Annotated in this window: 108 protein-coding genes and 3 tRNA genes (1 of these 111 running past the window's edge); 69 read left to right on the top strand and 42 right to left on the bottom strand. The window is 40.1% G+C overall.

What is annotated here, in order from left to right:
• Positions 1–1,735, top strand: partial view of a Fe/S-dependent 2-methylisocitrate dehydratase AcnD gene (gene acnD / locus PAARA_RS11675; protein WP_062569201.1) — the 3' portion only. Its footprint begins 857 nt before the window's first position; 1,735 of the gene's 2,592 nt are visible here — the last part of the coding sequence; its start codon lies off the left edge, out of view; its stop codon occupies positions 1,733–1,735.
• A gap of 3 nt (positions 1,736–1,738) precedes the next feature.
• A complete protein-coding gene (gene prpF / locus PAARA_RS11670) occupies positions 1,739–2,908 on the top strand; it encodes a 2-methylaconitate cis-trans isomerase PrpF (protein WP_062569200.1) in 1,170 nt (389 codons plus the stop codon).
• Positions 2,909–2,937: 29 nt separating this feature from the next.
• Here prpF and PAARA_RS11665 read toward each other — a convergent pair whose 3' ends face one another.
• Positions 2,938–3,846: a substrate-binding periplasmic protein gene (locus PAARA_RS11665; protein WP_062569199.1), complete on the bottom strand. Its 909-nt coding sequence runs from the start codon at positions 3,844–3,846 to the stop codon at positions 2,938–2,940.
• A 263-nt stretch (positions 3,847–4,109) separates the two neighbouring features.
• Between PAARA_RS11665 and PAARA_RS11660 the strand changes: the two genes are divergently transcribed.
• On the top strand, positions 4,110–4,424 hold the full coding sequence (locus PAARA_RS11660) for a DMT family transporter (RefSeq protein WP_062569198.1): 315 nt from the start codon (positions 4,110–4,112) through the stop codon (positions 4,422–4,424).
• 338 nt (positions 4,425–4,762) lie between these two features.
• Here the strand turns inward: PAARA_RS11660 and PAARA_RS11655 are convergent.
• From PAARA_RS11655 to PAARA_RS11640, 4 genes are all read right to left on the bottom strand, one after another.
• Positions 4,763–4,839 (bottom strand) — tRNA-Val (locus PAARA_RS11655).
• A gap of 210 nt (positions 4,840–5,049) precedes the next feature.
• Positions 5,050–5,126, bottom strand: a tRNA-Val gene (locus tag PAARA_RS11650).
• A 114-nt stretch (positions 5,127–5,240) separates the two neighbouring features.
• Complete coding sequence (locus PAARA_RS11645; RefSeq protein ID WP_167346340.1) at positions 5,241–6,245, bottom strand: DUF3080 family protein; 1,005 nt, start codon at positions 6,243–6,245, stop codon at positions 5,241–5,243.
• Entirely contained in the window at positions 6,238–7,593 is a 1,356-nt protein-coding gene (locus tag PAARA_RS11640) for an MATE family efflux transporter (RefSeq protein ID WP_062569196.1), read from the bottom strand. Before PAARA_RS11640 ends, PAARA_RS11645 begins: the two co-directional genes overlap by 8 nt.
• A 97-nt stretch (positions 7,594–7,690) precedes the next feature.
• On the opposite strand from PAARA_RS11640, the gene PAARA_RS11635 reads away from it, so the two are divergent.
• Positions 7,691–8,317, top strand: a complete 627-nt coding sequence (locus PAARA_RS11635; RefSeq protein ID WP_062569195.1) for a riboflavin synthase — start codon at positions 7,691–7,693, stop codon at positions 8,315–8,317.
• Here PAARA_RS11635 and PAARA_RS11630 read toward each other — a convergent pair.
• Positions 8,314–8,517, bottom strand: coding sequence for a CPXCG motif-containing cysteine-rich protein (locus PAARA_RS11630; protein ID WP_062569194.1), 204 nt, complete (start codon positions 8,515–8,517; stop codon positions 8,314–8,316). The genes PAARA_RS11635 and PAARA_RS11630 overlap by 4 nt on opposite strands.
• Before the next feature lie 214 nt (positions 8,518–8,731).
• Positions 8,732–9,592 (bottom strand): fructosamine kinase family protein, encoded by an 861-nt coding sequence (locus tag PAARA_RS11625; RefSeq protein ID WP_062569193.1) that lies wholly within the window; start codon positions 9,590–9,592, stop codon positions 8,732–8,734.
• A 111-nt stretch (positions 9,593–9,703) separates the two neighbouring features.
• On the opposite strand from PAARA_RS11625, the gene PAARA_RS11620 reads away from it, so the two are divergent.
• Positions 9,704–10,399, top strand: a complete 696-nt coding sequence (locus PAARA_RS11620; RefSeq protein ID WP_062569192.1) for a hypothetical protein — start codon at positions 9,704–9,706, stop codon at positions 10,397–10,399.
• Positions 10,400–10,440: 41 nt separating this feature from the next.
• Here the strand turns inward: PAARA_RS11620 and PAARA_RS11615 are convergent, their stop codons facing one another.
• On the bottom strand, positions 10,441–10,797 hold the full coding sequence (locus PAARA_RS11615) for a DUF3718 domain-containing protein (RefSeq protein WP_062569191.1): 357 nt from the start codon (positions 10,795–10,797) through the stop codon (positions 10,441–10,443).
• A 342-nt stretch (positions 10,798–11,139) separates the two neighbouring features.
• On the opposite strand from PAARA_RS11615, the gene PAARA_RS11610 reads away from it, so the two are divergent.
• The 3 genes from PAARA_RS11610 to PAARA_RS11600 all read left to right on the top strand — a co-directional run bounded on the left by PAARA_RS11610 (position 11,140) and on the right by PAARA_RS11600 (position 14,657).
• The gene (locus tag PAARA_RS11610; RefSeq protein ID WP_062569190.1) at positions 11,140–11,925 is read left to right on the top strand and encodes a hypothetical protein; all 786 of its coding nucleotides are present in this window, start codon (positions 11,140–11,142) and stop codon (positions 11,923–11,925) included.
• 111 nt (positions 11,926–12,036) lie between these two features.
• A complete protein-coding gene (locus PAARA_RS11605; RefSeq protein ID WP_062569189.1) occupies positions 12,037–13,419 on the top strand; it encodes an amidohydrolase in 1,383 nt (460 codons plus the stop codon).
• A gap of 11 nt (positions 13,420–13,430) precedes the next feature.
• Positions 13,431–14,657 (top strand): amidohydrolase family protein, encoded by a 1,227-nt coding sequence (locus PAARA_RS11600; protein ID WP_062569188.1) that lies wholly within the window; start codon positions 13,431–13,433, stop codon positions 14,655–14,657.
• A 90-nt stretch (positions 14,658–14,747) separates the two neighbouring features.
• Here the strand turns inward: PAARA_RS11600 and PAARA_RS11595 are convergent, their stop codons facing one another.
• Positions 14,748–16,970 (bottom strand): NADP-dependent isocitrate dehydrogenase, encoded by a 2,223-nt coding sequence (locus PAARA_RS11595; protein ID WP_062569187.1) that lies wholly within the window; start codon positions 16,968–16,970, stop codon positions 14,748–14,750.
• 433 nt (positions 16,971–17,403) lie between these two features.
• Complete coding sequence (gene cspD / locus PAARA_RS11590; protein ID WP_062569186.1) at positions 17,404–17,619, bottom strand: cold shock domain-containing protein CspD; 216 nt, start codon at positions 17,617–17,619, stop codon at positions 17,404–17,406.
• Positions 17,620–17,828: 209 nt separating this feature from the next.
• Here cspD and clpS point away from each other — a divergent pair, with 209 nt between their 5' ends.
• Positions 17,829–18,137 (top strand): ATP-dependent Clp protease adapter ClpS, encoded by a 309-nt coding sequence (gene clpS / locus PAARA_RS11585; protein ID WP_193988873.1) that lies wholly within the window; start codon positions 17,829–17,831, stop codon positions 18,135–18,137.
• Positions 18,138–18,207: 70 nt separating this feature from the next.
• Entirely contained in the window at positions 18,208–20,472 is a 2,265-nt protein-coding gene (gene clpA / locus PAARA_RS11580; protein WP_062569184.1) for an ATP-dependent Clp protease ATP-binding subunit ClpA, read from the top strand.
• 161 nt (positions 20,473–20,633) lie between these two features.
• On the opposite strand, the gene infA is transcribed toward clpA, so the two are convergent.
• The 4 genes from infA to trxB all read right to left on the bottom strand — a co-directional run bounded on the left by infA (position 20,634) and on the right by trxB (position 23,410).
• On the bottom strand, positions 20,634–20,852 hold the full coding sequence (gene infA / locus PAARA_RS11575; protein WP_002962494.1) for a translation initiation factor IF-1: 219 nt from the start codon (positions 20,850–20,852) through the stop codon (positions 20,634–20,636).
• A gap of 90 nt (positions 20,853–20,942) precedes the next feature.
• Positions 20,943–21,647, bottom strand: coding sequence for an arginyltransferase (locus PAARA_RS11570; protein WP_062569183.1), 705 nt, complete (start codon positions 21,645–21,647; stop codon positions 20,943–20,945).
• Positions 21,640–22,356, bottom strand: coding sequence for a leucyl/phenylalanyl-tRNA--protein transferase (aat, locus tag PAARA_RS11565; protein WP_062569182.1), 717 nt, complete (start codon positions 22,354–22,356; stop codon positions 21,640–21,642). The genes PAARA_RS11570 and aat overlap by 8 nt, the downstream gene beginning before the upstream one ends.
• A gap of 103 nt (positions 22,357–22,459) precedes the next feature.
• Positions 22,460–23,410, bottom strand: a complete 951-nt coding sequence (trxB, locus tag PAARA_RS11560) for a thioredoxin-disulfide reductase (protein ID WP_062569181.1) — start codon at positions 23,408–23,410, stop codon at positions 22,460–22,462.
• Between the two features lie 357 nt (positions 23,411–23,767).
• Between trxB and pssA the strand changes: the two genes are divergently transcribed.
• Positions 23,768–25,093 (top strand): CDP-diacylglycerol--serine O-phosphatidyltransferase, encoded by a 1,326-nt coding sequence (pssA, locus tag PAARA_RS11555; RefSeq protein WP_062569180.1) that lies wholly within the window; start codon positions 23,768–23,770, stop codon positions 25,091–25,093.
• A gap of 65 nt (positions 25,094–25,158) precedes the next feature.
• On the opposite strand, the gene ald is transcribed toward pssA, so the two are convergent.
• Complete coding sequence (gene ald, locus PAARA_RS11550; RefSeq protein ID WP_062569179.1) at positions 25,159–26,280, bottom strand: alanine dehydrogenase; 1,122 nt, start codon at positions 26,278–26,280, stop codon at positions 25,159–25,161.
• A 142-nt stretch (positions 26,281–26,422) separates the two neighbouring features.
• On the opposite strand from ald, the gene lrp reads away from it, so the two are divergent.
• The 8 genes from lrp (at position 26,423) to PAARA_RS11505 (ending at position 34,377) form a co-directional block, all read left to right on the top strand.
• Complete coding sequence (gene lrp, locus PAARA_RS11545) at positions 26,423–26,902, top strand: leucine-responsive transcriptional regulator Lrp (protein ID WP_062569178.1); 480 nt, start codon at positions 26,423–26,425, stop codon at positions 26,900–26,902.
• 144 nt (positions 26,903–27,046) lie between these two features.
• On the top strand, positions 27,047–29,533 hold the full coding sequence (locus PAARA_RS11540) for a DNA translocase FtsK (RefSeq protein WP_062569177.1): 2,487 nt from the start codon (positions 27,047–27,049) through the stop codon (positions 29,531–29,533).
• Complete coding sequence (gene lolA / locus PAARA_RS11535; protein ID WP_062569176.1) at positions 29,533–30,159, top strand: outer membrane lipoprotein periplasmic chaperone LolA; 627 nt, start codon at positions 29,533–29,535, stop codon at positions 30,157–30,159. The genes PAARA_RS11540 and lolA overlap by 1 nt, the downstream gene beginning before the upstream one ends.
• A 3-nt stretch (positions 30,160–30,162) precedes the next feature.
• Positions 30,163–31,500: a replication-associated recombination protein A gene (locus PAARA_RS11530; RefSeq protein ID WP_062569175.1), complete on the top strand. Its 1,338-nt coding sequence runs from the start codon at positions 30,163–30,165 to the stop codon at positions 31,498–31,500.
• Positions 31,493–31,879 carry a fluoride efflux transporter CrcB gene (gene crcB, locus PAARA_RS11525; protein ID WP_083515309.1) on the top strand — a complete coding sequence of 129 codons (387 nt, stop codon included), beginning with the start codon at positions 31,493–31,495 and terminating at the stop codon, positions 31,877–31,879. The genes PAARA_RS11530 and crcB overlap by 8 nt, the downstream gene beginning before the upstream one ends.
• A gap of 9 nt (positions 31,880–31,888) precedes the next feature.
• Positions 31,889–33,199: a serine--tRNA ligase gene (gene serS / locus PAARA_RS11520; RefSeq protein WP_062569174.1), complete on the top strand. Its 1,311-nt coding sequence runs from the start codon at positions 31,889–31,891 to the stop codon at positions 33,197–33,199.
• Between the two features lie 228 nt (positions 33,200–33,427).
• Positions 33,428–33,565, top strand: a complete 138-nt coding sequence (locus PAARA_RS20540) for a hypothetical protein (protein WP_157066196.1) — start codon at positions 33,428–33,430, stop codon at positions 33,563–33,565.
• Between the two features lie 440 nt (positions 33,566–34,005).
• Positions 34,006–34,377 (top strand): hypothetical protein, encoded by a 372-nt coding sequence (locus tag PAARA_RS11505; RefSeq protein WP_062569171.1) that lies wholly within the window; start codon positions 34,006–34,008, stop codon positions 34,375–34,377.
• A gap of 151 nt (positions 34,378–34,528) precedes the next feature.
• Here the strand turns inward: PAARA_RS11505 and PAARA_RS11500 are convergent, their stop codons facing one another.
• Positions 34,529–35,728, bottom strand: a complete 1,200-nt coding sequence (locus tag PAARA_RS11500) for an Nramp family divalent metal transporter (RefSeq protein ID WP_062569170.1) — start codon at positions 35,726–35,728, stop codon at positions 34,529–34,531.
• 339 nt (positions 35,729–36,067) lie between these two features.
• Here PAARA_RS11500 and PAARA_RS11495 point away from each other — a divergent pair, with 339 nt between their 5' ends.
• Both PAARA_RS11495 and PAARA_RS11490 read left to right on the top strand, forming a co-directional pair.
• On the top strand, positions 36,068–36,265 hold the full coding sequence (locus PAARA_RS11495; RefSeq protein ID WP_062569169.1) for a hypothetical protein: 198 nt from the start codon (positions 36,068–36,070) through the stop codon (positions 36,263–36,265).
• A gap of 165 nt (positions 36,266–36,430) precedes the next feature.
• Positions 36,431–36,850 (top strand): MAPEG family protein, encoded by a 420-nt coding sequence (locus PAARA_RS11490; protein WP_062569168.1) that lies wholly within the window; start codon positions 36,431–36,433, stop codon positions 36,848–36,850.
• A gap of 235 nt (positions 36,851–37,085) precedes the next feature.
• On the opposite strand, the gene PAARA_RS11485 is transcribed toward PAARA_RS11490, so the two are convergent.
• On the bottom strand, positions 37,086–38,933 hold the full coding sequence (locus tag PAARA_RS11485) for an ABC transporter ATP-binding protein (RefSeq protein WP_062569167.1): 1,848 nt from the start codon (positions 38,931–38,933) through the stop codon (positions 37,086–37,088).
• 153 nt (positions 38,934–39,086) lie between these two features.
• Between PAARA_RS11485 and PAARA_RS11480 the strand changes: the two genes are divergently transcribed.
• From PAARA_RS11480 to gdhA, 5 genes are all read left to right on the top strand, one after another.
• A complete protein-coding gene (locus PAARA_RS11480) occupies positions 39,087–39,917 on the top strand; it encodes an alpha/beta hydrolase (RefSeq protein ID WP_062569166.1) in 831 nt (276 codons plus the stop codon).
• 4 nt (positions 39,918–39,921) lie between these two features.
• Complete coding sequence (locus tag PAARA_RS11475; RefSeq protein ID WP_062569165.1) at positions 39,922–40,317, top strand: VanZ family protein; 396 nt, start codon at positions 39,922–39,924, stop codon at positions 40,315–40,317.
• Between the two features lie 61 nt (positions 40,318–40,378).
• Positions 40,379–41,284, top strand: a complete 906-nt coding sequence (locus tag PAARA_RS11470) for a sensor domain-containing protein (RefSeq protein WP_062569164.1) — start codon at positions 40,379–40,381, stop codon at positions 41,282–41,284.
• Between the two features lie 165 nt (positions 41,285–41,449).
• Positions 41,450–42,838 (top strand): M28 family metallopeptidase, encoded by a 1,389-nt coding sequence (locus PAARA_RS11465; RefSeq protein ID WP_062569163.1) that lies wholly within the window; start codon positions 41,450–41,452, stop codon positions 42,836–42,838.
• Positions 42,839–43,148: 310 nt separating this feature from the next.
• Positions 43,149–44,501 carry an NADP-specific glutamate dehydrogenase gene (gene gdhA, locus PAARA_RS11460; RefSeq protein WP_062569162.1) on the top strand — a complete coding sequence of 451 codons (1,353 nt, stop codon included), beginning with the start codon at positions 43,149–43,151 and terminating at the stop codon, positions 44,499–44,501.
• A 133-nt stretch (positions 44,502–44,634) separates the two neighbouring features.
• On the opposite strand, the gene PAARA_RS11455 is transcribed toward gdhA, so the two are convergent.
• The 3 genes from PAARA_RS11455 to PAARA_RS11445 form a co-directional block, all read right to left on the bottom strand.
• Positions 44,635–46,350: an AMP-binding protein gene (locus PAARA_RS11455; protein WP_062569161.1), complete on the bottom strand. Its 1,716-nt coding sequence runs from the start codon at positions 46,348–46,350 to the stop codon at positions 44,635–44,637.
• A 237-nt stretch (positions 46,351–46,587) separates the two neighbouring features.
• The gene (locus PAARA_RS11450; protein WP_062569160.1) at positions 46,588–47,034 is read right to left on the bottom strand and encodes a DUF3010 family protein; all 447 of its coding nucleotides are present in this window, start codon (positions 47,032–47,034) and stop codon (positions 46,588–46,590) included.
• 64 nt (positions 47,035–47,098) lie between these two features.
• Entirely contained in the window at positions 47,099–48,112 is a 1,014-nt protein-coding gene (locus tag PAARA_RS11445; RefSeq protein ID WP_062569159.1) for an endonuclease/exonuclease/phosphatase family protein, read from the bottom strand.
• A 259-nt stretch (positions 48,113–48,371) separates the two neighbouring features.
• On the opposite strand from PAARA_RS11445, the gene thrS reads away from it, so the two are divergent.
• The 10 genes from thrS (at position 48,372) to PAARA_RS11395 (ending at position 58,638) form a co-directional block, all read left to right on the top strand.
• Entirely contained in the window at positions 48,372–50,282 is a 1,911-nt protein-coding gene (thrS, locus tag PAARA_RS11440; RefSeq protein ID WP_062569158.1) for a threonine--tRNA ligase, read from the top strand.
• A 57-nt stretch (positions 50,283–50,339) separates the two neighbouring features.
• Entirely contained in the window at positions 50,340–50,900 is a 561-nt protein-coding gene (gene infC, locus PAARA_RS11435) for a translation initiation factor IF-3 (RefSeq protein WP_083515308.1), read from the top strand.
• A 211-nt stretch (positions 50,901–51,111) separates the two neighbouring features.
• Positions 51,112–51,312 carry a 50S ribosomal protein L35 gene (rpmI, locus tag PAARA_RS11430; protein WP_054554888.1) on the top strand — a complete coding sequence of 67 codons (201 nt, stop codon included), beginning with the start codon at positions 51,112–51,114 and terminating at the stop codon, positions 51,310–51,312.
• A gap of 15 nt (positions 51,313–51,327) precedes the next feature.
• Positions 51,328–51,687, top strand: a complete 360-nt coding sequence (gene rplT / locus PAARA_RS11425; protein WP_062569157.1) for a 50S ribosomal protein L20 — start codon at positions 51,328–51,330, stop codon at positions 51,685–51,687.
• Between the two features lie 199 nt (positions 51,688–51,886).
• On the top strand, positions 51,887–53,683 hold the full coding sequence (locus PAARA_RS11420; RefSeq protein WP_062569156.1) for a M14 family metallopeptidase: 1,797 nt from the start codon (positions 51,887–51,889) through the stop codon (positions 53,681–53,683).
• Between the two features lies 1 nt (position 53,684).
• Positions 53,685–54,326 (top strand): MBL fold metallo-hydrolase, encoded by a 642-nt coding sequence (locus PAARA_RS11415; RefSeq protein ID WP_062569155.1) that lies wholly within the window; start codon positions 53,685–53,687, stop codon positions 54,324–54,326.
• A 97-nt stretch (positions 54,327–54,423) separates the two neighbouring features.
• Positions 54,424–54,882: an Lrp/AsnC family transcriptional regulator gene (locus PAARA_RS11410; protein ID WP_036968198.1), complete on the top strand. Its 459-nt coding sequence runs from the start codon at positions 54,424–54,426 to the stop codon at positions 54,880–54,882.
• A 148-nt stretch (positions 54,883–55,030) separates the two neighbouring features.
• Positions 55,031–56,587, top strand: a complete 1,557-nt coding sequence (locus PAARA_RS11405) for a SulP family inorganic anion transporter (RefSeq protein ID WP_062569154.1) — start codon at positions 55,031–55,033, stop codon at positions 56,585–56,587.
• Positions 56,588–56,742: 155 nt separating this feature from the next.
• A complete protein-coding gene (locus tag PAARA_RS11400) occupies positions 56,743–57,813 on the top strand; it encodes a sensor histidine kinase (RefSeq protein WP_062569153.1) in 1,071 nt (356 codons plus the stop codon).
• The gene (locus PAARA_RS11395; RefSeq protein ID WP_062569152.1) at positions 57,814–58,638 is read left to right on the top strand and encodes a LytR/AlgR family response regulator transcription factor; all 825 of its coding nucleotides are present in this window, start codon (positions 57,814–57,816) and stop codon (positions 58,636–58,638) included.
• Between the two features lie 70 nt (positions 58,639–58,708).
• On the opposite strand, the gene pyk is transcribed toward PAARA_RS11395, so the two are convergent.
• Positions 58,709–60,142, bottom strand: coding sequence for a pyruvate kinase (gene pyk, locus PAARA_RS11390; RefSeq protein WP_062569151.1), 1,434 nt, complete (start codon positions 60,140–60,142; stop codon positions 58,709–58,711).
• Positions 60,143–60,563: 421 nt separating this feature from the next.
• Here pyk and gndA point away from each other — a divergent pair, with 421 nt between their 5' ends.
• Positions 60,564–61,937: an NADP-dependent phosphogluconate dehydrogenase gene (gene gndA / locus PAARA_RS11385; protein WP_062569150.1), complete on the top strand. Its 1,374-nt coding sequence runs from the start codon at positions 60,564–60,566 to the stop codon at positions 61,935–61,937.
• A 59-nt stretch (positions 61,938–61,996) separates the two neighbouring features.
• On the opposite strand, the gene ansA is transcribed toward gndA, so the two are convergent.
• Together ansA and sppA are read right to left on the bottom strand one after the other, a co-directional pair.
• Positions 61,997–63,007 carry an asparaginase gene (ansA, locus tag PAARA_RS11380; protein ID WP_062569149.1) on the bottom strand — a complete coding sequence of 337 codons (1,011 nt, stop codon included), beginning with the start codon at positions 63,005–63,007 and terminating at the stop codon, positions 61,997–61,999.
• Positions 63,008–63,066: 59 nt separating this feature from the next.
• The gene (gene sppA / locus PAARA_RS11375; RefSeq protein ID WP_062569148.1) at positions 63,067–64,932 is read right to left on the bottom strand and encodes a signal peptide peptidase SppA; all 1,866 of its coding nucleotides are present in this window, start codon (positions 64,930–64,932) and stop codon (positions 63,067–63,069) included.
• Positions 64,933–65,130: 198 nt separating this feature from the next.
• Here sppA and PAARA_RS11370 point away from each other — a divergent pair, with 198 nt between their 5' ends.
• The 7 genes from PAARA_RS11370 (at position 65,131) to PAARA_RS11340 (ending at position 70,355) form a co-directional block, all read left to right on the top strand.
• Positions 65,131–67,092, top strand: coding sequence for an oxidoreductase (locus tag PAARA_RS11370; RefSeq protein ID WP_062569406.1), 1,962 nt, complete (start codon positions 65,131–65,133; stop codon positions 67,090–67,092).
• 68 nt (positions 67,093–67,160) lie between these two features.
• Positions 67,161–67,859, top strand: coding sequence for an HvfX family Cu-binding RiPP maturation protein (locus PAARA_RS11365; protein WP_062569147.1), 699 nt, complete (start codon positions 67,161–67,163; stop codon positions 67,857–67,859).
• Positions 67,860–67,931: 72 nt separating this feature from the next.
• A complete protein-coding gene (locus tag PAARA_RS11360; protein ID WP_062569146.1) occupies positions 67,932–68,480 on the top strand; it encodes an NAD(P)H nitroreductase in 549 nt (182 codons plus the stop codon).
• A gap of 197 nt (positions 68,481–68,677) precedes the next feature.
• A complete protein-coding gene (locus PAARA_RS11355; protein ID WP_062569145.1) occupies positions 68,678–69,055 on the top strand; it encodes a hypothetical protein in 378 nt (125 codons plus the stop codon).
• Positions 69,056–69,123: 68 nt separating this feature from the next.
• Positions 69,124–69,214: transfer RNA gene (locus tag PAARA_RS11350), tRNA-Ser, on the top strand.
• 52 nt (positions 69,215–69,266) lie between these two features.
• Complete coding sequence (locus PAARA_RS11345; protein ID WP_062569144.1) at positions 69,267–69,665, top strand: hypothetical protein; 399 nt, start codon at positions 69,267–69,269, stop codon at positions 69,663–69,665.
• 72 nt (positions 69,666–69,737) lie between these two features.
• The gene (locus PAARA_RS11340) at positions 69,738–70,355 is read left to right on the top strand and encodes a BamJ family beta-barrel-assembly machinery protein (RefSeq protein ID WP_062569143.1); all 618 of its coding nucleotides are present in this window, start codon (positions 69,738–69,740) and stop codon (positions 70,353–70,355) included.
• A gap of 63 nt (positions 70,356–70,418) precedes the next feature.
• Here the strand turns inward: PAARA_RS11340 and fur are convergent, their stop codons facing one another.
• The 5 genes from fur to PAARA_RS11315 form a co-directional block, all read right to left on the bottom strand.
• Positions 70,419–70,862 carry a ferric iron uptake transcriptional regulator gene (gene fur, locus PAARA_RS11335; RefSeq protein ID WP_062569142.1) on the bottom strand — a complete coding sequence of 148 codons (444 nt, stop codon included), beginning with the start codon at positions 70,860–70,862 and terminating at the stop codon, positions 70,419–70,421.
• A gap of 190 nt (positions 70,863–71,052) precedes the next feature.
• Positions 71,053–71,580 (bottom strand): flavodoxin FldA, encoded by a 528-nt coding sequence (gene fldA, locus PAARA_RS11330; protein ID WP_062569141.1) that lies wholly within the window; start codon positions 71,578–71,580, stop codon positions 71,053–71,055.
• Between the two features lie 14 nt (positions 71,581–71,594).
• Positions 71,595–71,873, bottom strand: a complete 279-nt coding sequence (ybfE, locus tag PAARA_RS11325) for a LexA regulated protein (protein ID WP_062569140.1) — start codon at positions 71,871–71,873, stop codon at positions 71,595–71,597.
• Positions 71,874–71,875: 2 nt separating this feature from the next.
• On the bottom strand, positions 71,876–72,097 hold the full coding sequence (locus PAARA_RS11320) for a DUF2788 domain-containing protein (protein ID WP_062569139.1): 222 nt from the start codon (positions 72,095–72,097) through the stop codon (positions 71,876–71,878).
• Between the two features lie 100 nt (positions 72,098–72,197).
• A complete protein-coding gene (locus PAARA_RS11315) occupies positions 72,198–72,962 on the bottom strand; it encodes an alpha/beta fold hydrolase (RefSeq protein ID WP_062569138.1) in 765 nt (254 codons plus the stop codon).
• 131 nt (positions 72,963–73,093) lie between these two features.
• On the opposite strand from PAARA_RS11315, the gene seqA reads away from it, so the two are divergent.
• The 6 genes from seqA (at position 73,094) to PAARA_RS11285 (ending at position 80,505) form a co-directional block, all read left to right on the top strand.
• Positions 73,094–73,690 (top strand): replication initiation negative regulator SeqA, encoded by a 597-nt coding sequence (seqA, locus tag PAARA_RS11310; RefSeq protein ID WP_062569137.1) that lies wholly within the window; start codon positions 73,094–73,096, stop codon positions 73,688–73,690.
• 16 nt (positions 73,691–73,706) lie between these two features.
• The gene (gene pgm / locus PAARA_RS11305) at positions 73,707–75,344 is read left to right on the top strand and encodes a phosphoglucomutase (alpha-D-glucose-1,6-bisphosphate-dependent) (RefSeq protein ID WP_062569136.1); all 1,638 of its coding nucleotides are present in this window, start codon (positions 73,707–73,709) and stop codon (positions 75,342–75,344) included.
• 79 nt (positions 75,345–75,423) lie between these two features.
• On the top strand, positions 75,424–76,479 hold the full coding sequence (gene astE / locus PAARA_RS11300; protein ID WP_062569135.1) for a succinylglutamate desuccinylase: 1,056 nt from the start codon (positions 75,424–75,426) through the stop codon (positions 76,477–76,479).
• Positions 76,480–76,748: 269 nt separating this feature from the next.
• The gene (locus tag PAARA_RS11295) at positions 76,749–77,963 is read left to right on the top strand and encodes a thiamine pyrophosphate-dependent dehydrogenase E1 component subunit alpha (RefSeq protein ID WP_062569134.1); all 1,215 of its coding nucleotides are present in this window, start codon (positions 76,749–76,751) and stop codon (positions 77,961–77,963) included.
• The gene (locus tag PAARA_RS11290; protein ID WP_062569133.1) at positions 77,963–78,940 is read left to right on the top strand and encodes an alpha-ketoacid dehydrogenase subunit beta; all 978 of its coding nucleotides are present in this window, start codon (positions 77,963–77,965) and stop codon (positions 78,938–78,940) included. The genes PAARA_RS11295 and PAARA_RS11290 overlap by 1 nt, the downstream gene beginning before the upstream one ends.
• A gap of 8 nt (positions 78,941–78,948) precedes the next feature.
• Positions 78,949–80,505 (top strand): dihydrolipoyllysine-residue acetyltransferase, encoded by a 1,557-nt coding sequence (locus PAARA_RS11285; RefSeq protein WP_062569132.1) that lies wholly within the window; start codon positions 78,949–78,951, stop codon positions 80,503–80,505.
• Positions 80,506–80,632: 127 nt separating this feature from the next.
• On the opposite strand, the gene PAARA_RS11280 is transcribed toward PAARA_RS11285, so the two are convergent.
• Positions 80,633–81,805, bottom strand: coding sequence for a putative manganese transporter (locus PAARA_RS11280; RefSeq protein WP_062569131.1), 1,173 nt, complete (start codon positions 81,803–81,805; stop codon positions 80,633–80,635).
• A gap of 72 nt (positions 81,806–81,877) precedes the next feature.
• Positions 81,878–83,503 carry a M28 family metallopeptidase gene (locus PAARA_RS11275; protein WP_062569130.1) on the bottom strand — a complete coding sequence of 542 codons (1,626 nt, stop codon included), beginning with the start codon at positions 83,501–83,503 and terminating at the stop codon, positions 81,878–81,880.
• Between the two features lie 111 nt (positions 83,504–83,614).
• Here PAARA_RS11275 and PAARA_RS11270 point away from each other — a divergent pair, with 111 nt between their 5' ends.
• From PAARA_RS11270 to PAARA_RS11255, 4 genes are all read left to right on the top strand, one after another.
• Positions 83,615–84,430, top strand: coding sequence for a DUF3025 domain-containing protein (locus PAARA_RS11270; protein ID WP_062569129.1), 816 nt, complete (start codon positions 83,615–83,617; stop codon positions 84,428–84,430).
• The gene (locus PAARA_RS11265) at positions 84,423–85,211 is read left to right on the top strand and encodes an ABC transporter ATP-binding protein (protein WP_062569128.1); all 789 of its coding nucleotides are present in this window, start codon (positions 84,423–84,425) and stop codon (positions 85,209–85,211) included. Before PAARA_RS11270 ends, PAARA_RS11265 begins: the two co-directional genes overlap by 8 nt.
• Complete coding sequence (locus tag PAARA_RS11260) at positions 85,204–86,412, top strand: ABC transporter permease subunit (RefSeq protein WP_062569127.1); 1,209 nt, start codon at positions 85,204–85,206, stop codon at positions 86,410–86,412. The genes PAARA_RS11265 and PAARA_RS11260 overlap by 8 nt, the downstream gene beginning before the upstream one ends.
• Positions 86,413–86,584: 172 nt before the next feature.
• Positions 86,585–89,641, top strand: coding sequence for an ATP-binding protein (locus tag PAARA_RS11255; protein ID WP_062569126.1), 3,057 nt, complete (start codon positions 86,585–86,587; stop codon positions 89,639–89,641).
• A gap of 159 nt (positions 89,642–89,800) precedes the next feature.
• On the opposite strand, the gene PAARA_RS11250 is transcribed toward PAARA_RS11255, so the two are convergent.
• The 6 genes from PAARA_RS11250 to PAARA_RS11225 form a co-directional block, all read right to left on the bottom strand.
• The gene (locus PAARA_RS11250) at positions 89,801–90,628 is read right to left on the bottom strand and encodes a UDP-2,3-diacylglucosamine diphosphatase (protein WP_062569125.1); all 828 of its coding nucleotides are present in this window, start codon (positions 90,626–90,628) and stop codon (positions 89,801–89,803) included.
• Between the two features lie 142 nt (positions 90,629–90,770).
• Positions 90,771–92,495 (bottom strand): proline--tRNA ligase, encoded by a 1,725-nt coding sequence (locus PAARA_RS11245; RefSeq protein WP_062569124.1) that lies wholly within the window; start codon positions 92,493–92,495, stop codon positions 90,771–90,773.
• Positions 92,496–92,621: 126 nt separating this feature from the next.
• Positions 92,622–93,326 carry a tRNA (N6-threonylcarbamoyladenosine(37)-N6)-methyltransferase TrmO gene (gene tsaA / locus PAARA_RS11240; protein ID WP_062569123.1) on the bottom strand — a complete coding sequence of 235 codons (705 nt, stop codon included), beginning with the start codon at positions 93,324–93,326 and terminating at the stop codon, positions 92,622–92,624.
• Between the two features lie 99 nt (positions 93,327–93,425).
• The gene (locus tag PAARA_RS11235; protein WP_062569122.1) at positions 93,426–93,998 is read right to left on the bottom strand and encodes an outer membrane beta-barrel protein; all 573 of its coding nucleotides are present in this window, start codon (positions 93,996–93,998) and stop codon (positions 93,426–93,428) included.
• Between the two features lie 237 nt (positions 93,999–94,235).
• Entirely contained in the window at positions 94,236–94,700 is a 465-nt protein-coding gene (locus tag PAARA_RS11230) for an acyl-CoA thioesterase (protein ID WP_054561436.1), read from the bottom strand.
• Positions 94,701–94,805: 105 nt separating this feature from the next.
• Positions 94,806–96,452 (bottom strand): electron transfer flavoprotein-ubiquinone oxidoreductase, encoded by a 1,647-nt coding sequence (locus PAARA_RS11225; RefSeq protein ID WP_062569121.1) that lies wholly within the window; start codon positions 96,450–96,452, stop codon positions 94,806–94,808.
• A gap of 193 nt (positions 96,453–96,645) precedes the next feature.
• On the opposite strand from PAARA_RS11225, the gene PAARA_RS11220 reads away from it, so the two are divergent.
• Both PAARA_RS11220 and PAARA_RS11215 read left to right on the top strand, forming a co-directional pair.
• A complete protein-coding gene (locus PAARA_RS11220) occupies positions 96,646–97,395 on the top strand; it encodes an electron transfer flavoprotein subunit beta/FixA family protein (RefSeq protein ID WP_062569120.1) in 750 nt (249 codons plus the stop codon).
• On the top strand, positions 97,396–98,322 hold the full coding sequence (locus tag PAARA_RS11215) for an FAD-binding protein (protein ID WP_062569119.1): 927 nt from the start codon (positions 97,396–97,398) through the stop codon (positions 98,320–98,322). It begins immediately after the preceding gene.
• A 66-nt stretch (positions 98,323–98,388) separates the two neighbouring features.
• On the opposite strand, the gene PAARA_RS11210 is transcribed toward PAARA_RS11215, so the two are convergent.
• Together PAARA_RS11210 and asnS are read right to left on the bottom strand one after the other, a co-directional pair.
• Positions 98,389–99,318: a PstS family phosphate ABC transporter substrate-binding protein gene (locus PAARA_RS11210; RefSeq protein ID WP_062569118.1), complete on the bottom strand. Its 930-nt coding sequence runs from the start codon at positions 99,316–99,318 to the stop codon at positions 98,389–98,391.
• 137 nt (positions 99,319–99,455) lie between these two features.
• Positions 99,456–100,853: an asparagine--tRNA ligase gene (gene asnS / locus PAARA_RS11205; protein WP_062569117.1), complete on the bottom strand. Its 1,398-nt coding sequence runs from the start codon at positions 100,851–100,853 to the stop codon at positions 99,456–99,458.
• Positions 100,854–101,124: 271 nt separating this feature from the next.
• On the opposite strand from asnS, the gene PAARA_RS11200 reads away from it, so the two are divergent.
• Positions 101,125–101,559 (top strand): ATP-binding protein, encoded by a 435-nt coding sequence (locus PAARA_RS11200; protein ID WP_062569116.1) that lies wholly within the window; start codon positions 101,125–101,127, stop codon positions 101,557–101,559.
• A gap of 309 nt (positions 101,560–101,868) precedes the next feature.
• Here the strand turns inward: PAARA_RS11200 and bioA are convergent, their stop codons facing one another.
• On the bottom strand, positions 101,869–103,161 hold the full coding sequence (bioA, locus tag PAARA_RS11195; protein WP_062569115.1) for an adenosylmethionine--8-amino-7-oxononanoate transaminase: 1,293 nt from the start codon (positions 103,159–103,161) through the stop codon (positions 101,869–101,871).
• 97 nt (positions 103,162–103,258) lie between these two features.
• Here bioA and bioB point away from each other — a divergent pair, with 97 nt between their 5' ends.
• From bioB to htpX, 5 genes are all read left to right on the top strand, one after another.
• Positions 103,259–104,299: a biotin synthase BioB gene (bioB, locus tag PAARA_RS11190; protein WP_062569114.1), complete on the top strand. Its 1,041-nt coding sequence runs from the start codon at positions 103,259–103,261 to the stop codon at positions 104,297–104,299.
• Positions 104,300–104,306: 7 nt separating this feature from the next.
• On the top strand, positions 104,307–105,440 hold the full coding sequence (locus tag PAARA_RS11185) for an aminotransferase class I/II-fold pyridoxal phosphate-dependent enzyme (protein WP_062569113.1): 1,134 nt from the start codon (positions 104,307–104,309) through the stop codon (positions 105,438–105,440).
• Positions 105,437–106,228: a methyltransferase domain-containing protein gene (locus PAARA_RS11180; protein ID WP_062569112.1), complete on the top strand. Its 792-nt coding sequence runs from the start codon at positions 105,437–105,439 to the stop codon at positions 106,226–106,228. Before PAARA_RS11185 ends, PAARA_RS11180 begins: the two co-directional genes overlap by 4 nt.
• Positions 106,229–106,241: 13 nt before the next feature.
• Positions 106,242–106,925, top strand: a complete 684-nt coding sequence (gene bioD, locus PAARA_RS11175; protein WP_062569111.1) for a dethiobiotin synthase — start codon at positions 106,242–106,244, stop codon at positions 106,923–106,925.
• Between the two features lie 174 nt (positions 106,926–107,099).
• Complete coding sequence (gene htpX, locus PAARA_RS11170) at positions 107,100–107,960, top strand: protease HtpX (RefSeq protein ID WP_062569110.1); 861 nt, start codon at positions 107,100–107,102, stop codon at positions 107,958–107,960.
• 38 nt (positions 107,961–107,998) lie between these two features.
• On the opposite strand, the gene PAARA_RS11165 is transcribed toward htpX, so the two are convergent.
• The gene (locus PAARA_RS11165) at positions 107,999–108,202 is read right to left on the bottom strand and encodes a hypothetical protein (RefSeq protein WP_062569109.1); all 204 of its coding nucleotides are present in this window, start codon (positions 108,200–108,202) and stop codon (positions 107,999–108,001) included.
• Positions 108,203–108,282: 80 nt separating this feature from the next.
• Here PAARA_RS11165 and PAARA_RS11160 point away from each other — a divergent pair, with 80 nt between their 5' ends.
• The 6 genes from PAARA_RS11160 (at position 108,283) to PAARA_RS11135 (ending at position 111,292) form a co-directional block, all read left to right on the top strand.
• Entirely contained in the window at positions 108,283–108,762 is a 480-nt protein-coding gene (locus PAARA_RS11160; protein ID WP_062569108.1) for a GNAT family N-acetyltransferase, read from the top strand.
• Positions 108,763–108,844: 82 nt separating this feature from the next.
• Complete coding sequence (locus PAARA_RS11155; RefSeq protein WP_062569107.1) at positions 108,845–109,276, top strand: DUF3859 domain-containing protein; 432 nt, start codon at positions 108,845–108,847, stop codon at positions 109,274–109,276.
• A 21-nt stretch (positions 109,277–109,297) separates the two neighbouring features.
• Entirely contained in the window at positions 109,298–109,708 is a 411-nt protein-coding gene (locus tag PAARA_RS11150; protein WP_062569106.1) for a GFA family protein, read from the top strand.
• Between the two features lie 5 nt (positions 109,709–109,713).
• The gene (locus PAARA_RS11145; protein WP_062569105.1) at positions 109,714–110,028 is read left to right on the top strand and encodes an antibiotic biosynthesis monooxygenase family protein; all 315 of its coding nucleotides are present in this window, start codon (positions 109,714–109,716) and stop codon (positions 110,026–110,028) included.
• A 352-nt stretch (positions 110,029–110,380) separates the two neighbouring features.
• A complete protein-coding gene (locus PAARA_RS11140; protein WP_062569104.1) occupies positions 110,381–110,665 on the top strand; it encodes a hypothetical protein in 285 nt (94 codons plus the stop codon).
• 120 nt (positions 110,666–110,785) lie between these two features.
• The gene (locus PAARA_RS11135; RefSeq protein ID WP_062569103.1) at positions 110,786–111,292 is read left to right on the top strand and encodes a P-loop nucleotide/nucleoside kinase family protein; all 507 of its coding nucleotides are present in this window, start codon (positions 110,786–110,788) and stop codon (positions 111,290–111,292) included.
• 169 nt (positions 111,293–111,461) lie between these two features.
• On the opposite strand, the gene PAARA_RS11130 is transcribed toward PAARA_RS11135, so the two are convergent.
• Together PAARA_RS11130 and PAARA_RS11125 are read right to left on the bottom strand one after the other, a co-directional pair.
• A complete protein-coding gene (locus tag PAARA_RS11130) occupies positions 111,462–112,670 on the bottom strand; it encodes a porin (protein WP_062569102.1) in 1,209 nt (402 codons plus the stop codon).
• Positions 112,671–112,841: 171 nt separating this feature from the next.
• Complete coding sequence (locus PAARA_RS11125; protein ID WP_062569101.1) at positions 112,842–113,363, bottom strand: TetR/AcrR family transcriptional regulator; 522 nt, start codon at positions 113,361–113,363, stop codon at positions 112,842–112,844.
• 206 nt (positions 113,364–113,569) lie between these two features.
• On the opposite strand from PAARA_RS11125, the gene PAARA_RS11120 reads away from it, so the two are divergent.
• Positions 113,570–115,156 carry an ABC-F family ATPase gene (locus tag PAARA_RS11120; protein ID WP_083515305.1) on the top strand — a complete coding sequence of 529 codons (1,587 nt, stop codon included), beginning with the start codon at positions 113,570–113,572 and terminating at the stop codon, positions 115,154–115,156.
• The last annotated feature ends 187 nt before the right edge of the window (positions 115,157–115,343 follow it).

Here is a 115,343-nt window from a genome sequence, read left to right as displayed (position 1 = left end):
TGACAGAGCAACTATTTCTAATATGACGCCAGAGTTTGGCGCAACAGCTGCGATGTTCTACATCGATGACAACACACTTGATTACTTACGTTTGACTGGCCGTGAAGAAGAGCAAGTTAAACTAGTCGAAACTTACGCAAAAGAAACTGGTCTTTGGAGTGATAGCCTTAAAACGGCCGAGTATGAGCGTGTATTAACCTTTGATTTGTCATCTGTAGGTCGAAATATTGCGGGTCCATCTAATCCACATCGCCGTGTTGCAACCAGCGAACTTGATAAAGCGGGTATCACTGGCGCCTTAGAAAATGAAGAAGGCTTAATGCCAGATGGCGCGTGTATTATCGCAGCAATTACAAGCTGTACAAATACCAGTAACCCACGCAATGTCATTGCTGCAGGTTTACTTGCGCGTAATGCTAACGCTAAAGGGTTAACCCGTAAGCCATGGGTTAAAACATCACTGGCACCGGGTTCTAAAGCGGTGAAATCTTACCTAGAAGAAGCTAACTTATTACCTGAGCTTGAGCAACTTGGCTTTGGTATTGTGGGTTTTGCATGTACGACCTGTAATGGCATGAGTGGTGCGCTTGATCCTAAAATTCAGCAAGAAGTGATTGATCGTGATTTATACGCAACTGCTGTACTTTCGGGTAACCGTAATTTCGATGGCCGTATTCACCCATATGCCAAACAAGCATTCTTAGCATCACCGCCACTGGTTGTTGCTTATGCTATTGCGGGTACAATTCGTTTTGATATCGAAAAAGATGTATTAGGGCATGATCAACAAGGCAACGAAATTCGCCTAATGGATTTATGGCCAACAGATGAAGAAATTGATGCAGTGATCAAACAAAGTGTTAAACCTGAGCAGTTTAAAAAGGTTTACGAGCCAATGTTTGATTTAAGTGTAGATTACGGTGAAGACAACGATCCGCTTTACCAATGGCGCCCACAAAGTACTTATATTCGCCGCCCACCTTATTGGGAAGGGGCATTAGCGGGTGAACGTTCTTTGAGTGATATGCGTGCACTAGCCGTACTAGGCGACAATATCACCACTGATCATTTGTCGCCTTCAAACGCGATTTTAGCGTCAAGTGCTGCTGGTGAATACCTAGCTAAAATGGGTCTCCCTGAAGAAGATTTTAACTCATATGCTACTCACCGAGGTGACCATTTAACAGCGCAGCGTGCAACATTCGCAAACCCTAAATTATTGAATGAAATGGTTAAAGAAAATGGTGAAGTGAAGCAAGGTTCATATGCTCGCATTGAACCTGAAGGCAAAGTAACACGTATGTGGGAAGCCATTGAAACCTACATGCAGCGTAAACAGCCACTTATCATTGTGGCTGGTGCTGATTATGGCCAAGGCTCATCACGTGACTGGGCTGCAAAAGGTGTACGCCTTGCAGGTGTTCAAGTGATTGCAGCCGAAGGCTTTGAGCGTATTCACCGCACTAACTTAATTGGTATGGGCGTATTACCACTTGAATTTAAAGCGGGCACGACACGAATGACTTTAGGCATTGATGGTAGTGAGAGCTTTAGTGTCAAAGGTGAGCCAACACCTAGTGCAACACTGACATTGGTGATTACCCGTGCCAATGGTGAAACCGTTGAAGTACCAATGACGTGTCGTTTAGATACCGCTGAAGAAGTGTCAATTTATTCAGCTGGTGGTGTGCTACAACGTTTCGCGCAAGATTTCTTAGAATCTGAGGAGCACTAAACTATGGCGTTTAAACCACAAATGAAGGTGCCAGCAACCTATATGCGTGGCGGCACCAGTAAAGGGGTGTTCTTTAACTTAATTGATTTACCTGAGCCTGCCCAAGTGGCAGGCGAGGCCCGCGATAACCTATTATTACGTGTGATTGGTAGCCCCGATCCTTACCAAAAACAAACTGATGGTATGGGCGGTGCAACCTCAAGTACGAGTAAAACGGTGATTTTATCGAAAAGCGCTAAACCAGATCACGATGTTGATTATTTATTTGGTCAAGTGGCTATCAATAAAGCGTATGTTGATTGGAGTGGTAACTGCGGCAATCTAACCTCTGCAGTTGGGGCTTTTGCGATATCGAATGGTCTTGTTGATGCGAGTAAAATTCCTGATAACGGCGTTGTTGAAGTTAAAGTATGGCAAGTCAATATTAGTAAAACCATCATAGTGCATGTGCCAATTACTAACGGTGAAGTGCAAGAAACCGGTGATTTTGAGCTTGATGGCGTGACCTTTCCAGCCGCTGAAGTGAAACTTGAATTTATGGATCCGGCAGATGGTGAAGGTGCATTATTCCCAACAGGTAATTTAGTGGATGAACTTGAAGTTCCGGGGATTGGTATGCTGTCTGCGACGATGATCAATGCGGGTATTCCAACGGTTTTCATAAACGCCAGTGAAGTTGGCTATGATGGTACAGAGCTTCAAGAAGCGATTAACGGTGATGCATCTGCACTTGAAAAATTAGAAACAATTCGTGCCTATGGGGCGTTAAAAATGGGGTTAATTTCTCATCTTGATGAAGCAAAAGCACGTCAACATACGCCAAAAGTAGCCTGGGTAGCTCCAGCAACAACCTACCATGCATCAAGCGGCAAAGTTGTAAATGATACTGATATTGATTTAGTGGTACGTGCTATGTCAATGGGTAAATTGCATCACGCCATGATGGGCACAGCAGCGGTTGCAATAGGCACCGCTGCAGCTATACCCGGTACGCTTGTAAATCTCGCCGCAGGCGGGGGAGAGCGTCAGGAAGTTAACTTTGGTCATCCTTCTGGCACATTAAAAGTGGGCGCTGCTGCAACACTTGTTGATGGTAAATGGCAAGTCACAAAAGCAAGTATGAGCCGAAGTGCGCGCGTGTTAATGGAAGGCTGGGTTAGAGTACCCGAGTAATACCCTGTGTAATCTAAATGAAGCGGCGGTTACGCCGCTTTATCGAATTTGTAGCATTGTTTTTTCATATCTTCAATAAACTCATCAAACTTACCGCTTTTTTGCATGGTGTCTATTTCGTCATTGAGATCTTTTAAGGTATTTTTCCAGTTTGGGCTTGTTTTGCTGACAGAATAATAAAGTGGTTTGTGTTCTAGAGTTGGTTCTACAGCAACTAGAGATTCTATAATTCTTTGCTTATCGCTGTTAGATAGCTGAGATTTATAGACACTTGCTTTTAAAACCTCTAGGTCTGCAACAATAAGGCTGACACGATTGCTCAGCAATAAATGAATAAGTTGGTATTCATTATTAGCGACGATGGTATCAAGTTCTTTGCTTTCGATCATGCTATCAAGTTTCTTGGTGTTTTTGTAAGCACGGACTACACCTATAACATGCTCCTTGATTGATTCAAGGTCACCATTGAATGTAATCGAGTTACCTTTTAAAGTAACAAAAGATAAGTCGCCACCTGGTATTGGTTGACTTAAAGCTAATAGATTATTGCGAGTTTGGTTGAGAAAGTTGTCAGATATTACATCGTCCTCAACGAAATATTCGGGGAATAAGATATCGGCTTTTCCTAATTCCGCTTCTCTAACTGCGCGAGCCCATGGATAAAAGCCAATATAGACGCCATAGCCTTTTTTTAGTAGAGATTGGACCGTAAATTGGTAAAGCCAGCCTTTGTTACATAGGTTTTCATCAATATAAGGAGGCCAATCAAGAGTTACTAATCGAAGCGTTTTTTTAGCACCCAAGTTATAACCATAACCATCTTTATAGCGTACAGCATTTTGAGTAACTTCTTTGCCATCGAGTTGGTAAGTAACAGGAGTAAGTCCAGCGAATGCTTGATACGAAAAGATAAATATAATTACAGCAAGTACTTTCATAGTTTTTTAAGCTTCTTTTTTAAGTTAAGCTTAGCCCTTTTTGATTAGTCTTCAACACTGTATTTGTAATAAAATTTAACGAAGTTCTGGCTCCGTTAGATCACAAGTCATGGCTGGAGGCATTACTTTCGAATTATTTGCCTTAGATATTTCCATGTGATAATTTGCAATGGTCGTCGCGTTTTTTGTGATGGCGCGTCATGAGGACGACCTTATGATGTTAATTTTATTTCGGGGACGACCCTATACTAAAGAGGTCGGCCATGAATTGGGTCTTACTTATTATTGCAGGCTTATTGGAAGTTGCTTGGGCATACGGCTTAAAGCAATCAAATGGCTTTAGCAAACCACTTGTTTCTTTTTTAACACTCCTCACTATGTCTGCAAGCTTTTATTGCTTGAGTTTGGCTCTTAAATCTTTGCCCTTAAGTTTAGCCTATGCTGTTTGGGTGGGTATTGGCGTAATTGGTTCAGCTCTTATAGGAATGACATTGCTAGGTGAGGGAGTAAGCTTACTAAAAGTGCTTAGCCTCTTATTTATTGCAATGGGTATCATCGGGCTTAAAGTTGCCAGCTAGTATAAGCTCAATTCGGTTTTAAGTATCAAAGAGTACTGTAAATTCAGTGCTCTTAATTATTTATTCTTAGATGAACACTCTGAAATGGAGAATTAGTACGATCGAGTGGATTCGAACCACCGACTTTGGTAGGGGTCATAGAGAGTGGTAGTGCTCTAACTCAACTGAGCTAATTATTTTTTAGATGAAGACTCTGAAATAGAGAATTGGTACGACCGAGTGGATTCGAACCACCGAATTTGGCGTGGGTCATAGAGAGCGGTAGTGCTCTAACCAACTGAGCTACAACTGTATAATGTTGATTTTAGCTCGATAAAATTATGAGAATTTGAAAAAATTGGTACGACCGAGTGGATTCGAACCACCGACCTCTACCATGTCAAGGTAGCGCTCTAACCAACTGAGCTACGGTCGTACAGGCATTTAATTCTGAAGAGGATTAAATGTTTTGGTACAACCGAGTGGATTCGAACCACCGACCTTTGGACTGGGTCGTTAAGAGTGGTAGTGCTTTTTCCTTTGGTTATACCTATATCTTGGTACAACCGAGTGGATTCGAACCACCGACCTTTGGACTGGGCCGTTAAGAGTGGTAGTGCTTTTTCCTTTGGTTATACCTATATCATGGTACAACCGAGTGGATTCGAACCACCGACCCCTACCATGTCAAGGTAGTGCTCTAACCAACTGAGCTACGGTTGTATTTTGATATAAAATTGTTGTCTGTTTGGCTAAACAACGGAGGCTAATATATAGCGACTAGTTGTGTGAATCAAGCAGGTTTAGCTATTTTTGTGTTAAGTGCTGTTTTTTTATTCATAACGGACTAATTTCACACTCTTTATAAAAGTTTTGCCACCATTGTACGTGGCTCTTTGCTGATTGCTTTAGCTGCTCTAAAATAGCATGTTCGCCAGAAACAGATACATAATGATGCATTGAGGTATCATCCCACACTTGCAGGTAAAGTGGTTGTAGAGCTTCTAGCTTACCTGTCAAAAATGACTGATAGGGCTGTAGTTGCTGCAAATAAAACTTTTTAAAGATATTACTTAATGTGCGTGCTTTTTGTTTATTTTTATTGAGAGGGCATAACTCGTTACTTGAAAACTGAGTTAAAAGTTTTGTTAGTTGGTTATTATAACTAATCTGTGTCCTTGCTGCTGATATTAAAAGTTTATTGTAATTGAACTGGTTCAAAACCTGTAAGTTTTTAACAATTGACTCAGTATCTACATTTTTTACATTACCTGAATTTATCTGCTTAGCAAGTTTGGCAAATTCTTTCATCGCCTGTTCTGTCTCAGTAAAACCCGCGGTATCTTCTGCAAGGTGTACAGATGTTAGCTGCCAAGTTTGTTTAAATTCTGGTTCGTTGTTGAGCATAGCTTTAAAAAAAGTAGGCAGGGCGATTGTTTTTTGCTCTGCTGCGAATGCTATTTTTTTATAAAGCTCATCATTTTGCTCAAGGGTTGCTAAGCAAGTATTTGCACTTTGTATAAAATCTATTTGGTATTTCAATATATTTGCAGCTGAAGCGGTTTTGCCAAGTTGATTGTTGTGTTCAGCGATGAGGGTTGCAAGTTTACACTGTTGAAGCTGAGCAAGCTCAAGCATGCCAATGGTGGTACTATTATGTGCGTCGACTTTGTCATGTTGAACAGGGAAAGTCGTCGGCTTTTTTAGCTCAAAATCGTTAAATTTAAGAACATTGTGTAGCCTCTGTGCATAGGTTTGATTTAGTTCTCCCGAAGACTCAGAGCAAGCAACGACGAGGAAGCTCACCGTAATCACAGTGAGCTTCAAAAAAATTTTAGGCATTTTTAAAAGGTGCATGGTTAAATCGCCAATGTACTGTAAACATCAACATAATAGCTGCAGCACTTAAACCTACAATAATTCCAATCCAAAAGCCGTGAGGGCCCATTGCTGACACTATTAAATCTGTACGAGCAAGTACGTAGCCAAGAGCAAAGCCGATCAACCAGTAAGATATAAAGGTGATATAGCCAATGGGGGCAGTGTATTTTAATCCTCGCAAAATACCATTAGCCGATACCTGTAGTGCATCAGGTAATTGATAGATACAAGCAAGCACCATGATTGATGAAGCAAGCGCGAGCACTTCAGGGTTATCAGAATATAATTGACTTATCACATCACGTGCAAAAAAAGTCACAGTGGCTAATATAAAGGCAATTATTGCGGCTAAAATATAGCTGGTTTTAACAGCATTTTTTAGTTGATCATAATGCTTTTGGCCAAATAGGTTTCCAATGCGAATACTAATCGCAATAGATAAGCTCAGCGGCATCATGAATAACAACGTTGTGACACTGGCAGCAATTTGGTGACCCGCTACAGCAACAGCCCCTAGATGCGCTATGAATAAAGGAATACACGCAAATAGAGTCACTTCAAAAAAAGTTGCCAATGAAATTGGAATACCCACTTTTGTAATTGTCCACATAGTCGTTACTTTAGGTAAGGCAAAGTTTGCTAACAATGATTTGGCATTAATTTTTTTACTGAAGTGGCAGTATATAACTTGTGTTAACGCCATTGCGCTGAATACTAGGGCGGTCGCGATGCCACAACCAGCACCGCCATAGGCCTCAAAGCCTAATTTTCCATGAATGAATATATAATTAGCCGGAATATTCACTGCTAAGCCAATTAAACTGATATAAAAAGCCGGCTTAGTCATGCCCATACCTTCGGTTATATTCCGGTATACGCTAAATAGTAAAAAGCCAAAAATCCCCCACTTAACAAAATAAATGTATTGCTCTGATAGGGTTAAAATTGCAGGTGATGTATTTAACTGAACCAGCACTATGTCGGTAAGGCTGGCAAGCCCCAGTCCAATAACACTCAATACCAGCGCTAGGTATAAGCCTTGTTGAAAATAATGACTAATCCCTTGTTTGTCGTTGGAGCCAGCAAATTGAGCAATAATCCCCGTAAGGGCTAATAGAATGCCTTGTAATGCCAGCATTAGTGGATTCCAAATACCTGTAGCGATAGACAATGCAGCAAGATCAGTCGCACTAACTTGCCCTGCCATAATAGTGTCTACCACCGTCATCAAAATAAGGGTAACTTGTGCCAAAAATACAGGGATGGCTAGAGAAATTAACCGTTTGGCTTCCCAACTACAAAAAGACATAAAATACACGACTAAATAAACAGGCAGCCATTGTAATCTATTCATAGATCAATAAAAATCGCTGTTACTTATTTAGTGAAGAAAAGAAGGTACATCTATGTTTACCGGAATTGTACAGACCCAAGCGTTAGTTGAACATATAGCAAACCAAGAAGGTGTTTTAAGGCTTACTTTAAAAGTTAAGGACGCTTATGCTAATAACCTAGCAATTGGTGCAAGTATTGCTATCAATGGGTGTTGTTTAACGGTTGTAAAGTTTGAAAAGGTATCACAAGAAAACACCATAATTAGTTTCGATGTAATAGATGAAACCCTTAAGTTAACCAATTTAGGCCTTTTAAAAGTAAATGATATGGTCAACTTTGAACGTTCTATGACCTTTGGCACAGAACTTGGTGGTCATATAGTGTCTGGTCACATTCATACCATGGCGGAAATTTTAGCTATTGAACATACACAAGATAACTGCAAAATCCAATTGGCAATACAAAGCACTTGGCAAAAGTATGTTTTATATAAGGGCTTTGTAAGTGTAAATGGCGCAAGTCTTACAGTAGGAGAGGTCGATGAGAAGGGCTTTTGGTTGCACCTTATCCCAGAGACTCTCGCTATTACAAATTTAGATAGATATAGTGTTGGTGATAGGCTCAATATCGAAGTTGATCAGCAAACCTACACTATCATCAACACTGTTGAGAACTACTTGGCTCGGCAAGCAAATTAAAAAATTTGTTCATCATCACTATCAACATGCAACTCTAGTTTGTTCTGTGCGTAATCTATATGCATGTTTAAATGAATAGGGTTGCAGCATGCACTGCAATCCTCATAGTAATCTTGGTCACCATCACTGGCATCTAGTGCAACATGAATATGGTGACCGCAATGAGGGCATGAAATACGTTGTGTGAAATGATTTTTCATCAGCTTTTACCTTAATCAGGCATGCCTGAATTAGTTAAATTGCAATCTTTATTAAACTCTAACCCATCAAAAATGAATTTATATTTAATACGATTGATATAACTTACTAGCCAGCTAATAAACAAGTGGCTAGCACCTGTATTTGAACATGTTCTAAGGCAAATTATAGTTCTGATTTTGCATTTATGACATTTGCTTTACAGCGGCAAGGAGATTATTTAAGGAGTAAATTAATTTGTTGTTTAGCTTCAGTCAGATAGTGACCAGCAAAAATATTCGCATTATTTAAAATAGGGTAAAGTTGATAAATTTGTTTGCGTTGCTGATAACCATTTTGTAGCGGGTACTGGCTATCGTATGCACTGTAGAACGCGTCTGGGAGCGGGGCGAATAACTCACTCATGGCAATATCGCATTCCCGATCACCATAATAACAGGCAGGATTGTAAATGCTTGGAACAGCATGAATAAATCCCATGTTCCTGCGCCAAAAATCACCGTGTAGCAAAGATGGCTCTACTAGATGGCCGTGTAGCATGTCTTTTATAAAAGCAATAAACATATCTTGATTAACGAGCTCTATACCTTTTTCTTGAAGCAATTGAAGTTGCCAACCAATGCGCTCCTCAGCAAAAAATACATCCCACTTTTTATGCCATCTATTCGGTTGCACTGTCGGACCTAAAAAGTTGTCATTATCATAGCCAAACATGGCTTGTGTGTGTTTTTTATGTAAGTTTGCTAAGTGTTCCCCCATAATGTGCCAACAATCATGAGGTTGTTTGTCGTGTTCAAGCCACTCAAGCACTATAAATGAAAACTCAATATTACTGCCAACTGTGATGCAGTCTGGAATCATGAACAGGCTTTCTTGGGTTAGAAGTTTAAGATTAAATGCTTCACATTCGAGGCGATCTAATTCACTGACATGTGCAACTTTGACAAAGTAACGATGTGAATCATTGGCAAGTTCAAAGTATTTATCGTTATTAGGTGATTGCAATTGGCGTTTGAAAGTATGTTTAAAGTCAAAGTGCATTGCTTGGCTGATTTGCTCATTCACTGAATTCCACATAGGTTTTGCTCACCTTTTGACCATCTAATTAAACTATGGCAAAAAGACAATGAATTAACAAACCCATAGCGTTAATATTATCAAGATTAATAAGATTTTCTGGGGAATTGAATGAACAAAAGTCTTGTGACTAATCTTGTCGCTGCGATTTTAGTATTGTTGGGCTTCTTGCTAGACAATGAAATTGTTTTATCAGTGGGTTTGTTTGCCTTGTCGGGCGCTGTAACAAACTGGGTTGCAATTCATATGTTGTTTGAAAAGGTCCCGTTTTTATATGGTTCTGGTGTTATAACAGTTAAATTTGAATCGTTTAAAGTGGCGATTAAAAACTTGGTTATGACAGAGTTCTTTACTGAGCAAAAAATTGACCAAGTAATGGCAATGGCAAAGCCCAATATTGACCTTGAGCCTGTGATAGCACATGTGAACCTGAGCCCCGCTTATGACTCATTAATCGAAGTGATTGAAGCTTCTCAATTTGGCAGTATGTTAGGAATGTTCGGTGGCCGAGAAGCTTTAGAGCCAATGCGTGAGCCGTTCATCGTGAAAATGAAAGAGGCGGTGATTGACATTTCACATAGTGATGAGTTTAAAGCGATTTTAGATGAAAAACTGTTTGCTAGTTCGCATATTGGTAGCTCACTACATACGACAGTTGAAGCGCTAGTGGATGATCGTTTAAATGAGCTTACACCCACAATGGTAAAAAATATTATTCAAACAATGATTAAAGAGCATTTAGGTTGGTTAGTGATTTGGGGTGGCGTTTTTGGAGGCCTATTTGGCTTACTAGCAGCACTTATTTAAAGGTGAGCAACAGGTATATAAAAGCTGTTGCTCAGTGGCTTTTATTTAGAGCCGGCAATAACAATAACAGTGTCATCAGTTGTTTTTGCCAAGTCATGAATGCTCGTTTGGGTCGATTCTAATTTTAGATACTTTGCTGTCTTATTGAAGCCATAGATACTCGCAAATTTTGCAGTAGACATATTATTACATAGAAGCTTGTCTGAAATTACACGCCTATTGATGCCTAAGTCTCGCATTTTATGCACAAGATCTAAACGATTGTTTGACGCAATTGCCATACACGTTTGCGTGCCAGGTGAATCATCTGCAGCTACAAATTGCGCTGCACTTGTATCAAAAGTAATCACAGATGAGCCAATAATAAGCGCTGTTCCAAGTGTTGTTAACGTATTCATATTTCTCTCCGGTTGATGTCTTAGCGATTAAAGGGTTTGAATGTTTATCCCATTTGGTTAGAACACCTTAATTATTAACGTATCTTTATCTGGTTGCTGTTAATGAAAATCGATAAGATGTAAGTAAGTATGAAGATATGTATAAATTAAACTAACCCACTGAAAAATTAGTATATTAAGTATTACTTTTGACACAATTAACGAAAAGTATTTCTGCCTTTGAATTGAAAAAGCGAAATGTCGATGGGTTTAATGTATGGTTTTTACTTCATACTTACATTTGAGTATTTACACTAGCGCTAAATCAGTTTTACAACGCCGATTAAAACGTGAGGAGAATAAGTGACTAAAAAACTATCTGGCTATTATCAACAAGCTTATGCAGTAAACTCAAAACACTTTAATCAGTGTTTCTACTGCGGCTGTGAAGCAACTGAGCGTGATTATTGTCCGCCACTGCATATGCTGCAAAGTATTGTTGATCTAGGAGAGGACGCTGAGTTTATCTCTATTCCAGCCTGCTATGAATGCTTTGCGTTACTGCATAATGAACGTGTACTCACTATTGATGCACGTTTTGTAAAAGTGAAAAAGAAAATAACAACCAAGTACGCTAAGGCACTACGCATTTTCCATATGTGGCATGAAAGTGAACTTGATGATATGAGTGATGAGTTTGTTCATAGTATTCGGGCCGGTATGAAGCTAGGTGCAGAGGCGGCTGAGCGTTTAGCTTTTCAAGGTTATAGTTACGCGACTGAAGATGCCAGCGTCACTGTACGCGAAAAACGTGCAGAATTTGATGTCCAAGGTAAGACATTTTATGACTTTAAAGACGCACTCAATTATTGCATTAATGATCTAGGTGTCGATCGAAGTGAATTTTATAAGCTGGTGGTAGAAGATTATAACGGTGATTTTAACCGTGCTTTAAGCCAATACAGGCATCGCCATGATAGAGTAACCGCTGCCAGTGACGCAGACACCTTAATAAAAAGTTTTGCTAAGCAACACAAACAAAACTCTGATTTTGTTACCCGAACAGTGAAACATTTCATCAATAAAGATCCAACGTTAACAACTGAAGGGGCATTGGAGCAGCTTTATATTAACTATATAAAAAAGTAGTCTAGCTCAGGTTCGTTATTCATCTTAATAAATGGTGATTAGCCTCTTTTGTTCGCATTAAAATTAACATTTAGTTAAAGTAAATGAATAATAAAAAGGAGAAACAACATAATGCAAAAATTTGCTCCATCAGTGTTGGTCATTGCGCTTGGTGTCGTGTTAGCCGGCTGTCAAGATAATGGCCCACAAGACCCAAGAGTCTCAATTAATAAAAATCCATATCCAAGCACTTATAAGCCACTTGCTTCAACGAGTACCCTTATCACCAATGCGACTGTATTAACAGGAACCGGTGAGCGTTTAGACGAGGCTGATGTCTATTTTGTTGACGGTAAAGTACAACAAGTTGGTAAGGGGTTAAGTGTTCAAGCTGATACAACAATTGATGCACAAGGTAAATGGGTAACACCTGGGATTATAGATGTTCACTCACATTTAGGTGCATACCCAACCCCATCAGTGGCATCTCACCAAGATGGTAATGAAATGACCAGCCCTGTGACTGCAGAGGTGTGGGTTGAGCACTCTGTTTGGCCACAAGATCCTGGTTTTAATCGTGCTCGTGAGGGCGGTATTACGTCATTACAAATTCTACCAGGCTCAGCAAACTTGATTGGTGGTCGTGGTGTAACCCTTAAAAATGTTCCTTCGCATACAATGCAAGGTATGAAATTTCCTGATGCACCCTATGGTTTAAAAATGGCGTGTGGCGAAAACCCGAAACGTGTTTATGGTAGCAAAGGTGTTTTGCCATCTACGCGTATGGGGAATATGGCAGGGTATCGTACAGCATGGATTGAAGCCGCTGAATATAAACGTCAATGGGATAAATACGACAGTGATTATGACGCGGGTAAGAACCCAGAAGTACCACATCGTGACATTAAGCTAGATACCCTAGCTGGTGTACTTGAGGGCGACATACTCATTCATAACCATTGCTATAAAGCAGAAGAAATGGCCATGATGATTGACCTTGGCAAAGAATTTGGCTATCACTCAGGTACTTTCCATCACGGTGTCGAAGCATACAAAATAGCTGATTTACTCGCTGAAAACGGTAACTGTGCAGCACTTTGGCCAGATTGGTGGGGTTTTAAGATGGAAGCCTATGACATGGTTCAGGAGAACGTGGCAATTGTCGATGCAGTTAAAAACTCATGTGCTGTTGTTCATTCAGACTCGGATACAACCATTCAACGTCTAAACCAAGAAGCTGGTAAAGTTATGTATCGCGCAAACGATGTTGGTTATGACATCTCTGAACAACATGCAATTAAGTGGATCACCTCAAATGCGGCTAAATCGCTGGGTATCGATGATAAAACAGGATCACTTGAATCTGGTAAACAAGCTGATGTTGTTATCTGGAATCAAAACCCATTTAGTGTGTATGCAAAAGCTGAGCAAGTATTTATCGATGGTGCCAAAGTTTATGATCGTAACGATGATAAATACCAAGCACAAAGTGATTTCATGCTAGGTCAAAAATAGGAGTAACATTGATGACAAAATTAACTAAATCATTAAAGCTGTCACTTGTTGCTGCTGGCTTATTTTCTGCGACAGCAAGTGCTGCATCTGTGGCAATTGTAAATGCAACATTACACACTTCAACAGAGCAAGGTGTGCTAGAAGGCGCAAGCGTTGTTATTGAAGGTGACAAAATTGTTGCAATTAACCCGATATCTATCAACGCAGATACAACTATTGACGCAAAAGGCCAAATCGTAACTGCTGGGTTTATCGGCACAATGAACCAACTTGGCTTAGTTGAGGTGGGTGCTGTTGCAGGCTCACGTGACGGAAGCGATGATAAAGCAACTATCGATTTTGACCCAAGTCTTGCGTTTAACCCACGTAGCAGCTTAATTCCTTATGCCCGCAAAGGTGGCATAACTCAAGATGTAATTGTCCCTAATGGCGGTGAAAGTATCTTTGCTGGCCTTGCATCTGTGGTTGATTTATCGGGTAGTTTTGAAAGTGTTAATAAAAAGCAAGTTGCACTTGTTGTTCACCTAGGTGAAAAGAGCAAGGGCTCTCGTGCAATGTCAATGAAAACACTTATCGATAAGCTTGAAGGTGAAAAGTCAGCTAAAAAAGATGACAAAAAAGAGCCTTCAACAGAGCAAAAAGTGCTAGCAGCAGTGCTTGCTGGTGACATGCCGCTGATTGCCAGTGTTCAACGCGCGTCAGATATTTATTCACTTGTTAAGCTAAAAGAAACCTATGGTATTAATTTAGTGATTCATGGCGGTGATGATGCTGTTGTGGTTGCGGATACGCTAGCAAAAGCTAATGTGCCCGTGATCATCAGTTCAATGGCTAACTTACCAGGGAGCTTTGACTCATTACATGCAAACCTTGCTAATGCAGGTAAGCTTGAAAAAGCCGGTGTCAAAGTGATTATTGGTGTTGCCGGTGACTCAAGCCACAATGTATACCAATTACGTTTTGATGCAGGTAACGCTGTATCTTACGGTATGACTCAACAGGGTGCTTTGAGTGCAGTAACGAGTAATATTGCCGATGTATTTGGGCTGAATTCCGGTGTTATTGCAACAGGTAAACGTGCCAACCTCGTTATGTGGTCTGCCGATCCTTTTGAGCTTAACTCACACGTGAGCAAAATGTGGATCAATGGTGAAGAGGTTTCTACCGAAGCGCGTCAAGATAAACTACGTGAGCGTTACACAACAGATTCAGCTATGCCTCGAGCTTATACAAAATAAGCGCATTAGCTAACAAACTAAAAAGGCCGCAATGCGGCCTTTTTCATATCAGTTAAAGGCGCTTATCAAGCGCCTTATAACAGATTAAAACTAAACTAACTTAGCTAAAATATCATTAAATGTCGTGCTTGGACGCATTGCTTTGAATGCCGCATCGTCATTTGGCTGATAATAACCACCCACATTCATCGCAGGGCCTTGCGCATCGTTTAATTCTTTAACGATTTGGTCTTTTTGAGACTCAAGATCAGCAGCGATTTGTGTGAACTGTGATTTTAATTCTGCGTCATCATCTTGTGCAGCAAGTTCTTGTGCCCAGAATAATGATAGGAAGAAGTGTGAACCACGGTTATCAATCTCTTTCACTTTACGCGAAGGTGATTTGTTTTCAGCAAGGAAAGTACCTGTTGCTTTGTCTAGCGTATCAGCAAGAACTTGTGCTTTCTTGTTACCAGTATTAACCGCTAGGTGCTCTAAAGAAGCAGCAAGTGCTAAGAATTCACCTAATGAATCCCAACGTAAGTGGTTTTCTTTTTCGAATTGTTGAACGTGCTTAGGCGCTGAACCACCTGCACCCGTTTCGAATAAACCACCACCATTCATAAGAGGTACGATAGACAGCATTTTCGCACTGGTACCAAGCTCAAGAATTGGGAACAAGTCAGTTAGGTAATCACGTAAAACGTTACCCGTAACAGAAATTGTGTCTTTACCTTCTTTGATGCGCTCTAATGAGAATTGAGTTGCTTCTAGTGGCGCAAGAATACGAATGTCTAGACCATCAGTATCATGGTTTGGTAAATATGCATTCACTTTTTTGATTAACTGTGCATCGTGTGCGCGGTTTTCGTCTAACCAGAAAACTGCTGGCGTGCCTGTTGCACGAGCACGGTTAACTGCAAGCTTAACCCAATCTTGAATTGGTGCATCTTTCACCTGACACATACGCCAGATATCGCCTTGCTCAACAGCGTGTTCAAGTAACGTGTTGCCATTTGTGTCAACAACACGAATAGTACCGGCGTCAGCTACTTCAAACGTTTTATCATGTGAACCGTACTCTTCTGCTTTTTGAGCCATTAAGCCAACATTAGGCACGCTACCCATTGTTGTTGGATCGAATGCACCGTGTTCTTTACAGAAGTCGATAGTTGCTTGGTAAACACCTGAGTAACAACGATCTGGAATGACAAAGCTCGTGTCTTGTAATTTGCCTTCGCTGTTCCACATTTGACCGCTTGAACGAATTGCAGCAGGCATTGACGCATCGATGATCACATCACTTGGAACATGAAGGTTAGTGATACCACGGTCAGAGTCAACCATCGCAATAGCTGGGTTGTTGTCATAAACTGCTTGGATATCAGCTTCGATTTCTGCTTTTTTAGCAGCATCTAAACTTTCAATTTTAGAGAAAACATCGCCAAAACCGTTGTTTACGTCAACATCTAGCTCTTTGAAAAGATCAGCGTGTTTTGTAAATACGTCTTTAAAGAATACTTTAACAGCGTGACCGAAGATGATTGGATCAGACACTTTCATCATCGTTGCTTTCATGTGTAATGAGAACAACACGCCTTTGTCTTTTGCTGCTTGAATTTCTTTTGCAAGGAAAGCTTGAAGCTTAGCAGCACTCATGCGAGAAGCGTCAATTACTTCACCCGCGAGTAATGGTGTGCTTGCTTTAAGAACGGTGATATCACCATTTTCAGCAACATGCTCAATACGTACATCAGTTGCTTCTGCTACCGTTACTGATTGCTCAGAACCAAAGAAGTCACCGTCTTCCATGCTTGCAACGTAAGATTGAGAGTCTTTGCTCCATGCACCCATTGAGTGTGGATTATTGCGAGCATACTCTTTCACTGAGCTTGGTGCGCGGCGATCAGAGTTACCTTCACGAAGTACAGGGTTTACAGCACTGCCTTTAATTTTGTCGTAAGTTGCTTTAACTTTTTTCTCTTCGTCTGTTTTTGGCTCAGAAGGATAGTCAGGCAGGGCATAGCCTTTTTCTTGTAGCTCTTTGATTACGGCACGTAGTTGTGGAATTGACGCGCTGATATTTGGCAGCTTGATAATGTTTGCTTCAGGTGTTTTAGCCATTTCACCTAATTCAGCTAGGGCATCATTAATGCGTTGCTCTTCCGTTAGGTATTCTGGGAAGCTAGCAATTACACGGCCCGCTAATGAAATATCACGCGTCTCAACTTCAACACCAGCTGCGTTAGTGTAAGCTTGGATAATGGGTAACAATGAATATGTTGCCAATGCTGGCGCTTCATCTGTTTTAGTATAGATAATTTTTGATGTCATCATCATTCCTAGATAGTTGGCGTAATGGTTGGTTAAGCTGTGGACAGCCCCCCTTAATTAGCCATATTCAACAATGCAAATTTACTGCTATGAAATAGCAATCAGTCTGTTAGGTGTTACTACTTAATATTGGCTATCAAAATAGTCACAACTGACAGACTGTAAGATTTTTTAGCTTAATAGCTGACAAATAAAATTAGCCATTAGCCTTAGTCAAAATTGACTAAATCGCTAAATTTAAGCAACAAGAGTGTAACAAGCTTGACTCTAAAGGGCTAATAACAATTCAACAATTTTGTCGTCAAATAGCTATTAATGAAAGTAGAAGTGGGGTTGAAAAATAGATTTTCAAGGTCATATCAGAAACATTAGGGGAGGGAAGTAAGCGAGGATCTTAACAAGGTCGCTCGCTTGGTACTCGAACAGGTTTTACCTAAGATAGCTCATCGTTAGGGGCAATATTCGTTGCGTGTAACCCTTTTGGACCTTGTTGCAATTCGAATGTTACATCTTGACCAGCTTTAAGTGTTTTATAACCGTCCATTACAATCGTTGAGTAATGAGCGAATATATCAGTCTCGCTGCCGTCTTCTACGATGAAGCCAAAACCTTTGGCATTGTTGAACCATTTGACTTTTCCACAAGCCATACTTCTACATCCTTCTATAAGTTGACTAATTTAGTTATTCTAAACCGTGTAATTTGCTAGACTGACTAAGGTTTAATCAATCTATCTTTGACTGTAGTTTATTTAGTCAATCAGTCAAGTGTTTTGAACTATTTTTTAACAATTTATTTATTTTTTTATTCAAGTTTGCTTGAGTTCTAAAGACAAGACTATATTTAATTATGAGTGGCATGAAAGATTCTGGTGTTATTGAAACGGTTCGCGATAGTGAGAAGCAAAAACTGCAACCACCGCGAAAATATAAAGTCATTTTGAATAATGATGATTACACGCCTATGGACTTTGTGATAGAAGTACTAATGACGTTTTTTAATATGGATAGCGAAAGAGCAACAGATGTGATGCTTCAGGTTCATCATAACGGTAAAGCAATTTGCGGTGTTTATAGCGCCGATGTTGCACATACCAAAGCTGAGCAGGTTAATCGTTACGCACGCGATAACGAGCATCCACTGCTATGTAGTTGTGAGCAGGAATAAATACCAAGGTAGGGTGAACATTTAGCCCATCACAACGGTATATAAATATTATCTCAGTAAGGGGTTGCCAATGCTAAACAAAGACTTAGAACTAACCTTAAATGCGGCGTTTCGCGAAGCGAGAACACGTCGCCATGAATTTATGACCGTCGAGCACCTTTTACTTGCACTGCTCGATAACCCTTCTGCTGGAGAAGCGCTCAATGCGTGTGGCGTAGATATGGGCACTTTAAAAGTCGAGTTATCTGAATTTATCGATGAAACGACGCCTGTTATTCCTGATTTAGAAGAAGACCGTGAAACACAACCAACGTTAGGTTTTCAGCGCGTTCTGCAACGTGCTGTATTCCATGTACAATCATCAGGTAAAAATGAAGTTACTGGCGTCAACGTGCTGGTGGCTATCTTTTCTGAGCAAGAAAGCCAAGCCGTCTATTTACTGAAAAAAGCGGATGTAAATCGTCTTGATATAGTCAACTTTATCTCTCATGGTATTTCCAAAGCTGATGATGAAATTGGCGGTGAAGACCATGATGATATCCATGAAGAGGTACAAGAAGTTCAAGGTGAAGAGCCGACTAAGCTCGAGAACTTCACAACAAACCTCAACCAACAAGCGGTTGATGGCAATATTGATCCACTGGTTGGGCGAGACAGTGAAGTTGAGCGTACTGTTCAAGTTTTATGTCGTCGTAAGAAAAATAATCCGCTGCTTGTTGGTGAAGCTGGGGTAGGTAAAACGGCCATTGCTGAAGGTCTTGCTTATCGTATTGTCAACAAAGAAGTGCCTGAAGTAATTGCTGATGCGGTTGTTTATTCACTTGATATGGGTGCATTACTGGCCGGTACAAAATACCGCGGTGATTTTGAGAAACGCTTTAAATCACTGCTCAAAGAGCTGCAAGCAAAACCTGGGTCTATTCTATTTATCGATGAGATTCACACCATCATCGGTGCTGGAGCGGCATCAGGTGGCGTAATGGATGCTTCTAACCTAATTAAACCGCTACTTTCAAGTGGTAAACTGCGATGCATGGGCTCTACCACTTATAACGAGTTTAAAAATATCTTTGAAAAAGATCGTGCACTAGTACGTCGTTTTCAAAAAATTGATGTTCTTGAGCCAAGTGTTTCAGACACCACTAAGATTCTTAATGGTTTGAAAGAGCGTTATGAAGAACATCATGGCATTCGTTATACACAAAAAGCGCTCAAAGCAGCTGCAGAGCTAAGTGCTAAATATATTAATGAACGTCACTTACCAGATAAAGCGATTGATGTTATTGATGAGGCAGGAGCCAATCAGCGCTTACAGCCTATATCAAAACGTAAGAAAACGATTGGCGTATCCGATATTGAACTGATCGTATCGAAAATGGCACGTATTCCACAGCAAAGCGTGTCTTCAAGTGATAAAGAGACGTTGAAAAACCTTGACCGTAACTTAAAAATGTTAGTGTTTGGACAAGACCAGTCAATTGACGCGCTCACCTCTGCTATCCGTTTATCTCGTTCAGGTCTTGCGAATGAAGATAAGCCGGTGGGCTCGTTCTTATTTGCTGGTCCTACGGGGGTTGGTAAAACAGAGGTGACTAAACAACTAGCTAAGTGTATGGGCGTTGAGTTTATTCGCTTTGATATGTCTGAGTATGTTGAGCGTCATGCAGTTAGCCGTTTAATTGGTGCGCCTCCAGGTTATGTCGGTTTTGAGCAGGGTGGTCTATTGACTGAAGCGGTTATCAAAAACCCCCATGCAGTGGTGCTGCTTGATGAAATCGAAAAAGCACACCCTGATATTTACAACATCTTATTACAAGTTATGGACCACGGTACATTAACTGATAATAACGGCCGCAAAGCTGATTTTAGAAATGTTGTATTGGTGATGACCACAAATGCAGGTGTGCAAGAGACAGTGCGTAAATCAATAGGCTTTACTGAGCAAGATCACTCACACGATGCAATGAGTGAAATTAACAAGGTATTCTCACCAGAATTTAGAAACCGTTTAGATAATATTATTTGGTTCAACCATCTTGATAAAGAGGTGATCCTTCAAGTGGTTGATAAGTTTATTGTTGAATTACAAGCACAACTTGATAAGAAATCAGTTAATTTGGAGCTGACTTCTAAGGCACGAGAGCTGTTAGCTGATAAAGGCTACGACAAAGCTATGGGTGCGCGTCCGATGGCTCGCGTTATCCAAGAGGAGCTTAAAAAGCCACTTGCTAATGAAATATTATTTGGGGAGTTATCAGATGGGGGCTCTGTCAAAGTCTCTGTTAAGGATAAGAAAATTCACTTTGAATATGAAACAAGCTTAGAAACAGCCTAAAACAGGCAACAAAAAGCCCAGCAAATGCTGGGCTTTTTGTTTATTAAATGGAATTAAAACTAAGACTAGTTTTAACACCATTTAACAAACGCTTTTAGCTCTTTGTAATAAACACATCTGCTCATTCAAAGCAGCAAAAAGCTAAATCTCTCGTTAACGCACTAGCGAGCACGGAATACGATGCGACCTTTCGATAAATCGTAAGGAGTCATTTCTACGGTTACTTTGTCGCCAGTTAAGATGCGGATATAGTTTTTGCGCATTTTACCAGAGATATGAGCCACAACAACGTGACCATTTTCTAGCTCAACTCGGAACATTGTATTTGGTAAAGTATCAAGGACTGTCCCTTGCATTTCGATTACGTCTTCTTTCGCCATGTTTAGCGTAACACCTCTTTAATAGTTAAACGCTGCAGATTTTGCCGAAAATACAGCAATAAGTAAAGCTACAGGGCTTAATTTTGTAAATTAAATCGCCAACCACTGATCGCCAATGTGCTTTTGTGCTGGCAAAAATTGGGTTTTATATTTCATTTTATTACATTCGTCTATTTGATAACCTAAGTAGACAAATTGTTTTTGTTGTTGCTTTGCAAATTCTATTTGGTGCATGATCATTACACTGCCGAGGCTGTACGATTCGTAGTCAGGGTCAAAAAACGTATAAATAGCAGAGACGGCATTATCCATATTATCAGTAACAGCTACCGCGACAAGTTTGTCGCCATCACGTAGCTCAATAAATGTGATAGGTAACCACTGACAGAATAAAAAACTTTCGTACTGATTTTGTTCTGGTGGGTACATTGAGCCATCTTGATGGCGCTGCGTTATGTACTTGCAGTAAAGAGGGTAATAGTCTGCTCGTTCATACTCACTATAACTCACAGTAAAGACTTTTTTCGCTCTGTTTAGTTTACGCTTTTGTGATTTTGAGGGTTGAAACGATTGTGCTAGCACCCGAATAGAATTACATGCATTACATACTGGGCAGTGCGGTCGATAAATTTGATCGCCACTGCGCCTAAATCCTAGCGCGAGTAGTTGCTCAAACTTCTCAGCGCAGTAATAGCTTGGATCAAGAATAACTAACAGTTGTTCTTGGCGGTTTGGTAAATAACTGCAATCAAATTGCTGGCTCAAACCTAGCCTAGTGGGTAAATGCTCAGTCATAAATATTTATCAACTCTTGCGGTTGCCACATGTGCGATGTTGGTACGTATTGTTGGGCTAGTTTAAGTCTAGTTAAAAATTCAGTCCGCGGGATAACTTTTGCACCTAGCGTTATCAAATAAGGGTTTTCAAGTTGGCAATCAATAAAGTGTGCATTATGTTTTTTTAACCAATTCACAAGCGCCCACATAGCTAACTTCGAACCATTGGATGTATGATGAAACATTGATTCGCCACAAAATATACCGTTTTGCATAATGCCATAAAGGCCAGCGACCAAATGGTTATCTTGCCAAATTTCAAGGCTATGTGCGATACCTTGATGATGCGCTTCGATGTAGGCATGCATCATTTGTTCAGTGATCCACGTACCTTCAGCATCTAAGCGCTGCTCTCGACAGGCATTAATAACATGTGCAAACGCCTGGTTGACCGTGACGCGAACAGGAGTTCGCTTCAAATGTTTTTTCAAACTTCGGCTCACGTGAAATTCGTCCAACTCGATAACACCACGCATGCTAGGCGACCACCACATAATCGGCTCATAATCACTAAACCATGGAAAAACGCCATTTTTGTAAGCATTTTTGATGCGTTCAACGGATAAATCGCCACCAATAGCTAATAAGCCATCTGGCTCGTCAAGCGCAAATTCAGGGTTTGGAAAATCAACACTCTCGGCTGAGAGTTGGTATAGTTGCTTGATCATATTGCGTTATCGTTGTTATTTAGCTTAATTTTAACAAAATCTTAGTTATAAAAAAGGGGCTGTTGATAACAGCCCCTAAATTTATTGTGTTAGATTAAAAAAATTATAGGTTATCTAAGAAACGCTCTGCATCAAGTGCTGCCATACAACCTGTACCTGCCGAAGTGATAGCTTGACGGTAAATGTGATCAGACACATCGCCTGCAGCAAACACCCCTGGTACGCTTGTTTGTGTTGCGTTACCGTTTAAGCCAGATTCAACAACTAAATAGCCGTCTTTCATTTCAAGCTGACCTTCAAACATGTCGGTATTTGGTTTGTGACCGATTGCGATAAACACACCAGCAAGGTCAAGGTTCTCTGTTTCTTGCGAATCTGTAGCTTTGATGCGGATACCTGTCACACCCATTTCATCGCCTAATACTTCGTCTAAAGTACGGTTATAATGTAAAACTACATTACCGTTCTGCGCTTTCTCTTTTAAGCGATCGGATAAGATTTTTTCACTACGGAAGCTGTCACGACGATGAATTACATGAACTTCTTCTGCGATATTAGATAAGTATAACGCCTCTTCAACAGCCGTATTACCACCACCAACAACCGCTACCTTTTGACCGCGATAAAAGAAACCATCACAGGTTGCACACGCTGAAACACCACGGCCTTGAAAGTTCGTTTCAGATTCTAAGCCTAAGTATTTTGCCGAAGCACCTGTTGCAATAATAAGAGCGTCGCACGTATACGTACCAGAGTCACCAGTTAATGTGAAAGGGCGTTTAGATACATCTACTTTGTTAATATGATCAAAAACAATTTCTGTTTCAAAGCGCTCAGCATGTTCTTTCATTCGATCCATTAACGCAGGACCCGTTAGACCATGAGCATCACCCGGCCAGTTTTCAACTTCTGTAGTGGTTGTTAATTGTCCACCTTGTTGAATGCCGGTAATAAGAACCGGATTAAGGTTGGCACGGGCAGCGTAAACAGCTGCGGTGTAACCAGCAGGGCCAGAGCCTAGAATGAGAAGTTTACAATGTTTTGCGTTCGTCATGGTTTTTCCTAAATACGTTTTAATACGATTGTTAATGCGCCCGATTCTAAGAAAAACAAGGCGGATGTAAACAAAAGGGCCGATTATTTTTTTGCAGAAATCGCAAAGCTGTCAAATAATCCTTACTTAAAAAGTATGTATAAGTAAATATACGAGTCAAAACAGCAGTACCTACTTATTAAGTAAATACTCTATTAGTAGAGTTTAAAGCTTGGTTTTGGTTATTAAATAATCACAAAGCAATGTATTGCACCAACAAAGTACGTTTATTCATGACCAAGCAATTTTTTTTTGGTATGTTTTAGCTAATTTTGATATTAGCTTACACACAAGAGCTAAACAACCGAACAGGCAACTATGGTATTTTGGCAGGAAAAGCCCGCATTTGGGCTGACTACAGAAGATATAAAAGTCTTAACCAATGCAAAAGAATATCGCAGTGAGTTATTACGACTAATTCGCACAGCGACAAAAAGAATTTATATTACTGCGTTGTACTTGCAAGATGATGAAGCAGGACGTGAAATACTCAGCGCTTTACATGAAGCATCTTTGGCTAATCCCGCATTAGATATAAAGGTGTTGGTAGATTTTCATCGCGCGCAACGAGGTTTAATAGGCGCTGCAAAATCAGAGGGTAACGCCAGCATGTATTGCGACTTTCTTGAAGAGTTTCAATCTAATGTGCAAGTTTATGGTGTGCCGGTTAAGGCGAAAGAGCTATTTGGCGTACTACATTTAAAAGGTTTTGTTATTGATGACACTTTGCTTTACAGCGGAGCAAGCCTAAACAACGTCTACTTACAACAAGATGATAAATATCGCCTTGACCGTTATTTTCTTGTTAATCAAGCTGGCTTATGTAATTCGGTTATTGATTTTATACATACGTACCTACTGAGCTCTGAAGCTGTCCCGCGTCTCGATCGCCGTCCCTTAACAAAATTTAATGATATAAAAGTAGCGCAAAAGCAGCTCATGCGAGAGCTTAAATCTGCCAGCTATAACAGTGCCAGTGAAGCAAGTTCTGCACAACTGGGGGTTCGGCTATTTTTGGGCCTCGGTCGCCGTAGTAATAAGCTAAACCGTTTAATAAAGTCTTTGTTTGATACCACAGAGCAAGAGTTAGTTCTGTACACACCCTATTTTAATTTTCCTGCGCCGTTACTGCGTTCGTTACGTCGATTATTAAAACAAGGTAAACAAGTGACTATTGTGGTAGGCGATAAAACGGCGAATGATTTTTACCTTCCACCCAGCGAGCCGTTTAGTAAAATTGGGGCATTACCGTATTTATATGAAACGATTTTATATAAGTTTTTAAAATCTCAAAAGCGTCATATTGTCAATGGCAACTTAAATGTCTATCTGTGGAAGCATGAAAGCAACTCTTTTCATTTGAAGGGAATTTGCAGAGATAATCGTACTCATTTATTGAGTGGTCATAATCTAAACCCTCGTGCGTGGGGATTAGATATCGAGAATGGTATTTTAATTGATGATCCTGAGCAACGCATATTGCCACAGATTGAGCAAGAGAAAAAAGCCATTTTAACCCACTGTCGTCGACTGACAGGGCCGCAGGATTTAGAAACAATGGACGATTATCCTTCGCCAGTTAAAAAGTTACTTGGGCAAGCTAAGCGTGTAAAGGTCGACTTTATAATCAAGCGGTTTATTTAATCTCAATAATAAAAAGGTATAAAAAAAGCAGCGAATTCGCTGCTTTTTTTGTGTCAAAATGCTAATTAAGCATTTTCAACCGCTGTACGTGGGTCAACATATTCCATGTTGAATGCTTCAGCTACTTCTTTATAAGTAACTTGGCCTTTGATCACGTTTAAGCCTTTTAAGAAGTGTGCATCGTCAAGAAGCGCTTTCTTGTAGCCTTTGTTAGCAAGGTTGATGATAAATGGTAATGTCGCGTTATTAAGTGCGAACGTAGAAGTACGTGGAACAGCACCTGGCATGTTAGCAACACAGTAGTGAACAACGTCATCAACGATGTATGTAGGATCTGCGTGAGTTGTTGCTTTAGATGTTGCAATACAACCACCTTGGTCGATTGCAACGTCAACGATTGCAGAACCAGGTTTCATTGCTTTAATGTGCTCAGCAGTTACAAGTTTAGGCGCAGCTGCACCTGGGATCAATACGCCACCGATTACAAGGTCAGCTTCTAGTACGTGTTTTTCCAATGCGTCAGCAGTAGAGTAGATCGCTTGTACTTTATTACCAAATTGCGCGTCTAGGGCACGGAGTACATCGATATTACGATCAAGAACGACCACGTTAGCACCTAGGCCAACAGCCATCTGCGCTGCACTACGACCAACCATACCACCGCCGATAACAACAACTTTAGCTGGCTCAACACCTGGTACACCACCAAGTAACATACCACGACCGTGGTTAGATTTCTCTAATGCCTGTGCACCCGCTTGAATAGACATACGACCCGCAACTTCACTCATAGGAGCAAGAAGAGGTAAACCACCACGTGCATCAGTTACTGTTTCGTAAGCGATACACACTGCACCACTTTTAACTAGGTCTTCAGTTTGTGGAAGATCTGGTGCTAGGTGAAGATAAGTAAATAGAATTTGGTCTTCACGTAACATTGCACGCTCAACAGCTTGTGGCTCTTTTACTTTAACGATCATCTCAGCTTTAGCAAAAACGTCTGCTGCTGTAGGAAGAATTTCAGCACCTGCAATAACATAGTCTTCATTAGTGAAGCCAATGCCCATACCTGCATCAGTTTCAACAAACACTTGGTGGCCATGGTTTACTAATTCACGAACACTCGCAGGAACCATACCTACACGGTATTCATGGTTTTTAATTTCTTTAGGTACACCAATAATCATAATTTTTCGCCTTAATAGAACGGGATGAAATTTTCGACTATTATATTCATGACAAGGCAGTGTGTCTCACCTTTTTTTGTGTGTTATCTAGTGATATAATCTAAAATATATTTTTTAATAGTTTAAAACTCTGGTTGGCGCTATGCATCAATTACTCGACAGAATTGACCGTAAAATTTTGATGGAATTGCAGCTTGATGGTCGGATCTCTAACGTAGAGTTAGCAAGGCGTGTAGGGCTAAGTGCCACTCCTTGTTTAGAGCGTGTAAAGAAGCTCGAAAGGGAAGGTTATATAGTAGGTTATAAAGCTGTTGTTGACCCTGCTAAGCTTGGGCAAGGTTTGTCTGTTTATGTTGAAGTGACTATTACTAAAACCTCACCCGATGTATTTGAAGAATTTAATGCTGCTGTAAAAAAACACGATGAAATCATTGAATGCCACTTAGTGTCAGGTAACTTTGACTTTTTATTAAAAACACGTGTTAACGATATGTCAGAGTATCGCAATGTTTTAGGGGATATCTTGTTAAAGCTCCCTAATGTCAGTGAAAGTCGTACCTATGTAGTTATGGAAGAAGTGAAAGGTGAGCAAGGCGTGATTATTCGCCCATATATTGCTTAAGCTGTTAAAATGCAGGTAGAGTAATAAAAACTTGTTCATTATCAGTCCATCAAGGTTAAGATAAAGTGCATAAAACGGCATTTCCTGCTAAGGTATTTCACTGCTAACCGATCAGTTGTAAAGAATAATAAGGAATAGGGAGCTATGCGCCTAAATGGTGTTCAAAGACTGCTAGAAACAGGGCTAATTATTAGTACCTTTGCGGCAGTATTTATTTTATGTGCATTAATTAGTTTTGATCCGGCCGACCCATCATGGTCGCAAACTGGTGAGTTCGTCAATGTAAAAAATATAACAGGTACTGCAGGTGCTTGGGTAGCAGATATATTGCTGCTTACATTTGGCTGGTTAGCTTATCTAGTGCCTGCCGCTATCCAATTGTTCGGCTATTTACTGTTTAAACAACCACATCGTATTTTCCAGCTTGACTACACCACATTGTCGTTAAGAGTTATCGGGTTCGCTTTATTTATAACGTCAGCGACAGCAATCAGTAGTATAAATTTTGATGATATTTATAACTTCTCATCTGGCGGGGTAGTGGGGGATATCATTGCCTCAGCGATGATGCCAACGTTTAATTTTACTGGTACTTCGATTCTTTTACTCTGCTTCTTCTTTGCTGGTTTAACACTTTTAACCGGTGTGTCATGGGTTCAATTTGTTGATTTTGTGGGTAAGTGGGTCATGCAAGCTTTCTATTTCTTGCGTGAACAATTATCTGCGTGGTTACATCGCGAGAAAGAAGCTATCAAGCCTGTAACAGAGACTGAGTCAGATGCTAACTTTGTTGAGCCAGATAACGAGCCGTCAATCAGTTTTAATAAAGAGAGTGAAGCTAAGCAAAAACCATCGAGCGAGACTAAAAAGCCAGATAGCGAGTTTGAGGGGTTCGATGAGCTTGATGATATTTTGGATCAAGAAATAGGTTTTAGTGCACTTGATGATGAGTCCTTCGACACCGTCTCGGCACTGAATGCGCTTGACCAAAGTCCTGTGGTAGATGCTGAACCAGAAAAACCGACTACCACAGTCGTATCACCTGCGCGACCAATGCCCAAGCCAAAGCCCGCGTATCAGCCACCACCAACGGCAAAAGAAAAATTTGAAGCGTTATTAGATGAAGAGCCGCCGACTAATCCTTTACCGTCACTTGATTTATTAGACCGCCCAGATAAAGCGAAGAATCCGTTATCACAAGAAGAGCTTGACGGTATTTCGCGTTTAGTTGAAACCAAACTCCTTGATTTCAATATTCAAGCAGCAGTTGTAGGTGTATACCCAGGCCCTGTTGTTACACGTTTTGAGCTTGATTTAGCGCCGGGTATTAAAGTGGCTAAAATCACTGGCTTAGCAAAAGATTTAGCGCGTTCATTGTCTGCTGTCAGTGTGCGTGTAGTAGAGGTTATTCCAGGTAAAACCTATGTTGGTTTAGAGCTGCCGAACAAACATCGTGAAATAGTGCGTCTAAGCGAAGTTATTAACGCGCCTAAGTTTGAATCAAACCCATCACCACTGACTATGGTGTTAGGTAAAGACATTGCTGGCGAGCCAGTCTGTGCTGATCTTGGCAAAATGCCACATTTACTTGTTGCTGGTACGACAGGTTCAGGTAAGTCAGTGGGCGTTAATGTAATGATATTAAGCTTACTGTACAAATCGGGCCCTGATGATGTACGTATGATCATGATCGACCCGAAAATGCTTGAACTTTCTGTGTACGAAGGCATCCCACATTTATTATGTGAAGTTGTGACCGACATGAAAGAAGCAGCCAATGCATTGCGTTGGTGTGTAGGCGAAATGGAACGCCGTTATAAGCTGATGTCGGCACTTGGGGTGCGTAACTTAAAAGGTTACAACCAGAAGGTACGTGATGCCAAAGAAGCGGGTCATCCAATACTCGATCCTCTTTTTAAAGACACCGATGGCATGGCCGATGGCCCTGAAGAGCTAGATAAACTCCCAAGTATTGTGGTGGTGATTGACGAATTTGCCGACATGATGATGATCGTGGGTAAAAAAGTGGAAGAGCTGATTGCACGTATCGCGCAAAAAGCCCGTGCTGCAGGTATTCACTTAGTACTCGCAACACAGCGACCATCGGTTGACGTTATTACAGGTTTAATTAAAGCGAATATTCCAACCCGTATGGCGTTCCAGGTTTCAAGTAAAATTGACTCGCGTACTATTTTAGATCAGCAAGGCGCTGAAAACTTACTAGGTATGGGTGATATGCTTTACTTACCGCCGGGGACTAGCGTCCCAGTGCGTGTGCATGGTGCATTTGTAGACGACCACGAAGTTCACGCGGTTGTAGATGATTGGAAAAAACGTGGCAAACCAAATTATATAGATGAAATTTTAAGTGGTGATGCCGCAGAGGAAATTTTACTACCAGGAGAAACCAGTGAAGACGGTGATGAAGAGTCAGATCCGCTTTACGATGAAGCAGTATCATTTGTAATTGAAACCGGCAAAGTGTCGGTATCGAGTGTACAGCGTAAACTTCGCGTAGGTTATAACCGCGCAGCACGCTTAGTTGAACAAATGGAAACATCAGGCATTGTTAGCGTACCGGGACACAACGGTGCACGCGAAGTCTTAGTGCCAAATGGTGGAGCAAATTAATGAAAAAATTTAAATACCTAGCCTTAATTATGGGCTGTTTATTAAGCGGCCAAAGTTTTGCAGACGACAGCGAAGCATTGCAACAACAACTGGCTGCGATTAAAAGTTTTAAAGCAGAGTTTTCACAGCAAGTGACCGATTCACAAGGTGAAGCTATCATGCAAGGTGAGGGGAATATTGCCCTTCAGCAGCCTATGATGATCCGCTGGCAACAACAAAGCCCAGACGATACCTTGTTTGTATCAAATGGTGATAAAACGTATTACTTCGACAGCTTTGCTGAACAAGTCACTATTATGAATACTCACAGTTTGATTGATTCAACACCGTTTGTATTGTTGACCTCAAAAGATCCAGAGCAATGGGCTAAATACCAAGTTGTGGCAACGGATGTAGGCTTTAGCGTCACGCCAAACAAAGGCGTTGAGAGCCAAGTTGAAAAGTTAGACATTCGCTTTAATGCTCAAGAGCAGGGCCTTGCATCACTTACAGTACTAGATACCTCAGGTCAGCAGTCTTTATTTACCTTTAAAGACGCTAAAGTAAACGAAGCACTTGCAACTCAGACCTTTGAATTTACCATTCCTGAAGGCGTTGAAGTTGACGACCAAAGCCAAGGTGATTAAGGCTTGAGTAACCTCGGATTTAATTTTGGTCCTGATGTGCGCCCTCTTGCGGCGCGCATGCGACCCGAAACACTGAATGACTACATAGGTCAGCAGCACCTTTTAAGTCCCGATAAACCCCTTTACCAAGCCATTCTTGCAGGTCGATGCCACAGCCTCATTTTGTGGGGACCACCTGGCGTTGGTAAAACCACCTTAGCGCAAATTATTGCGAATCATGCCGATGCAAGCCTTATTCAAATGTCGGCGGTCACAGCAGGTGTAAAAGATATTCGTGAGGCAGTAAGCGAAGCGAAAGCAAATCTTGCAGGGCGAGGGCAACGGACGTTATTGTTTGTAGACGAAGTGCATCGCTTTAATAAATCTCAGCAAGATGCATTCTTACCCCATATCGAAGACGGTACCTTTATTTTTGTAGGCGCAACCACCGAAAACCCATCATTTGCACTTAACAACGCGATACTGTCTCGTGCCCGTGTATATGTATTAAAAGCACTTGAGCAAGCTGATTTATTTACCGTAATCGAGCGCGCTTTACGTGAAGATGTGGAGCTTAGCCAAAAACACATAGAAATTGCTGATAACGCCAAACAAGCGCTTTGCCAAGCAAGTGATGGCGATGCGCGTAAAGTACTTAACTTGTTAGAACAAGCGGTTGATTTAACCACTGAGCAGCAGAGCAAATACCTTGTTGATCAACATGTTTTAAGCCAAGTACTGCCAACTCATTTAGCCAAGTATGATAAAGGCGGCGATGAGTTTTACGACTTAATTTCCGCGTTTCATAAGTCAGTGCGTGGTAGTTCACCTGATGGTGCCTTATATTGGTATTGCCGTATTTTAGCAGGTGGCGGCGACCCGCTTTATGTAGCTAGGCGGTTATTAGCGATTGCCACAGAAGATATTGGCAATGCCGACCCGCGAGCAATGGAGGTCGCACTCAATGCGTGGGATATTTTTCAACGTGTTGGCCCAAGTGAAGGTGAGCGCGCTATAGCACAAGCCACCATTTATTTAGCCAGTGCGCCGAAAAGTAACGCTGTGTATATGGCGTTTAACCAAGCGCTGCAAGATGCTAAAAATGAGCCGAGTCATCCGGTGCCAGAGCATTTACGTAATGCACCAACTAGCTTAATGAAAGACTTAGGTTATGGCGCTGAATATCGGTATGCACACAATGAAGAAGGTGCCTTTGCAGCGGGCGAAAAGTACTTCCCAGAAGCTATTCATGATCGTCAGTATTACTTCCCAACCGATCGCGGGCTTGAACAAAAAATCAAACAAAAGCTGGACTATTTAACTCAGCGCAACGAGCAAAGTGATATTAAACGTTATGAATAGTTTGAAACTTTACATGATGATTGCAATGGGCGGTGCTTCTGGGGCATGTTTACGCTATTTTCTTAGCGAAACCATGCTAAAACTGCTCGGTAGGGGATTCCCTTTTGGCACGTTGACAGTTAATATTCTTGGTTCATTGTTAATGGGCATTTTATACGGCTTGATTGAAAGAGAAATAATCGCTGTTAGCCCCGCTAAAACCTTAATTGGTATTGGCTTTTTAGGTGCATTGACCACCTTTTCAACATTCTCAATGGATTCGTTGTTGCTATTGCAACAAGGTCACTTTTTTAAAATGGCCCTCAATATCACCTTAAACGTGGTGGTGTGTATATTTATGGCTTGGCTGGGCCTTCAGCTGGTAATGCAAAAAGGTTAAAAATCAAACATGTTAGATTCTAAATATTTACGTCAAGATATCGAACAAGCGGCTGCACGCTTAGCAACTCGTGGATTCGACCTTGATATTGCAGCGGTAACTGCACTTGAAGAAAAGCGCAAAACATTACAAGTAAAAACGCAAGAACTTCAAAGTGAGCGTAACGCAAGTTCCAAAGCTATCGGCCAAGCAAAAGCGAAAGGCGAGCACGAAAAAGCACAACAGCTTCTTGATTCAGTAAGTACTCTTGGTGACCAACTAGACAGCGTTAAAGCAGAGCAAGACGCAGTACTCGAAGAGCTTAAGCAAATTGCACTTGCTATTCCAAACCTACCTGATGAGTCTGTACCCGTTGGTGAAGACGAAGACCAAAACGTTGAAATTTCAACCTGGGGTACGCCTAAGTCATACGACTTTGAAGTAAAAGATCACGTTGATGTTGGTCAAGACGTAAACGGCCTAGATTTTGAAATGGGCGTTAAAATCAGTGGCGCACGCTTTACTGTTATGCGTGGTCAAGTTGCCCGTATGCACCGTGCTCTTACGCAGTTCATGCTGGATACGCACACAGAGCAAAACGGCTACACAGAAATGTATGTGCCTTACCTGGTTAATAGCGCAAGTTTATACGGCACAAGCCAATTACCTAAGTTTGCTGGTGACTTATTCCACACTCTAGGTTTAGTGGATGATGACGGTCAGCAACAACCTGGTTTTAGCTTAATTCCAACTGCGGAAGTACCACTTACAAACAGTGCTCGCGACGAAATTTACGACGAAAGCGACTTACCAATTCGTTTAACAGCGCATACACCTTGTTTCCGTAGTGAAGCAGGTAGCTATGGCCGTGATACACGTGGTCTTATTCGTCAACACCAATTCGACAAAGTTGAATTAGTACAACTAGTAAAACCAGAAGATTCAATGCAAGCGTTAGAAGAGCTTACAGGTCACGCTGAGCAAATCTTACAAGCATTAGAACTTCCTTACCGTAAAGTGATTCTATGTACCGGTGATATGGGCTTTGGCGCAGCAAAAACTTACGATTTAGAAGTTTGGTTACCTGCACAAAACACCTATCGTGAAATCTCATCATGTTCAAACATGGTTGATTTCCAAGCGCGTCGTATGCAAGCGCGTTTCCGTCGTCAAGGCGAGAAAAAGCCAGAACTACTTCATACACTAAATGGTTCAGGTTTAGCGGTTGGTCGTACGCTTGTTGCTATTTTAGAGAATAATCAACAAGCTGATGGTTCTATTGTTGTACCAGAAGTGTTACGCCCATATATGGGTGGCTTAGAAGTGATTGGTAAAGCCTAAGCTTATTAGCTTTAAGCCTTAAAAATAAGAAAGCCGTTGTTTTTATGAATAGCGGCTTTTTTTATAAAAGTAAATAAATTGGTTTTAAAGCTTACAAGTACCTGTAATCTTTTTGCTTTTTTTACAAAAAATAGTCGTATAGGTATATTAAGGAAGTTAAAGGAATTAACTAAGATTGCTAGATAAAACACTACTAGCAAAAATTGTATAGTGATAATGGAATATAATATGGATTTAGCAGCAACATACTCGCAAACAAACTCACTTACGTTCGATATCTTCGAAGAGCACCTCCATAAGGCAATCGACAAACCAACGGTTAATATCGTACGGTATGTGTTGGGCCTTCAAGAAGCGAGGAACTAAGTTAAAAGTTCATAATGGAGCTCATAAAGCCACATGGGCTAAAACAACAGTCAACAGCTTAACAAGAACTATTTATATTGATGTTTACCTTAACTTTAAACAAAATAGTTTACGACAAGGTGATTACCTCAAACTAAAAGAGCTGGCATCCCAGAAAAGTTGATTGATGATGAGTTTAAATTAGTTTCAGCACATGAGTTTGGTCATTCAATCCTTATGCATGTAGGAGGTATTAGCTTATCGTGGGGTCATAAAGGGAGTACTAATATAATTCTTCAAAAGGTTAAGTCGTCTTCTCCTGGTTATCCAAAACAGGGAAAGATAGATCTGATGAAATATTATAATGAAACTAAAAATACAGCTAATTTGAAGGGGTGTGTGTCAGGTAGCAAAGCTGTTGAAATTGACATAAAAAGATTGATTTGGAGTTCTAGTATTTTATGGAAAAATTAAAAATATCAATTTTTTGGTTACTGATAATTTTTGCTTTGGGCTCTTGTTCAAGTATTTATTGGGCGAGTGTTAAAAATTCTACATCTGAAGAGCTTTTGGTTAAAGTAAAGTTTCAAACCAAGTATGGTACTCAGATAATGGACATGCCACTAAAATCAGATGAAGTTAACGTATGGCAATATGAGCAGTCATCCAGTGAGTCCAAGGTAATGGATATAAAGCTGTCTTCTATTGAAATAAGTAATGCTAGTGGTTGTCACTTGGTTTTTAGTAAAGAAGAGGTGAGAAAGAAAGTTGAAAATACAACACGGCAAATTGTAATAACCCCAGATGATTTGCTAAAAGCTTGTGATAAGTGAAGAAATTAGAAGGTACTCGATAACTTTAGGTATACTTTTATGCCACAAGCGAATGCTGCAAAGTTTACTAAAAATTATACACGGTAATCTGAATAGTCTTTAATAAGACAAGCTAAAACCGCAGATTATAAACCTGCGGCTATATCAATCCTTAAAAAATCAAGCTAAACAACTTGATGCTACTCAATCCAAAAATAAGTACAAGTACGGGTAATGTCACTAGGTTTACTAGCATAGAGTTGGTGTAATCTCCCATTACAGTTTTTTGATTGACTAGCCATACCAAATACGTCGTTACAATAGGTAGCAGGAGGCCATTAGCTGCTTGTGCAAAAATAATAACAGCGACAGGGTCAAGACCGAGTGAAGCAACAAATGCACCAAACAGTAAAATAGTAATTGCAACAAGTTTAAAATGCGTGTTACTCATTTGTGTTGACCAGCCAAGCATACCGCACACAGCATAAGCGCCTGCTAGAGGGGCGGTTATAGCACTTGTTAGGCCTGCTGCGCACAAACCAAGTGCAAAGAAGTAGTGAGCCATTGAACCTAATAAAGGTTCGAGTTGTACGGCCATGTTAGCTGCAGATATTTTGCCAGCTTCAGTACCATAAAAAGCCACGGAAGCAGTCGATAAAATTGCTAAGGTGATCACACCACCAAGCGTGATCGATATACCAGTATCAAGGTTTGTTTCTTTTATTACTTTTTGCATGTCATTATTTTTATCATGTTTTTCGGCAAGGACACCTGAGTGCAAAAATAAATTATAGGGCACAATTGTCGTGCCAATTAATGCCAGTACAGTTGTGATTGATTCTTCAGGTAGGCTTGGAATGAAGCCTTTTAAAATCGCCGTTAAAGACGGTGCAGCCATTACTAAAGTTGATATAAACACTATACTCATTAGTACAACGAGAACAATTAATGCGCCTTCTATTACCTTATGTTTACCTGTATATAAAAGTACAGCACTTAGAATTGCTATCAGTGGAGTCCATAATAATGGGCTAACAGAAGGAACAATTTCTTGCAGACCCAAACTTGCACCAGTCAAATTACCCGCTTCATAAGCCGCACTACCAATACCTATGGCACTGATTACTAAAATAGCTGCTAAAGCTTTAAAAACGGGTGTTTGAATCGTTGTTCTTAAAGCTGATGCTAAATCATGCCCAGTTGCCACACCTAAGCGAGCAGCCATAGATTGAAGTAGAATGGTGGCAATAACAGAGAAAAGTAACGTCCATATCAAAGCAAAACCAAAATTAGCACCGGCTACACTTGCTGTGGTGATGGTGCCTGGGCCGATAAAGGCGGCAGTGACAAGAAGTCCTGGTCCTAAGCGCATAAAAAACCTTTTATTATTAGAATGTTGTTTTATTAAGGTGAAAAGTACCAAAAAACACATGTTCAACAGATTGAACCAAAGGGTATAGGGACTAAAGAGCAGGGTAAAGTAAAATAGGTGAACAGTTACAACTTTCTTTTATGGAAATATCACATAACGTAGGTAGATCCATAGTGATTTTAATGTAGTTGAGTGTTGTATTTTTTATCAGTGGTTTAGCAAAATAGAAAACAGCAAACCACGCTTGCTGAGAATACCGACTTTGATATAGGTTCAATTTAAAAATAGTGCTGGCAAGGGTTTTTTACGACACAATACTACCGATCACAGCTCATCTTATTGCTAGAGAAAGATATACTCAGTAACAAACTAATTTCCTATAATGGATCAAACAGTTACAGCTATGAGCTATTCAAGCAGCTACCTGATAAAAACGTATTTACTTTTGTTGCCACTAATAATTGTGATGACTATCAACAACAATTATTTGAGCAACTTGATGCATTAACGATTAATCAAATAGTGCATCAAGGATAGACAATCACCACTAAAAGGTTATTTAACGACTATGAAAAGTTTATACATAACCAAGTAAATTATAGATTGAAATATATTTTATTTATTAAAAAGGTATATTATTCAATGTGTTATTTTGGTTTGCTTTTTGCTTCTATTGTTTAGACTACTTTGAAGGAGCAATAAATGACCGAATTATCGTTAACTGTATATTTTGCGTTCTACGCGTACCTCATAATGCTGCTGATTCAATGGTCGGTGGCAACTGTTTCAAAGGCAAAACGAGCGGGGGCAATCCCTGGCAAGCTTGAACCTGAATTGAGCCATGAGAGTTTCACATTTCGTGCCCATCGCACTTTTATGAATACATTGGAAAATAGCCCCTTATTTGTAGGGACTTTGTTGCTCGCTTTTACACTGAACCTCACTAGTGGCGTCTTTGCTGTTTGTGTTTGGGTATATGTTGTAGCAAGAGTAATACATATGGTGCTTTATTACGCGATAGCCACTGAGAAAAACCCAAGCCCACGTAGCTATTTCTTCTTAATTGGCTTGGTATCTAATATTACAATGCTAGTACTGGTAGGAATACGTCTACTATATTAATAGAGAAGGGCTCCTTAGTAAAAGAGCCCTATTTATGGTCACTCGATGTTAATGAGGGTACTGCTTACCTGCGAGTCATATGTCACAGTGATAACTGCGGTACCTAAATTATTAGCCTTACTCGTTACTCTAAAAGCTGCCTGCTGAGTGCCAGGGTTGATTAGTATAACGAACATCTAAACCTAAACCGCGGAGCGAGAAAATTTAGATGTTCGTATAAAAAACGCTGATATAGCTACTCTACACCAATAAAACCACCGGTTTGATGTGACCAAAGTGCAGCGTAAATACCCCCTTTTTGGATTAGTTCTTCATGAGAGCCTTGTTCAACGACGCCGCCTTCATCAAGTACTATGAGCCTATCCATTTGTGCAATTGTTGATAAACGATGGGCTATGGCAATAACCGTTTTGCCTGTCATTAAGTCATCTAGACTTGTTTGAATAGCAGCTTCTACTTCTGAATCTAAAGCACTGGTTGCTTCATCTAAAATAAGAATAGGGGCATCTTTTAATAATACACGCGCTATGGCGATACGTTGACGCTGCCCTCCTGACAGTTTCACACCGCGTTCACCGACTTGTGCAGCAAAACCTTTATTGCCTTTACTGTCTTCTAAGTCCTCAATAAACTCAATTGCTTTTGCTTGTTTTGCTGCTGCTAGCATTTCTTGTTCAGAGGCATCAGGTCGTCCATAGAGGATATTATCTTTGACTGAACGATGTAATAAGGACGTATCTTGTGTGACCATTGCAATATGTTTGCGTAAGCTTTCTTGAGTTACGTTGGCAATGTTTTTGCCATCTATACTAATGGAGCCGGAATCAACATCATAAAAGCGCAGTAACAGATTGACGAGTGTGGATTTTCCCGCACCAGAGCGGCCAACTAAACCTATTTTTTCGCCAGGCTTGATAGTAAGGTCCAATCCATTGATAACAGGGCCTCTGTGGGTTTCATTTGCTGCTTTTCCATAGTTAAACTGTACGGAATCAAACGTAATCTCACCTTGCGTTACAGCTAAAGTGTCTGCGTTTGGTTTATCATCGACATCAATGGGTGTTGATAGGGTTTTCATACCATCAGCCACTGTACCAATATTCTCAAATAGACTACTGATCTCCCACATAATCCATTGAGCCATGCCATTTAAGCGAAGTGATAAGCTTACGGCAATAGCAATTGCCCCCACTGATATTGCACTAATCGACCATAAGTACAAAGACAAAGCAGCAATACTAAACACAAGAAGGTAGTTTAATGTATTGATAGAAAAATTTAGGCTCGTTACTAAGCGCATTTGTTGATAAACAGGCTGTAAAAAAACATCCATACTATCTTTGGCATATTGTTCTTCGCGTTGTGTGTATGAGAACAATTTGATGGTGGAGATATTCGTATAGCTATCTACCACTCGACCGGTCATTTCCGAACGAGCATCAGCTTGTGAACTCGCGATCTTTTTTAATCGTGGTACAAAGTACATTTGTATAGCGGCGTAGACGAGTAACCACACTAATAACGGGATCATTAGGCGCCAATCTGAGTCTGCAACGAGAAACACCATAGCGCCAAAGTAAACAACAATGTACATCAACACATCGAGTAGCTTCATGACAGATTCACGCGCTGCCAGTGATGTTTGCATCACTTTCGTTGCTATTCGTCCGGCAAACTCATTTTGGTAAAAACCGATACTTTGTCGAAGCAAATAACGGTGTGCTAACCAACGGATCGACATAGGGTAATTACCAAGCAAGGCTTGGTGTAAAATTGCAGAGTGAAAAAAAACGACGATTGGCAAAACAATCAATAATACGACAGCCATTTTTATTAACTCTGACTTTTGTTGGTCAAATAATGTCTCTGGAGTGTATTGGCCTAACCAGTCAACTAGTTGCCCCATGTAGCTAAAGAGCGACACCTCTAAAATAGCCAAAGCTGCAGCACTTAAAGACATCAGTATCAGTGATAACTCCATGCCTCGAGTATAATGACGGCAAAATGCAAATAATGTATTGGGTGGCTGGGAAGGCTGCTCTTTTGGAAATGGATTTATCATCCGTTCAAATAAACGATACATACACGACACTTTTCAAAGTAAGATTGCCTAACTATATCACTGAGCAGAATTTTTAGCAGTTGATTTACCTAAAAAACTATTAAAATACATCATGATTCAAGTGTTTACATATCTTAATTACCATGGAACTATAATAAGAAAAAGGAACTTACCATGAAAAAACGGCTTAGCTTATTTGCACTCATGATCAGCTTACCTATAAGTGCTTATCAAACAGACACTTTCACCTTTAAAGGTAAGAAGACCGCGATAGAAAAACCGCTGACAATTACTTTACCTGATAACTACGAAGAATCTAAAAACTATAATGTTGTTTACGTATTACATGGCTTTAGTGGTAATCACACTGATTGGACAAAGCTCACTAACATTGAACAACTTGCTGACCAATATAATGTTATCGTTGTTAACCCAGATGGTAACTTTGGCTCTTGGTATTTAGATTCTGAGGTCGACAAAACATCGCAATATGAAACATACATTGCTGAAGACGTTGTAGACTATATCGATTCTAATTATTCGACTAACCGGTCTAAAACTGGCCGAGCAATCACAGGGTTATCGATGGGAGGGTTTGGTGCACTGCATATCGCGATAAATCACCCTCATCGGTTTGCAGCTGTATCAGCGATGTCTGCGGGGGTCGATGTAAGACCTTTTAGTGCAGAGTTTGATCTTACCAAGGTGCTTGGCAATTATGCTGAAAATGAAGCAAGGTGGGATAGCATCGCTATCGTTAATAACCTTCATAAAATTGCAGCAGGTAATACAGCATGGAAAAAGAGCGCTGACGATCTTCCCATCATGCTTGATATTGGCGTTGATGATTTCTTTATTGAACAAAACCGAGCCTTGCATCAAGCGATGCTAAATCTGCGTATTCGGCATGATTATATCGAACGCCCAGGCACTCATGATTGGCATTATTGGAGTAAAGTCATTCCTTATCAGTTTTTGTTTTTAACTTCTCATATGGCACCGTAAATAGATGTTTCAACGTTTTCTTATTCTATTAGCAATTGGTTTTTTTGGGTTTATCGGTTGGGTTATTTACCTTGCTAATACAGGTCAGAAATCGGTGTTTTTTGATTTAGTTGCTGCGATACCTTATGGCGATAAGCTTGGGCATTTTTTATTGTTTGGATTGCTCACACTATTTATAAACTTAGCGTTTAAGTTCAAAGCCAGTGTTATTGGGGGCTTTAAAATATATTGGGCTGCTTTAATTGTGTTTACTTTTGTTGTGTTGGAGGAGTTCAGTCAATACTTTATTGCCACGCGTACTTTTGATCTTGTTGATTTACTGGCTGATTTAAGTGGCATTGTATTTTTTTGTATTGTATCTACTTTTTTATCAAAAAAGTTGTACCCAATTACTACTTAATTGCTCAGTTACTTGCTCGGTTTAGGCTATACTCAGTTTATAGTCAGCTTGAAAGTCGCTTATGAAGAAAGAAACGCCTGAATACTTGTCTGGTATTATTGAGCTTTTATTAGATGCTGTTTGTGTAGTAGATGCAAAGGGTTGCTTGCTTTTTACTAACCCTGCCTTTGAAACTATTTTTGGCTATCCCCCTGAAGAAGCCATCGGTAGATATATGTTAGATTTTGTCTACCCAGAAGACAGGACTAAAACTATCAATGCCGTTAATCAAATTGTTATAAATAATCATCCTCCTCGTTTTGAAAATCGATGGGTTAGAAAAGATGGCCGTATTGTACATGTTTTATGGTCAGTTTACTGGTCTGAAGAAAAACAAGTCAGGGTGGCAATAGCTTATGATATTACCGAGCAAAAGAACCTCGAACAAAAACTGATTTATATGGCAGGACATGATCCATTAACAGATTTACCTAATCGCAGCTTTTTGATTTCTGAGCTAGAAGAGTCATTGTCTGTTGCTAATACGATATCGACAATTATTGCTGTCCTCTTTATTGACATAGATGGTTTTAAACAAGTAAATGATTTTCATGGTCATGCAGCGGGCGACAAGCTATTAAAAACAGTTGCGATGCGTCTTCGTCACCAACTTAGAAAAGAAGATAGTGTAGGGCGCTTAGGGGGAGATGAATTTGTTGTTATTTTAAATAGTATTAGTAATAAGCAAGATGTTGTCGAAGTCGTTGATTTATTGCGTGAAGAGATTTGTAAATCTCTTGAATATAATAATGAGTTACTAAGCTACTCGCCAAGTATTGGTGTGGTTTTATTCCCTGAGCATTATGGTGATGCTGAATATTTAATCCAATGTGCTGATAAGGCAATGTATGATGCGAAAAAAGCAGGGGGAAACCAAGCCGTTTTTTATCACAGTGGAATAAAGCTTCCCAATGTAAAGCCAGAGTAGTTTTAAGAGAAAACGACTATTTAGGCTGATAAGTAATCGTATCGGACTCACACTTAAGTTCTGTTCAATGATTGTTTTAACCTGATAATCTGTTTTCTGACTCATAACTATTGTGCGAAAAAAAATAGTAGTTAGCCTTGAATGATTCATTGAAGGAGTGAAACTATGTTTAAGCGTAAAATAATAACAACAAGTGGTGCTTTGTTTAGCTCATCACTGTTATTGGCAACGGCAGTGCATGCCACGACACCTCAATACAAAGGTCAACAAGCTTTGCATGATATTGCAAATGCAGTTTCAAAAACGCGTATAGAGCAAGATATTCAAACCTTGGTTGATTTTGGTACTCGTCACACCTTATCAGAAACGAAATCGAATACGCGCGGTATTGGTGCGGCCAGGCGCTGGATAAAATCTGAGTTTGAGGCCATTTCAAAAGCCTGTGGTAATTGTCTAGAAATCATTGAAGTAAAAGACACTATCTCTGGTGAAAAGCGTATTCCAAACCCAGTAGAAGTTGTCAATATCGTGGCGATTCAGCGCGGCCAAGTTGATGAAAACCGCATGATAATGATGTCGGGAGATATTGATTCAAGGGTCTCTGATGTAATGGACTATACCTCTGATGCACCAGGGGCTAACGATAATGCTTCCGGTGTGGCTGGTGTGCTTGAATCTGCACGTATTTTGTCAAAGTATAAATTTAATGGCTCGATTGTGTATGCTGCGCTGTCTGGTGAAGAACAAGGCTTGTTTGGTGGTAAAATTTTAGCTAAATATGCACAAGAGCATCACTGGCGTGTTCATGGCGTTTTAAATAACGACATGATTGGTAATTCAACCGGCATTAATGGTGTTACAGATAACACAACAGCACGTATCTTCTCAGAAGGTACTCGCGTTATAGAAACAAAAGAACAAGCTAATAAACGCCGCTTTACCGGTGGTGAAGTCGACTCTGCAAGTCGTAACCTTGCACGCTACATTGATACAATTGCGGATAGATATATTGAAAATCTAGATACCATGTTGGTCTATCGACTCGATCGATTTGGTCGAGGAGGGCATCATCGTCCATTCAACGATGTTGGTTTTGCGGCTGTGCGCATTATGGAAACCAATGAAAACTACAATCAACAGCATCAAGACTTACGTACTGAAAATGGCATTACTTACGGTGACACCATCGATCATGTTGATTTTGCCTATGCGGCTAAATTAACCTCGTTAAATGCTGTGACAATGGCTTCAATGGCGTGGGCACCCGCACCGCCAACAGGTGTCAGTATTTCAGGTGCTGTAAAGCCAAGTACAACACTAGCTTGGCATAAAAGTGATGATCCAACAGTGGTTAGCTATAAAATTTATTGGCGTTATACCAGTGAACCACAGTGGCAGTTTAGTCGGGACGTTGGCAAGGTAACCGAAGCCACCCTTAAAAATGTCGTGATCGATAACTACTATTTTGGTGTCGCAGCCGTGAACAAAGACGGAATTGAATCCCCAGTTGTGTTCCCAGGGGACGTTGGCGCATTTGAGTGGCCCAATAAGTAAGTTATTAGGCGTCATAGCGTACATTAATGTGCGCTATGAATGATCCTAATTCGCATTTCGACAAAGCTATTTTGTAAAATTAACTCTCTGTTAGCAGCGTTAAAATGTCTTCGCTTTTCATCCATATCCACAACAAAAAATATGCGCTAGCATAAAGTTAACTTAGCGAGTGGCTTTAGCACATGATTACTTGACCTTTTAAACCATTTTTATAGAGTAGTCTTCACTTATCATTCAAAGTGATCGATTTTTTACTAAATAGAGTTTAATTAGTAACGAGTAATTTCAATAGCTTAATAGAGGAGTTGGCATGCAATATCTACAAGGAATTCTGCAAACAGTAAAGGAATCTAACCCTAACGAACCTGAGTTCTATCAAGCTGTTGAAGAAGTACTATCATCTCTGAAGCGTGTCGTTGATGGACATAATGATTATAAAAAAATGGGCATTATTGAGCGATTAGTTGAACCGGAAAGACAAATCATGTTCAGAGTTCCATGGCTTGATGATAACGGGAATGTGCACGTTAACAGGGGGTATCGTATTGAGTTTAGCTCTACTCTTGGGCCTTTTAAAGGAGGTCTACGTTTTCATCCCAGCGTAAACCTTGGAGTTGTTAAGTTCTTAGGCTTTGAACAGATCCTTAAGAATGCGTTAACGGGTTTACCCTTAGGTGGCGCAAAAGGAGGTGCAGACTTTGACCCGAAAGGGAAAAGTGATAACGAGATTATGCGTTTTTGCCAATCTTTCATGACAGAGCTATATAGGCACATTGGTGCTACAACGGATGTACCAGCGGGTGATATTGGCGTAGGTTCAAGAGAAATAGGCTATTTATTCGGCCAATACAAGCGCATAACTAATCAGTTTCAAGGGGTGCTAACGGGTAAGCCCTTGCTGATGGGGGGCTCTGCATTAAGAGCTGAGGCCACAGGCTATGGCATAGCTTATTTTCTAAGTGCTATGCTTGATGCTAAAAATGACTCTTTACAAGGAAAGCGTTGTCTCGTATCAGGCGCAGGTAATGTCGCACTCCATTTGATGGATAAGCTTAGCCAATGTGACGCTATCGTTTTAACCTGTAGCGATTCAAAAGGGACTTTATACTGCAAAGATGGTTTAGATGTTGAGCTTGTTAAACACTTAAAAACCGAACAAGGGGCTGAGCTTCGAGACTACCTAAACACACACTCTGAAGCTGAGTTCACACCCGTTAATCAGTACCCAAGCAATGGTCATAAAGTATGGCAATATGAAGCTGATATCGCTTTACCCTGTGCAACTCAAAATGAAATTACTAAAAATGATGCGACTTCACTTGTAGAGAATGGCTGTTTAATCGTATGTGAAGGTGCAAATATGCCAAGCACTGCAGAAGCGCTGACTGTTTTTAAAAAGCATAAAGTTTATCTTGGACCTAGCAAAGCTGCGAATGCGGGTGGTGTGGCAACTAGTCAGTTTGAAATGGCACAAAATGCTAGTATGCAAACATGGCGACCAGAGCAAGTCGATGAAAAACTCCAACAAGTTATGAGGACTATCTTCGATACTGTTTCCACTACAGCGAAACAGTACTCTCATGAAGATGATCTAAGCCTTGGCGCTAACATAGCAGGTTTCGAGCGTGTAGCAGAAGCAATGATGAAACAAGGCGTTGTATAGCTGAGATCTGAAAACAACCCCATGCCATTTTACAGAAAACGCATGATATATGGTGGCTTTGAGACTATTTTAGATAAATAAAAGTGCATTTTTAGCTAAAGCTCTATAATGCAGAGCTTTAGCTATCTCTTAATTACGAGAATGTTTTTTCACTGAGCAACTCCTGCATTTGCTCACGCATTTTGAATTTTTGTAGCTTACCTGTGACTGTCATTGGGTATTCATCGACAAAGTGAATGTGCTTTGGTACTTTAAAATAGGCAAGCTTGTCTTTTAAAAATGTGCGAATGGCCTGTTCATCTAGTACTGCATCATCCTGTGGTTGTATCCACGCACACACTTCTTCGCCATATTTTTCATCGCTAATTCCAAAAATTGCGGCATCTTGGATACCTGGGTAGGTGTAAAGTACCTCCTCGATTTCTCGTGGATATATGTTCTCACCGCCACGAATAATCATATCTTTAATGCGACCAACGATAGAAACAAACCCTTCTTCGTCCATTACCCCTAAATCTCCAGAGTGTAACCAGCCGTCCTTATCAATGGTGGCATCCGTTTTCTCTTTATCGTTCCAATAGCAGCGCATGATACCCGCACCGCGGCTACATACTTCGCCAGGGATACCAATCTGTTGAATATCACCCAGTTCATCAATAATTTTCACCTCGGTATGGGCCAGAGCGCGGCCGACAGTACTCACTTGCTTTTCAATTGGTGAGTCAGTTTCAGTCACATTGTTAATCGGGCTACATTCAGTTTGCCCATAACCAATCACGACTTCTGTCATATGCATTAGTGAATGAACTTTGCGCATAACTTGCTCAGGGCATGTCGAACCGGCCATGATGCCCGTTCGTAGGCTAGATAAATCATACTGAGCGAACTCTTTGTGTTCCAATTCTGCTATAAACATAGTCGGTACGCCATGAAGAGCGGTACAACGTTCTTTTTCTACCACTTCAAGGGTTGTTTTAGGATCAAATGAATCACTTGGGAAGACCGCTGTTGCACCTTTACTAATACACACTAAATTACCTAACACCATACCAAAACAATGGTACAGAGGCACAGGAATACAGAGTTTATCCTGATATGTCAGTTTCATAGCCTCAGCCATCAAAAAGCCATTATTGAGAATGTTTTTATGCGATAAGGTCGCGCCTTTTGGGTTGCCTGTGGTGCCTGATGTAAATTGAATATTGATATCTTGCTCGCAATTCAACGTAGCTGCAATCGCATCGAGTTCGAGTTTATGAGCATCTGTAGCGCGTTGCATTATATCATCAAAACTGAACATTCCTGGAGCTGGCTTATCACCAATACGGATGATGTTTTTTAAATGTGGAAGGGCGTTTAGGTTTAACTCACCTGCATGTGAGTTTTTTAACTCAGGGGCAAGTTCGTTAAGCATGCTTATATAATTACTCGCTTTAAATTCACTCGCGGTAATAAGTGTTGAGCACTCAACGCTGTTAAGGGCATATTTTAATTCACTGGGGCGATATGCTGGGTTAATACATACCATAATGGCACCAATTTTTGCGGTAGCGAATTGCGTTAAACACCATTCAATATTATTAGGGGACCAGATACCAACACGGTCTCCTGGTTTAACGCCAAGCGAGAGTAGCCCCATAGCGAGTTGATTAATTCGATGTTGGTATTCTTTGTATGTCAGACGAATGTTTTGATGATTAACAACAATAGCAGGATGTTCTGGGTTATTGTCGACAATAGCGTCAAGATACTGACCTATTGTTTTATCAATTAAGGGAACATCAGTAGCGCCTTGGAAATAGCTTTGTGTTAATGGAAGACTGTTACCATGTATATTGTTTGCTTGCATTGTGTTCTCCGTGTCCTATTGAATGTTGTCGTGGACTTGATGCGAAAATAGCTAAATCAATTTATTGAATATTCGCATAGCATTAGCTTACATGTTTAACTAAGCATAGATTGTCGACAAATGAAAGCGATATAAGACTAATGTACAGAGTGTAGCTCTAAGTTGGGAGGAAAGGATGGTCTTTTTACAGGCACAAAAAAACGTGCATAAGCACGTTTTTCAAGTATTGATAAATGGTTAGGCTTCATCTCGCTTGTAGGTTTTACGCATCAAATAAACGTAGGCATTAATAAAGGCATTTTCTTGAAACTTTTTAAGACCTGTATCTTCAAACGCGATAGGTAGAGGGTTACGTTTTAACTGTTCTTTTATTGTCGTTGCGCTTAATACTTCTACGTCTAGTTCTTCAATCAGTTGGATAGCCGTTTCCATCTTAAAACCTTTTGCACTGCCAGCAAACTTACCTTTCGGCTGACGTTCTTTAATTGCTACAGAATCAATTTGATAGTCTTGCATTAATTTTCTGAAATCAAATTGAAATTTACGCATCACTTCCGTGTCGTTACCGTTCGCTAAGGTAAAGCGAGTTTGTCTTATATCACGGATATCAAACACATCGTTATCTTTCGTTAAAATACACAGCAGCACGTCGCTACCGGTAATTTCTACACCGCATGTTCTCATGGTCATTCTCTAAATAACTTAATTTTCGCAATTATAGCAAGTAACGACCTGAAAAACAGTTGCTTTAAAAATGAATTTTAATAGCAATCGCACTATGATCACTGACGCTTATGTCTTCAAGTGTTTCGGCAGGATTTAAATGTTCTTCAAAGCTCGAATAGGAGACTGAACTCACTTTTGACATTGCACATTCAGGATTAAAATGTGCAGAAACAAGGATATAATCAAGTACGCTGCCACGGCGATGGTAATAATGACTGAAGGGCTTAGTATAGCCTGCTTTATTTTCATCACTAAATAGATATGCATCTGTTAATCCTACCACAGGTTCATTTTGCTCGATGCATGGTTCACAGCGTGTCGGATGAAAACCTTGTGTCATAAATGATAATGTCGGGCTAGTAAGTACATCGTTAAAATCACCCATCACAATAGTTGCACATTGTTTTTCACGCTGTGTCTTTAAAGCATCGTAATAAACAATTGAGGCCTCGAGGGAACGTGATATTTGCGATTGCATAGTCCCCACAGTTTGATGTAGCAATTGAAGTAATGGATCTTCAAGGTTATGAATATTTAAAATATGCGCCATTGATTGCACGCGTTGTGATTTAAAGTGAACCACATAACAGCAGATATCCCCAAAGAAGGGGATTGAGATTAAGCATTTAATAGGGGTTCTATTGAACTTGAACTCATTTTGGTTATTCAGGTATTCAAGCAGTTCAGGGCATGGTGTCAGTGGTTCACAGCTTTTTAAAGGGTACTTACTGGCTAAAGCGACAATGGGATTGAAAAGTACCTGTGGATACAGCGCATCGTGACTTGGCGTGTCAACTATTTCAAAGTAGTCGTAACCTGCTTCTTTACATTGTACTTCCAATGCTTGATAGCTAAACACTTCTTGAAAAGCGACTATATCGGCTTGGGTTTGGTTTAGAAACTGGGCGATAAATTGCTGCTTTTGGCGCCACTGGGTTTTATTATAATGTTCATGTTGCTGATAAAAAGAATAGGGTGGTGCTGTATAATTTAGCAAATTAAATGTTGCAAATTTAACTGTGTGAGGTTTTGACATCATATTTACCCAAAAAGTTATCTTCACTAAGTATGAAATGGGATAAGTAATTGTCAATTTAGTCTTCTAACTACTTGTATTTGAATTCAGTAGCGGCGACAATGGTCGTTCATGTTTGCGAAGACTCAGTGAATATGAGCCTAAATAGGCACTAAAATGGCAATGCTTATTCGTAAAAGCGTTGCAGAGTTTACAAATTAATTTTTTAAAAAATACATGTGATGCATTGTAGGCATCACCACTGTAGTAAGGATTTATAATGCCAGTTATTACCCTCCCTGACGGCAGTCAGCGTAGTTTTGAAAACCCAGTAAGTACCTATGATGTAGCAAGTGATATCGGTCCTGGCCTTGCCAAGGCAACTATTGCCGGCCGTGTGAATGGCTCGCGTGTTGATGCATGTGATTTAATTACCGATGACGCACGTTTAGAAATTATCACAGCAAAAGACGACGATGGTTTAGAGATCATCCGTCACTCATGTGCGCACCTTATTGGTCATGCAGTTAAGCAACTTTTCCCTGAAGCGAAAATGGCAATCGGTCCGACCATCGATAACGGTTTCTATTACGATATCGATATGGAGCATTCTTTAAGCCAAGACGATTTAGATGCAATTGAAAAGCGTATGCTTGAGCTTGCTAAAACAAACTACGATGTGGTTAAAAAGACCGTCAGCTGGCAAGAAGCGCGTGATACTTTTGAAGCACGCGGTGAAACATATAAAATGGAAATCTTAGACGAGAATATTGCAAAAGATGACCGTCCAGGCTTATACCATCACGAAGAATATGTTGACATGTGTCGTGGCCCACATGTACCAAATATGAAATTCTGCCAACACTTCAAAATTATGAAAGTGGCGGGTGCATATTGGCGTGGTGATTCAGAAAATAAAATGCTACAGCGTATTTATGGCACAGCATGGGCAGATAAAAAGCAACTTAAAGCGTATTTAAAACGTTTAGAAGAAGCTGAAAAACGTGACCATCGCCGTATTGGTAAAGCACTTGACCTTTGGCACTGGCAAGAAGAAGCACCAGGCATGGTGTTTTGGCATAATGACGGCTGGAGCATTTACCGTGAACTAGAAGACTTTGTTCGTGAAAAACTACGTGAGTATGATTACGAAGAAGTGAAAGGCCCACTAATGATGGATCGTGGTTTATGGGAAAAATCAGGTCACTGGGATAAATATTCAGATGCCATGTTCACAACTGAATCAGAAAAGCGCGAATATGCAATTAAACCAATGAACTGCCCAGGTCACGTGCAAATCTTTAATCAAGGTTTAAAATCATACCGTGATCTTCCATTGCGTATGGCTGAGTTTGGGTGTTGTCACCGAAACGAACCATCAGGTGCATTGCACGGCTTAATGCGTGTACGTGGCTTTACTCAAGATGATGCGCATATCTTCTGTACAGAAGAGCAAATCATGGATGAAGTATCGTCATGTATCAAAATGGTTTACGATACATACGAAACGTTTGGCTTTGAAAAGATTGTTGTAAAACTATCAACTCGTCCAGAAAAGCGTATCGGCGAAGACGAAATGTGGGATAAAGCTGAGCTTGCACTGGCTGAAGCGCTGAAAGCAAATGACATTGAATTTGATTACCTACCAGGTGAAGGTGCATTTTATGGTCCTAAAATTGAGTTTACACTCTATGACTGTTTAGATCGTGCATGGCAATGTGGTACTGTACAGCTAGATTTTGCATTACCGGGTCGTTTAGGTGCGACATACGTTGCAGAAAATAATGAACGTCGTACACCAGTGATGATTCATCGTGCTATATTAGGTTCAATCGAGCGTTTCATTGGTATTTTAACCGAAGAATACGCTGGCTTGTTTCCAACATGGCTTGCGCCTAAGCAAGTTGTGATTATGAATATCACCGATAAACAAGCTGATTATGTGCAAGAAATTGTACAAAAATTAAATAAACTTGGAATTAGAGCCGCTGCTGACTTGAGAAATGAGAAGATTGGCTTTAAAATCCGTGAACATACGTTAAAACGTATTCCATATTTACTTGTTGTTGGCGACAAAGAAGTTGAACAACAAGAAGTGGCAGTACGCACTCGCACAGGTGAAGACCTAGGCAAATTTAATGTTGATGATTTTGTAGCTAAAATTAGTGATGAAATAAAAAATCGACAGTAAATCATGAGCGTGTAGGGCATAACAAACAGCTAACTACACGCTTTTTATTTTATATTCTTGGAGGATCGTACCATTAGAGGCGGCAAGAAAGGGCAACAAACAGCTCAAAAAAATCGTATCAACGAAGATATTACAGCTAAAGAAGTTCGTTTAATTGACATTGACGGCGAGCAAGCTGGCATCGTGTCATTAAAAGAAGCGCAAGCTATGGCTGATGATGCGGGTGTAGATCTTGTAGAAATCAGTCCTAATGCAGAGCCACCTGTATGTAAGGTTATGGACTACGGTAAGTTCATCTTTGAAAAAAGCAAAGAACTAAAAGAACAAAAGAAAAAGCAAAAGCAGATCCAGGTTAAAGAAATCAAATTCCGTCCAGGTACGGATGAAGGTGATTACCAGGTTAAGCTTCGCAACTTGCGTAAGTTCTTAGAAGCGGGTGATAAAGCTAAAATTACTATTCGCTTCCGTGGCCGTGAAATGGCTCACCAAGAAATTGGTATTGAATTATTAAATCGTGTTAAAGCTGATTTGGAAGATGTTTCACAAGTTGAATCTTTCCCTAATCGTGTTGAAGGTCGTCAAATGGTAATGATGATGGCCCCTATTGCTAAAAAGTAATAAACAAGCGATAATACGCACCGAATTTATTTCAGGTCTCCAAGTAGCAGCATGCTGTTCACCTGAAATAACCGGTTTAAAGTAAAATTGCAGTTATATTGACTGGATTTTCACCGGATATTGGCGGTAAGTTTGGCCTTAAAAGTAGAGTTATTTATTTACCTCTCGCCTGCTTGCCTAATCGTAAAGCAATACATTTGGAGTTATTGCAATGGCTTATAAGCTAAAAACTCACAGAGGCGCTGCTAAGCGTTTCAAAAAGACTGCTTCTGGCGGTTTCAAGCGTAAACAAGCGCATCTTCGTCACATTCTGACTAAGAAAACTTCTAAGCGTAAATTACACTTACGTCCTAAGATGATGGTTCATAAGAATGACCATGGTCTAGTTTCACGTATGTTACCATTCGCTTAATAGGAGTCTTCAGAAATGGCAAGAGTTAAACGCGGTGTTATCGCACGTGCACGTCACAAAAAAGTTTTAAAGCAAGCTAAAGGTTACTACGGAGCACGTTCACGTGTTTACCGCGTAGCTTTCCAGGCAGTTACTAAAGCGGGTCAATACGCTTACCGTGACCGTCGTGCTAAGAAACGTACTTTCCGTCAACTTTGGATTGCACGTATCAATGCAGCAGCTCGTCAAAACGGTCTTTCATACAGCCGTTTTATCAATGGTCTTAAAAAGACTTCTGTAGAAATCGATCGTAAGATCCTTGCAGATATCGCAGTTTATGACCAAGTTGCATTTGCAGCACTTGTTGAAAAAGCAAAAGAAGGCCTAGCGGCTTAATTCGCTTTTCATAAAAGTTTTAAAAAGGAGCCTTGTGCTCCTTTTTTTGATCTCAAACTCAAAACATTTCTTTGCTAAATAATTATATACGCATGTCATTAGCTCCATTTTTTTGTTGAATCACCGCAGTTTACGCAATCAACTCAGATTAGTTGTTATAATTTCTTCTAATTAAATAAGTATCGCACCTGAGAGTAATATGTTTGCTGGCTTAATGTTTTTATCTGCTGCTGTGACCATGGACAGTCACTTACCACCCTTAAAACCTTGGCAAGGTGAAAGTGTGACGTTGATGCAAGAAAAAGGTCCATTAACTACAGATTTTGAATTAAGTGGCGGTATGCGTTCGCCAAACTATGAAGATACCATGGCGTTTGTTGATAGGCTTGTTGCAGCCAACCCAACACAGTTTAAAGTACAAACAATCGCAACAAGCAGTGCAGGGCGTAAGATAAAAATGTTAGTTGCGAATGAGCAAGGTTTGTTCGATGCAGCGCAGTTAACGTCTGATGCAAAACCAACAATTTTTATTCAAGCTGGTATTCATAGCGGTGAGATTGATGGCAAAGATGCCATGTTTATGCTGCTGCGTGACATTGCAACAGGCAAGCGCCGTGATATCTTGAGTAAAGTAAATATACTTTTCATTCCTATTTTAAATGTTGATGGACATGAAAGAAGTAGCCAATTTAATCGTATAAATCAGCGTGGCCCCGTTGAAATGGGTTTTAGAACCAATGGTTTAAATTTAAACCTTAATCGTGATTACACTAAGTTAGATACCCCAGAAGTGCGAGGTGTGTTGAAGGTTATTAATACGTTCAAACCCGATCTTTATGTGGATGTACATGTTACCGACGGCGCTGATTATCAATATGATGTGACGTATGGCTATAATCCGGTTTTTTCAAGTGAATCACCCAGTGTTTCAGAAGCACTCGACACAATGTTCAAGCCAGTTATCGACACTAAATTGGCTAAGATGGGTCATATTCCCGGTCCGTTAGTTTTTGTAATGGATAAACGTGATTTTAAAAAAGGATTGGCTGGATGGGTTGCAACACCACGCTATTCGAATGGGTGGGGCGATTTACGTTCTTTACCGAGCATCTTAGTTGAAAACCACTCTTTAAAACCTTATAAACAGCGTGTACTTGGCACTTACGTGTTTTTAGATGGTGCAATTGATGCGCTTGCTAAAAATAATCAAGCGTTACAAGCGGCGGTTAAAAAAGAACGTGAATTTAAACCTACGCAACTGGTAGTTGAGCGCAGCTATGCAACAGAACCTGATACACTGGTATTTAAAGGAATAAAATATACGCGTAGTAAAAGTGAGTTATCAGGGCAAGCGGAAGTAGCTTATCTTGGTGAAGAAGAAAGTTATGATGCATTGCCTATTTACTGGCAAAAAATCGTTAAAAAAACAGTTAATGTGCCTAGCGCCTTTTATATTCCGCCAGCTTATAGTGCAATTATTAGTAAATTAAAACTACATGGTGTTGAAGTATTGCGTGTTAAAGGCACTGGGCCTAAATCTTTAACCCAGGCTACGGTGAAAGACTATACTTTTGCTAAAGTGCCTTTTGAAGGGCGTTTTCGAGTTGAAGCAAGCTTCGATTACAAGAACATCACTGATGTTGATGTAACTGGCTGGTATAAGGTATCAACAAATCAGCCATACTCAGAGCTAGCAACTCATTTGCTGCATCCTGAAGCACCTGATTCATTCTTTGCATGGGGCGAGTTCAATACTATTTTTCAGCGCACTGAGTATATGGAAAACTATGCTTTGATACCTTACGCAAAGCAAATGTTACAAGCGCAACCAGAGCTAGCGCTTGAGTTTGATAAAAAAGTTCGTGAAGATAAAGTCTTTGCTAAAGACCCAGAAGCACGCCTGAACTGGTTATACAAGCGCTCACCTTTTTATGATCAAGCTTATTTGCAGTACCCAATTTTAATGGCGTTTGAAAAACCTTCCATGGAGCAATGAAATGAACGTTATTACAATTCCAGTAACAGGCTTTGCACAAAATTGTCGTGTTGTTATTTGTAGTGAGACCAACAAAGCGGCATTAATTGATCCTGGCGGAGATGCCGATAAACTAAGTGCAACGCTTTGTGAATTAGGATGCGAACTTGAGTCTATTTTTTTGACTCATGGTCACCTTGACCATGTTGGTGCAGCGAAACAACTTGCTGAAAAATTTGCTGTAAAAATCATAGGCCCACACATTGGCGATAAGTTTTGGTTTGATTCATTGCCAATGCAAGCGCAAATGTTTGGTTTTACGCCCATAGCGCCATTTTATCCAGATGCATGGTTAGCTCATGGAGACACAATTCGTATCGGTAATACTTGTCTATCAGTGCGCCACTGCCCTGGTCACACCCCAGGACATGTTGTTTTTTACCATGATGTGTCTGAGCAAATATTTGTTGGTGATGTAATTTTTCAAGGTTCGGTAGGGCGTACTGACTTTCCTAAAGGCGACAGTGCGCAACTTATTGAATCTATTAAATCTGAAATATTGACTCTAGCAGATGAGGTTAGAATTCTCTCTGGGCATGGCCCAAATACAACGGTAGGTCATGAACGAAAAACGAACCCATTCATTAGCGGGCGTTATGGCTAGAATTGCATTTTTTTTGCATAAATAATTGAAAATGAGCAGACTGATTTTTAAATCAGTAGTATAATTTAACCAATAACTTTAAAGAAAAAGAAATAAAATGTCTCTAAACCAAGTAGATCGCCAAATTTTGGCATTGTTACAGCAAGATGCTAGCTTATCAACGGCAGAAATTGCCGATAAAGTTGGTTTATCTCAATCTCCATGTTGGCGTCGTATTGCGAAGCTTGAACAGGATGGCTATATCAAAGGTAAAGTTGCTTTGCTTGACGAGAAAAAGCTTGGCTTCGATATGTTGGTTTACGCCCATGTTCGCTTATCTAACCACGGTAGAACAAACTTGGCTGAATTTGAACGTTTGATCATGAGTTATGATGAAGTTACCGAATGCTACAGTATGGCAGGGACAATGGACTTTATGTTACGTATCATATCAAAAGGGATAGAGGGCTATGAGCAGTTTGTTCGTGATAACCTTTTGAACTTAGAATTCGTTCAAGAAGTACATTCGAATGTTACAATGACATGTGTTAAACGTAGTACATCATTACCACTCTAGTTCTTCCATTTACTACACTGAGTCTTTTTCAATGAACGGCTAGCATTTTACAATGCTAGCCGTTTTGTTGTTAATAATTGTTAACGTAACAAGTTTTTGCTAGAATTCCGCGCCTTGCCAAAACGTATTCACAAGAAAGAGGATCTTAATGTTTAACTTACTCAGCAAAGCACCTAGCTCTGCTAAAAACGATATATTATCAGGCCTGACTGTAGCGTTAGCATTAGTACCAGAAGCAGTTGCATTTGCTTTCGTTGCTAACGTAGAACCATTAGTCGGTTTATATGCTGCATTTATTGTTGGCTTAATAACGGCTATTTTTGGGGGTCGTCCAGGTATGATTTCTGGTGCTACAGGCGCACTGGCTGTTGTGATGGTAAGTTTAGTATTAGATCATGGTGTAGAGTATTTATTTGCCACTGTACTATTAATGGGGATATTGCAGATCTTAGCGGGGGTGTTTAAGCTGGGTAAATTTATCCGCATGGTGCCACATCCTGTGATGTTGGGATTTGTAAACGGCTTGGCAATCGTTATTTTCTTAGCGCAGTTAGGGCAGTTTAAAGTACCAGATGGCATGGGCGGTCAGCAGTGGATGGAAGGACAAGCGCTTTATATCATGCTTGGTTTAGTTGCATTAACTATGGCTATTATTCACTTTTTGCCAAAGCTCACGACAGCAGTACCATCTTCGCTTGTTGCGATTGTGACCGTAACAGGTTTAGTTATTGGTCTAGATTTAGAAGCGCGTACGGTACTTGATTTTCTAAAGGGCATGACAGGTAACGAGCAAGCGACTATTGCAGGTGGCTTACCTGAATTTCATATTCCTATGGTGCCTTTCAATTTAGAAACGCTTAAAATTATTTTCCCTTACGCATTAGTTTTAGCGGCAATTGGCTTAATTGAGTCATTATTAACACTTACTTTAATTGATGAGATCACAGAAACTCGCGGCCATAGTAATAAAGAGTGTATAGGTCAGGGCGCTGCCAATGTGACGTGTGGCTTCTTTGGTGCAATGGGTGGTTGTGCCATGATTGGTCAATCAATGATCAATATAAACTCGGGTGGTCGTTCACGTTTATCTGGCATTAGTGCAGCTTTATTACTTCTTGTTTTTATCGTGTTTGCAGCAAGTTTAATCGAGATGATCCCATTAGCAGCGCTAGTAGGTGTTATGTTTATGGTGGTTTTAGGCACATTTGAGTGGGCAAGTTTCAAAATGATGAAGCGAGTACCTAAGTCAGATGCGTTTGTGATTGTATTAGTGTCAGGTGTAACCGTTGCAACCGACTTGGCAATAGCGGTTTGTGTGGGGGTCATTGTATCTGCACTGGTATTTGCTTGGCAGCATGCGAAGCACATTTACACAAGTAATTATATAGATGAGCAAGGCTCAAAAGTATATGAACTACATGGCCCGTTGTTCTTTGGCTCAGTGAAAAATTTTGCTGAACTATTTGATGTTAAAAATGATCCTCAAGATGTGATCATCGAATTCAAGCATAGCCGTGTTGCTGATCACAGTGCAATTGAAGCCATAGATAGCCTAGCGGACAAATATAAAAAAGCAGGCAAGCAATTACACTTACGCCACTTGAGTCCTGATTGCATTCAACTCCTTCATAAGGCACGTGATATTGTTGAAGTAAATGTGATTGAAGATCCAAATTATAAAGTGGCTTCAGATAAATTAGCTTAAAAATAAAGTAATGATAAAGCGAAGGCTGTCGTAGTCTTCGCTTTTTTAATGCCTGAAGAATGCGGTAAGGCTATAAAAAATCAAGATAGGCGGCAGTGCTTTATTCTCGTGACTATCGGTATAATAAAAATAAGTATATAAGGTAACTCGTTATTTTGAATTGGCAATCTTTAGTTGATAATCGACAACGTTTTTTCTGGGTCCTGCAGATCGCTGGCTGGATTGGCTATGCATTAGTAAATTATATAGGCTCAAAAGTATTTGAAATGCGTGACATATACGTGTTTGTTATCGTTTTGAATGCTTATGCAGGATGCTTAATGACGATACCTTTACGCTATATGTATAGGAAAGTGTGGAACGCGTCACCTTGGGTATTAATGCTCGTTGTTTTTGGCGCGTCTTATCTGACGGGAACGCTTTGGGCAGTAGTACAAAAATTTAACTTATGGGAAATATACCGGCATGGTTATAGGCCAAATGAGTGGTTTTATTACCTTCAACAAGGTTTAGATTCTGTCTATATCATTTTGTGTTGGAGTGGTTTGTACTTTGGAATTAAGTATTACCAGCTTTTACAAAGTGAGCGACAAAAAGCATTAAAAGCAACAACAATGGCCCATGAAGCGCAACTAAAAATGCTTCGTTATCAGTTAAACCCGCATTTTTTATTTAATACGCTTAATGCTATTTCTACATTGATATTAGTTAAAGAGAACAAAGATGCAAATCTAATGGTCTCTAAATTAAGTGACTTTTTACGTTATACGTTAAACACAGATCCAATCAAAAAAGTCCCATTAGAGCAGGAGTTACATGCTTTAATGTTGTACTTAGAAATTGAAAGAGTGCGTTTTGATGAACGTTTGCAGGTAAATGTTGAAGTGAGTGAGCAAGCAAAAGAAGCACTAGTGCCAAGTTTAATACTGCAACCGATTATCGAAAATGCCATTAAGTATGCTATTGCACAACTAAATGAAGGTGGTGTGATTGATATAAAAGCACAAGTTTTCGCAAATGAACTATTATTGGAAGTAGGCGATAATGGTCCTGGTACCGAGCTGATAAATGGCCAACTGGTTAATTCTCAAGGCGTTGGCATAGCAAATACCAAAGACCGACTAAAAACACTTTATGAGAACAATTATTCGTTTGTACTCTCTGACAATACGCCAAGTGGATTAAAGGTAAATCTGCGTGTTCCGTTTGAAAAGGCTGTTAAATAAATGAGCAAAATTAGAACGCTGATTGTTGATGACGAACCATTAGCCAGAAAAGGCTTAGCTGTAAGACTTTCTGAGTTTGACGATTTGGAAGTTATTCGTTTATGTAGCAATGGACAAGAAGCAATTGATGAGTGTGTATCTGGCAACATTCAATTAGTATTTTTGGATATCCAAATGCCAAACATGAATGGGTTTGAAGTAGCGCGAGCATTGAGCGAGAGTGTCAATCCATTACCAGCTATTGTTTTTGTAACGGCATTTGACCAGTTTGCTGTTAAAGCATTCGAAATTCATGCATTGGATTATATTCTTAAACCAGTCGACGACAACAGACTAAAACAGGCGGTAGAGAAAGTGCATACCTATTTAAAGACACAACAAGATAACGCCCATAAGAAGAAACTAGCGAGCTTTGTTGCGGGTATTACAGGTAACAACTGCGAAGAAATTTTAAAGAAATTAGCAACAGGAGATAGCCTAGCAGATAGGCGTTATCCAGAATCACTCGCTGTAAAAGAGCAGGGTGAAATTGTTCGTGTGCCTGTGGTTACAATTCAATGGGTTGATGCGGCAGGTGATTATATGTGTCTACATTGCCAAGACGGACAAACGCATATCTTACGAAAAACGATGAAAGAGCTTGAACAAGAGCTCGACCCGCAATTGTTTGTACGTGTTCATCGTAGTGCTATTGTAAATACTAAACAAATTAGCAAACTTGTTACCCAAGTAAGCGGTGAGTACTTATTAGTGCTTGATAACGGTCAAGAACTAAAAGTGAGCCGTAGTTACCGTGATAAAGTGAAAGCAGCACTGGCCAGCTAGTTAACAATAGACACTAATTAAGTCAAAAAGGCGCATTTAATGCGCCTTTTTAACGAGTAATTGTAATAGTTTAAACTGTTACAATCTTCATTGTGTTTGTCGCACCAATCGTTTCCATCGCATCGCCGTGCGTTAAAATCACGGTGTCGCCAGCCACAAGAGAACCAAGTTCAACCAGCGTGTTTAATGCGTCACGAACCATGCTGTCATCTTCACATTTTGTTGAATCGAAGAATACAGGATAAACACCACGATAAAGAGCTGTTTGCCCCAGTGTGCTTGCATGGCGTGATAGTGAGTAAATTGGCAGACCAGAGCTAATACGCGACATTAACTTAGCTGTGCTGCCTGATTCCGTTAGTGTCACAATCGCTTTTACAGAATCTAAATGATTAGCTGCATACATCGCAGATAAGGCAATTGATTCAGCATTTGATGAAAAACGGCTGTCTAAACGGTGTTTAGAGACATGTGTTTCTTTTTGAGATTCTGCACCTAAACAAACGCGAGCCATAGTAGCTACGGTTTCTTCAGGGTAGTCACCTGCCGCTGTTTCAGCAGATAACATAACTGCATCTGTACCATCTAATACGGCGTTAGCAACGTCCATAACCTCTGCACGGGTTGGCATTGGGTTATCAATCATTGATTCCATCATTTGTGTTGCAGTAACAACAGTACGGTTTAGTGAACGTGCGCGGCTAATAATAAGCTTTTGTTTACCAACTAGGGCGGCATCACCAATTTCAACACCAAGGTCACCACGTGCAACCATAACAGCGTCAGATGCAAGTACGATATCATCAATTGCTTCAACAGTCTCAACCGCTTCTGCACGCTCTATTTTTGCTAGAAGTTGCGCGTTTGAACCAGCCGCTTCTGCTAAAGAGCGAACATAGCGCATGTCATCGCCACTACGTGGGAATGAAACAGCAATATAATCAACACCAATTTCAGTAGCTGTGATTAAATCTTCTTTGTCTTTTTCAGTGAAAGCTGGGGCTGTTAAGCCACCACCTAATCGGTTAATCCCTTTATTATTTGACAGTATACCGCCGACAGTAACAGTCGTGTGAACTAGGGCACCATCAACGCTATCGACAGTTAATTGAATCAAACCGTCATTTAATAGTAGTAAGTCACCAGGTTTAACGTCGTTTGGTAACTCTTTATAGTCGATACCTACCGAGTTTACGTCGCCTTGGCCTTTTTCCATTTTCGCATCAAGGGTAAATTTTGCGCCTACTTCTAGGTTAACTTTACCATCTTTGAAAGTTGATACACGAATCTTAGGGCCTTGTAAGTCAGCGAGAATAGCAACGTGTTTGCTTAAACGCTTAGCAATGCTGCGTACCGCTTCTGCGCGGTCTTTATGATCTTGTGCTACACCATGTGAGAAGTTCAAACGAACAACATTTGCACCTGCACGAATAATTTTTTCTAGGTTGTTATCGCGATCGGTTGCCGGTCCAAGGGTCGCAACAATTTTTGTGCGTCTTAGCATCAAATTCTCCTGTGCGCTTAATTAAATTAAGCAAATTGATGGTTATCTATTAAAAAGTCGTGCAATTAAACCATTTATATTGGCTTATACATCGGCACGATGTAGAACTCATAAGTAAGAATAGTGTTCTTACTTATGAGAATCAGACTATTTGCATAAAATTGTAATATACAAAGTAACAATGACGTTATTATGACACCGGTGTCAGGTAGCGTCAATACACATACCTTTTTAAAGGGTATTATAAAAATCTGGTCCGATGCCTTCGTTATTTTGATATACTGACCATAACGTCGCTTCATGATTTTGATGATTTATATCAACTTAGCTTACAAGCTCGCATTTTTGGGCTGCTTGGGTATAATGCGCGCGTAATTATTTTGATTAACTAACCAATAGTTGTTACCGAGGAGGACACTAAATGCAAGTTGCATTAGTAGGGTTAGGCGTTATGGGTAAAAATCTTGCCCTCAACCTGATTGAAAAAGGGCTGACATTAGTAGCTTATGATAAAAACCCTGATGCGGGTGCTGAGTTACTAAGCTGTGCGAAAACGCTTGGTTTGGCAGACCGTTTACACATAGTGTCTGATTTAAATGATATGGTTAGACGCTTAGAGCCGCCTCGTTCAATCTTACTATTAGTTCCTGCTGGTGAATTGGTTGACAAAGTGTGTACAGAGCTTGCAGAAGCAGGCGTTGACTGTGATGACATTATTGTAGATTGCGGCAACAGTAACTACAAAGATGGTATTAGCCGTAAACTTAAATATCAAAACAAATTTGAATTTGCCACTATGGGTATTTCTGGCGGTGCAGAAGGCGCACGTCATGGTCCTGCTATGATGGCGAGTGGCTCAGAAGGCGGCTGGGAGCGTGTAGAGCCGTGGTTCGAAAAAGTAGCGGCAAGCTACAAAGGTGAATCATGTTTTGCGCGTGTAGGTCAATCTGCAAGTGGTCACTTTGTAAAAATGGTTCACAACGGTATCGAATATGCGTTGATGCAATTAATTGCCGAAATGTACCAATTGCTACGTTTAGGCACCAATCGTTCACCGAAAGAAGTGGCTGATATTTTCAATGACTGGTCAGAAGGGACTTTAAATAGCTACTTACTGTCAATTTCAAGCCATATCTTAAGCCTTGAAACAACAGAAGGTGAGCCGCTAGTCGATTTAATCGATAATAAGGTTGGCGCTAAAGGCACTGGCCTATGGACTGCACAAAATGCGCTAGAACTTGGCATTGCAGTACCATCATTAGTGGCGGCTGTACAAGCTCGTCACTTAACAAATACTTGTGATACACATGCAGCGAAAGAAATGACTTACGCTGCTAAAGCAACTGACTCAGTTGATTTAGATTTGGATGAGTTAAAAGATGCATTCACACTGGCAAGTTTACTTGCTTATCGTCAAGGCTTAGCACTTATCAAAGGTGCATCTCGCGCTCATCAATGGAAAGTTGACCTTTCGAAAACGCTACAAACATGGCGCGCTGGTTGTATCATTCGTGCTGATTACTTAGACAATGTGGCTGAAGGTGTAGAATTTATCGATTCGATGCAGCGTGAATCAGCTGCATTACGCAAAGTAACAGGCGCAGCAGTTGCTTCGGGTCTTGCGTTCCCTGTGTTAACAGCCACACAAACTTACATTGCGACGTTAACAACACCAAGTAATGGTCACCTTGTTCAAGCACAACGTGACTACTTCGGTGAGCATGGTATTAAAACTCACAGTGGTGAGATTTGCCATTTAACAGACTTAGTTGAGATTGACGAAAAAGTTCGTTAATTATCAAAAGTATAAAAAAAGGCACCAGTTGGTGCCTTTTTTGTATTCAATTGTATTGATTATCGGCTCAATTCACCGCGCAAATTGTCTTGCATCAAGTGACGAATTGTTTCTACTTCAAGTTTTTGACTGAATAAGTAGTGTAATTTGGTTAAACACGCCTCTAATGTCATATCGTAGCCACTGATCACACCACAATTTAATAAGGCATTACCCGTTGCATATCCACCCATATTCACTTGGCCTTTTAAACACTGTGTTAAGTTAACAATCACCATACCGCGTTTACTAGCGTCATTAAGAATATTTAAAAACGCAGGATCTTGTGGCGCATTACCGACACCAAAGCTAAGTAAAACAAGTGCTTTGATATCATCGTTAACTAAACTTTTTACCACTTTAGGGCTTATACCTGGGTATAGATAAAGCACACCTATGGGTTGTGGTGTGATATTCGATACCTGTAATTCGTTATCAACGTAAGGGCTGAGCTGCCCTTTGATCAGTTGAATATTAATTCCAGATAATGCTAAAGGTTCAAGGTTAGGTGAAGCAAACGCATCAAAGCCATCGGCATGCGCTTTGGTAGCACGGTTACCACGGAACAGCTGGTTATTAAAAAATAGGCTTACTTCAGCAATCGGATAATTAGCGGCTAAATACATCGCATTTAGTAAGTTCACTTGCCCATCTGAGCGCAGCTGCGACAGTGGAATTTGCGAGCCGGTTACAATCACAGGTTTTGTTAGGTTTTCGAACATGAAAGACAAAGCCGAGGCGGTATAGGCCATGGTATCGGTACCATGTAAAACTACAAAGCCATCATAGTCTTGGTATTTACTTTTAATATCGTCAGCAATGAGTTGCCAATGGGCAGGCGACATGTCTGAAGAATCAATGAGTGGGCAATATTCGTGTATATCAAACAAAGGCATTTCATCGCGATTAAACTCTGCATTATTAACCACTGTTTCGGTCAAAAAACCTTCTGCCGGAACATAGCCGCGGCTCGATTTTTTCATCCCGATAGTACCGCCCGTGTAGGCGATATATATACGTTTACGTTTCATAAAAAAAGCCCAGTAAAATAACTGGGCTTAGTATACCTAAAATTGCTTAGCTAAGTAACTTATTGAATTACGTTACATACTAAACAACGTGCATAAACACCTTGTGGATCGTTATAATCTTTTAGGTTATCAATTTCACTACTAACCTGATTAATTAGGCTCTGTAAATTAGCTTGTGTTGCAAGCACTGATCGCGATGAATCAGATTTAGCAAAAAAGCTTTTAACAGCGGCTGTACCAAAGATATCTTGTAGCATTTGCTCTTGAGGGGTAAGCGACTGTTTGATGGTTTTAACATCATAGTGAGTTAGCTTAGCAAGTTCAGCCGCAGCTTTAATAGCATCTTGCTTATCACCTAGTTTATCGACTAAACCTAGCTCTTTTGCTTGGGTCGCAATCCACACACGGCCTTGAGCTATTTCATTCACTTGTTCTGGTGTCATGTTACGTGCTTCTGCCACTACATTTAAGAAGCGCTGATAAGCATCTTCTACACTCAATTGAATGATATCTGCCATTTTCTCATCAAGTGGGCGAGCAATCGAAAAACCAGCAAGATCGGTCGTTGCCACACCATCTGAATAAATACCTAATTCAGCCATGGTATTTTCAAATGTCATGAAGGTACCGAATACACCAATTGAGCCCGTAATAGTACTAGGAGCAGCCCAAATTTCGTTAGCGGCAGATGCAATCCAATAACCACCAGAAGCGGCAACTGAGCTCATTGATGCAATAACGGGTTTGCCAGCAGCTTTAAGTGCTAATACTTCGGCACGAATTACTTCAGATGCGAACATACTACCGCCACCTGAATCAATACGAAGCACAACAGCTTTTACTTTGTCGTCAAGACGCGCTTTACGAAGTAGGGCAGCGGTAGAGTCACCACCAATCTCACCTGCCTTACGTTCACCGTCTACAATGGTTCCTTTAGCAACAACAACAGCTACTTTTTCAGTAATTGGATTATCAAATTCAATAGGTGGCTTCACTAGCGATAAATACTCACGGAAGCTAACCTGTTTAAAGGTTTTGCCTGTTTCTTCAGTACCCACTACATCAATTAATTGTTGACGAATTTGTTGTGACGTTTTCAGTGAGTCAACCCATTGGTTGTTTAGTGCGTATTGACCTGAATTACCATTAACGGCTTGCATTTTAGCAAGGTATACATCCATATCTTCATCGAAATTGCTTTCATCGAATGGACGACTTGCAGCGACGTCTGTTTTGTACTCGTTCCAAAGTGCGGTTAGCCAGACATTATTTGCCTCTTTTGCAGCCTCAGACATGTCGTTGCGGATGAAAGGTTCAACGGCTGACTTATAAGTACCCACGCGGAAAATGTGTTGTGTTACTTTAAGTTTCTCAAGTGCATCTTTGAAATAAAGCGGAAACATGCCGTAGCCTTCAATGCTTACACCGCCATAAGGGTGCATTGACACCTCATTAGCATGAGCTGCAATATAATATTGTGCTTGCGTGTAATAATAGCCCGTTGCGACAACTTGTTTACCCGCTTCTTTAAATGCATCAATCGCCTTTGTTATTTGCTTTAATTTGTTGATATGGGCACTTGGCATTTTTTGTAAGTCAAGCAGCATAACTGAAATACGATCATCTTCAGTTGCCTGATTAATAACTTCAATTACATCATCAAGCAAAATTTCTGATGGTGCTTCTTGGCCCATAGTTGCATCGTTGATAGCTGCTTCAACAGGGTCAACATAGGTTTTTTCCTCAACAATTGGTCCATTTAGGTTTAGGCGTAATACAGTGCCGTCGGCCACTTTTACTTTGTCTTCTTCACTGGAGATAGCAACAATAAATAGTATTACTAGTAGTAAAAATATAATGTTGAGAACCAATCGGCGTGAGAAGTTAATCCCTGCCCAAATGCCTTTAAATATCTTTGCTAGCAAAATAAATCCTTAATTCAGTACAACTTAGTAGTTAACTCATCTTAGCTCAGAATAACCTTAAAATTAACTGTTAAATAGTAACAGAGTGTTTAAATCAACAAATTGCCACAGATTAATTAGATGCTAAAAGTTGATTATTTACAGTTATTACAGCAGAATCTAACTATTACAGAGGTTAGACCAGTTAACGGGGCACACATGTTAGAACAAAAATTACAATTACCGCATACTGAACTTCGTAATCGTTTGGTTATGGGATCAATGCATACAGGGCTTGAAGAAGGCTGGCATAACCGAAAACGCTTACGAGCATTTTACCAAGCAAGGGCGAAGGGGGGCACTGGGTTAATTATTACTGGCGGCTATAGCCCAAATATACGTGGTAAATTAACTCCCTTTGCTTCAACGTTTAGCTCTTATTATGATGTGATTAAACACCGTGCTTATACAGAGGCTGTGCATGAGCAAGGTGGAAAAATCTGCTTGCAGTTACTGCATGCTGGACGATATGCCTATCATCCATTTAATCAAGCGCCAAGTGCAATTAAAGCGCCTATCAATCCTTATAAACCTAAAGCAATGTCATTAGGTTCAATAAAAAAGACCATCAAAGACTTTGCGAACTCTGCAAAGCTTGCTGAAAAAGCGGGTTATGATGGTGTTGAAATCATGGGCTCAGAAGGGTATTTAATCAATGAGTTTATGGCTAATCACACAAATAAACGCACCGATAGCTATGGCGGTAGTTTAGAAAATCGCATGCGTTTAGCTGTTGAGATTGTTAAAGCTGTTAGAGCAAAAGTAAGTAAAAAATTTATTATTATTTTTCGTCTATCAGTTATGGATCTTATTCCAGATGGCTCAACGCCAGATGAAGTAAAGCAACAAGCTATAGCACTTGAAGAGGCTGGAGTAGACATATTTAATACTGGTATTGGCTGGCATGAAGCGCGTGTTCCAACTATTGCCAGCATGGTTCCGCCTGGTGCATTTAAAGAAGCTTCGAAAAGGTTAAAAGACACTGTGTCAGTGCCGGTTGTGGCTGTAAACCGTATTAATACTCCTGAAATCGCCAATAGCATTTTAGAGGCAGGTGAGTCAGATCTTATTTCTATGGCTCGTCCACTTCTGGCTGATCCTGAATTCTTTAACAAATATATTAATAAGCAGTCTGAACAAATTAATATTTGCATTGGTTGTAACCAAGGTTGTTTAGATCATGTCTTTAAAAATAAACGAGCGACATGCTTGGTCAATCCACAAGCGGCGTTTGAATTAGACTATAGTTTAGAAAAAGCATCGTCTTCACGTTTAGTACTTGTTGTGGGAGCAGGGCCGGCTGGTCTTGCTGCAAGTTGCTATCTCGCACAGAAAGGGCACAAGGTAACACTCATCGAGCGCAAAGAGAAAATGGGTGGTCAATTTAATCTGGCAATGCAAATCCCAGGTAAAGAAGACTTTAACCATACACTTAACTACTTCACTAACGAATTAAAGCGTCTTGATGTTGATCTAAAACTAGGTACTGAATTTAAAGACGATATGCTTAATCAATACGATGACGTTGTGTTTGCAACAGGCGTACGTCCACGTGAAGCGAAAATCGAATGTGGCGATGGTAAACGTGTATTCGCTTATGATGAAGTGATTCGAGGTGAAGTAGAGCTTGGTGAAAAAATTGCTATATTGGGGGCTGGCGGCATTGGTTTTGATATGGTGGCATTTTTAAGTGAACACAAAGGTCAAACTATTGAGCAGTTTAAAACTCAGTGGGGAATAGAGTGTGAAGCCAAGCCAGACAAAGATACACGTAAGCTTTATATGCTTAAGCGAAGTGAAGGACGCTTTGGTAGCGACTTAGGTAAAACGACAGGTTGGATACATCGCCAGGTTGCTAAACAACATGGTGTAACACAAATAGCAGAATGTCAGTACTTAAGCTTCGATAAACAGGGGTTGAAGATCACAGTCAAAGGCGAAGAAAAACTGTTAGATGTCGATACGGTCATCGCATGCATCGGTCAAGTGTCTAACAGCGAAACATTTGCAAATGAAAAAGAAAATGCGAAAGTTCACGTTATTGGTGGAGCCAAGTTAGCGGCTGCCATTGATGCTAAGCGTGCAATTTTTGAAGCATTACAGGTAGCTAGAAAAATCTAATTGAAATAAACACAAGCTATATGTGGTCTTAGTCTATACTAATTACTAGTCTTATAACTGAGGCCACAATGTTGAATACTTTAATAAAATCATATGATCAATCCTTAAATAAACTCCGTATTTTTGACGGCGTTCCTGCACTTCTTATCAGATTTATCTTAGCCCCGGTTATGATAATTGCCGGCTTTAATAAGCTTGCTCTGAGTGGTGATGTTACTCATTTTTATCAATACTTTTTAGCATCCGAAGATATCATCGCCTGGTTTGGAAATGAAGAGTGGGGTCTCGGTTTACCTTTTCCTGCATTATTAGCTTTTCTAGCTGCATGGACTGAATTTTTGGGTGGGATACTTTTATTTTTTGGCTTTTTAACTCGACTTGTGGCTATACCACTTATGATTACCATGTTAGTAGCGGCAACGACTGTTCATAGCGAACATGGTTGGTTTGCTGTTACGCCAACAGATGCAAGCACAAGCCCTGCGCGTGTTTTAAGTTGGATAAATATCCCAGGAGCACAAGAAAGCTTAGACAATTCAGCACAAGCCTCAGAAAGATTAACTAAAATGCGCGATTTATTAGAAACACACGGTCATACTGGCTATTTATATGAAACTGGTCGTCCTGTGATTTTAAATAATGGCATGGAGTTTTCAGTAATTTACTTTGTCATGCTTTTGAGCCTGTTCTTTATGGGTGGGGGAAGATACTTGAGTATCGATTACTGGTTGGCTGTAAAGCGAACTAATGACTTTATTGATAACTAGAATAAGTGTTAAGCTTAAATTTTATAGCCCCTATTAATTAGGGGCTTCGTATTATGTATTTACGGATTTGAAATGGATGCTTTAACGCTTTTACAAACTCGACAGTCTGATCCAAGGCTTGTCGCACCTGGCCCTTCACAAGAACAATTATCAATTATCAAACGTGCGGCACTGAAAGTGCCAGATCATGGTTGCATAGCACCGTGGCGATTTATTGTTGCACAAGGCGAGGCATTAAATAAGCTAGGTGAGATTTATCACCAAGCGGCAGTTGCTGAGCAACAAGATGCAAGAATCATTGAACGTGCAAAATCATTACCTTTGCGTGCGCCAATGGTGATAATTGCAATCGCTAATGTAATCGACAATCCAAAAGTACCGCGTATTGAGCAAGTACAAAGTGCAGGATGCAGCGTCCTAGCAATGCAACAAGCTGCTTTTGCACAAGGACTAGGTGGTATTTGGCGAACCGGTTACTTTGCGCAAAGTCCTTTTGTTAAGTCTGCTTTAGGGTGCAAAGAAGAGGATGAAATTGTAGGATTTTTATATCTGGGAACACCAGAAGTGGACTGCAAAAAGCCTGTAAGGCATGAACCATCACGATTTTTTGAAAATTTATAATAATTTTTGAACTTTTTCGTATTTTAATAGTCAGATCTGATTAAGCTTGCTTATGCTACTTTTTTCAAGTTTATCTTTGCTGTAAGAAGCGCTTGGACGCAAAACTAAATAATCTTCTTCGGTATGTTTTTTAATCGGTTGTTTTTTGATAATGTAATGGAAGTCTCAGAAAAATAACGATAAAGAAGACGAGAAAAATGGGAAACTTATTTTTACGTGAAAAAGAAAATTGGTTCGCTTGGTCAGTATGGGGATTATTCGGCGCAATTATTACATTTTTTGTGGCTATGTCGACTAAAGCTCCTCAGTTTCTAGGGTTATCGGCTGTGGGAGTGCTATTTCTACTCACATGGTGGATGCAAAGTACAAAACGCTTTGATTTTGGGCGTGCATTTAAAATATGTTGTTATGTTCTGACATTTACAAGCTTGCCTGCATTTTTACTTGTTATTGTTCCTAGCGACAACTTTAATCGCATCGACGTTGTTGTTCAGGCAACGGCTTTTGCCCTTATAAGCGTGTTTATTTGTTTGATATGCTCATGGATTGCAAGACGTCCTAAGCAATATTATTAACTTTATTGAACTTTATTAAAAATAAACCTTTACAAAAAACTCAGTAAACACTATTATTCGCGCCGTACGGAGAGATGGCAGAGTGGTCGAATGCACCGGTCTTGAAAACCGGCAGGGGTTTGTAGCCCCTCTAGGGTTCAAATCCCTATCTCTCCACCATTATTTAAAAAAACCGCCTTATTGGCGGTTTTTTGCTTTCTGGAGATAAATAATGCCGATAAGCGAACCTTCAAAATTACAACGTATTATTAAACACCTGTTGCTGTGGTCAGTCTTTTCCTATTTTTATCATAGCGGTGTAACTGTACTTGTTGCAATGGCCCATGATGCTAAGCCTGAGCACGGCCTGTTAACTGCGATTGCATATGGCATTGGTTTTAATGCGCTTGTTGCTCATTTGATTGGTAAATATGATAAACATTGGCCAATTATTGCTGCGTCATATATAGCACTTGTGGGTTTACTTGTTGTGCCTTTGGTTCTTACAGGCACGGCAGGGTTGATGAATGTATACTTCATTTCAGTAATGGTTATAACTTTACCAATCGCTACCTTTATCGTTGATAAAATAAAGCAACGAATTAGTTTAAACACTAACCAAACGCAGTAAAACTAGGCGATATTCAGTGTTTTTTTATGTTAGTATGGTTTTGTCTTTTAACTAATAAACGTGAATTTAAACATGTCAGATATTTTTACAACAGATGCTGAAAAAGCAAGTTATGGTATTGGTTTACAAATGGGTGAACAATTAAAAGCGAATCCATTTGAAGGTTTAAACCTTAACTCTGTATTTGAAGGTATGAAAGACGCGTATGCTGGTAGTGATTTCCAAGTTGAAATTCCTGCAATTCAAGCTGCTTTTGAAAAAATCAATGCTGAAATTCAAGCGCGTCGTGAAGAAGAAGCTAAGGTACTAGCTGCTGAAGGTGTTGCTTTCTTAGAAGAAAATGCAAAGCGCCCAGAGATCACTGTAACCGAGTCAGGTTTACAGTATGAGATTCTTACGGCAGGCGAGGGTGAAAAACCAACAGCTGAATCTACTATTCGTGCGCATTACCACGGTACACTAATCAACGGCACAGTATTCGATAGCTCATATGAGCGTGGTCAACCTGCTGAATTCCCAGTAAGTGGCGTTATCAAAGGCTGGACAGAAGCAGTTCAAATGATGGGGACAGGTTCGAAATGGCGCCTATATGTACCACATGAGCTTGCTTACGGTGAGCGTGGTGCTGGTGCAGCAATCGCACCTTTCTCGACGTTAATTTTTGACGTTGAGCTATTAGAAATCATTTAATAGATTTTGAATAGACGTAAAAAAACCTGCTAGATGCAGGTTTTTTTATGTCTGATAAAAATATTAACTATTTGATTCAGCGTATTCTTTACACTTTTCAGTGTCAACGCATTCACCATATAAGTAGAGTGAGTGGTTAGTTAGCTTAATGCCATTTTCTTCAGCAATTTCAACTTGACGACGTTCAATAAGATCATCCTCAAACTCCACAACCTTGCCACACTTTAAGCATACAAGGTGGTCATGGTGCGTACTTCCTGATAGTTCAAATACCGACTTACCACCTTCAAAGTGGTGGCGAGATACGATACCAGCATCATCAAATTGGTTAAGAACACGATAGACAGTTGCAAGACCAATCTCTTCGCCTTTGTCTAATAAAATTTTATAGACATCTTCAGCGCTGATGTGTTGATTGTCTGGAGATTGCAGAATCTCTAAAATTTTAATACGTGGCAGCGTTACTTTTAACCCTGCTTTTTTTAGTTCCAAGTTGTGATCAGTCATTCAATCTGTCTCAATTTATTTAGTTATACTAGGCACCTTAAAAGATGCACACGACACATTAGCAACCATTAGAATAACGCGCATGGCAAACAAGTGCAAAGAACAATTCGCTTAATTGCCGAATATTTAGACAAAAACAAACTGGTTGTGCATCTTTACAGCAGCTAGTAAATGCGAGTGTTACTTGTTATTAATCAGCAAGTTCACTTAAACACATTTCTTCATAAAGTTGAGCACACCATTCTTTAACTCGCTTTTCTGTGAGTTCAGGTTGACGGTCTTCATCAATACCTAGGCCAACAAAGTGGTTATCATCGATGACCGCTTTTGAGGCTTCGAAGTCGTAACCTTCCGTTGACCAATGGCCAACAACGATAGCACCGCGTTCTGTTACGATATCATTGACCATACCCATAGCATCTAAGAAATACTCTGCATAATCTTCTTGGTCACCGCAACCAAATATCGCGACTAATTTCCCTTCGAAGTCGATTTCTTCTAATTCAGGGAAAAAATCATCCCAATCGCACTGCGCTTCACCGTAGTACCATGTAGGGATACCAAATAATAGCAAATCGAATTCAGCAATCTCTTCTTTAGAGCTTTTCGCAATGTCATGAACGGCAACAAGTTTCTTACCTAGCTCTTTTTGGATCATTTTAGCTACGTGTTCAGTATTGCCTGTATCGCTTCCGAAAAAAATACCTACGCTTGACATGGATTTAAAACCTTCTATCTATCAATAGCCAATCTTTCTTGTAAAATTGTTTCAATCAACGCGCTACGGCTAATATTCTGCGCATCTGCCATATCGCTTAATGCTTGATATAACTGTGATGAAACCTTAAATTCTACACGCTTTAAACCACGTGCTTTATCTCGTTTTATTTGATTACGTTTATTCACTTTTAATTGCATATCGCGAGGTAGGGGGTTCGTTTTTGGCCTACCTGGGCGTTTTTCGTATTCAAATAAATCGGGTGTTGTTCTATCTAGTTCTGACTTTGCCATGTCTAGCCAACACCTGCGCCTTGCCAAAAAACTTGAATAAGTCCTTTAGCTATAAACCCAGAGCAACCTAAAAACAGCACTAACCAAACGATGTATCGGCCAAATTTTGGTACATCACCTTTTTTAAGGACGTCTTGAATTGCCATTCCAATAAAAAAGAAAATGCCGGCTAAGCCAAAATACAACCCTAAGGTATCAAATTCGTTAATTAACTGACTGACCATCAACGTATAAACCTTCAAATTAAACGGCGCGTACTATAGCACACAAAATCATAATAATTTAGTGGGCTAGATCAAAAACGTGAATTTTATCTTGCCCTTTTTATTGCTCTAAAAAGTCGCTAATTGCTTTATTTACAGCAAGTGGTTTTTGCGCATGTAACCAATGACCCGCACCGTGAATTACTTTTGCCTTCGCATTTGGAAATAAACTTATAATCATTGGACGATGCTCAGCCAAAATATAGTCGGAATCATTACCTTTCACGAATAAAGTATCACATAAACAAGAATCATTTTCATCAAGTTGCGATAAAATATTTTCGTATTGCTGATATAAAACGTCTAAATTGAATCGCCATTGGTACTGTCCTTGGTCGTTTTTTGCAAAACTTTTTAACAAAAATTGTCGAACACCCATCTCGTCGATATGTTTTGCTAGTAGTTGATCCGCTGCTTTTCTATCTGCAACACTCGATTCAGCCACTTCGTTTAAACCTGCAAAAATAGCACTGTGCCGTGGTTTATTTGCTACAGGGGAAATATCTAATACAACTAACTTATTGACCACATCCTTGTGCTTGAGTGCTAATTGCATTGCTGCTTTGCCGCCCATTGAATGGCCAATAATATGTGCATTTGATATGTTTAAGTGCTTTAGCAAGTTGTAAATATCGTCTGCCATTACTTCATAGTTCATCGTTTCACTATGAAATGACTTACCATGATTTCGTAAGTCAACATTAGTAACGGTGTAATTTTCTGCTAATGCTTTGGCTATAACATTCAAATTCTCTAATGAGCCAAACAAACCATGGATCAATACAACGTCAGGACCTTGGCCCGATTGTTGGTAGTTTAATAGCATTTTAAACTCCTATTTTTAATCGCTGTATTTTGCCTAGCGAAATTACAAATTGCAAAACATAGAGAATTGCTGCGAGCTTAGGTATAATCATTGAGAACTTTTAAAATGTGACCCGTAAAGACAGGAATAACATGAAAAAAATCGACATAGACGACGAGTTATATCAATACATAGCAAGTAACACTCAAAGTATTGGTGAAAGTGCATCAACTATTTTGCGTCGTTTATTAAACCTATCTGATGGTAACACGGTAGCAGAAACAACGAGTGAACATAGTGAACAAGAAACCTCAACCGTTGAACCTGTAAAAGACAACACGACCGATAAAACGCAACAACCTGAGCCAGAAGCAGAAAAAGCGACTCCACCTAAAGCCAGCGCACAAGCTAAAGGGAATGTTTTTAATGTGTTGAATAAAGAAGAGCTTGCAATGCAAAAGGGAGTGGTAGGGCGCTTTTTATTCATTCTAGCTGCCTTGTACCGTTCTCACAAAAACGAATTTGTGAACGTATTAGATATAAAAGGCCGTGACCGCGTTTATTTTGCTACCAGCAAAGAAGCATTACTCGAAAGTGGTAGTAGTATGAATCCGAAAAACATCACTGATACAGAATACTGGGTGATGACGAACTCAAATACAACACGTAAGAAAATGATGCTTCACGAAGTCGCGCTGTGTTTAGGCTACAGCAGTGATGACGCTGAAAAAATCCGTGACTATTTATAACCGATAAGGAAATATTATGGCGATTCACCCGGATGCAGGAAAAACCGCACCACAAGAAAGCTTAGTTAATGTACCTAAACTGGTTTCTGCTTACTATTTAAATGAGCCCGATCTTGAACAAAATCCAGAGCATTGTGTTGCTTTCGGTACGTCAGGACATCGCGGCTGCTCGTACGATGTAAAGTTTAACGAATCGCATATATTAGCTATTACTCAAGCTATTTGTGATTACCGCAAAGAAAATGATATTTTTGGTCCTCTTTTTCTTGGTAAAGATACTCATGCTTTAAGTGAAGCTGCATTTAATTCAGCCATTGAAGTGCTGGTTGCTAACGAAGTACAAGTTATTACGCAAGAAAACGATGAATACACCCCTACACCTGTCATCAGTCATGCGGTTGTGTCACACAATAAACAAAATCCAAATGAATTAGCAGATGGTATTGTCGTTACGCCATCTCATAATCCACCAGAAGACGGTGGTTTTAAATATAATCCGCCAAACGGTGGGCCTGCTGATACTGATGTAACTAAATGGATTGAAGACAGAGCAAATCAGTTACTGCTTGAAGATCTCGTTGAAGTAGAGCTATTTCCATTTGCTAAAGCATCCCGCTCAGGTTTTATAAAATATCAAGACCTTATTAATCCTTATGTTAATGATTTAGAAAATATCATTAATCTAAAAGCCATTAGTGAAGCGAATATAAAAGTAGGTATTGACCCGCTTGGTGGTTCAGGCATTAATTTTTGGCCTGTAATCGCAGAAAAATACAATTTAGACCTAACAGTTGTAAATAAAGACGTTGATCCACGCTTTGCTTTTATGCCACTGGACAAAGATGGCAAAATTCGTATGGATTGTTCATCGCCTTACGCCATGACCAATTTAATCGCACTGAAAGATGATTATGATATTGGTATTGGTAATGACCCTGATTATGACCGCCATGGTATTGTGACGCCTGATGGTTTAATGAATCCAAATCACTTCTTAGCCGTGGCGATAGATTACTTATTAAATAACCGTGATTGGTCAAAAGATGTGGCGATTGGTAAAACGCTTGTATCAAGCGGCATGATTGATAAAGTTGTAGAGCGTAACAATCGTAAAGTAAAAGAAGTACCCGTTGGTTTTAAATGGTTTGTTGAAGGCCTGGGTAAAGGTACGCTTGCTTTCGGTGGTGAAGAAAGTGCAGGGGCGTCGTTCTTACGCTTTGATGGTACAGTTTGGAACACAGATAAAGATGGCTTTATCTTAGGTTTACTCGCAGCTGAAATCTTGGCAGTGACGGGTAAAACACCTTCACAACTTTATAAAGAGCTAGAACAAGAGTTTGGTGCGCCTATCTATAAGCGTATCGATGCGCCAGCAACCTCACAGCAAAAAGAACGTCTAAAAGCACTTTCTGCTAACGATGTTACTGCAAGCACACTCGCTGGCGATGTCATTACGCAAAAGCTAACCCATGCACCAGGTAACAATGCTGCAATTGGTGGTTTAAAGGTTGTTACTGAAAACGGTTGGTTTGCTGCACGCCCATCGGGCACTGAAGATATTTATAAAATTTACCTTGAATCATTCAAAGGTGAAGAACATTTAGCATTACTTGAAAAAGAAGCGAAAAAATTAGTTGATTCAGTAATTAGCTAATCTCTTTTTTATCTTTTAAAACGGCTGATATTCTCAGCCGTTTTTGTATTCTACTCTCACGCATTATTAGGATAGAACAATGAGCTATTCAACCTCTGCATACCTAGATGAATTAAAACGTACAGGCGACTTTTTAACACTCACTCGCAGTAATGAATTTCAACTTGAACCATCGTCATTCACCCTTAAAAATGGCACTGATGTAACAGTTCATGATACGGGGATCATAGAGTTTCAACCAAAAGAACAAACAAATAAAGATATTGTGCTTTCAAGTGCGGTACATGGTAACGAAACAGCGCCAATTGAAATCTGCGATCAATTAATCAAAGCAATCATTGCAGAAGAACTTACGCTGAAACAGCGCGTATTGTTTATTTTTGGTAACCCTAAATCAATTAATATCGGTCAGCGTTTTGTTGATGAAAACCTAAACCGTTTATTTAATGGCCACCATACTGTTGAAGGTATTGCCTCAAACCCTGAGCGCGTGCGCGCAAAGCTACTTGAAGATGTGGTTTCGGATTTCTTTGAACGAGGCAACCAGGCCAGTGAGCGTTTTCATTATGACCTTCATACTGCAATTCGTGGCTCTAAAAATGAAAAATTTGCAGTGTATCCATTCTTACATGGCAAGCCTTGGAAAAAGTCGCAGTTACAATTTTTGCTTAGCTGTGGCGTAAACACAGTATTAATGATGAAATCTGCGGCAACAACGTTTAGCTACTACTCGTCTTATGTCCACGGTGCTGACTCATTTACAGTTGAGCTTGGTCAAGTAAAGCCATTTGGCGAAAATGACATGTCTCGCTTTGAGAAAACTAAAAAAACGTTAATTGCATTAATTAGTCAAGAAACTGTTGAATACAAAGAATTCAATGCAGAGGATTTTGAGTTGTTTTCAGTTTATAGAACAATAAACCGTACTTGCGAAGACTTTAGTTTCCCATTTGCTGATGATGTAGAAAATTTCACCGGTTTTGCCAAAGGGGAATTATTAGCGATTGATGGTCAGACCAGGTATGAAGCGGAAGTAGACGGTGAAGCTATAATCTTCCCAAATGCAGATGTAGCCTTAGGTCAGCGTGCTTTGCTTACCGTTATCCCTATGCAAGTTGATAGCAACTTTATTTAAATTTTTTGCATTAACACCCATCTGAATGTAGTTAACTATATGACTTTAATGGTTTTATTTTGTTGTATAGTTAACTTTCCATGCGTATTTAGCCATTTATCGACTATTCGTCTATGATTAGTTGAATAACAACTTACGTTAACGTAAAGTGACGGCAGTTTAATTTAATTTGATTGAATATTGCGCAAACTTTATCCTTGCAGCTCAAGCTGATAAAAACACAAATAAGGGCAGTGGCGTAGGTTTCTGACAACGAAAGAAGGTAGGTTATGAGTAATCCAAATAACGTATCGCTAAACATTAATCATGAACTGTCATTTATTGATGGTCACGCATTAACAATTCCTACATTAAGCATTCTTAATGAGGATGGCGACATCTACGAGGGTGCAACCGCACCTGATATCGACAAAGCAACAGCAATCCATCTATACGAGACAATGCGTTTTATCCGTGCTCTTGATGAGCGCATGCAAGCTGCGCAGCGCCAAGGCCGCGTTAGCTTTTATATGCAATGCTTAGGTGAAGAAGCAGCTGTAACTGCATCAGCAGCAGCCCTTGATCAAAACGACATGATCATGGCCCAATACCGTGAGCAAGCCGCTTTGCGTTATCGCGGCTTTAGTCTTGACCAATTCATGAACCAAATGTTTTCAAATGAAAAAGATTTAGGTAAAGGTCGCCAAATGCCGATTCACTATGGCTCACGCGAACTTAACTACATGACTATTTCATCACCGCTTGGTACACAAATCCCCCAAGCAACGGGTTATGCTTATGGTCAAAAAGTGCGTCATATTGATGCCAAAACCGGTGAGTTAAATAGCACTATTGATAACATTACTATTTGTTACTTTGGTGAAGGTGCTGCCTCTGAAGGTGACTTCCATGCTGGTTTAAACATGGCTGCTGTTCATGAAGCGCCGGTGATCTTCTTTGCTCGTAATAATGGTTATGCGATTTCTACACCGGCTGATGAACAATTTAAAGGTGATGGTATTGCATCACGTGGTGTTGGTTACGGTATTAAAACAATCCGTGTTGATGGTGCTGATGCACTTGCTGTTTACGCAGCAACGAAAAAAGCCCGTGAAATAGTAACGACTAAAGGCGAACCCGTTTTAATCGAGTCAATTGCCTACCGTTTAGGTGCTCACTCAACCAGTGACGACCCAAGCGGCTACCGCACAAAAGACGAAGAAGCGAAACATAAGGGGTGTCCTATTGAGCGTTTCCGTAAGTGGTTATTAAAACAAGGTTGGTTAGACGAAGCACAAGACGCTAAAGATAAAGAAACAATTCGTGAAGAGATTTTAGCGGCTCTTAAGCGTGCTGAAAAAGTGGCAAAACCGGCATTAGAAGAGCTTATTTCTGACGTTTACGATACGCCAATTCCATCACTGCAAAAACAATACGAACAATTAAAAGAGCATATTTTGCAGCATCCTGATGCTTATCCAACCACTGCAGGGAGATTAAAGTAATGGCTAAAATGAACATGCTTCATGCAATTAACTCTGCTCTTGATATCACCATGGCAGAGCATCCAAATGCCTGTATTTTTGGTGAAGACGTTGGTTATTTTGGTGGTGTATTCCGTGCTACATCAGGCTTACAAGAAAAATATGGTAAGCACCGTGTGTTTAATACTCCCTTAACTGAGCAAGGTATTTTAGGTTTTGCCAATGGTTTAGCGGCATTTGGTGCACCAGCTTTAGCTGAAATTCAATTTGCTGATTATATTTTCCCTGCATTTGACCAAATCGTGAATGAATCAGCTAAATTCCGTTACCGTAGTGGTAATGAATTTAATGTTGGCAATCTAACAATCCGTACTCCATACGGTGGTGGTATTGCCGGTGGTTTATATCACTCACAATCACCAGAAGCTTATTTTGCTCACACACCTGGTTTGAAGTTAGTTGTGCCACGTAACCCATACCAAGCTAAAGGTTTACTTCGTGCATCAATTAAAGATGATAACCCTGTTATTTTCTTTGAGCCAAAACGTTTATACCGTGCATCAACAGGTGAAGTACCTGAAGAAGATTACAGCATCGAGCTTGGTAAAGCTGAAATCGTACAAGAGGGTACTGATGTCACTGTACTTGCTTGGGGGGCGCAGATGGAAATCATCGAAGACGCCGCTAAAAAAGCAGCAGAGCAAGGTATTAGCTGTGAAGTAATCGACTTACGCACCATTTTACCGTGGGATGTAGAAACGATTGCTAAATCAGTAATCAAAACAGGCCGTTTAGTGGTTAGCCACGAAGCACCAATTACCAATGGTTTTGGTGCAGAAATTGTTGCAACAATTCAACAAGAGTGTTTCTTACACCTTGAATCGCCAATTGCTCGCGTGTGTGGTTTAGATACGCCATACCCATTAGCACTTGAAAAAGAATATGTGCCAGATGCACTTAAAGTGCTTGCTGCGATTAAGCAATCAGTAGAGTTTTAGGAGTCAGTATGTCTAAAGATTTTATCTTGCCAGATATCGGCGAAGGCATCGTAGAGTGTGAAATTGTTGAATGGTTAGTTGCAGAGGGCGATTCTGTAAAAGAAGATCAGCCAATTTGTGATGTGATGACCGACAAAGCGCTTGTGCAAATTCCAGCTGTTCATGATGGTGTGATCAGTAAGCTATATTATGCAAAAGGTGACATTGCGAAAGTACATGCCCCCTTATTTGCAATGGATGTTGATGGCGAAGCACCAACACAAAGCGAAGAAGCGCGAGCTCCTGCTACAACTGAAGCATCATCTGAGGCTGATGAGCACTTAGAAGATTTCATTTTACCAGATATCGGTGAAGGTATCGTTGAGTGTGAAATCGTTGAGTGGTTAGTGAGTGAAGGCGATGAAATCGTTGAAGATCAAGCGGTTTGTGATGTAATGACAGACAAAGCACTGGTGCAAATTCCGGCTAAATACACAGGTAAAGTCGAAAAGCTTTACTACAAAAAAGGTGATATTGCAGCGGTTCACAGCCCATTATTCCAAATGAGTATTGCAGGCCAAAGTGCAGAGCCAGATGTAAGTTCTGCAGTGGTTAAAGCACAAACAAATGCAGCAACTAAACCAGCACAGAAACCTGCGGCTTCAGCAAATGAAACTAAACAGCTTAATAAGAAAGCAGTTGCTTCACCTGCTGTTCGTCGTAAGGCGCGTGAACTTGATGTAGATTTAACGCAAGTGCCAGGCTCGGGTAAAAATGGCCGGATTTATAAGCAAGACATCGAAGACTTCTTGAATGAAACACCAAGCCAAACTGTATCACAAGATGCTACACCAAAAACCGCATCAACAACTTCTGTTGGTAGTAGCCGTGTTGAGCCTATTAAAGGTATTAAAGCGGCAATGGCGAAGCAAATGGTTGCGTCAGTATCGACTATTCCTCACTTTACTTTCTGTGACGAAATTGACTTAACAAAACTGATCGCAATGCGCAGCGAGCTAAAAGAGCAGTATAAGCAAAAGGGCGTTAAGCTCACTATGATGCCGTTCTTTATCAAAGCGCTGTCATTAGCTATTAAGCAATTCCCAGTGCTTAACTCACAAGTTAATGATGATTGTAGCGAGCTGACTTACTTTGATGATCACAACATCGGTATGGCGGTTGATTCTAAGATTGGCCTATTAGTGCCAAATATTAAATCATGTCAGTCGAAGAGCATTGTTGATGTTGCTAATGAGGTTACGCGTTTGACAGAGGCGGCACGTGATGGGCGTGTATCACCCGATGATTTGAAAGGCGGCACGATTAGTATTTCGAACATCGGTGCGATTGGCGGCACAATTGCAACCCCGATCATCAATAAACCAGAAGTGGCGATTGTTGCTTTAGGTAAACTGCAGCACTTACCTCGTTTTGATGAAAAAGGGAATGTGATTTCAGCAGCTATTATGCAAGTAAGCTGGTCTGGCGACCACAGAGTCATTGATGGTGGCACTATTGCTCGCTTCAACAACTTGTGGAAGTCTTACTTAGAAGATCCTGCAAAAATGATGATGGCGATGAGCTAACATTAGGGCGTGTTGACCTTTTGTGGTTAATAGTGAACAAATTTCAATCTACAAAGGTCAACACGCCCTACTAAGCATAAAAAAAACCAGCCTCGGCTGGTTTTTTAAATTCTAAATATTCTATTTGCTATATGCCGTAAAAATACAAACCATAACCGAGTAACAATGCTGGTATTGTTGAATATACTGTCGCCACTAAGGCCGCTTTTGGTGCTAATGCGATAGCTGGGAATAAGGCATCGCCATCATTCGATATTGCATTGGCTGCCATCGCACTAAACGGAATAATCCCTTGAATATATAGTGTCATTACAACAATTTGTGGCCCGCAACCAGGTAATAAGCCGATTGCCACAGCAACTAAGGGCGCTAAGTAGGCATACTCAGAAAACCATGCTGCTAAATCTACGCCAGCCACATTCACCAAAATTTCAAACACCATAAATGAAGCAACGACCCATGCTGTAACAAAATGAGTGTCCATTAACACTTTAGTAAGCTTTGATGGAGGCGTGCAAGGGGCTTCTTCGCTAGTTACTTGCTTATAACTTACACCTTTTGAAGATAAAGCCCATACAATCACGGTAAAAAGAGCCATCAAGGCGCCAAAAATACTGATTGTGTTTGCAAGGCCTTCACTGAAGAAACGAGTATCTGTGTTTGTTGCAATAACAAAAGCGATAATCAAACTAGGTATTAAAGCTAACTTCCAAACAGGGCGGCTATATTCGAGTATCTTTGGTTGGCACTGAGGCTCTTCATTACACTCAGTCGCATTACTTGGTTGAAAACTTGAACTGGAATGAAATAAATTAACAATTTGACCACTAATAATACCCACGCTCACTCCTATTAACATCATTAATAGTCCATCAAGAGGACGAGTGGCGAGTAATAAGAATGCAGCATCTCCCATTGTCGCTGTCAGTACCGCAACAACGGAGCCAAAGCTAGCTTGCTTTTTGGTAAATTGAGTAACAACTATAATGGCGCCACCACAGCCAGGTAAAGCACCTAAGATAGAAGCAAAACTGACTTCAAGGATGCCTGATTTTGCGCGTAAATAGCTTAGCTGTAATTGTGGAAGGCGATCGATTAAATAATAATAAATTAATAAAGTGGCAGCAACAAAGACCGATACTTGAAAAAAAGCATCGCTCAATGCTTGTAATGTAAATTCACGGGTTGCAGGTATTGCTAATGCAGTAAGCAATAGAAAGGGTAAGAACAAGCGCTTATTATCCGTAATGTAACACCTCGCTTTTTGAGGAACTAACCTCGTTTGGGAAAAAAAATACATACAGTGCAACCTAAAAAATTAATCAGATTACACTGTAGTATCATTTTAAATGAAAATCAATCTCATTTGCATTTATTTGCGTTGGAATTCAGAGTTTGCATTCCATTTAGGCCATTCTTCACGCTCAGAAATATCAAAGCCTACTTGATAGAATAGCTGAAGGTCCTGAATCGCACCTGATAAATCCCACTCATCACGGTAACGATCACATGGTTGATGGTAACAACCTCGAAGCACTAAGCTCATTCGTTTACGGTAATTAGCGGTTTCTTCATTAAGCGCTTCACTGCCGCCACCAGCGTACATTGCTGGCACACCCATGTTTGCAAATGCAAAGTGATCAGAGCGGTAGTAACCACCTGAAGACGGTTTAGGATCGCCAGATACAGTGCGGCCTTGTGCTTTTGCAGCTGTTTCTAAAAGGCTATCCATTTCTGATTTACCAATACCAACAACACTGATATCTTTTACTTTACCTAACAGGTTTAAGCTATCCATATTGATGTTAGCAACCGTTTGTGATGCTGGGATAACCGGGTTTGCAGCATAATATTTCGAGCCGAGTAAACCTTGTTCTTCAGCAGTAACTGCTAAGAAAGTCATCGAGCGGCTAGGGTGCTGTGGTAAAGTAGCGAACGCTTCAGCAACTTCAATTAAGCCTGCAGTACCTGTCGCATTATCGTGGGCACCATTGTAGATTTGGTCGCCTTTACGCGTTTTATCTGTACCAAGGTGATCCCAGTGAGCTGAATAAATGATGTGCTCGTCTGGCTTTTCGCTACCCGGTAAAGTCGCAATGAAGTTATACGAAATTGACTTTTTGATTGTGTTGTTTACTTCAACACTCGCTGTTAGGTCGCCCATATCAACATGGTAAGCGCCTTTAGCAGCATTGGCTTTCATCGTATCGAAATCTAAGCCTGCTTTTGTGAAAAGCTCTTTAGCAACATCAGTTGTTACCCAGCCCTCAACAGCAACACGGTCCATGTTGTTATTTTCTTTTTGGAAACCAAATTGCTCACCACTCCATGAGTTTTCAACTACAGACCATGGATAAGATGCTGGCGCTGTTTCGTGAATGATAATCGCACCTGCTGCACCTTGACGGCTCGCTTCTTCATACTTGTATGTCCAACGGCCGTAATAGGTCATTGCATCACCGGTGAATAAATCAGGGTTTTTTGTCGCAAACCCCGGATCGTTTACCAGCATTACAACTGTTTTACCTTCAACATCAAGGCCTTCGTAATCGTTCCAGTTATATTCAGGCGCGTTTACACCATAACCAACGAAAACAAGCTCAGAGTCTTTAATGCTTTGTTTTGCACTTATACGGCTACTCCCCATCACCATATCTTTCTTGTATTGGTAATCTTTGCCACCAATGGTAAGTACCATGTTTGAGTCTGCTTCAAGTGAAACAAGCGGAACTTCTTGTAAAAAGCTATCACCATTGCCTGGCTGAAAACCGAGCGCTTTAAATTGATCAGTTAAATAAGCTAGAGTGAGTTCTTCACCCTTTGATGAAGGTGCTCTACCACCAAACTCATCAGAGGCAAGCACTTTAATGTGTTCAGCTAACTGCTGTGAATTTATACTCTGATAAGCGTTAGCTACATCATTTGACGTGTTACTTGTTGAAGCACAGCCTACAAGCATCGCGCTTGCTATCACTGTCATTGAAAAATAACGTTCCATAATCAATCTTTTTTGTTTTAAGGTAGCATTAGTATATGAGGTTCTATTAATGAGAACCAGTTTTTGCGGTAAACTAGCCACAATACATCAAGAAGTTAAATGTTATAAGAAATGAAACGATTTACCGCCCCCGAACAGTGGTCAACGCAGTACCTTACAACCGGTGCGTTCGCTGACTTAGTCAAACTGTTTAATATAGATAAGTTGTCTGATTGGCCATCATGTGAATGGTTTAATCAATTTTTAACCGCCACGACTTCGCAAGGGATCCCCATTCGTTTTTCTGAGGATGAAAAGTTTGCAGATGAAACTCGGTATTATGAACAAATAATTTTTGAAACAGGGCAAGTACCCACACGCCAGCAGAATTGGCATGATCTATTTGGTGGTTTTATTTGGTGTTTATTCCCAAAAACTAAAGCGCTGATTAATCATCAGCACATTGAAGAAATTAAACTGCACGGTCTAAAAGAGCGCAGTAAACACAGAAATGCACTTACCTTGTTTGATGAATGCGGCGTTGTATTAGCCATTACCGAACAAAGCTGGCAACAGCTATTACGCGACCATCAATGGCAGCAAGCATTTGTAGTACAGCGCGAATTATGGGGTGAAACTATACGTCCTTACATGTTTGGTCATGCTAACTACGAAATGCTTACACAACCTTATATAGGTTTAACGGGTAAAGCATTATTTATTGTTGTGCCTGATGACATATTTTGTAAAGATTTAGCCGAGCAGTATGCGTATATAGATCAACGTCTCTATGAGATGATTAAAGTTGACGATTGTTTGCGAGACAATAAAAATTTGTCACCCTTACCATTGTTAGGTGTACCTAGCTGGTGGGCTGAGAATAATAACCCAGAATTTTATAATAACACGGACTACTTTAGGCCGAAACGAAGGAAACGCAATGATTGAAGTAGCAGGGCTTAAAAAGAAGTTTAAGCTAACAAAAGATCATAAAAAAAATAACACGGATAATATTGATCCCCGAGAAGACAAGCAGTTTTTTCATTCCGTGAGAGACGTCAGCTTTCACTGTAATAAAGGTGAAGTATTGGGCTTGTTAGGCCCGAACGGTGCTGGTAAAACAACAACACTTAGAATGATCTCAACAGCGCTTAAGCCTGATGAAGGAACAATAACCATCTCTGGTCACGATATTGTTAAGAAACCTTTAGTTGGCCGTAAATCAATCGGCTTTTTATCAGGGAGTACTGGCTTATACGGACGTTTAACGGTTAAAGAAAACGTTGAGTACTTTGCTCGTTTGCATGGCATGAGTAAAAAGGCGGTAGCAGCACGTTGTGATGAGCTTTTCACCTTACTTGATATGCACAACTTTATTGACAAACGTGCAGAGAATTTATCTACAGGCATGAAGCAAAAAGCCAATATTGCCCGTGCAGTTGTTCATCACCCTGATGTGGTTATTCTTGATGAGCCTACCACTGGTTTAGATATCATGACCACGCAAACCGTCATTAACTTTATTCGTGGCCTTAAAGAACAAGGTACACCAGTCATTTTCTCAACACACCATTTAGATGAGGTTGCGTTACTTTGTGACCGTGTTGCGGTGATAAACCAAGGCATAAGTTGTTTTGATGGCACATTGGATGAGTTTAAACAAACTGGGCAAAGCGAAGAGTTAAACCAAGCGTTTATGAATATTTTAACGGAGAGTCGTGATGTTTGAAGTATTTAAAAAGGAATTAAAAGAGCTGTTACGTGACCGTAAAACATTAATATTCGTGGTCGCACTGCCGGTTGCTGTTTTCCCATTATTATTTGCTGTAATGGCATTTATTAGTTCACAAGCAGCATTAGAGGCAGAACAAGAGGTCCATACTTACGCCATCATCAATGGTAATTACGCGCAAGAGTTTACTGATAAGGTGTTTTACCACAAGAGCTTTGCTTTATATAAAGGTGACGAAACCTTTAATACAGTAGAGGACCTTACCAAAGCAGTTAAAGCGGGCACCATAGATATGGGTATCTATTTGCCATCAGACGCTAGGCAAACTTTAGATAACGCTAAGCAAAGCGAATGGCAAGTTGTTTATAACGACGCGAAAGCAATTAACTTTTTATTTGACCGCGTTAAGGAGCTTGCAAAAGAATATGGCGATAAACTGCGCACGACTAAGCTTTTAAGTTTTGGCGTATCAGAGCAGCAACAAGCGGCAATTATCGAACCTATTAAAGTGGTGAAGGTCGACACCGCAGATAAACGTGAAAATCTCGGTGAGAAAATTGGTGGATTTATTCCTTATCTACTAATACCTCTGGTATTAATGGGCGCAACGTATCCCGCGATTGATTTAGGTGCCGGTGAAAAAGAGCGCGGAACCCTCGAAACGCTTTTACTTACACCAATCACGCGTACACAGCTTGTGTTAGGTAAGTTTGTAACCTTACTTGCTTCTTCAATTGCAACAACCACCATAACGGTACTCAGTATGGGGGTGTGGATATCAATAGCCATTGCTTTTGTTGATTTAGCGGTTGTTAAAAACGCATTTAGTTCTTTAACCGTGTTAGATTTAGGATTGATTTTTGTGTTGTTATTGCCTATTGCTGCAATCTTCTCTTCATTAGCGTTGGCCATTTCTATTTATGCGCGAACCTTTAAAGAAGCGCAAAACTACATGGCGCCACTTAGTATGGGTGTTATTTTTCCAATTATGGTTGCCTTAATGCCAAATGTTGAACTCACGAGCAAAACCGCTTTTATTCCAGTGACAAACGTTGCGTTGGCAATCAAAGAAATCATTAAAGGCACAGTAGATTACACATTAGTGGGTTTAATCTTCTTAGCGACAGTGATAGTGGCAGGGGCTTTACTCACGTTTTGTGTTAAATGGTTTAATAAAGAAGATGTCTTATTCAGATAAAAGACGTATTGTTTCAACCTAATAAAAAGCACCATTTGGTGCTTTTTTTATATTTTCAATACGTTACCTTGTATTACCTCCTTATTGATTAATATTTTTTACTTATACCCCATCTTTATTATGAAATTCTCCTATACTCTGTGAAGAATGGTAAATAAGGCTTTTTAATTCAATGGATTTGCTTCAAGCAACTAATTTCTTTTATCGGCACAAGCTTCCTTTTGTTGCTCTGTTGGTTTTGATCTCTCTTGCGTGCGTTGCGATAATAAAATTTGAATTTGATACCCGTGAAGATGTGTATGCTCGTACATTAGAGCAAATGAAACGAGAGCTAACTACAAAAGAGGATAGGTTTACCTCTACACTTAGAGAAAATATTTCTGCGCTTAATTTCTTAGACGCAACTCCCCCGATTATGGCGATTATGCGCGCCACAAACGATAAGAATATCGATCCTGTTCTTGGCACACCAATATCAGCATGGAAGGATAGGTTAGCCAAGATCTTCAGTGGCTTTATGGCTACCGATAACGACTTAGCACAAGCTCGCTATATTTACGTTGGACAGGAAGGCAAAGAAGTCGTCAGAGTTGATAATATTAATGGTGAAGTAAAACGCATAGCTGAAGCTGATTTGCAGTTAAAAGGTCATCGAGACTACATGCAAATAACAAAGGGACTACCTAATGGCCACATTTATGTTTCGCCAATTAATTACAACAGAGAGAATGGTCATATACAAATCCCCTATGTGAGTACGTATCGTGTATCAAAATTAGTACGTGACCTGTACGGAGAGCCCTTTGCTGTCTTGATCGTCAACTATTATGCTGATGATCTTTTAAACGGATTAGTTGAAAACACAGCAGATATTTTTGATGTCTACCTACTTAATGCTGATCAGCAATTTATTTATCATCCAAATGAAGCATACCGTTTTAGCTTTGAGTCAGGGGATGCGCGATTTTGGAAGCAAGAGTTTTCAACTAATCAGGCGATGGATCAAATTGATATTTTCGATTTTATGAGCTTGCCAGAGAAACTTTATTTAAAGAAAGTTATTCAGTTCTCTAATGGTATTGATATGAAGCCACTTACACTGGCAGTGTCTGTTGATACCCAGACTATGTTGCATGAGATTAAAAGTAAACGCTATAAATTCATAGCCATGCTATGTTTGATTATTATTGCTGTTATCGTGCTATTTATAATTTATCAGCGTGACATAAGCCGAAAACTCGAATTGAGCTTTTTCAAAGAAAAAAACAGCAAAATTATAGAAAGCTCCTCTGATGCAATTATTATGGTTACCCCTGATGGCACTATTTGCAATGCCAATCAAACTGCGAAAGAGTTTTTTAGTATAAAAGAAAAGGAAACAAATTTTGATAACTTGTTCAATTACAATGATGAAGATTTTCAAGGAGTTGCGCAAGCTATAAAAAATAATGAACGCTGCTCGTTTGAAGCCATTTATATAGATGAAACACAGTGTCATTATTTCTCAATTACTCTTGCCCCGATTTTTGATGCGCTTAAAAAACAAGTCCAAGTCGCTGCAATAATTCGTAATATTAACTCATTAAAAAGGGCACAACATCAACTTGAGCAACTAAACGAAACGCTTGAAGAAAAAGTCCAAAATCGTACGGCAGAGCTAGAAGAGGCAACAAAGCAAGCTTTGGCGGCTAGCAAGGCGAAAAGCCAATTTGTTGCTAATATTTCGCACGAAATACGTACACCAATGAACGGTGTACTGGGTATGCTCGAAATGCTGGAAGTTGAGCCGCTCACAATTCAACAAAAGCAGTACTTACATTATGCCAATAGTAGTGCACAGTCCTTAATGACGCTTATTAACGATATTCTAGACTTTTCTAAAATTGAAGCCGGTAAACTTGACTTAGATTACCATGAGTTTGATGTTGTCTCTGTGTGTAATGATCTAATGACATCAATGGCGGTGCAAGGTCAAAAAAAAGGTTTAGAAGTGCTCTTTGATTCAAGTTTAGTTAGTCACAGAGGCGTTGTTGGAGACAGCCATCGCTTGAAGCAAATACTCAATAATTTACTGAGTAACGCATTTAAATTTACTCATCAAGGATTTGTTAGTTTACATCTCAGTGAACGAAAAATGCTGGATGACAATGTTTTATTAACCTTCAAAGTCACAGATACGGGTATTGGTATATCAAAAGATAGCCAAAAAAAACTGTTTGATGTTTTTACACAAGAGGATTCAAGCACAACTCGGCACTATGGTGGGAGTGGATTAGGTCTTTCTATTAGTCGCAAGTTATCACAGTTAATGGGAGGCGATATTGCTGTTGAGAGTGAAAAAGGTCAGGGTAGTTGTTTTACTGCCACGGTTTTGATGACACTCAGTCAACCAAGTAAATCGAATAGCCAAACAGCTATATTAGCGCATAAAAAAGTTGCGTTTTCCTTGTTGTACGAACCTTTAAAGCAAAACTTGATAAGCCAATTAAAATCTTTTACTCAATTAGAAGAGGAAAATATAACGTCACTGTTTTCATTGGAAAAAGAAAGTAAGAGTAAGTTTGATCTTATCGTCGTTGATCAAAAGCACCCACAAATTAGTGGTTTCATAGATCTCGCTAGTCAAAATAGTGATATTAAGTTATTAGTGATTGGTTTGGTGTCAGCATTAGAAAAAAAATACTCGTTACCTGCCAATGCAGTGGCCATGTCAAAGCCGATAACACAGGATGAGCTTATTTATCGGTTAGCAACGTTATTTAAATATGAAGGGCAAATATTGAATCATAAAGATAGAGTGGAAAAAGAAATTGTCGATGTCGATTTCTGTAACCGCTCTATTCTTATTGTCGATGATAACCTGATCAACATTGAAGTGAGTAAAGCTATTTTGCGCGATACAAATATTAATATCGAATCTGCAGGTGATGGTATCGAAGCATTGGAGATACTTAAAAATACTGATACGCAGTTTGACCTTATTTTAATGGATTGCCAAATGCCAAATATGAATGGCTATGATTGTACTAAACAAATAAGATATGGTAATGCAACAGAGCGCTTTCAAGATATTGTTATTATAGCTATGACTGCAAGTGCGATGGCAGGGGATAGAGAGAAGTGCCTGAGTGTTGGCATGAACGACTATATTACCAAGCCGATAAAACAAGCCACACTTCGAAATAAACTCGTTATGTGGCTTAATGCTGATAATACCAATCTGCAATAATACTTCATCATTTTGAGGGATAAAGCTTGTCGCTACCTGCGTTAAAAATTTCTTATTTAGAACAACTAAATAACGAAATTTTTGCTTTGTTATCAACGAGGATTTATTGCCTCAAAATAGACCACTTAATTAAGCGAATCGGTATAAATATCAGTTTAGCTAAGCGGCATCTTTATTATGGGCTGGGGTTGGCATTAGCTTGCTGATGTCTGCTGAGTGAATTACTTTTTGTGTTTCACTCCAGTGAAGTAATTCAATTCTTCCACAGTCATTCTCTACAAGAGCCGTACAGTTTTCTATCCAGTCGCCATCATTGCAATATAAAATCCCATCTACTACTTTAACGGCTGGGTGGTGAATATGGCCACATATAATACCGTCCACGCCTTGCTTTTTTGCTTCATGAATAGCCGCTTTTTCAAATGCATCAATTGCTGCGCGGGCTTTGTGTACTCGTGCTTTAATCCATGACGCCAACGACCAGTAATGCCCACCGAATAATCGACGAATGCGATTAGTCCAGCGATTTAAAAATAACAGTAAGTCGTATCCTGCATCACCTGCAATACTAATTAATTTGTTGTAACGGGTTGCTGAGTCGAAATCATCGCCGTGCAAAAGTAAAAAACGTTTATTGGCTTTTGTTGTGTGGATATATTGCTGATGTACTTCAATACCAAATAAAGACTCATCGGCATATTGGCGAAACGTTTCGTCATGGTTACCCGGTATATAGATGACGCGTGTGCCATCTTTCGCTTTTTGTTGAATAAGCGCTAACACATCATAATGGCTAGGATGCCAGAAAAATTGCCGTTTCATGGACCATAAATCGACGATATCACCGACCAAGTATAATACGTCGCATTCAATGGCATTCAAAAAATCCAATAAATACTGCGCTTGGCAGTCTTTATAACCTAAGTGAACGTCGGAAATCCAAACGGCAGGATAGTGGGTTTTACTACTGCAAGTGGTGTTATTCATGGCATTTACTCATGGTGTAATAAAGTAAATGCTAGGCAGAATCAATGACAGTTAAAAGACGCTTTAGCGAAACATCTATGACAAATACTAATAACAAAAAAACCGCCGAAGCGGTTTTTCTATTTTGTATAGGTTGGTTCAATTAGCCTTTAACGAGTGCGGCAATTTCGGAAGCGGCACTATCTAAATCAAGCATTAGCTTTTCACCGGTATGACGGTTTTTAAGCTCAACCTTATTTTCGTCAAGATTACGTTCACCAATCACCAATGTGAAAGGCACACCTAATAGTTCCATATCGTTGAACATCACACCAGGGCGCTCTTTACGGTCATCAAATAACACATCTAAACCAGCTTCTTTCAAACCTTTGTAAAGGTTATCTGCAATATCAGGAATACGATGAGACTTATGCATGTTCATAGGCACGATTGCTAAATCAAATGGTGCGATAGGTTGTGGCCATTTAATACCGTATTGGTCGTTGTTTTGCTCAATGGCAGCAGCCACGATTCGTGAAACACCAATACCGTAACAACCCATCGTCATGACTTGGTTTTTACCTGATTCACTCAGAACGCCTGCTTTCATTGCCTCTGAGTACTTAGTACCCAGTTGGAAAATATGACCTACTTCAATACCACGTTTAATTTGCAGTGCCCCTTGACCACAAGGGCTTGGGTCGCCTTCAACGATGTTACGAATATCTGCCACTTCATAGCTTTCTACGTCACGATCCCAGTTAATGCCGCTGTAGTGTTCGTCGTCTTTATTCGCACCCGCAACAAAATCAGCCATTACATTAGCTGAACGGTCAACAATAATTGGCATTTTAAGACCGACAGGGCCTAATGAGCCAGGTTTTGCACCAATCGCTGCAACGATATCTTCTTCTTTTGCCATTTCAAGCGGTGAGTCTACAAGCGGGTGCTTTTCAGCTTTCAACTCGTTCAACTCATGGTCGCCACGTAATACAAGCGCCACTAAACCACGTTGTTCGTTTTCATCTGGAGCACCATACACGATAAGTGTTTTAACGCCGCGATGAGGTTTAACACCGTAGTGCTGTTTAAGCTCTGCAATGGTTTTTGCATCTGGCGTTGGAAATGCTTTTAACTCTTTAGTTGCTGCTGGGCGCTCTTCAGTCGGTGCCAATGCTTCTGCTTTTTCGATATTTGCAGCGTAATCACTTGCATCACTAAATGCGATTGCATCTTCTCCTGATTCTGCAAGTACATGGAACTCATGCGATACGCTACCACCGATAGAGCCGGTATCCGCGATAACAGGGCGGTAATCAAGGCCTAGACGCTCGAAGATATTGCAATATGCCTTGTGCATTACTTGGTATGTTTTCTCTAAACACTCATCGCTTAAATGAAAAGAGTAAGCATCTTTCATCGTAAACTCACGGGCACGCATGACACCAAAACGAGGGCGAACCTCGTCACGTACTTTTGTTTGTACTTGATAAAGAGTCAATGGTAATTGCTTATAAGAGCTTACTTCTTTACGTACAAAATCAGTGATCACTTCTTCGTGTGTTGGACCCAGTGCAAAAGGGCGGTTATGACGGTCGTTAATGCGTAATAATTCAGGACCAAATTGCTCCCAACGGCCTGACTCTTCCCAAAGGTCAGCTGGTTGGATAATAGGCATTAACATTTCGATAGCGCCTGCTTTATCCATTTCTTCACGTACAATGTTTTCTACTTTTTTAAGTACGCGTAAACCAGAGGGCAACCATGTATACAAACCCGACGCAACGCGGCGGATCATGCCTGCTCGTAGCATTAATTGATGAGAAACAATTTCTGCATCAGACGGAGTTTCTTTAAGTGTTGCGAGTATATATTGACTGGTACGCATCTCTATTCCAAGTAGTGTTAAAATTATTATCGTTTACTCAAGACGTTTGAGTAATAACAAGTCGCTAAGTTTACCAGTGGACGCACTGACACTAAAGCGATATGTTTTAAAAAAAGTGTTAAAAAATTAGCATTTTTCAATGCTGGTCACTGTATTATGATTATCCCGAACATGCCACCTAATATTGAAATCATATAAGGTCATGCCGTAGCTTTGTTCAGACTCACGTTGCTTTTTATAAGCAGGGCGAGGGTCTTGCTTTAATACATTGCTAATAAAGGCTTTTAATTCTGGTTGCTCAGTTTGTTTTTCGATAAACGCCAGTGCTTCATCAGTAAACTCAACACTCATATCTGTTTCTGGTCGGGTATCGGCAAAACCTGCGGTCGCATCAGTCATTGCATCTGAATAGGGCAAATAAGGCTTAATATCTAAAATCGGTGTGCCATCAAGTAAATCAATACCTGAGAGCAATAAGCATAACTGACCATTTTTATATTCAATGCCCTCAAGTTTTACTGCACTCATGCCAATGGCATTAGGGCGAAAAGTCGCACGTGTAGCAAATACACCTTTACGTTCATTTCCGCCAAGGCGAGGGGGTCTCACCATTGCTGAATAGCCTTTATCAGCGGTTTCATGAAATCTAAATAATAACCAAATATGGCTAAATTCATCGAGACCACGGACAAACTCTTCGCGATTGAAATCGCTACTGAATACCAGCTTTGCCTTAGCCTCAGGAACCAAGCGAGGTTGGCGAGGTATTGCAAACTTTTGTTTGTATGGAGATTGAATGTGGCCGACGGCAGTTAGTTGGTATTCGCTCATTGTGTATTAAACTTAAGGAAATCTGCCGACATTTTACATGCAAACACAAAAAAAGGCAGTCGAGACTGCCTTTTTTAAAATTAGACATGTCAGTCTAAATTAGAACATGTATTGGAATGATACCGAAGCCACATCCATATCAGGGTCAATATCATCTTCTAATTCGTAACGTTCATACTCTAAACGTACTTGCATGTTTGTTGTGAAAGCATACTCAATACCTGCACCATAGAATACATCGCCACCATCAGTGTCAGCGCTAATGCTACCAAGCTCACCTAAGTCTTGTTCTACTTCTGCATCCCATTCAAGCCAACCGCCTTTTGCGTAAACAGAAAAGCTGTCAGTGATTGGTGCTGCTAAACGCGCAGCTAGTGAGATACCGTCAAGCTCAACTTTTGAATCGATATCACTCGCTTCATCGAAGTTTTGGTATGCAAGCTCAAGGCTTAAGTATTTATTAAATTGAGTACCAACGTAACCTTTTAACATTTGTGCATCATCATCAAAGTCAGTGTCATTTTCACTGTCTTCAAACTCAAATGAATATTGGCCGTAACCAATACCTGTATAAATACGTGGTGAATCCATCTCGGTAATATCTGCATGTGCAGCATTGTTGAAACCAAGTAGTGCTAGAGAAATTGCAGAAATTGAGATTGCTTTAATCATTTAATAGCTCCTTTATAAAATAAATAAACGAATGTTTCGCTTCATTCCCAAGGAGTATTGCAGTGACCGTGCCATACTGTAAATGAGGCCTAAATCACTGTTTTTAGGCCCGAATAAATGAAATTTTGTGCAGTTTGTCGAAACTATAATCAAGCATTCAGTTTGGCGCTCGTAACAATTTCAGGGTGCCCTGTAGAAGTTACTAGGTGCAGTATAATAATGCAAAGCAAAGCCATGTTATGCTTTTTGTAGTAATGTTTCTGTTTCTATGGCTATTTCTTTCATTTTTATCGCATAGTTTTCTATTTTCTTTTCCTCATCAGTAACTGCTGTGTAAGAGGGGACTTCAATAGGATAACCAGCTTCATCCATGGCAATAAAACTAATTACACAATGATTGGTTTCAACGAGGTTTTGTGTTTTTGGGTCGCCGCAGCGTACTTGAATAAAGATTTGCATACTGGTTTTACCCGTATGGGCGATACTGGCTTTCACTTCGACAATTTGGCCAACCAAAATAGGGCGCTGAAACTTTACACCCGCAACAGAGACGGTAACACAGTAATGACCGCTCCAACCTGCAGCACAGGCATAACCAGCTTGGTCAATCCACTTCATGACCACACCACCATGAACCTTACCGCCAAAATTTACATCGGTAGGTTCAGCTAAAAAACGAAAGGTTACACTTGAAGACGGCATACTTTACTCACTATTTTAAACACGACAATTTCAGCATAGCCTAAAAAAGGGGCCGAAGCCCCTGCAATTTAGGATAAATTTTAATTAAATGAGTAACGTGCGTTATTACATATTAGGGTAGTTTGGTCCGCCAGCCCCTTCAGGTGTTACCCATGTAATGTTTTGGCTTGGGTCTTTTATGTCACATGTTTTACAGTGCACACAGTTTTGTGAGTTGATCACAAACTCTTTCTCACCTTCGACATCTTGTACTTCGTAAACGCCAGCAGGGCAGTAGCGTTGTGCTGGCTCATCAAACTTAACTAAATTCACTTTAATGGGAATGCTATTATTTTTAAGTTTTAAGTGACAAGGCTGCGATTCTTCATGGTTGGTATTTGATAAAAACACCGATGAAAGTTTATCGAAGCTAAGCTTGCCGTCTGCTTTCGGGTAGTCGATCTTTTCGGCCTGATCAGCAGCAACTAAGGTGGCATGATCTGGTATGTTGTCTTCAAAGTTAAACGGTAAGCTGCCACCAAATAGATTTTGATCGAGTGTGTTATAAGCGCCCCCTAAGAACTTACCCAGTTTATGCATTACAGGGCCAAAGTTACGCGATTGGTAAAGCTCTTTATACGCCCAGCTTTGTTCAAAGGCCGTTTTATATTCAGCTAAATCGGCATTTTCTTTACCGTCGCTAAGAGCTGCTACGATTACATCAGCAGCAACCATACCTGATTTCATTGCAGTATGGTTACCTTTGATCTTAGCAAAGTTCAATGTGCCAGCATCACAACCAACAAGTAAACCACCTGGGAAATGCATTTTTGGTAAAGAGCGTAGGCCGCCTTTAGCGATGGCTCTTGCACCATAGGCTATACGTTCACCGCCTTCTAAAACATCTTTAAAGACAGGGTGATGCTTCATACGCTGGAATTCATCAAACGGGCTTAAATGTGGGTTTGAGTAATTAAGATCCACTATTAAACCTACAACTACTTGATTGTTTTCACTGTGATACATAAACGCACCGCCACTGGTATCACCGGTTAACGGCCAGCCTGTACCATGTACTACTGTGCCTTCTTTATGTTTACTCGGGTCGATTTGCCAAATTTCTTTGAAACCTAAACCGTAATGCTGGGGTGACGCATCTTTATCAAGGGCAAAGTGTTTAATTAGCTGTTTACCTAAATGACCTCGGCAGCCTTCAGCAAATACGGTGTATTTGGCTCTAAGTTCCATACCTGGCATGTATCCATCTTTTTCATTGCCGTCTTTATCGAGACCCATATCGCCGGTGATAATACCTTTTACGGTCTCGTCTTCTATAATTAAAGAGTGCGCACTAAAGCCAGGGAAGATTTCTACCCCTAAGTTTTCCGCTTGCTCAGCTAAAAAGCGGCACACATTACCCATAGAAACAATGTAATTGCCTTCGTTATGGAATGTTTTAGGGCTAGCAAAGTGGGGGATGCTGGTGGCTTTTTCACTATTATTGAACCAGTAAATATCATCTTGCGTTACTTTAGTGGTAATTGGAGCACCTAATGACTGCCAATCGGGTAGTAATTCATCCAATGCTTTGGTTTCAAAAACCGCACCGGATAAAATGTGCGCGCCCACCTCAGAGCCTTTTTCTACCACACAGATCATTAATTCTTGTTGTTTTTCTTGTGCTTGTTGAGCCAATCTAATCGCAGTTGATAAACCTGCTGGGCCTGCGCCTACGATGACTACATCAAATTCCATGACTTCGCGTTCGACCATATAAACCTCTTCTCGGTGACGGACCTGCTGTAAAGAACCTTATTTCATACTTGCAAATGAAACGTTACAGGCTGTGAATACTTTAAGGTTATTTTAGGTTGACGTTTACGTCAACAGGAAGTAGTCTGAATTCATAAAATAAATAAGTTGACGTCTAGGTCAACTTCGAGAACACACAATTGATGGAGTCACGATGAAAGTCCTTGTTCCAATTAAAAGAGTAATTGACTACAACGTCAAAGCACGCGTTAAAGCTGACAAAACGGATGTTGATCTAGCTAATGTAAAAATGGCGATGAACCCGTTTTGTGAAATTGCAATTGAAGAAGCTATTCGTTTAAAAGAAGCAGGGATGGCCACAGAGGTTGTTGCTGTGACTATTGGTAATAAATCATCTCAAGAGCAATTACGTACGGCCTTAGCACTGGGTGCCGATAAAGCCATTCATATTGAAACAGAAGAAAAGCTTGAGTCTTTACATGTTGCTAAATTACTGAGCAAGATTGTAGAGCAAGAATCACCTGAATTGGTAATTTTAGGTAAGCAATCGATTGACTCTGACAACAATCAAACCGGTCAAATGCTTGCTGCTCTAACAGGTCGTGGCCAAGGCACCTTTGCATCTAAAGTCGATATACAAGCAGGTACAGTTAATGTAACGCGTGAAGTAGATGGCGGCTTACAAACTGTTGCTCTTAAACTACCTGCTATTGTAACGACAGACTTACGTTTAAATGAACCCCGTTATGCTTCATTACCAAACATCATGAAAGCAAAGCGTAAACAACTTGATGTAATTGCTGCTGATAGCCTTGGTGTAGACCTTGCACCTCGCGTGCAGCTGGTTGAAGTAAACGAGCCAGAAAAACGCAGCGGCGGCATTATCGTAGAAGATGTTGCGACATTGGTTGAAAAGTTAAAAACAGAAGCGAAGGTGATCTAAATGAAAACATTAGTGATAGCCGAACACGACAAAGGTGTTCTAAAGCCTGAAACCAATAAAACGATTACTGCTGCTGTTAAATTAGGCTTTGATGTAGATTTATTACTAGCAGGGGAAAACTTATCTGCTATAAGTGAGCAAGCAGCATCAATTGCAGGGGTAAGTAATGTACTGATTGCCGATGATGCCTCTTATGCTCATCAGCTAGCTGAAAACTTAGCGGATCTGGTTTTATCTTTAGCAGATAACTATTCACACATTGTCGCAAGCGCAACAACAACGGGTAAAAACTTTATGCCACGTGTTGCAGCACTTTTAGATGTTGCACAAATCTCAGAAATCATTGACGTAATTGATGCAGATACCTTTAAGCGTCCTATTTATGCGGGTAATGCGATTGCGACAGTTAAATCACTTGATAGCAAAAAGGTGATTACCGTGCGTGCCAGTAGCTTTGATGTTGCATCAGAGCAAGCACCAGTGTCTGTAACAAGTGTTACGGGTAAAGGTTCAGTTGGTTTGAGTGAGTTTGTATCAGAAGAACAAACTGAATCAGAGCGTCCAGAGCTGACAGCTGCACCTGTAGTTATTTCAGGTGGTCGCGGTATGCAAAATGGTGAAAATTTTGCACTATTAAATGGCATTGCCGACAAACTTGGCGCAGCCATTGGTGCTTCACGTGCTGCTGTTGATGCGGGCTTTGTACCAAATGATATGCAAGTCGGTCAAACGGGTAAAATTGTTGCCCCAGATTTGTATATTGCTGTGGGTATCAGTGGTGCAATTCAACACTTAGCGGGTATGAAAGACTCAAAAGTGATTGTTGCCATTAATAAAGACCCTGATGCGCCAATTTTCCAAGTCGCTGACTACGGTTTAGTTGCTGATTTATTTGATGTGTTACCAGAGCTAGAAAGCGCTCTGTAATTCATAACGATTCTGGTTGTTAAAAGCTGTTGCACTTAGGTGCGCAGCTTTTTTTATTTCTCGAGGTTAAAACTGAACCGGGAGGTAACCATGTTCTCGTATTTTATCTTTTACTTTTTGCGATTTAAATAAGGCTGCGAGTTTCACACCTATCTCCTTAGAACGAGGGGATTGTGTGTTTACAATTAAAATGAGCGGTCGTACAAAGGCATATTCACCATCACTTATGCTTTGCAAATTAGGTTTAACGCCATTTATTGATAGAGTCGTTACTTTATTGATGCGACGATCATTTTCAAGATTACTAATGGCGCCATACGAGTCATAGGCAATCGCATTTGGAATACGCTGAACTATACCAAGTGCTTGATTGAATTGGTTGTACAGTTCGACTTTTTGATTTGAAAATAAACCCCTATTACCTGCATTTTTGAGTCGTATAAAGTTACTTTCAGGGTCTTTGATATAGTCCAATTCTAAAAATTCTAAAAATACATCGAAGCTGCCATGATGAGTCGCTTTACTAAAAAGCAGTATTTCATCGTTTTTATTGCTTAATTCTGGCGTTAACTGAGAGGCGTCTGACCATTTAGTTATTTTTCCTTGATAAATATTTTTGAGAGTCGTGATACTCAAATTTTTAATATTTAGTTCGCTGTTAACTATAAATGTTAACGCATCTTGCGCTATGACTATCTGCCTTAAATGAGGCCATTGTTCTTGCTCTTGCTTCGTTAGGTACCGTGATGTTGTACCTATGTCGATAAGACCTTCAGCAATCGCTTTGACACCTTTGTCACTGCCCATCGGTCTTATCTGCAATGTGTTGCCTAAAGCGAGACTTATATCATCTTTGAGTGGGGTTAGTAACTCGGTCACAGACGTTGAACCCGCAATTAAAATAGGTTTTGTATTAATATCTTCATCAAGTGCGAAGCTAGACTTACCTAGAAAAATGAAAGTCAGTGTGAGTACTTTTAGTGAACGAACGAACATAACCAATAATAGATCCTTTTTTGGCAAGTCTTATGACTATAGAACATTAACTAAAAATTTCTAGAGTGAATTGTTTTATAATGATTTTTAGGCATAAAAAAACCAGCCAATAGGCTGGTTTTCTATAAATACTAAAATTAGTATGTTGCACTACCTTTAGTACGTGGGAAGGCGATAACGTCACGAACGTTGCCCATACCCGTTACATAAGCCACTAAACGCTCAAAGCCTAGACCAAAACCAGAATGTGGCACAGTTCCGTATTTACGTAGATCACGGTACCAGCTGTAGTCTTCTTTATCTAAGCCCATTTCTTCTAGGCGCTTATCTAATACATCTAAGCGCTCTTCACGTTGAGAACCACCGATGATTTCACCAATACCTGGTGCAACAACGTCCATTGCAGCCACTGTTTTGCCGTCTTCGTTTTGACGCATGTAGAACGCTTTAATATCACGCGGGTAGTTTTTGATAACGACTGGCGCATTAAAGTGTTCTTCAGCAAGGTAACGCTCGTGTTCAGATTGTAAATCCACACCCCATTCAACAGGGAATTCGAACTTCTTGCCGCATGCTTTTAAGATTTCGATAGCATCAGTGTAATCAACTTGAGCGAAATCTTTTGTAACGAACTCTTCTAAACGAGAGATCGCTGTTTTCTCAACACGCTGTGCAAAGAATTCCATATCATCACGACGCTCTGTTAATACCGCATTGAAAACATATTTCAGCATGTTTTCAGCAAGTTTTGCGATATCTTCTAAATCTGCGAATGCAACTTCAGGTTCAACCATCCAAAACTCTGCTAAGTGACGTGACGTATTTGAGTTCTCAGCACGGAAAGTAGGGCCAAAGGTATAGATTTTTGACATTGCTGATGCGTATGTCTCACCATTTAACTGACCTGATACTGTTAAAAATGCTTCTTTACCGAAGAAATCTTCACTGTAGTCGATATCACCTTTGTCTGTGCGCGGCAAGTTTTGCATATCTAATGTAGATACGCGGAACATTTCACCTGCACCTTCACAGTCACTTGCTGTGATGATTGGTGTGCTGATCCAGTAGAAACCTTGCTCGTGATAAAAACGGTGAATCGCTTGAGCTAAGCAGTTACGCACACGTGTTACCGCGCCGATGATATTAGTGCGAGGGCGAAGATGGGCGTGTTCGCGTAAATATTCAATGCTGTGACGCTTAGCTGACATAGGGTAGCTATCAGGGTTTTCTACCCACCCTAATACTTCTACAGTGTTGGCTTGAATTTCGAAAGACTGACCTTGGCCTTCTGATTTAACCAGCACACCCGTAATTGATACAGAACAACCGGCAGTTAAACGTGTAACTTCATCATAATTATTAAGTGAATTAGGTACTACCGCTTGAATAGGATCAAAACACGAACCGTCATGAACGGCTAAAAATGAAATTCCTGCTTTTGAATCGCGGCGTGTACGGATCCAGCCTTTAACTGTTACTTGGCTGTCTACCGCAACCTTGCCTTTTAATAGCTCTGAAATCGCTAAATGGCTCATCTTCACTCCAATGATATAAGTTGCCTAATATTTAATATGCTGTGCATTGCACTTGAATCGACTATCTTACCCTCGTAAATCAAATAAAAAAACATTTCAGGCATACTCTTTAGTAGTTTTTCTTGATTTGGATAAAATAGCAGCAATATTTGCGTAAATTTTGCGTTTATTTAAATTCTCGCTGCGCTAATTGGTTATTTTGTGGCATTATTAACAGTTCTCAATAGGATATAGGTCCTTTAGTCTTTAATTAATTTGTATAACAGGTGCTATGAAACAAGTTTTTATTCTTCGCGGCTTACCCGGCTCAGGTAAATCATATTACGCACAAAGCCTTGCTGATGAGCTGGTAGCAGGTAATGAAAGTGATTATGTCGTGTGCGCAACAGATGATTATTTTTACAATAGCGAAGGTGAGTATCAATTTGATAAGTACAAGTTATCTGAATACCACAACCTAAACCTAGCGCGTTTTATTAATGCCTTAGCAGAAGAAATCCCGTTAGTGATTGTTGATAACACCAATATCAAAAAGTGGGAATTTATTGCTTATGTACAAGCAGCCACTGCATTGGGTTATCAAGTAAAAGAAGTGATCGTCGGTGAAATCAAAGATAAGTCTTTACAACATCTTTACGCGAAGCGTTGTGAACATAAAGTTCCACTTCGAATGATAAGTAAAATGGCTTATATGTTTGAATGGTAACGTTTAAAGGAAAAGGAAGCATCAGCTTCCTTTTTTAATGTCTAGAGGGCGTGTTGACCTTTGTGGATTAAAATTTGTTCACTCTAGGGGCGATTTAATCGCGGCGCGAGATTTGTAACCTAGTGGACTAAGTAAAAATCGAGCAACAAAGAGTTAATCGCCCCTAGGAAGAACCCGAAGGGCAGCGCGTGTTTGGCATTGATGCTGCGTTATCGCCTATTTATGTGGAACAATCACACTACATAGGCTCTGCCTTGCCTAAATACCAAACACACTGCTGCAAAATTAATCACAAAGGGTCAACACGCCCTAATACGCCTGTTGTTCAATGGCTGCAAAAATAGCATCGCACAACTTAGTTAAGCTTTGTTTATCGCTTATGTAAGGTGGCATCAAGTAAATTAATTTACCAAACGGGCGGATCCACACACCTTGCTCTATAAAAAAGCGTTGAATTTTTGCTACATCAACACTTTGTTTAAGCTCTACAACACCAATAGCACCTAATGTACGCACATCTACTACTGCATCGAGTTGCTTACATTTAGCAAGTTGTGTTGTTAGTACATCATTTATATATTTAATTTGCTCTTGCCAAGGCTGCTCTAACAGTAAATCAATACTTGCGCAGGCCGTGGCACACGCAAGCGGGTTACCCATAAACGTTGGGCCGTGCATTAATACACCGGCTTCACCTTCGCTAATCCCAACAGCGACTTTGCTGGTGGTTAATGTCGCTGATAACGTCATCATGCCGCCCGTTAATGCTTTGCCAACACATAAGATATCCGGCTCTATATTGGCATGCTCAACAGCGAACAAGGTGCCGGTGCGGCCAAAACCTGTGGCGATTTCGTCACAAATAAGTAAAACATCATACTTATCGCAAAGAATGTGCAGGTGTTTTAAGTAATCAGGATGATAAAAATTCATGCCCCCGGCATTTTGCACTATGGGTTCAATGATAAATGCCGCAACATCTTGATGATGAGCAGCAAAATAGCTTTCAAGCGTATCCGCTTCAGCAGGGCTAAACTCGCCATTAAATTTAGCACTCGGCGCAGGTACAAAAATATGTTCAGGTAAAAAACCTGAGTACATGCTGTGCATTGAATTGACCGGATCGCAAACGCTCATGGCTGCAAAGGTATCGCCGTGGTAGCCCTTTAGCGGCGTCATTAACTTTTGCTTGCTGGTGTATCCTTGGCTTAACCAGTATTGCAAAGCCATTTTTATGGCGACTTCAACACTCACTGAGCCGCTGTCGGCTAAGAACACCTTATCGAGTGATTTAGGTGTGATACTGACTAGCTTTTTACATAACTCAACAGCAGGCTCATGAGTTAAGCCACCAAACATAACATGACTCATTTTGCTAACTTGCGTGGTGATTGCCTCATTTAAAACAGGATGGCAGTAACCATGGATGGCACTCCACCAAGAAGCCATACCATCTATTAGGCTTTCGCCTGTTTCTAAGAAAATACGATTTGCATTGGCATGGCTGACAGGGTACACGGGAAGGGGCTCAGTCATAGAAGTATAAGGATGCCAAATATGCTCCCGATCAAAATCTAAATCTATTGGTTGTTTATTAATCATATGTAAACTTTATATCGCTCCGATTCGTTGACAATGTTACGTCAACTCGTAGACTAAGCCAATCTAACCGTCCCAATAATTTAAAAAAGAGACTATTATGGAGCTCGCAGTTGTCCGTCACGATTGGACTCACCAAGAAGTAAAAGCATTATTCGAAATGCCGTTCAATGATTTGTTATTTAAAGCGGCCAGTGTGCATCGTGAAAACTTCAACCCAAATGAAGTACAAATTTCTACTTTATTATCGATTAAAACCGGTGCTTGCCCAGAAGATTGCAAATATTGCCCTCAATCTGGTCATTATAAAACAGACTTAGACCGTGAACGCTTAATGGAAGTTGAAAAAGTGGTTGAGCAAGCGCGTGTTGCCAAAGAAAAAGGCGCAACCCGTTTTTGTATGGGCGCTGCGTGGTCTGATCCGAAAGAACGTGACATGCCTTATATTTCAAAAATGGTAAAAGAGGTTAAAGAACTTGGCCTTGAAACCTGTATGACACTTGGCATGCTAGATAACGAAAAAGCCCATGCTTTAAAAGACGCGGGCCTTGATTACTACAACCATAACCTAGATACATCACCTGAGTATTACCAACAGATCATTACAACACGTACTTATCAAGACCGTTTAAACACTATCGATAACGTGCGTGATGCCGGCATGAAAGTGTGCTCTGGCGGTATAGTTGGTATGGGCGAGCAGGCAGCTGACCGTTTTGGTTTATTAATGCAATTAGCTAATTTGCCGCAACAGCCAGAAAGTGTGCCAATTAATATGTTGGTTAAAGTGAAAGGTACGCCACTTGAAGATGTCGAAGATTTAGATCATTTTGAGTTTATTCGTACTATCGCAGTTGCACGTATTATGATGCCGAAAAGCTATGTTCGTTTATCAGCGGGTCGTACGGCGATGAATGAGCAAATGCAATCTATGTGTTTCTTTGCCGGCGCTAATTCAATTTTCTACGGTGATAAACTACTGACTACAGAAAACCCAGAAGCAGACGCTGACATGATGCTGATTAAAAAATTAGGCATGAACCCAGAAACCCGTGAAGATTATTCCGATGAAGCGGTTGCAGCATCACTTTCATCAAAAGTTGCCGATAAAGCAACATCAGAACTATTTTACGAAGCGTAACATTTAAATGGCTTTTGAATTTATTGCCGAGCATCTTATCGAGCGCCAAGCCGATGCATTACTGAGACAGCGCCAACTTGTAGAGCAATCAAGCGGGCGCTTTATTGAAGTTGCTGGTAAACAATATTTAAATTTTGCCAGTAATGACTACCTTGGCTTTGCGGATGATTTTATCGAAATACAAGCGCAGCAACTAGGTAGCCATAGCTCAGCGCTAGTGAATGGTTATAATAAACCACAGCAACAGCTTGAGCAGCGTTTGTGCGAATTATTAGGCTATGAAAGCGCTATGTTATTTAACAGCGGCTTTAGTGCTAATAGCAGCGTATTAAAAGCATTGTTTCAAGATAAAAGCGTGGCGCAATCAGCTGCAATTTTTCAAGATAAACTCAATCATGCCAGCTTAATTGATGGTGGCCTTCATTCTGCCGCTGCTATGGTGCGGTTTAATCACAACGATCTTAAGCATTTAGAATCTCGGTTACAAAAGTCAAAAGCTAAGCATAAGCTTATTGTGAGTGAAGGGGTGTTTTCGATGGATGGTGATAAAGCTCCCATTGAAGCCCTGTGTAAACTTGCTAAACAATACAATGCTTGGCTGATGATTGATGATGCCCATGGTTTTGGTGTCTTAGGTGAGCAAGGTTTAGGAAGTTGTGAGGCAATCAAGCCCGATTTATTGATTATCACCTTTGGAAAGGCACTTGCAAGTAGTGGTGCGTGCCTGCTTGCATCAGAGCAGATGGTTGATTATATGCTGCAGTTTAATCGTGAATACATTTATTCAACGGCGATGTCACCACTGATGGCAAGTTGTACTCTTGAGCGACTCGAAAAGTTATTAAAAGCGGATAAGAAACGCTCTCAGCTTTCAGAAAATATTGCTTACTTTAAAGCGCTTGCCAAAGAGCATAACTTAGCATTAATGGAATCAACAACGGCTATTCAGCCTTTGGTATTGGGCGATGCAGAACACACGCTTGCCGTTGCTAATAAGCTTAAAGATAAAGGCGTATGGTTAACCGCTATTCGACCGCCCACGGTGCCTTTTAATACGGCACGACTGAGGATCACCTTAAGTAGCGCGCATCAACCTGACGATATAAAACAGTTGGTTGATTCGCTAGTGGAGTGTTTATGAGTGTTCAACTACAAGCGCCTATAAGTGTTCAACACAGTAATAAGCTAACAACACAAACTAAGTTCTCTAAAGCGGCTGCAAATTATGCGCGTCATGCCAGTGTTCAAAAACAAGCGGCTGCACACTTATTCAAAATGATGGCAAACAAGTATCAGCAAGGTACTTGCCTTGACTTAGGTGCAGGGCCTTTAGTTAACACGGCAATGCTTAAAACACATTTTGATACTGTACTGGCAATGGACTTAAGTCATTCTATGCTAAGCACAGATCAAGACTCGCGTTGTTTAAAAGTGTGTGCTGATATGGATAACTTACCTTTACAGCAAAATTCCTTTGATTGCGTATTTAGTAATTTTGCAATGCAATGGTCTGGGGATTTAAAAGCGCTATTAAAAAGTCTTTTTTATTCTCTAAAAGTTGGCGGTAAGGTTTATTTAAGCTGTGTTGTGGATGGGTCGCTCAAAGAGATCAAACAGGCATTCGCTTGTTTAGACGAGCAAAACCATATTAATCAGTTTCATAGTGCTAGTCACATTATCGAGTATGCAAAATTGGCGGGGTTTAAACCCAATTTTGCAGCCGATAGGTGTTATATAGATACCTATAACTCACCCATAGAAGCGCTGCGTTCTATTAAAGCTATTGGCGCTACATCATTGCAAACTAAGCAAAAACGCCAAGGGTTATTAACGAGGCAGGCACTTAATCGTGTTTGTAAGGCATACCCTCTGGTTGATGGGCATGCTAGAGTGAGCTATCAAGTTGTCCTTTTAGAACTAGAAAAATAGAATTAACTCAAAAATGAAAGAATTTTTTATCACGGGTACAGACACCGATGCAGGAAAAACCCATGTCACCAGTTTATTATTAAACTTACTGGCGCAACATAAGCAGCGTGCGGTTGGTTTTAAACCCATTGCAGCAGGTGCAGAAGAAGCATTTGGGCAGCTAGTTAATGATGATGCGTTAACCTTAATGGAAAGCTCATCAATTGGGGTAAAATACAACATTGTTAACCCCTTCACCTATGAGCCACCCATTGCACCGCATATTGCAGCTGCCCAGATAGGCGACAGACTGACATTTGACAAGCTCGATGCTGCTTATGCGAATGTAAGAGCACTCAATACCGATTATATTCTTACAGAAGGTGCAGGTGGTTGGTGTTTACCTATCAACGAAACCGATTTGCTCAGTGATTGGGTTAAATCACAGCAGCTTGATGTGATTTTAGTAGTGGGTATGAAACTAGGTTGCCTTAATCATGCATTACTGACAGCTGCTCATTTTAAAGCGCTAGGTGTTAATTGTGTGGGTTGGATTGCAAATCATGTAGACCCTAACATGCGTGAGCAAGACGCCAATTTAGAAACATTAAAATCAGCATTACCTTTCCCGCTTTTAGCGATTAGTCCATATACAGACGGCACCCCTAAATTAAAAATTTACAAAACCTTACTTGAAACTTTATCTATTAACCCATAATAATTGAGTTGTTACTTTTGACATACTCTGTCACAATTGGTTGCAATTAGTTCCTTGCAACCAATTGCATAAGCCCTAAACTGAGTTGGTAGAACACCCAGATAATTTTATTAACTAACGATTTTTAACCATGTCGTTAGTTAATACAATTGGTATGTTTATTCTGAGGTTTTTATGAAGCGTGTATTTTTGTTTCTACTGACTAACTTAGCGGTAATGCTAGTGTTAGGTATTGTGTTGTCTATTGTGATGAGCGTACTGGGTATTAGCCATCGCAGTTTAGGCGGCATTTTAGTTATTTCAACCGTATTTGGTTTTGGTGGCTCGTTTATTTCGTTATTTATGTCGAAATGGATGGCAAAAAAATCAACCGGTGCACATGTGATTGAACAACCTCGTTCTGAAACAGAACAATGGTTAGTTTCGACGGTAGCAGCGCAAGCGAAAAAAGCAGGTATCGCGATGCCTGAAGTGGCTATTTACGATAGCCCTGAAATGAACGCGTTTGCGACAGGCCCAAGTAAGAACAACTCGCTGGTAGCTGTGAGCACAGGTTTATTACACAATATGAACCAAGATCAAGCGGAGGCGGTATTGGCTCATGAGGTGTCACACATTGCAAATGGTGACATGGTAACGCTTACCCTTATCCAAGGTGTAGTGAATACCTTTGTTATCTTTATGGCGAAAGTATTGGCAGGTATTGTTGATAATTTCCTAAATAGTGATGAAGAAGAGGGCGGTAGTAGCTGGACTTACTTCTTGTTCGATATGATTTTCCAAGTGCTATTTGGTGTGCTAGCGAGTGTGATTGTTGCTTACTATAGCCGTAAACGCGAATTCTCTGCGGATGCCGGTGCAGCTAAATTAGTAGGTGCAGATAAAATGCGTAGCGCCCTTGAGCGTTTAAAACAAAACCACCCATCACAACTAGAAGGTTCAATGATGGCGTTTGGTATTGCAAGCGGTAAAGGTGTTGCCGAGTTATTCTCATCGCACCCACCTCTTGATGAGCGTATTAACGCATTACGTTAATCTTAAACACGAAAAAGCCAGCTTGATGCTGGCTTTTTTTATTGTTGGTTTTTCTCGCGCTCGAGTTGTTGTGGTAATAATACCTCAACAATTTCACGGGCCGGTAAGGTATACCTAACGCCATCGAACATCACAGAAGTGTGTTCATCAAGACTAGTGATCCCTGTTAAGGTCCAGCCTTCGCCACGCTCTTTACAGTAAACTGTGGTGGTTGGTTGAATTACTTTAAATTCTTCACTCATCGAACTTAATCTAATTGCTTGAAATTGCGTTTATAGTAAGACAATAATGCTAGCTCATAAAGCAAAAAGAAGAAATTAACGTGTCAAGCCACGATGACTTAGCCTTTGACTTACGCCCCATTCGTCATAAAGATTGCCAAGCGATATGGGATATTTTAAGAGATCCCCGAGTACAATCGTTTAATGATTACGGTGCTGACATAACGAAAGGTGACGTGTATGACTTTATTCAAGGCGACATAGAACGTTTTTATAATCAACAAGGCATTCGTTTAGTTATTGTTTTACGAAGTAGTGGGCAAGTTATTGGCAGTGTAGGCATATTTAACATAATAAACGGGCAGGGCATGTTGGGATTTGAATTGTCATCGCAATACTTTGGCAAAGGAATAATGCAAAAGGTACTAGATATGCTGTTTGAAAAACTAACTTCCTTTGTAACGACACCACTAAACAGTGTGGTCGCTTTAGTTGACTCAAATAACAGCGCAAGTATTAAGCTTTTAAATAAATGCGGCTTTGTACAACATGACGCTCACTGGATAAAATACGTTAGCTAATTACTATAATAGTACAATCTTGTTCTGCTAGAATTGCTACTATAAAATAGCGCCTCATTTTTAAAAAGGAGCGCTAGCAACTATGGCAAAGGCCAAAGCAATTACCAGTATTGAAAGTTACGGCATTTACAGTCATTGGGATGCAAAAGAGAAAGACCTGCCTCAAATCACCGAATTTACAACAGACGTTCCTGCACAGTTAGATATTGAATTTGGTTTTATTGTTAATATTAAAAAAGCCAAAGGACAAAAAATTAAATTTTGCGTTTACCACCCAGATATCCCCGATGAAGATGGCGAGATCATGCCACCATTTGAAGGCGAGCAGTACATTAAAACAAACGATTGGCAGTTTTACTTAGGTGATACGATATGGGCACCTGTTTGTAATAAAGTAGGTATTTGGCGCATGACTATTGAGTTAAATGGCCATATAATTGCTGATAAATCCTTTAACTTATTAAAGGAAGCCGAAGGCACTGCCACTGATTTTTGGAAGCATCGCGGCTATTAATCTTCAAACCTGAGAGGGGCTATGTATCAAGGAAGTTGTTTGTGCGGAAAAGTAAAAGTAACGATTGCTGGTGGCATAGACTCAATTATTCATTGCCATTGCTCGTTATGTCGTAAAAATTCAGGCACAGCCTACGCAACCAATGGCTTTATTCAACGAGATGGTTTTAACCTCACAGAAGGGCAACAGCATCTAAGTGCCTTTGAATTTAAACCCGGCAGAATTCGCTATTTTTGTAGCTGCTGTGGCTCACCGGTATATAGCGAGAATAAAGACGATTCAAGCCGTTTACGTATTCGCTTAGGTTTGTTAGATAGCGATTTAAACGAGCGTCCCATTAGCCATAACTTTGTAAGTTCTAAAGCAAACTGGGATACGTTTGACGCAGAGATTCCATGTTATGATGGTTTTGAACCAAGTAGAGGGAAGTAATCATTATGATAGTGAATACGCCAAAACCGCCTTATTACGCCGTGATTTTCACTAATACCTTATCTGACGATACCACTGGCTATGAAGAAATGGCGAATAGAATGGTGGAGCTCGCAGAGCAACAACCAGGGTATTTAGGCATGGAGTCTGTTCGTGATGGTTTGGGTATTACGGTATCGTATTGGCAAAACTTAGATGCCATCAAAGCCTGGAAACAAAACGTGGAGCACTTAAATGCGCAGCAGCTTGGCAAAGATAAATGGTACAGCGCGTTTACAACGCGTATTGCTAAAGTAGAACGTGATTATTCACTTTATTAGTCATTAACGTTATTAATACATATAAGAACACATCATACTATATTTGTTTGCTTTAAACCTCAGCATAGCCTTGAATTAAAATAACTATAATCAAAGTAGGGCTCAATGAGCTTGGCTTTAACAATTAACCGGAACTTGTATATATACAGTTTAAGTTTCATCACTCACATAGTTAATAAAACGACCCTATTACTCGTTTTCCCTTAAATAAAAGCTAAGGCTGTTGAATTTCAATTGCACTGGTAATGAATTAGCAAGTTTGCTAAAAATAAACCAATAAGAATTCGAGCTTAAATGCGGTCGAAAAGCGCAATTTTCTTTCTATAATCATGTTTTAGCTGCTGGGGTCTGAGTGATAGTTTTAGATGAACAAAGTTGGTCATGGTTATTATTTCAAAATGAAAAAAACATGTACCTGTCAGTTGTATGCGGTAGTGTTGGTATTTTTACAGTTGAAATTGAATTAACTCAAGCTGAAATAGCTTCATTTAATGCAATTGGTCGTACTTTTATTGATGAACTGGCAAGTGGTATATCTTTTTCCCCAGACTCCTATTTACATAGGAAATCAAACTTTAGAAATGAATTTGATTTATCTATTGCTATAGATAAATGGAGAGAATCGGCAAAATCGTAGTTACACCAAGGTTGTATATGCGTAAATAAAATAGCCGGCTTTGTACGTGCTTTACAACTTATGGTCAACTTTTTAGCCGATTTCACGGCTTTGTGTTTCACGGAGGAATCCATAAACTATATGTTATATATCCTTGGCGGTCTACCCGCAACAGGTAAGACTGAACTTTCAAAGTTTTTAGCTTCTTCCTTGGGCGCAGTTCATATTCGCATTGATACTATTGAGCAAGAATTAAAAAACTGTGGTTTTAACAAGCTACATGACGAAGGTTACAAGGTAGCTTTTGCTCTTGCGTTAGAAAATCTAAAAAGCGGCCTTTGTGTTGTAGCTGACTCAACAAATCTAGTTTTGGAATCTCGAGAAGGGTGGATAAACGTAGCAAATAAAGCTTCATCACCCTATATAGAAATTGAAGTTATCTGCTCGAATAAAGCCGAACATCGACAACGTGTAGAAAACAGGCAAACAGATATTCGGAATCTTTTACTTCCATCATGGGAAAGTGTGATTTCAAGAGATTATCATTTGTGGGAAACAGCACGTATAGTCATAGATACTGCGGGCAAAAATCCTGAGCAAAGCAAGAAAGAGTTGAGTGAGTTACTCAGTAGACACAATAAAACATAACATGAAACCTGTGTTAGTCAGTAAAAGAGCATAAATGAAATGCTTGAAATTGATGTAACCAAAATTAGTTTATTGATTGGTATTGCGACCAAAAAGCAAAATATTTGAGCAGTACATAAAATAGGGTAGGTAAAAGCCCACCTAGATGGGCTTAAGCGTTAATTACTATTTACAGAGTGTAATTAAATCCGATGGCTATACCATCATCTTCTGTTTGTGACATTTGAGCTTCTTGCTCAGCGTCATTACTCGAAAAGTCACTAAAATCTTTACGAGCTTCTATATACAAAATAGTATCTTTAGCCATAAAGTAGTGCGCACCTATCACGGCAAATTGACGTTTAAATACATCTTGTGGGTCGGCGTTAAAGTTAGGTTGAATTACGTAATCATCACCTGCGTCAAATACGTTATAAGCAATAAAAGTACGAATGTCGTTATCAAAGCGATAGCTTAGGATAGACTCTAAACCGACAGCATCTTTTATCAAACGACCTAAATTATCTGTATCGTGGTTTTCATTTTTATTGATATTGGCAGAGGCATACCAGCCAGGTTTGTAAAAGTCACCATATGTTATACCTACACCGTAAATTAAATCGGTAACAAGCTGATCACGGCCATCTGCATAAACAATATCGAATTCACCTCTATTAAAACCGGCAGTAAGTTTTAGATTATCCGTTGCTCTATAGGTAACAGCTGCGCCATAAGTCGAGTTAAACTCAACATTTTGCGCTGCAGGATTACCTTGCTCAAATAATAATTCGCATGAACTGCGAGATATATCCGCGATGTCGCAGGTATAAAAGTCATCCGATTTCAGCTGAGCTTGCAATGCGACATGAAATTTCCCCCAAGTGTTACGGTATTGCAGTACTTTATCACCACGGCCTGTTCCATTTACCGCACCATCATCTTTATTGTATGTATAGACACCTGCAGCGTTACCGTCCCACACTAAACTATAATTTGTATTGTAGACCACGTCATACCATGCACCCCATTGCTTTCCTATTGTTACTTGGCCATAGTCATCGTGTTTTAGTCCTACATAACCTAATCGATTATATAAAAACTCATCTTGAATTGATTCAAAGCGGTTATTATAAATTATGTCTGTGCTACCAACAGGGTTTACACCCCATTCAAGTAGTGCAAAAGCTTGCCAGCCATTTTTTAATTGTCGTTTAAAATCAAAGTTAATGCGCGATGCACCGTTTACAATTTCGGTTTCACCTTGAGTGTTAATTACTCTTGCATCAATAAAGCCGCCAAAAGTGACACTGTTTGTTTCATCTTTATAAATCTCAATGGCATTTGCTGTTGGGATTATCGTTAAGCCAGCGAGAAAAATGGCAGCGTGTGTTCTTTTCATAAAGTACCTTGTTTAATTGTTGTCCCTAATAGGTCTAAATTAACTAAAAGAATGAGAATATCAAAGCTAAAATATATGAAAAAGTGAAAAAAAATCATGAAAGCCCCCCTTTGTGAGGAAAATTTATTCATTTTAGGTTCACTATGTTGAATTATCAATGGCTTACTCTAGTTAAAAAATAGACACTTTCTGACTCAACGTTCTGAGCATTAGTTTGGTATTAGGGATTTCAGCACTTAACCCATAAATAAGGGTCATAAAGTAACAGTCCAACAAGATAGCGGCTTTTACTTTATTAAACTGTGGTTGTTCAGAAAACACTAAAGTTTGAATTAACTCCATATGTCGTTGTTGAAATGTTTTAGAAAATAAACGTTCACTAAATAGCACTTTGTAAAATTGATGATGTAAGCAATAAAATTGGTAAAAGTATTGTGCGTAATGATTGATCTTCAATCGGGGAGGGCGATGAATATCGGTTTCTTTAGCGCGCTCTAATACATCATTAAACCTCAATTCAAGGCATGCCTCTAAAATCGCGATCTTACTCTCAAAATGTTTAAACAAAGTACCGACAGCAACACCACAAGCAGAAGATATTTGACGTGTAGACGTATCATTAAATCCATGCTCTGCGAAAAGCTGCCATGCAGTATTTAGAATATGTTGATGTGTCTTATTATGATTGCCCATAGCTATTATCTTGTTTTATTTAAAGTAATTGTAAAGTGAGCGCGTTCACTTATAAAAGTGAGCATGTTCACTAAAGATAGACCTAGTTAATTAAGTTGTAAAATGACTAGGTTGTTTTAAACAATCTTTCATAGCGTGCTAAGCGGCTTTAGTTTAAAATTGCATACAGTTTCGTTTTACTTTTTTACCCGCTGGAGGGTACCGCTATCATTAGTACAGCTAATATCACCATGCAATTTGGTGCTAAACCTTTATTCGAAAATATCTCAGCAAAATTTGGCGATGGTAACCGTTACGGTTTAATCGGTGCGAATGGCTGTGGTAAATCAACCTTCATGAAAATCCTAAGTGGCGAGCTTGAGCCATCTTCAGGTAACGTCAGTACAGATCCAAACGAGCGTGTTGCAAAACTAAACCAAGACCAGTTTGCTTACGAAGAGTTTTCTGTAATCGACACGGTAATCATGGGTCATAAAGAGCTGTGGGAAGTAAAAAAAGAACGTGACCGTATTTACAGCTTACCTGAAATGAGCGAAGAAGACGGCATGCGTGTAGCAGACCTTGAAACTGAGTTTGCCGAAATGGATGGTTACTCAGCAGAAGCAAAAGCAGGTGAGTTACTGATTGGTGTTGGTATTGGCACTGAGCAACACTACGGCCCTATGTCTGAAATCGCACCGGGTTTTAAACTGCGTGTGTTACTTGCACAAGTGCTGTTTTCTGATCCAGACATCATGCTACTCGATGAGCCTACCAATAACTTGGACATCTACACTATTAAGTGGTTAGAAGACGTGTTAAACCAGCGCGACTGCACCATGATCATCATTTCGCACGACCGTCACTTCTTAAACTCAGTCTGTACACACATGGCTGACATCGATTACGGCGAGCTTCGTATTTACCCTGGTAACTATGACGAGTATATGTTTGCTGCAACACAGGCTCGCGAGCGACTACTGAGCGAAAACGCGAAGAAGAAAAGCCAAATTGCTGAGCTTCAACAGTTCGTATCGCGCTTTTCTGCAAACGCTTCAAAAGCAAAGCAAGCGACATCACGTGCTAAACAAATTGATAAAATTCAGCTTGAAGAAGTTAAAGCATCTTCGCGTCAAAGCCCATTTATTCGCTTTGAGCAAGAAAAGCAACTATTCCGTAATGCCTTAGAGCTAACAAACTTAGCGCAAGGTTTTGATAACATGCTTTTCAGTGGCCTTGAAGGCTTAGTTGAAGTAGGTGAGCGTATTGCGATTATCGGTGAGAACGGTGTTGGTAAAACAACACTGTTAAATACCCTTGCTGGTCGTTTAGCACCAAAACAAGGTGAATTTAAATGGTCAGATAACGCTAATATTGGGTATTACGCACAAGACCATGCTGACGAGTTCGAACAAGATATGAACTTATTCCAGTGGATGGAACAATGGCAACAAGAAGGTGACGACGAGCAAGTTGTTCGTAGTTTCTTAGGTCGTATGCTGTTTTCACAAAACGACATAAAAAAGTCAGTAAAAGTTATTTCAGGTGGTGAGCAAGGCCGTATGTTGTTTGGCAAAATTATGATGCATAAACCAAACATCTTATTAATGGATGAACCAACCAACCACATGGATATGGAATCTATCGAAGCGCTTAACTTAGCACTTGAAGCATACGAAGGGACTTTGTTGTTCGTATCACACGATAGACAATTTGTATCATCACTTGCTAACCGTATTTGGGAAATCAAAGACGGCAAAATTATCGACTTTAAAGGTACATACACTGAGTACCTAGCAAGCAAAGAAGCATAATGTGCTTATGAGTGATTAAAAGCCATGCATGTCATGGCTTTTTTTTGCTTCTAGATTCGCATATTTATGTGGTTTAAAAGCGATTTATACTGCGTTATTGATTTTAACAATAGAACCACTATTATTTGCGATCAATGCCTTGCCTAAATCGCTTTTAATTCCAACTGAAACTCGCATCTTGAGGTGG

Origin of the sequence: Pseudoalteromonas arabiensis (assembly GCF_001550155.1) — a bacterium.
Lineage (GTDB): Bacteria > Pseudomonadota > Gammaproteobacteria > Enterobacterales > Alteromonadaceae > Pseudoalteromonas > Pseudoalteromonas arabiensis.
Note: the sequence above shows the minus strand (reverse complement) of the source record. Positions and strands in the feature narration are given on the sequence as shown.

Bases quoted from the DNA above. Each gene is read 5' to 3' on its own strand.
- PAARA_RS11355 (WP_062569145.1), top strand. From the start codon at position 68,678: ATGGGAAACTTATTTTTACGTGAAAAAGAAAATTGGTTCGCTTGGTCA.
- PAARA_RS11505 (WP_062569171.1), top strand. From the start codon at position 34,006: ATGGAAAAATTAAAAATATCAATTTTTTGGTTACTGATAATTTTTGCT.
- PAARA_RS11595 (WP_062569187.1), bottom strand. From the start codon at position 16,970: ATGACATCAAAAATTATCTATACTAAAACAGATGAAGCGCCAGCATTG.
- PAARA_RS11635 (WP_062569195.1), top strand. From the start codon at position 7,691: ATGTTTACCGGAATTGTACAGACCCAAGCGTTAGTTGAACATATAGCA.
- PAARA_RS11145 (WP_062569105.1), top strand. From the start codon at position 109,714: ATGATAGTGAATACGCCAAAACCGCCTTATTACGCCGTGATTTTCACT.
- PAARA_RS11365 (WP_062569147.1), top strand. From the start codon at position 67,161: ATGTTGAATACTTTAATAAAATCATATGATCAATCCTTAAATAAACTC.
- bioD (WP_062569111.1), top strand. From the start codon at position 106,242: ATGAAAGAATTTTTTATCACGGGTACAGACACCGATGCAGGAAAAACC.
- astE (WP_062569135.1), top strand. From the start codon at position 75,424: ATGAGCTATTCAACCTCTGCATACCTAGATGAATTAAAACGTACAGGC.
- PAARA_RS11155 (WP_062569107.1), top strand. From the start codon at position 108,845: ATGGCAAAGGCCAAAGCAATTACCAGTATTGAAAGTTACGGCATTTAC.
- PAARA_RS11260 (WP_062569127.1), top strand. From the start codon at position 85,204: ATGTTTGAAGTATTTAAAAAGGAATTAAAAGAGCTGTTACGTGACCGT.
- PAARA_RS11640 (WP_062569196.1), bottom strand. From the start codon at position 7,593: ATGTCTTTTTGTAGTTGGGAAGCCAAACGGTTAATTTCTCTAGCCATC.
- PAARA_RS11295 (WP_062569134.1), top strand. From the start codon at position 76,749: ATGAGTAATCCAAATAACGTATCGCTAAACATTAATCATGAACTGTCA.
- lolA (WP_062569176.1), top strand. From the start codon at position 29,533: ATGAAAAAATTTAAATACCTAGCCTTAATTATGGGCTGTTTATTAAGC.
- pgm (WP_062569136.1), top strand. From the start codon at position 73,707: ATGGCGATTCACCCGGATGCAGGAAAAACCGCACCACAAGAAAGCTTA.
- PAARA_RS11395 (WP_062569152.1), top strand. From the start codon at position 57,814: ATGAGCAAAATTAGAACGCTGATTGTTGATGACGAACCATTAGCCAGA.
- thrS (WP_062569158.1), top strand. From the start codon at position 48,372: ATGCCAGTTATTACCCTCCCTGACGGCAGTCAGCGTAGTTTTGAAAAC.
- PAARA_RS11185 (WP_062569113.1), top strand. From the start codon at position 104,307: ATGGCTTTTGAATTTATTGCCGAGCATCTTATCGAGCGCCAAGCCGAT.
- gdhA (WP_062569162.1), top strand. From the start codon at position 43,149: ATGCAATATCTACAAGGAATTCTGCAAACAGTAAAGGAATCTAACCCT.
- fur (WP_062569142.1), bottom strand. From the start codon at position 70,862: ATGACTGATCACAACTTGGAACTAAAAAAAGCAGGGTTAAAAGTAACG.
- PAARA_RS11255 (WP_062569126.1), top strand. From the start codon at position 86,585: ATGGATTTGCTTCAAGCAACTAATTTCTTTTATCGGCACAAGCTTCCT.
- PAARA_RS11130 (WP_062569102.1), bottom strand. From the start codon at position 112,670: ATGAAAAGAACACACGCTGCCATTTTTCTCGCTGGCTTAACGATAATC.
- PAARA_RS11165 (WP_062569109.1), bottom strand. From the start codon at position 108,202: ATGAGTGAAGAATTTAAAGTAATTCAACCAACCACCACAGTTTACTGT.
- PAARA_RS11180 (WP_062569112.1), top strand. From the start codon at position 105,437: ATGAGTGTTCAACTACAAGCGCCTATAAGTGTTCAACACAGTAATAAG.
- PAARA_RS11450 (WP_062569160.1), bottom strand. From the start codon at position 47,034: ATGAGAACATGCGGTGTAGAAATTACCGGTAGCGACGTGCTGCTGTGT.
- bioA (WP_062569115.1), bottom strand. From the start codon at position 103,161: ATGATTAATAAACAACCAATAGATTTAGATTTTGATCGGGAGCATATT.
- gndA (WP_062569150.1), top strand. From the start codon at position 60,564: ATGCAAGTTGCATTAGTAGGGTTAGGCGTTATGGGTAAAAATCTTGCC.
- PAARA_RS20540 (WP_157066196.1), top strand. From the start codon at position 33,428: ATGGATTTAGCAGCAACATACTCGCAAACAAACTCACTTACGTTCGAT.
- serS (WP_062569174.1), top strand. From the start codon at position 31,889: ATGTTAGATTCTAAATATTTACGTCAAGATATCGAACAAGCGGCTGCA.
- PAARA_RS11235 (WP_062569122.1), bottom strand. From the start codon at position 93,998: ATGATTAAAGCAATCTCAATTTCTGCAATTTCTCTAGCACTACTTGGT.
- PAARA_RS11215 (WP_062569119.1), top strand. From the start codon at position 97,396: ATGAAAACATTAGTGATAGCCGAACACGACAAAGGTGTTCTAAAGCCT.
- PAARA_RS11210 (WP_062569118.1), bottom strand. From the start codon at position 99,318: ATGTTCGTTCGTTCACTAAAAGTACTCACACTGACTTTCATTTTTCTA.
- PAARA_RS11625 (WP_062569193.1), bottom strand. From the start codon at position 9,592: ATGTGGAATTCAGTGAATGAGCAAATCAGCCAAGCAATGCACTTTGAC.
- PAARA_RS11415 (WP_062569155.1), top strand. From the start codon at position 53,685: ATGAACGTTATTACAATTCCAGTAACAGGCTTTGCACAAAATTGTCGT.
- PAARA_RS11475 (WP_062569165.1), top strand. From the start codon at position 39,922: ATGTTTCAACGTTTTCTTATTCTATTAGCAATTGGTTTTTTTGGGTTT.
- PAARA_RS11360 (WP_062569146.1), top strand. From the start codon at position 67,932: ATGGATGCTTTAACGCTTTTACAAACTCGACAGTCTGATCCAAGGCTT.
- PAARA_RS11445 (WP_062569159.1), bottom strand. From the start codon at position 48,112: ATGTCAAAACCTCACACAGTTAAATTTGCAACATTTAATTTGCTAAAT.
- fldA (WP_062569141.1), bottom strand. From the start codon at position 71,580: ATGTCAAGCGTAGGTATTTTTTTCGGAAGCGATACAGGCAATACTGAA.
- rplT (WP_062569157.1), top strand. From the start codon at position 51,328: ATGGCAAGAGTTAAACGCGGTGTTATCGCACGTGCACGTCACAAAAAA.
- PAARA_RS11275 (WP_062569130.1), bottom strand. From the start codon at position 83,503: ATGGAACGTTATTTTTCAATGACAGTGATAGCAAGCGCGATGCTTGTA.
- PAARA_RS11270 (WP_062569129.1), top strand. From the start codon at position 83,615: ATGAAACGATTTACCGCCCCCGAACAGTGGTCAACGCAGTACCTTACA.
- PAARA_RS11630 (WP_062569194.1), bottom strand. From the start codon at position 8,517: ATGAAAAATCATTTCACACAACGTATTTCATGCCCTCATTGCGGTCAC.
- rpmI (WP_054554888.1), top strand. From the start codon at position 51,112: ATGGCTTATAAGCTAAAAACTCACAGAGGCGCTGCTAAGCGTTTCAAA.
- PAARA_RS11200 (WP_062569116.1), top strand. From the start codon at position 101,125: ATGAAACAAGTTTTTATTCTTCGCGGCTTACCCGGCTCAGGTAAATCA.
- PAARA_RS11285 (WP_062569132.1), top strand. From the start codon at position 78,949: ATGTCTAAAGATTTTATCTTGCCAGATATCGGCGAAGGCATCGTAGAG.
- bioB (WP_062569114.1), top strand. From the start codon at position 103,259: ATGGAGCTCGCAGTTGTCCGTCACGATTGGACTCACCAAGAAGTAAAA.
- PAARA_RS11645 (WP_167346340.1), bottom strand. From the start codon at position 6,245: ATGCCTAAAATTTTTTTGAAGCTCACTGTGATTACGGTGAGCTTCCTC.
- PAARA_RS11570 (WP_062569183.1), bottom strand. From the start codon at position 21,647: ATGACTGAGCATTTACCCACTAGGCTAGGTTTGAGCCAGCAATTTGAT.
- PAARA_RS11455 (WP_062569161.1), bottom strand. From the start codon at position 46,350: ATGCAAGCAAACAATATACATGGTAACAGTCTTCCATTAACACAAAGC.
- lrp (WP_062569178.1), top strand. From the start codon at position 26,423: ATGCATCAATTACTCGACAGAATTGACCGTAAAATTTTGATGGAATTG.
- tsaA (WP_062569123.1), bottom strand. From the start codon at position 93,326: ATGAGCGAATACCAACTAACTGCCGTCGGCCACATTCAATCTCCATAC.
- PAARA_RS11465 (WP_062569163.1), top strand. From the start codon at position 41,450: ATGTTTAAGCGTAAAATAATAACAACAAGTGGTGCTTTGTTTAGCTCA.
- PAARA_RS11150 (WP_062569106.1), top strand. From the start codon at position 109,298: ATGTATCAAGGAAGTTGTTTGTGCGGAAAAGTAAAAGTAACGATTGCT.
- PAARA_RS11500 (WP_062569170.1), bottom strand. From the start codon at position 35,728: ATGCGCTTAGGACCAGGACTTCTTGTCACTGCCGCCTTTATCGGCCCA.
- PAARA_RS11280 (WP_062569131.1), bottom strand. From the start codon at position 81,805: ATGTATTTTTTTTCCCAAACGAGGTTAGTTCCTCAAAAAGCGAGGTGT.
- PAARA_RS11290 (WP_062569133.1), top strand. From the start codon at position 77,963: ATGGCTAAAATGAACATGCTTCATGCAATTAACTCTGCTCTTGATATC.
- ansA (WP_062569149.1), bottom strand. From the start codon at position 63,007: ATGAAACGTAAACGTATATATATCGCCTACACGGGCGGTACTATCGGG.
- PAARA_RS11225 (WP_062569121.1), bottom strand. From the start codon at position 96,452: ATGGTCGAACGCGAAGTCATGGAATTTGATGTAGTCATCGTAGGCGCA.
- PAARA_RS11605 (WP_062569189.1), top strand. From the start codon at position 12,037: ATGCAAAAATTTGCTCCATCAGTGTTGGTCATTGCGCTTGGTGTCGTG.
- PAARA_RS11615 (WP_062569191.1), bottom strand. From the start codon at position 10,797: ATGAATACGTTAACAACACTTGGAACAGCGCTTATTATTGGCTCATCT.
- prpF (WP_062569200.1), top strand. From the start codon at position 1,739: ATGGCGTTTAAACCACAAATGAAGGTGCCAGCAACCTATATGCGTGGC.
- PAARA_RS11250 (WP_062569125.1), bottom strand. From the start codon at position 90,628: ATGAATAACACCACTTGCAGTAGTAAAACCCACTATCCTGCCGTTTGG.
- crcB (WP_083515309.1), top strand. From the start codon at position 31,493: ATGAATAGTTTGAAACTTTACATGATGATTGCAATGGGCGGTGCTTCT.
- PAARA_RS11265 (WP_062569128.1), top strand. From the start codon at position 84,423: ATGATTGAAGTAGCAGGGCTTAAAAAGAAGTTTAAGCTAACAAAAGAT.
- PAARA_RS11480 (WP_062569166.1), top strand. From the start codon at position 39,087: ATGAAAAAACGGCTTAGCTTATTTGCACTCATGATCAGCTTACCTATA.
- PAARA_RS11345 (WP_062569144.1), top strand. From the start codon at position 69,267: ATGCCGATAAGCGAACCTTCAAAATTACAACGTATTATTAAACACCTG.
- trxB (WP_062569181.1), bottom strand. From the start codon at position 23,410: ATGACGAACGCAAAACATTGTAAACTTCTCATTCTAGGCTCTGGCCCT.
- PAARA_RS11410 (WP_036968198.1), top strand. From the start codon at position 54,424: ATGTCTCTAAACCAAGTAGATCGCCAAATTTTGGCATTGTTACAGCAA.
- aat (WP_062569182.1), bottom strand. From the start codon at position 22,356: ATGATCAAGCAACTATACCAACTCTCAGCCGAGAGTGTTGATTTTCCA.
- PAARA_RS11485 (WP_062569167.1), bottom strand. From the start codon at position 38,933: ATGTATCGTTTATTTGAACGGATGATAAATCCATTTCCAAAAGAGCAG.
- PAARA_RS11340 (WP_062569143.1), top strand. From the start codon at position 69,738: ATGTCAGATATTTTTACAACAGATGCTGAAAAAGCAAGTTATGGTATT.
- PAARA_RS11490 (WP_062569168.1), top strand. From the start codon at position 36,431: ATGACCGAATTATCGTTAACTGTATATTTTGCGTTCTACGCGTACCTC.
- PAARA_RS11230 (WP_054561436.1), bottom strand. From the start codon at position 94,700: ATGCCGTCTTCAAGTGTAACCTTTCGTTTTTTAGCTGAACCTACCGAT.
- htpX (WP_062569110.1), top strand. From the start codon at position 107,100: ATGAAGCGTGTATTTTTGTTTCTACTGACTAACTTAGCGGTAATGCTA.
- PAARA_RS11245 (WP_062569124.1), bottom strand. From the start codon at position 92,495: ATGCGTACCAGTCAATATATACTCGCAACACTTAAAGAAACTCCGTCT.
- pyk (WP_062569151.1), bottom strand. From the start codon at position 60,142: ATGCTAAGACGCACAAAAATTGTTGCGACCCTTGGACCGGCAACCGAT.
- PAARA_RS11315 (WP_062569138.1), bottom strand. From the start codon at position 72,962: ATGCTATTAAACTACCAACAATCGGGCCAAGGTCCTGACGTTGTATTG.
- PAARA_RS11125 (WP_062569101.1), bottom strand. From the start codon at position 113,363: ATGGGCAATCATAATAAGACACATCAACATATTCTAAATACTGCATGG.
- ald (WP_062569179.1), bottom strand. From the start codon at position 26,280: ATGATTATTGGTGTACCTAAAGAAATTAAAAACCATGAATACCGTGTA.
- PAARA_RS11660 (WP_062569198.1), top strand. From the start codon at position 4,110: ATGAATTGGGTCTTACTTATTATTGCAGGCTTATTGGAAGTTGCTTGG.
- PAARA_RS11405 (WP_062569154.1), top strand. From the start codon at position 55,031: ATGTTTAACTTACTCAGCAAAGCACCTAGCTCTGCTAAAAACGATATA.
- cspD (WP_062569186.1), bottom strand. From the start codon at position 17,619: ATGGCTTGTGGAAAAGTCAAATGGTTCAACAATGCCAAAGGTTTTGGC.
- clpA (WP_062569184.1), top strand. From the start codon at position 18,208: ATGCTAAACAAAGACTTAGAACTAACCTTAAATGCGGCGTTTCGCGAA.
- PAARA_RS11135 (WP_062569103.1), top strand. From the start codon at position 110,786: ATGTTATATATCCTTGGCGGTCTACCCGCAACAGGTAAGACTGAACTT.
- PAARA_RS11540 (WP_062569177.1), top strand. From the start codon at position 27,047: ATGCGCCTAAATGGTGTTCAAAGACTGCTAGAAACAGGGCTAATTATT.
- asnS (WP_062569117.1), bottom strand. From the start codon at position 100,853: ATGAGCCATTTAGCGATTTCAGAGCTATTAAAAGGCAAGGTTGCGGTA.
- PAARA_RS11620 (WP_062569192.1), top strand. From the start codon at position 9,704: ATGAACAAAAGTCTTGTGACTAATCTTGTCGCTGCGATTTTAGTATTG.
- PAARA_RS11600 (WP_062569188.1), top strand. From the start codon at position 13,431: ATGACAAAATTAACTAAATCATTAAAGCTGTCACTTGTTGCTGCTGGC.
- pssA (WP_062569180.1), top strand. From the start codon at position 23,768: ATGGTATTTTGGCAGGAAAAGCCCGCATTTGGGCTGACTACAGAAGAT.
- PAARA_RS11370 (WP_062569406.1), top strand. From the start codon at position 65,131: ATGTTAGAACAAAAATTACAATTACCGCATACTGAACTTCGTAATCGT.
- seqA (WP_062569137.1), top strand. From the start codon at position 73,094: ATGAAAAAAATCGACATAGACGACGAGTTATATCAATACATAGCAAGT.
- PAARA_RS11220 (WP_062569120.1), top strand. From the start codon at position 96,646: ATGAAAGTCCTTGTTCCAATTAAAAGAGTAATTGACTACAACGTCAAA.
- ybfE (WP_062569140.1), bottom strand. From the start codon at position 71,873: ATGGCAAAGTCAGAACTAGATAGAACAACACCCGATTTATTTGAATAC.
- PAARA_RS11470 (WP_062569164.1), top strand. From the start codon at position 40,379: ATGAAGAAAGAAACGCCTGAATACTTGTCTGGTATTATTGAGCTTTTA.
- PAARA_RS11420 (WP_062569156.1), top strand. From the start codon at position 51,887: ATGTTTGCTGGCTTAATGTTTTTATCTGCTGCTGTGACCATGGACAGT.
- PAARA_RS11320 (WP_062569139.1), bottom strand. From the start codon at position 72,097: ATGGTCAGTCAGTTAATTAACGAATTTGATACCTTAGGGTTGTATTTT.
- PAARA_RS11665 (WP_062569199.1), bottom strand. From the start codon at position 3,846: ATGAAAGTACTTGCTGTAATTATATTTATCTTTTCGTATCAAGCATTC.
- infA (WP_002962494.1), bottom strand. From the start codon at position 20,852: ATGGCGAAAGAAGACGTAATCGAAATGCAAGGGACAGTCCTTGATACT.
- clpS (WP_193988873.1), top strand. From the start codon at position 17,829: ATGAAAGATTCTGGTGTTATTGAAACGGTTCGCGATAGTGAGAAGCAA.